The sequence below is a fragment of the Blastopirellula marina genome, from assembly GCF_002967765.1.
In the GTDB taxonomy this organism is placed as follows: Bacteria; Planctomycetota; Planctomycetia; order Pirellulales; family Pirellulaceae; genus Bremerella; species Bremerella marina_A.
Window position 1 is genome coordinate 748,579 of the sequence record NZ_PUHY01000012.1, and the last position, 115,343, is coordinate 863,921.

A 115,343-nucleotide genomic window follows, 5' to 3' on the forward strand; every position below is an offset into this window, starting at 1 on the left:
CGATGGACGATAATCACCACGGAACGCACGTGGCAGGAACGATTGCGGCACAAGGGAATAATGCCCGGGGCGTAACAGGAGTTGCCTGGAATACGTCGATCATGGCTCTTAAGTTCCTATCGGCGAGCGGATCCGGATATACTTCCGACGCGATTCGCGCGATCAATTACGCCACGATGATGCGATCTCAGTACGGCGTCAATATTCGCGTCTTGAACAATAGTTGGGGTGGCGGTGGCTACAGTGCTTCACTCGATTCGGCCATCCGCGCCAGTGAAGCCGCAGACATCTTGTTCGTTGCCGCGGCTGGTAATGATGGCACCAACAACGACGTCAATCCACATTACCCGTCAAGTTATAACGTCAATAATGTGATCACGGTTGCTGCGACCGATCGCAATGATAACTTGGCGAGTTTCAGTAATTATGGAGCGAGCTCGGTCGATATCGCCGCACCTGGCGTTGGAATCTACAGCACGATCGCTGGTGGGTATTACGCATCGTTTTCTGGTACCAGCATGGCTGCCCCGCATGTGACAGGTGTCGCTGCGTTGGCATTTGCTTACGATCCTGATGCGACGGCCGCCGAGGTAAAAGATGCGATCTTGGCTGGTGGCGATTGGATTTCGGGCTTGGGCGGAAAAGTAATGACCGGAATGCGGTTGAATGCCGCTGGTACGTTGGCCCAGTTGACCCCCGAGAACGCGATACCCGATCCAACTCCGGATCCAGAGCCGGAACCGGAACCCAACCAAGCTCCGACCTTAGGAGGTGTCTCGTCCGATACGAGCACGGTTTATTTGGGCGAAACCGATAACATCACGTTAACGGCGAGCAGCGTTGCCGATTCGGACGGCAGCGTATCGCAGGTCACGTTCTATCGCGACAGTAATGGAAACGGCAAATGGGACGACACCGACGTTGTGCTTGGTAGCGTTACCGCGATCAGTGGTGGACTGGCCAGTTTGACGATCAGCAACCCATTCACCACCACCGGAAGCCACATGGTGTTTGCTCAGGCCACCGACGATAAGGGTGATAAGAGCAATCTCGTTGGAACAACGCTGACGGTGATACAGCCTGACGATCATGCCAATGACGCGGCAGGTGCAACCCAAATCTCCGTCGGTAGCTCGCAAGCAGGCAAGTTGAACTACGGTGGCGATGTCGACTACTTCCGATTCAGTGCGGAAGCGGGTAAGACCTACGTGATCGATACGAATCACAATTCGTTGGCGGCTTCGGTGCTTACGCTTTACAGCAGTAACGGTGCTTCCCAGTTAGCTCAGGACTCGAGCACATCAGGCACCAAGGTCGTCTGGACGGCAACGTCGAGTGGTACGGTTTACTTCTCCGTAAAAGGTTCCGATAGTACCCAGATGGGCAACTACTCGGTTTCGGTCACCGAATCTTCTCCGTTCAAACTCAACAGCGGCACGCTGGCAATACTCGGTACCGACGGCAATGACCGAATCGCGGTGGTTCATGGTGGTTTGACCATCACGGTTACCATGAACGGTAAGTCGTCGACCTTCAACGCTTCGCAGGTGAAGAAGATCACTTTCGACGGTGGCGCAGGTGCAGACTGGGCTCGCTTCTACGGTACTTCTGGACGTGAAGTATGGACCTTCCAGGGCGATAACATGAAGGTAGTAGGAGCCGGTTTTACTTGGTCGACGACCAACACGGAGTATAACGTTGGCTATGCGAGTTCGTATGATACGGTGATCATGTCGGATACCGCAGGCAACGATACATTCACGAGCAGCTCCACGAAGTTCAGCATGGTGGGCAGTGGCTACCGGAACGAAGTATTTGGAGCTCGCAGTGTCACGGCCAGTGCTTCCAATGGCGGTGTTGATAAGGCGCTATTGTACGACTCGAGTGGCAACGACTATTTCATTGGTCGCGGTCAGGATGCCTACATGATGACATCCGACTCAACCGTCTCCACTTACGGTTTCGATCGAACCAATGTGTACAGCAGCGGCGGGTACGACCAAGCCTATCTATACGATTCGGCAGGTAACGACAATTTCGTTTCCTACGGGAATACCAGTGTGTTGAGCGGACCAGGCTACTACAACGCCGTTTACAATTTCGCTCGGGTGACCGCGATGGCGATCAACGGAGGCAATGATATTGCCACGTTCTTCGATACCGTTGGGGACGACACCTACGTCGCGCGTGGAAACCAAGCTTATATGTACGGCACCGGTTACTACACCCTTACACAAGGCTTTGACCGTTCCACGGCAATTTCGAGAAACGGTGGATCGGATCAAGCATTTTTCTACGATACGATTGGCAACGACACATTCTATAGTCGTACCGTCGAGAGCTCGATGGCTGGACAAGGGTATGCGAACTCGGCCCGCGGATTTGACCGTGTAAATGCGATTGCGAACATGGGCGGACACGACGTGGCCTACCTATTCGACACGGCATCGGATGACAAACTTGTCGCAAGGTCAAATTACGCAGCCCTATATGGGGAAGATTTTTCCAGCTATGCTGCCGGATTTGACGTCGTCGTTGCCTATTCGACGAAGGGTTCTGACAAAAGTTATGTGGGCGATATCGACTTTTTGATGCAATACTTAGGTGAGTGGGACGACTAGACCAACCTTGTAGTCGACCTCGATGCTTACCTCTTTGCCCGCCTGTCAAAAGCAAATTCTTCCTCACCCCATGCCGCCTACCCATCGCTCAGATCGCCCTGGTCTGAGCGATTTTTTTGTGATGCCACCGATGCCTATAGCATTCAATATTGCCGAGTTGAAATTAGGTGCTTGGGAACGCAGAATAGGTAGTTCCCACCAATTATCCCCACAAATCTAACCTTCCTATTTCGCGGAAACGTGTCATGACGCGTATCGGTATCGCTGGTGTTGTTTGTCTTTGCCTGACAGCCGCTGTGTGGGCTTCCGACGGAGGTGAGGGGTCTGCGGGTGACTGGCTGATGTGGCGTGGTCCAAGTGGGAATAATATCGCAGTTGGGCCAGCAGTCCCTACCGAATGGGACGAGACCAAGAATGTTGTTTGGCGAATTCCGCTGAAAGGTCGTGGGCATTCTTCTCCGATCATCGTGGGAGAACACGTCTTTCTCACTTCGGCGAACCAAGCGGAACAGGTTGCTAGTGTGGTGGCCTACGACAAAGCATCTGGTGAACAGGTTTGGGAAACGCCGGTCACTCGTGGTGGGTTTCAAACGGATGTACATGCCAAGAACACGCACGCTACCTCTACCTTGGCATCGAACGGTGATCAGCTGTTCGCCGTTTTTATCCAAGATCAGACTGTACAACTAACGGCACTCGATTTGCGCGGCAAGATTCTATGGCGAGTCAACGCAGGATCGTACGCGCCAGAGAAATACAAATTCGGTTATGCCCCATCTCCCATGCTTTACCAGGACTTGGTCATCGTGGCATCAGAATACGAAGATGGCTGGTTGGCAGCCTTTTCACAGAAGGACGGTGGCGAGCGCTGGCGGATTCCTCGTATCGGAACTTCGTACAGCACGCCGATCGTCGCGCACATCGCTGGGCGTGATCAACTGCTACTCAGCGGGCAGCAAAAAGTCGTGTCGCTAGATCCCGCATCAGGAAAGCAATTCTGGGAAGTCGAAGGAACGAATCAGGCCACATGCGGAACGATTGTTTGGGATGGCGACATTGTTTATGCGAGCGGTGGCTATCCTGCCTCCCCCACGCAGACCGTTGCCATTCAGGTGAGCGACAAGCCGGAAGTGCTGTGGACCAATCGTGAGCAGTGCTACGAACAATCGATGTTGGCTCACGATGGATATCTTTACGCGATTAACGATCGAGGTATTTTCTTCTGCTGGAATGGAAAGACAGGCGAACAGATGTGGAAAACGCGTTTGGGAAGTCCCGTTAGTTCGTCACCTCTATTAAGTGGCAATAACATCTTTGTCGCTGATGAAAAAGGAAACATGTACGTTCTCAAAGCCAATCCCGAGAAGTACGAATCGATCGCCAAGAATCAACTTGGAGACGAAACGTTTGCAACCCCCACTGCGAGCGAAGGTCGGCTCTACGCCCGTTATGCCGATAGTTCGAGCGGAGAGCGACAAGAGTATCTCGTTTGCATTGGCAGCAACGCTTCTTCGGGCAATTAGTTCATTTCGGCGAAATCGTCCGTAAGATTCGAATGTTCAGCTTTCGGTTGGATGGATGACGCGTCGGCGCTTAGTGAGCCAGGAAAGCCATATCTCAGCGGGAAAAGCGTTCCCCAGACGATCACCGCTTGGATGGCGTGGGCAGGATAGAACAGCAACAGGTATCCACTGAGCTCGAGGAGCTCATCCAGTTGAAGAAGTGAAAAGAGGCCGATGTCGATCCATGGGATGGCTATCCATAACGCCAGACATCCTACGAACCACTTCGCGCGCTCTTTCCAGTTTGTGGTGAGTGCTGCCAAGGCACAGATTACTGAAAACAACGCTGAAGTAATGGCATAGGTTGTGAAATAGGGATCGATCAAATCGGGCCATGGTGGACTGGTATCGAACTCGACCATCCGCAATACCATTAGCAATAATCCTATGAGACAAGTCATCGCAATGACTTCCCATAGTGCGAAATGAATGTTTCGTAGATTTAGCTTCGGCAAAGTGGTCAGATGTCGGCTGGCGATCATTGAAACGATTGCGGCAACCAACGCACTCGCCGACGAGGTGACCCCGATCAAGACGACTTCACGATCAAAGAACAATAAGCAGATCGCCATGATTGCGACGATGCCAGCTACGGCCGATAACCTTCGCCACGCAATGGACCATCGTCCAGCAACTAGCAGAAAGCCGAGCAGCGCGCCTTGGGCGTAGGGGGCAGAAAGAATCCCCCACAACACCCAGTGCAACGTGGCGAGACTTCCAGCTGTTAGGTAAATCACAGCGTAAGTCACCAGCTGAAGAAGAATTAGCCAAACGAGGATGAACCATTGCCGCTGGGTTAGTTGCATTGCGTTCGCCTCAGGTCACTGCATTTCGAAGAAATCCTCGTTCGATTTAATCTGCGTTGGTGCCTCATTCGACTCATGCGACGCCGCATCAATGATTGGCTCAACTGGCTGGCTCCAAGCTTGAAGCAGACCAGGGAAGGCCCATCGTAAAGGTACCAAGGTCAACCAGGCACAAGCCACTTGAAAGATGTGAGCATAGTATAAAAGACCGTAACTTGGCCTACCCGAGCCCACGAATGCGAACACCTCCCTTTCGAGGGCTGGTATGACCGACAGCAGGACGAACATGACTATCATAGCAAGGCCACGGACATTCCAACCGGTGGCCAAAATTGGCAACCCTGCAATCGCCAAGAAAATTCCAGAGACAATGGAGAACGTCAGGAACTCACGGCCTTCTTCGCTGAGCCATTGATTCCAATTGAGAAGATCGTTGACCATCACTCCGCGCAGCACGGCCAGCGCGATCCCAATCAGGCAGGTTGCGACAATGATCTCCCATAAGGCAAAGCGAACTTGCCAGCCACGCCAACCAGGAAAGTAAGCCGCGATGCATCCCAGACCAAGGGTTCCAAGTGCCGTGCTGGAAAGGGTCGCGGCATAAGCCGGAGCAAGTATCATCGGATGAATCTCCATCGCATTGACCCCGATCGCGAGCACAGCACAAAAGCCAACAATTGTCACCATCAGCCGCAACCAAGCTCGGTGGCTGCCGACGACCAGCCAGAACCCCAGCACGCCAACATCAGCAAACGGCATCGTCAGATAGAAGGCGAACTCTTCCGTTGAATCAGGCTGTCCAATGATCCCCAAAAGAATGCCATACATCGCCAGGTGGACGAATCCGACAAACAGGATCACCACCCAATTTGCGATAGCTCCGAGCACGCGTGTCACCTTTCTCGTTCGTAAAGCAATCGTTCGCCATTCTACCTAAATTAACGGTGCCTGGCAGAAAACAAGTCGCCCGGGCCTTTGCTGCCTACAAGAAGTTACGTAGTTACGGGGAATTGCACGTGGTATCTGCTTACGTGGGATACATAAAGTAGTCCAGCTGCGTACGTGTCCAAAAAATTAGCATCCATGATTCTTCGTGCATCTGACTTGAGCATTGCTAATTTTGTGTCCGAAATCGATGAGACGAATCGGAGCGTTTTGTCTTTTTTGTAAGTCAAGTCCCAACAGGAGTTACGGAGGCATGGCGGTAAGCCGTTTCGCGAATTGGCATACCTTTCGCATTAACCCGTGAACAGCATTCCGGAATGCGAACGACAATTTGCGCATCTCAGCTCCGTGAACGGAAGTCGCGGAACTCTCCATATCCAACGACTGGCTTTTGGGAGACGAGTATGACCTCGTTCGTAGTCGCATCCATCTTATCGATGGCTTCGCTGGGGGCAGCTCCAGCGGAAACTCACTTGGTCGATCATGTCGATCTAATCGAAATTAATCATTTGTACGACCTTCAAGGTCGTCTCGTCATCAATCAACTTATTTTCTACCAATGGGACAGTGCTTCCCAACGATTTCAAGTTCGCGCTTGGCGTCTTTTGAAATCCGATGATCAACTTCCTCGCAAATCGTGGAATCAAGACCGCTACATCTGCCATTGGCGAGACATGAATGTACACAGAAAAGTGTACGCCGATAATGTTCGCGAAACGTGGACAACATCAGACCCCGAGGTGATGGAACGGAATATGTTCCCGATCGAACAGCGGAGTGAGCTGAGTCAACCTGATTCCTCCTCGAGCCGAATGGCTTTGGCGAGCGATCCTTAGCAATAGCAACCAGCAATTCATTTGTGCCGGCAGGGGCAAACGCCGGAAACCCAGTACCTTGAAGACGAACAAGCTTCGACACTGGGTTATCTATCACGCCAATGGTCAACTGCGATTGTCCTCTTCGATACTGCCACGTTTTTCCGAACTCGCGTCAGTCTCCTAGAAGGCAATCTCAGCTTACCTGCGGGTTACGAAATAAGCTTGGAGGCTTGCACGGGATAGGTCTCTCACCCCATCCCTCCTCTAGCATTTCTTACGGGCATTCCGCCTATTTCGGCTTCCGAACTCATCACTGATAGAGACATTAGGTGGCTAACGCCGACGTTTTCGCTTTGTGAAATCGGAGAGATCGATATGCGGGTTTTCGTCTGCTTCTCGCTCGTAACGTTCGAACCGACGCTCTAACACATGCGCCACCCACCCTGCGTAACAGAACATGGTGAGGCCCAATAAGACAACGAGCCCTTGCATCCAAAGTTCCAGCGAGATGAAGCTGAGCAAAACAACGCCCACGATCGAAACGATCAAGCAGGGTAGGGCTGTCCAACGGGCCAGTTGTTCGCTACGTGTTTGAGCGGGCAAGAACAGCCCGGCGAATGCGTTGTAAAGAAACTGCCCTAGCCGAAAAGCCAACTCGGGAAGGTCAAAACCTTCTTCAGCGTCGTAATCTGGTCCCAATCCAGCCATGTCCGCAGAAACTTCAAGAAATCCGGGAAAGGTAACACGAAACGATGAGTACCTATTCTATTCGACGGAAGTATTCATTTCTTGCTCTCGCATGCCGGGAAATGCTCCGCCTACCCTAGCGGCACGAACCGACCAATAGACTCCCGTGTCTTTCGTTGAAACCGTTTCTGTTTCAACGAAAGCGTTATTGATGTACCGCGAAACCTTTCATTACGACTATGTCTATGTGATCCACGGATTCCTCTCGCCTCAAGAATGTCAGCAATATATCGCTATGGCGGAAGAACTTGGCTTTGTGGATGCGCCCATCACGACGTCGGAAGGTGCCGTGATGCGACGAGATGTTCGCAACAACACGCGGGTTCTAGCGGACGATCCTGTAACGGCCAAACATCTTTGGCAACGAATCCAGCCATGGGTGATCGACCCTTGGCGACAACGTTCAGCGATCGGCTTGAACGAGCGGCTACGCTTCTATAAGTACGAGCCAGGCCAATCGTTTGCACCCCATTTCGATGGCCGATATCGTCGCAGCCACTTTGAGAAGAGTGACTTTACGTTTCTTGTCTACCTGAACGATGATTTTGGAGGGGGAGGCACGCGTTTCTTCCAGCCAGAAACGTTTCGTATCGAACCACGTGCTGGTAGCGCACTGCTTTTTCATCATCCCCAACTTCATGAAGGAGAGGTGGTCGCGGAAGGTGTGAAATATGTTCTTCGCAGCGACGTTATGTACAACAGCACTAGCCCCGAGCATGATGGCTAGTCTCTTGCTAGCGATTTGAAAAGTTGTTCGCGATCACGTTCAGTATGTTCTAAAATCCGTGGGGTACTGAGTAGTCCTCTTACGACGGCGGCGGAGCATGGACAACGAGATCTCCAGGCAACCTCAAACTACAAGCAACGCCCCAATCGTTCGCCATGCATCGTTTCACACCCTTTGGTTTGGATTGCTAGTTGGCGCCGTGATCTGGTTGGTTGCCATTATTCCAGTATCTCTGTCATTTTATGACAATGGACCAGACGAGTTCCTCTTTGTCCGACTCGGATTCGTGGGCCTGGCTGGATTTTGGTTTGCTGCCGGTCGACTACGATGGTGGATGCGACTTGTGGCTGTCGGTCTCGTGACGACACTTCTGGGGCTGACCGCCAACCAGGATTCGCTCCAATTAGCTGGCCTCGTTGGCGTAACGATCTTCGTAACGGCAGCGATCGCTTACGGCATCCGAGGATTGCTTTCTTACATACTTCGGGAAGAAAACCAAAGTCGATCTTTCTCGCTTGCTGCCATGATGCAGGTCACGGCCGTCGCGGCGTTGACGATGTTGGCGATTCGATTCGGTGTCGAATACACCACCGAAGGCTCTCTCTTAGAAGTAGCCCGTGTGTTGTTTTATCTCTGCACGTTAAGTTTCGCGTTGGCAGCTCAATGCATGCCCCTTTGCGGAAGACGCTGGAGGACCATCCTTCTACTGCACGCATGGGCGTTGGTTTGTGTGGTCCTCACCGTGGTCATCACGTCGGTAGGTTCGTATCTATTCGACGATTACGTTGAATTCCACGAGATCGTAAGAATCTATCTGACGGCGAACCTAGCGTTATGGAGCGTTGTCGTTCCTTTGCAATTTGTCTTAAGTACGATCTCTTGGAACTTGATACGCGACGATTGGATGGAGCAAACCACGGAAGGTCCAGCGATCTCGTCTCTGCGCAAAAGGCATCCATGGCAGGACATCGTGCCATCGTTCTTTTACGAGTGTTTCTCGCAACAGGGCACTTCGGAAGAATCATGGGTGAGGAATCCCAATTGGGGCATGATCAGCGCTATTTTGGTAGCGTTTGCTATTATCGATTTGGTTGCTGTGAAAATAATGAGCTCTCCAGGAATGGATTACTCAATTCTGATCCGACTTGGGCAAACGGGCGTCCTTGGTTTCTGGCTCGCCTGTGGCCGTGCTCGTTGGTGGTTACGATGTTTCATCACCGTTTTGCTTATTCCTTTGTTAGGGTGGCTAGACGAATCCGATCCGGTGCGTACTACGTTATTGTTAGCACTCAGCGCGTTGCTGTTCGCTGGAATTACCTTTCTTCTTCGCTCCCTGATTTCATTGATAACTCGTTCCTCCAACAAACATCACACGATTTCGATCAAGGGAATCATGTTCGCCATGATTGGTGCTGCGGTGTTGTTTGTTGTCTTGCGAGCGATGCACACGCTTGAGTTCCAAGGGGCTCAAATCTATCGATTGGTTCTTCTGGTGTTTCATGTGAGTCTGTTAGGGATTGCCTTTGTGATGCAATGTGCGGTTCTTTGGGCAAGGCAAGAACGTGTTGTCCGATGGTGGCTATTTGCCGGCGCGTGTGCTGTGTGCACGATGTTCGCCTCTTACGGCATTCAATACCTATTGATTGGGATGACCGATCTCGAAGAGTGGCTAGAAGTTTATGGATTCGGAGTTGCTACGATTTGGCTAACGGTTTACCCACTTGATTGGTCACTACGAAAACAGAACTGGTCGCTTGTTCAACCTGGTTGGAGCATGGAAGAATGCCCGGTCGATGTAAGCCCAGAGACCTCGTCGCCGATCAAGCCGCCATCGGCGGAACTGTTGAAGTCCAATTCCGAGACTGTCGATTTCGACGATATTTATTAAACTAGAGAAGGTCGCTTCGGCGTTGTTCCGAACTCGAGATGAAATCGATGACGCAATATGCCTGACGAATTCGCAAATCCCTGGTCGCCTGCTTTGCAAGAAAACCCGCTCGAGAAGCGTGCGTGGGATACTGCGCCGACCCGAATGTACTTACAAGTTCTGACGTTGATGGCCCTATGTGTGGCGATTACCGTCGGTTTGTTCGGAGAGGAATTTTGGTTCGTAAGTCAAGAGTTTCGCTTCGCTTTAGCGGGGATCGCAGGCTTCTACGTTGGTTGTGGCTCTGGTAATTTCGGCAAACGCTTGATGGTCGGCTTCTTTGCCACGATTATCTTGGGACTTCGACCACCTCACTTTCCTAATGAACCATTGCAAGATCTTGGCTTGGTAGTCGTAGCCTCCGCGCTGGTGAGCTTAACAGCGGCGATTATTTTCGCCTGGGCAGACTGGCAGAAGGAGACTTTGCCCCGTTTTGCCTGGCTGAAGCTTTTGGTGCTGATGGGGGCGTTAGCGGTGCTTCTGGGTGGCGCCAATCATCGATTAGCTGGCATGGACTCCGATGCTGCCCTGCGTGAGGGAGCGATCTTGGTTGGCCGCGGTGCGGTGTTTGCGATCGCAGTGGTTCTGCAGCTATTGCCGCTTCGGGCTATCACCTCGTTACGTATGATTCCCTACATGATTCTGGCAGTCGTCGCTTTCCTGTTCGTACCAGCAGCAGATGGACTAGTACGAAACTTCGATGGAGCCCACGGATTATGGGAGACCGCCGATGTCTATCGCCTGAGCTTGGTATGCGTTTGGTTAGTTGGCTATCCACTTCATTTCGCACTCGGGGCGTTGGATATTCGCCTGGTCGATCCTTGCTGGAAAGAGTCGGTCCCCAAGAAGGAATCGCACCAGGAAGAATTCGATCGGCTCGCTGAAAGTCGCTTCTCGCTGCACTAACGAACCTTACATTTTCCGCATCTGGCGCGGCGTTTGCTTCTAGTAAGAAGAGAAGCATTCTTAAAGAGTTTCGCACCAGAAAGAGGTGAAAACAGTCGTTATGGCGTCGTTTCTTCCCATATTTTCTTTGCTGCTGGTCATCGTGATCTCGCTAATGGTCGTTCGCGTCGCGACGATGGCTTTGGTTCTGACTGGTATCTCTCAACAGCTCGCACAATTTCAAGCACGTTCCGCATTCACTGGCTCTGGCTTTACGACTTCCGAATCTGATCGCGTGGTGCAACATCCCGTGCGCCGGAAGATCATCATGATGCTGATGCTGCTTGGGAATGCTGGGATTGTGACGGCAGTCAGTTCGTTGATGCTTTCGTTCGTCCACGCCGGAAGTGAGACGTCATCTTACCTGTGGATTCGTTTCGGCTTCCTGGCCGGTGGGATCTTTGTGCTATGGATCATTTCGCGTAGCGAATGGGTCGACAAGCGTTTAAATAACCTGGTCGAGATGGCCCTGCGACGTTGGACTGATTTGGAAGTTTGCGACTATTCCAATCTGTTGCACTTAGGTCACGGCTACACCGTGGTCGAGATGGAAGTTGAGAAGGAGGATTGGCTCGCCGAACGTGAGCTAGCGGCACTCCGACTTTCCGAGGAAGGCGTGTTAGTCCTTGGTGTCGATCGACCTGGTAGTGATTATATCGGCGCGCCACGAGGGTTTACGAAACTGCAAGCAGGTGACACCGTGATCTTGTATGGTCCCAGTGAGATCTTAATGAATCTTGATGAACGTCGCGCAGGCTCTTCCGGAAACTGGGATCATCACAAAGCGGTTGATCGCCATCTACAAGCCAAAAGAGAGCAAGAGGAGCAGGAACTTGAACGCGAAGCGGAGCCGGAACAGCCCACGAACTAGTTCAGCACCTCCTCCCTCTGTTTTGACGCATCGAGTTGCTGGGCTATGATCAGACCAGTTGTTTATCGAGCGTGAGGTAGGCATGAACAAGCGGGATGGTTGGAAGGCAGCTTGCAGTCGGGCGTCTCCTTACGCTCCGGTTGATTTCGATGAAACTAGAAGCGAACGGTGGTCGCTAACCTACACTCTGCGATGGGCTGCTCTGGTGGGTAGCGTTGTTCTGATTATCGCACACCTATTAGTTGCTTCTCGTCTGTTTCCTCTCGCTCTGCACGTACCAGCAATGCTTCTTGGTCTTTGGCTTGCTGCCGGACGCGGTAAGTTTTGGATTCGACTGATATTTGGCGTGATCGGAACGTTTATGCTGATGGCGACCATCACTTCATTCATTCAGGAAGGTGGATTTTCAATCGCCTTGGCGGTAATTGTGACTTTGATTCTCTCGATCGCCACGACCGCATTAATTATTGGATTTTTAATCGCGACATTCACATCTTGGGGAAGGCGACCACGACACATTTCGCTTAAGGAAATTGCGTCAACGATTGTCGCGTTAGCGTTGTGCTTCTCGGCACTTCGAAGTGCGTATGATCTCAGCGATGGGGGCTATTTGTGGGATCGAGTTGTTGAATGGGAGATCTTGGCAGTTGCTTTAGGAATTAATGCTGTCTTCGCCGCGTTTCCGTTTCTCATGAAATGCGACTCACCTCGCATTCGGATGTGGCTGCTTCTCATCCCTGGATTGATTTTAATTGTACCTCTTTGTTGTATTTTTGTTTTAAATCACTTCGGTCGGACGGTACCGTCAAGTGTAGATACGTTTGGAATCTTTCAATTTGCGACGGTCGAGTTTCTTATAGTATCCGTGCTATTGAATTACGGTTTGGGGCTCTTCGGAACATCGCTATTTCAGCGGGCCCCCGAAGAGGAATGCCTAGACCGCGAAGAATCAATGACTACGACCAGCCTCGGTCCAGAAGAGAGACCATAAGCCAGCCCGAGAGCAAGTCAGCATTCCTTGCCGCTGAAGCGCTAAATGCAAATCGCACGACCGAAGTGATTGATGACGGTTCCGAGACGGAAGGGCACGACGTATTGGTGTGGGTCGAATTGCTGGGAGCTGCTGTATTCTCGTTGAATGCGTTTATCCCGATCTTTTCGCCGCTGTTAACAGGCCTGTGCAGCGTATGGTTGATATTAGGTCGATTCAATGTTTGGCAACGAATCGGTGTTGTTTCTCTCGCCGTTTTGATTTTGGGGCTGGGTTCTGCAGAATTGTATCTGCTGCTCGTTGCTATCGTTCTGATTACCGCAATGATGACGTTCAGCTTGTCACCGATCATTTCGATCGTAACGCGAACTCCGTGTCGTGGCTCACAGTTTTCGTTATGGCAGCTAGGTGGATTGACGATAATAATGGCCGTGATCTGCGGCATACTGAGGTTGATCTTTGAGCAGCACTCCATGTTCATTTTCGACACGAATGCAGCTATCGTTTTGACGCTCCAAGCGATTGCTGTCTCGACCAATATCATCTTGGGAAGCCTAAGCGTTTTCATGCCAGAACGTCATCGCACATGGCGACTATTCTATCTGTCCGCCATTTCAGTACTCATCGCCATGCCGCTGATTGAGATCTTAGTAGCATTTGGATTTGGGTGGGGCTGGGGCATGGCAGCATTGATCGAGTTGATGCATTTTGGGGGTGCCCTGTTCCTATGGCTGCTACTATTTCCGATGGAGCTTGCCGGTTTGTTTGATGTGGAAGTACGTCAAGACGACGGCCCGATCGTTCCTTCGCCCGTACAAGATCCGCTCGACTAGCTGGCCAAATCCGGGCACGATTTGTGAAGTCTCGCTAGAATCAGGTTTTCAGAATGTCGCCGTTTCGAAGCGGATGACGTGACGAATAAATGGAACCGCCTCAAACAGAAGAAGAGAATGAGCCGCCGCTGGACGTTGATCCTATTTATCGGTCTGCTTATAGGAACTTACATTGGTTCCTACGCATTGCTTTCACGCACGGGCATTCAGAAGGCCGCTCAGCACAGTTCCGAATTCTATTTCTTTGTCGAACCCACGACCTCGGAGTGGACACAGGTTCATTATCGATTGATCGAGTTTTATGAACCGCTCATTCAACTAGAGCAACTGATGGGCGTCGAACACTCGCCTGCCGCGTGCGCTGAATTGAAGCTCTCGTAGCGGCCAGTGACCGTTAGAGCTTGTGAGGTGATTGTTCAATGTAGCGAAGGAAATACGATTCCAGCAGATTGAAATCGCTTCCGAAAGCATCCTGAAAATCTTGAACGCGCTGCTGGGCCGTATACGGCTCGCCAGCAGGCCGATTTGCGACGGCTTTGGAGTATTGAGCAAATTCACGTGGATGGGTCTCAATGAGGTAAAAGACCAAAGCCCATCCTTCTCCATAGGCGGTGCTGGGACGCTCGTAATAGGCGTCGTCGGTGGCGATGAATTGTTGCAGCGAGTTAGGTTGTCGCTGAGTTTTCATGTATTGCATGAACTCGCTGAGGCGGGCCTTGTTCAAGCGTTCGCGAAACTGCGGATGATTCCGCGAGTCCCAGACACCCGGTGCCTCGAACATGGTTGCCAGGCCTTCGACAAACCACTTGGGTTGTCGCGAGTAGCGGCTATGCACGCCGGTATTGAAGGCCGTTTGATGGGTGGCTTCGTGGATGATCGTCGCCAAGTTCTCGCCCCAGAGCGGATGATTTGGGTTACCGCCGGTAACATCGTACAACGCAACGCGATTGGTCTTGGGCGAATAGTAACCAACCACTCCCTTACTCACACGCATCCCTTCGGAGGCTGCGTATTTCTGGTAGGTCGAGAAATCTGGGAAGACGATTGCCACCAGGGGAAACTCATTCCTCTGCAATGGAATCGCACGAGCTGTGAAGTACTGATGGAACGAACGGTAGAGTTGCTCAAACTGGTTCGCCCATCGGTCTTTCGCTCCTGCGGGATGAACGACCAGGTAGCTGCCAGTGCCGCTGACATCGAATCCACGTCCGAATTCGTCGAGAAGTTTGCCTCGCAGCTGGTTTTGCGGAAGAGGATGGAAAGGTTGGGCGAGCTGCGAAAAATTGGCTGCTTCGCCAGGAGCGAAATCCCATAGCTGTCCATCCCGACCCAGCATGATGACTTGCTCTTGCGAGGCAATCACGGGCGTGGCTTGAATCGTCTCGTCGTTCAGATCCAGCTGGATCATAACCGGGTAGGTTTGGGCTTGAATTGCCGTCGGTGAAAAATAATTGGCAAACAATGCAACGACGAAAGCGAGTGAGGTGGTCGGACTAATTCGTACTGCTAGCATGGCAATTGTTTTGGTTTTCAGGGCGGTTTTCGTCTACCTTATCAGTAAGGTTAGTTCACGATTCGCCGATAGCCCCTGCGGTGGAGGGGGAAACTTTTTGAGATTTCGCTGGATTCGTATGCAAAGTATTCCTAGAATGGACGCTACCTCATCTAAAAACGACCTTATCTGGAATTATTTCCTTACCCTTTTCATGGCCGCGCTTCGCACCGTAGTTTGGGTGGCTCTCGTCTTTGCGCTGACGGGCCCGCTTCTCGCACAAGAATCAGAACCGAATTTGTCCGATCAGGTAAAAGCCTGGGTACGACGACTCGACTCTGACACGCTTGAGGAGCGCGATCGCGCTGAGAAGAAAATCATTGAACTTGGCCACGAGTCGCTGGAGCATCTTCCGCAGGTCAAACCCAATACAGCCGCCGAAACAAAAGCACGGCTACAGCGTATTCGAACCATTTTGGAAAAGGCGCGTGCTGATAGCGCGGCGAAGGCTTCCAAGATCACCCTCTCGGTGAAGGATAAGCCATTCACCGAAATCATCGGAGCGATCGAAGAGCAGACGGGTAACAAACTAGTCGATTATCGCCGCAACTTCGGTCAAAACGCGGACGCGACTAAGGTAAGCGTCGACTGGGAAGAAGTCCCTTTCTGGGAAGCGCTCGACGAATTGTTCGCCAAGACTGGTCTGGAAGCTTACCACTACGCTGGGCAACCAAGCGTGTTGGCATTCGTGGCCCGGCAATCTAGCGGGAACACGAAGAATCCTTTGGTGCGAACCAGCGAGATCTTCCGCTTCGAGCCTACCCGTATCGAGTCTTTCCTAAACCTGTCGGACACCGCGCAGCGCGGAACCTTCATGAATCTCCAAGTCGCCTGGGAACCTCGCGCGACGCCGATTGTCATCAAGATGCCGCTCGATCAGTTGAAGATCGAAGACGAAAACGGCAAAAGTTTGGTTTCGGCTGACTCAGAAGGTTCACTCGACACCGAAGTACTGCAGGGCGTTTCGGCGGTCGACATCCAACTTCCTCTAGGGGGCGTCGATCGAACCTCGCAAAAGATCGCCAAGCTGAAAGGGCAAGTGGTGGCCTTATTGCCTGGTCGCGTCGAGACGTTCACATTCGACAAGCTGGAAAAGTCTCGCAATGTCAAAGATACACGCGGGGCGATTGAAGTCATTTTTGAGGCGTTTCGCCAGAACGGCGATATTTATGAAGCCAGCATCATGCTGCGAGTTTTGAATGATCAAGGCGCGCTCGAGTCGCATCGAGGCTGGGTATACAACAACGAGGCATATCTGGAAGGTCCTAACGGGGAACGAGTCGACATTGCGGGATTTGAAGAGACTTACCGCGACGTTGATTCCGTTGGACTTTCCTACAAGTTTGTTTTGGAACGAGAAGCGAGCGATTACCAATTTGTCTACAGATCACCGGCATCGATCATATCGTTGCCGGTATCGTTCGAATTAACGGATATTCCTTTGCCATAATCGAGAAAGTCACGCCGCGCGCGAGGTATCTTCACGATTGGTAAGGGAAAATGGCATCATTGAGAGCGAGCTTATGTTGTCCAAACCTCGGATCGGATCCCCGACTTTCAGCCTCGTGATGATTTGTTTGATGGTCTTGCCAGAGGCCGCAAACGATAAGAGTTTGTCGGACGATCTTGAATCATCGGCCGGCCCCAATCTTCCGGAAGAAGTGCTCGTCCATCCAACCACTGGGGCCATCGTGCTGGCCAGTGTGAATGATGTTCCCGTTTATGATGTGGAAGTCCAGCGGTACCTAAGTCGCTTGGAAGTCTTTCAAGGGCTGCCGGAACCGACGCTGCAGATATATCGCGCGAGTGTGCTATCCCAACTGGTCCGTCGCCAAGCGGTCTTTGCGTACCTTCAATCGTCTGAATTTCGGGCGACCGAGCAAGAGGTTGATTTGGCCCTCGCGGAGGCTAGAAAATCGCTGAACTCTCGTGGCCAATCTCTGGATGAGTTTCTTGCCTCCGGTCAAGCTGACATGGCGATGCTCCGCCGTAATCTAGCCTGGAAAATTACCTGGGAACGCTATCTCGACAGTTACTTGACCGAAGCAAATTTGCGTCGTTATTACGAACGCCACTACGCCCAGTTCGATGGAACGACGCGACACGTCGCACAGATCTTTCAAGGAGATCCAAGTGACGAGGAAAACTTTGAGTGGGATAAGGCATTTCGTGACACCGTGTTGATTCGTGATCGTATTCAGCAAGGGACGCTGAAGTTTGAGGATGCCGTGAAGCAGTACTCAATGTCCCCCAGTGCTGCCGATGGAGGTGACCTGGGTTGGATTGAATATCGCGGGCCGCTTGATCCACGTATCCACGATGCTGCCTATTCACGACCAGTTGGTGAAGTGGTCGGACCGATTCAAACTCGATTCGGAATCCACCTGTTGTACATCATGGAAGAGAAACGGGGCACGGTGAAGTGGGAAGACATGGTCGATGAAATCCGTGCGGCAGCGGCATCTTATCTGTTTGCCCACGTTGCCGATCGCTACCTATCGGACGCTCGGGTCTTCTATTATGGAGAAGAGGAAGCCAGCGAAATGGACCCAGCCTTGGTCCCCGTGTTTCACAAAGAATTTGTCGCCCCGTAGTTTTTTGCTGGGGACAATTCGCGTTACGGTTCCACCCATTTCCCATTGCGGTAGATACACTGCTTGGGATTGAATTGGGTGGCATTTTGCAGCGAGAGCACCGGCAAGGATCGTAGGAAGCTGTCGTCGAGGTAATAGCCCCATTCCGTTTCCATCTGGTCGTTCGACCCTCGAGCGGTCAATTCGTACTCGGCCGCGACTAACTTTTGTAGCATGTAATTGGGGATGGTCCCTTGGGCGCAGCCTGGACACGTCCCGTTTGCAAGAGCGACGCATTCCTCCGGTGTGATCTTGTTAGTTCCCTGTTTCATGGCGGTGCGTAGCTCTTCGCGTTGCAGACGCTGCTTGGCATCGGCGCGTTTCGATTGCCGTAACAGATGGAATACTTCGACGACCTCTTCGCGCTGCTCATCGTCCAGTGGCACCCCGTTGGCAATCTCGTCTTGCGAGGCGCCCTCTAACAACGAAACGTCGTGCTGGGGACCTAGCAGGTAGGCCATCGCGCGCAGTTGGCGAACCCCCTGAGCATCTTTCATCAGCGGAGACATCCCCAGTAAGGCGCTTCGCCCTTCTTGCTTCGGGTCGAGGTAAGCCGCGATTAAGAACAAACGCGTGGCGGTCTCCATTGCATCGGGATCTGACTTCTTTTCGACCAACTCTTCCGCGTATTCTCGATATGCTTTGGGATGATCAGGTGAGAGCTGTTCCAAACGCGTGGGATTGACCGGCTGTAGCAAGAGTTCGATTTCGCTTCGGTCGATCGTACGATGAATCTCTCCATTGTCGGGCGTTTCAATGCGGAGTCGAATCGTCTTTTCGTCGGAGGATTCCAGGTAACCGGTAACGGGTTCCTTAGCGCCTTTCAAGTAAACTACGGCTGCATCCAGGGTAGTCGTCGAGATCAGCAAAGTGCACATCAATGTGAGCATCAGGCAGGGTGAGAATGAGCGACGAGTCATGCGGCGCCTCCGGTCAGTTCCCAAAATTTGACCAAAGCCAGTTCGCCACTTCGCAACTGCTCGAACAGATTTGCGGAACTAGCATCCCTGGTTTCAAGCTGATTGATCAGTTGTGCCAACGGAGCTTTCAAACGAGGACGTTCCTTGCCAATGCGAAGCGCCATCAGTTTCAACCAAATCCGCTGGCGGACCGCCATGCTCGCGATGGGCGAAGAGCTGAGGTAATCCAACGCGATCTTCTGCCGCGTAATATCTTGCATCTCTGAAGATTCGTTTTCGTTCAACGACATCCCATTCAGTCGACCCTGTTCCAATTCAATCAGACGATCAGCTACCACATCGGGCAATTCAATTCCGGAAAGCTGTTCGGTCGAAATACCTTCAAGGCGTGCATGAAGTCGATAGTGGTCGACCAGCAACGAAGCCGTGTCATTGGCTGCTTTCGACGAAATGTTCTGCGAGCCAGCCGGACTATTACTTCCAAGGCTATCAAGCGCATGCCGCAGGAGAACCGTACGCAGTTCGTCGCGGGCCGAACGGACATCAGTAATCGAGACCGATTCTCCTAGGAGTGCGCTGACAATCTCTTGTAGATCGTCCGCTGCACGGCGAGCCTCAGGCAACTGATCTGCCATGGCCAGTTTGAAATTCGTCCAATGTGAGAACGCACGAAAGCCGACTTGTAGTTGACTTTGTTCGGCACGCGGTTTGGTCGACAGAATATACTGGGCGAGTAGTGAAGCAGTCTCGTAGTCGACATCCTGTACGTCGCCTGCGATGACACAGAGTTCGCGATAGTTGTCGATTCGACTCAGAGGATTCGTCGCGCGGGGAAGTCGCGAAATAAGGGCCTCAGCCTTTGAGAGGGCAGCCATGGCCGCGGTCGAGATTGGCTTGCCACTACTCGAATCATCTTCCCGTTGCGGAGGACCTTTGTCTAATGTTTCCTCGAAGGTCCTTCTTCCCAGGTCACCCATTCCGGCGGCGTGACCAAGCACGGAAAGATAGCTCAACCGAGTTACCTCGTTGGCTAACATGTCGGGCGAGATGTCCGGGGCAACATCCCACGAGAAAGCGGAAGCACGCTGAGAAAACATCCGCTGCATCTCCCCGTCGCTTGCGACAGCCGAATCGAGCCCCAGTTCGGTACGAACTATCTCAGCAGCTTGGATCGGCTTCTCGGCGTCGAGTTGTTGTCCAATTCGCTTGGAAAACATTACGGCAAGTTCGCGCTGGATTTTCTCATCTCGCAGCGACTGGGAGAACGCATCGATCAGCGGTAGCAGTCGTTCTGGTTTAGGGGAATCGATGACGTTCTGAACGGTTGGTTGATAAGCCTCCCAATTATCGGTCAATTTGGTGAGTATCTCCGCGACCAGCGTGCTATCCTTCGCGCTGATCTGATCCTCGGGGAGATAGTTTTTGGCAGCTTGTGAAACTGCGACATGCAGTTGGGCCGCCATGCTCGAATCGTTCGGGATGAGCTCGCGAAGCTTCCGATACTGATCCCGCACCATTTCGTTCATGGTTAATTCCAACGGAGGAATCGCACTCGAATAGGCGATCCCCAATTGCTGAGCGAGTTTGTCGAGAAAGGCATCTCGACGAACGGTAGGCAGGCCAGATTGATCGGCAGCCGTGATGCTAAGGTACGCTTTCTCTAATCGCTGCGCGGGTACTTCAGGCGAAGGAACCGAAGAGTCCTTAAGCGAAATGCCAGCGGTCAGTTCATCGGCGATAGCCGCCACGGCGTCATCACTTGGTTCGTCGCGAACCAAGCCAACAATCGCGTCCCGAACGGCCAGTTGCTGGGACTCATTCGGATGCGAGACCGAAGCATGAACCAGCTCAGGAATCAACGTTCGATAAGCGTTGATGCGACGTTTTTCATCGTCGGTACAGATCGCTGTCAGATCATTCTGCAGTGAGGACTCCTGTTGGTAAAGACTTAGCAATGCGAGCGAGAGTTTCTCTCCCCACCAGGGTTGTCGTTGCCAAACTGGCTTCTTGGGCGCTTCCGTGGGTGTGTCATCGCTCTTGGCGACCGGCTCCGTCGAACCATCGGAGTTGTTTGTCAGCTTTGTCTTTGTAGGTAGTGGTGATCCCTTCGGTGGCGTCGATTCGAGATACACCACATACGCCCCACCTCCGACCAAAAGCGCGAAGAAAGCAGTGAAGATCAAAACGACCTGACGCTGTGTCCGGTGTTTCTTTCGTGTGAAATCGGCAACTCGCTGATCGATCAATTGCTCGCAGCGGCCAGGCGTTAATCCCCACTGTTCTCCTTCACTCATCAACCTTTGACGGTTTTGAATGGAAAGGAATTGCTCCTGGATCAGGATATCGTCGACCAGCGTGCTAACATGCGACCTGGCTTGATCGACGGTGACGAGCCGCAAATCTTCTTCTTGCAAAACGTCTCGTAACGCATGCCAGGCTAATTCCTCATCGATGCCGTGCATGTCGACGCCGATTTGGACTAGCTTCTGAGCAAGTGATGCGATAACGATTCCATGCGCGATGGCTTCGAGTTTGGTACGAACGAATTCCTTGAACGACGCTGCTCGTTGCTGCAGCCGGGTGTCGACTTCGTTCTTCTCGGTTTGTTTCTGAATCGAAGCCAAAGCCGCATCGCGTTGCTCGTCCGTTAGACCAAGGTCGGTCGCAACTTGCGCGATCATGATTCGCGTTAGTGAGTTAACCCCACCCTGACCAGCAATGATGGTCGCGGCTCGCTGCTGGAAATCGACGACGACCTCTTCTGAGGCGGCCTTCTGAGTCGTCTCAGAAGGTTCTTCTGTCTCAGAGATAAGAACATAGCCCTTCTCCTGAGCCACTTCCCGCAAAAGATCATGGGCCAGCACTTCACTAAGTCCAAGCTTAGCGGTTCCTTCCCGGACAAGCTTCTCTTCACGCCGTTGGTTGATACGCTTCGTCGGGAGTGCTTCAAGTGCCTTCTTTAGGTAATGCGTGTACAGCCGACTCGGTGAGTGACGTTTCTTTCGCTCTTCCCTTTGCCGTGCTTCCTCTTCTTCCTCCTCTTGCGCTGCCGTTGGAACCGGTGCTTCAGGTGGGGAAGGTTCGCCTGGTGTGACTTCCGTTTGGGCGGTAACCGCTTCGGCGGTCGGGGCTGGCGGATTGAAATTGCGATCGTCCAACCGACGAAACAGGTCGGATCGAACCGCATGAGGGATCAGCAACTGATCAGCCAAGTAATTAAGCCGCGCCAGGGAACGCTCGTTCCAGCCTTGCTCGTCGGCCAGAACCAGCCGAGCCTGACGTACGAAGTTGTAAAGATCTTGCGGGCGGATTCCAGGGAAGTCATATTCATCCACCAATTCGGACGAGACAAGCGAATCATCCGATGTGTTACTTTCCGGCAACGAGGAAGGTGGTGCCGGCTGGGCGAGAACTTCCGGTGGAAACAGGCCGTCGTCTTCGGAAGTCGCTGCTGCCGTCGTCTCGACTTTGGAGGGGGCCTTAGGGGGAGCTGGCGGGGGCGTTTCTACTGCCGCTGGTCGCTTTGAGGATGGTGGTGGCGAAGAGTAAACAAGGTACATCGCCTCCTGAAACTCATCCCGATCCAAACCATGTTGATAGGCTAGCGCAGGGAGTGTGCTCGGATCGAGACCGCCACGTGATGCCAGAAAGGCTTCAGCCTCCCGGACAAACGCTTCGATCCGCCGCTGGCGACTCTCATCGTAAGGTGATGAAGACGATCCTTGCGCCATTCCAACTTTGGGGTTATGGGAAACGAAAATGACTTAAGACCCGCTGAGGCTAGATATTTGCTCGGCGAGTCCTTTTATTTTATCGCGCCAGGGGGGCAAACCCCAATCAGGGTGCAATAGTTGGAACTGCTCGGCGACCGTTTTTGCCTGAGCCGGGTCAACTTCTTTCAAGCAAGCCAGCTGGTAATACTTCGCTTCAAACCAGCCTTCGCTCCCCTTATCAAGCCCGACGAGCAAGGTTCGCCAGTAGCCGACGGCGGCGGAATAGTTGCCAAGATTGAACTCGACTCTTCCCAGCCGCTGTAAATACTCTTGCTCGGTAGGATAAGCTTCGACCAGGACGCGGAGATGGGTCGCCGCTTGGTGCCATTTGGCCAGTTTCTCAGCGAAATCTGCGGCCTTAGAGCATGCCACCTTGGCGTTTTTGCTTTGTTTGATGGCACCGGCAGTCGAGCCAAGGTGCTTCAGCAACCGGGTGTAAACGGACAATCCTTCGTTTAGTAGATCTTCGCCCGGCGAGTTGGTCGCGGCGACCAAGCGATCAATCTCCAGGGCGCGAATGATGAGTGCCGACTGCTCGTACGGTGTTCCTTGAGCATTATCGAGCAACCACTTCGCGTGTTGGCTCACGTCTGTTTGTTGTTTCTGTTGACGAGCCAGAAGTAACGCTTGGTAGTGGTAATCGATCCAGGCCCGATCGTCTTTGGGAAGTCGTTCCACCAACGCCTTCGCCTCGGCGACACTGGCCGAAAACTCCCCGGCATCGAGTAAGTTCTTTCGAGCAAGGTCCGCGACGTTGAGCACGCAGCGGACGACCCCCGAGATTTGATCTGGCGGTGCCGAGTCAGGTTTCAGCCGCGATTGAAGATCGTTGACGACGTCTTGAAGCTGACGGGCGAGCTCCTTTTGTTCGTCTTCGGAAGCGGCTTGGTCGATCTTTTGCCGAAGAAGATTACAAAGGTCAAACTTCGCGGACCAGAAGTTTGCATCGGAAGAATCAATACCTTGAAGTTGGCGAATCGACGAGGTCATCGACCCGCGCGATTGCTGTAACTTGGCAATGAAATAATCCGCCTTCTGGGCGTAGGGGTGCTCTGGAAAATCGCGTTTGAGATCTTCCAGCACGTCGATAGCCCTCAAACCGAATTGAGGTTGATCCTTGGCCAAGGTCTGATACGAAACAAAGCTCATCCATGCCGCTTCAGCAGCCTTGGTAGAATTCACGCCACGCAGTCCTACGACAGCATCTTGGAAGTATTGGCCTGCTTCAACATACTCTTCCAAGCGATAGCAACACCAACCCAGCGTATAGCGGCATTCGCTGGATGAAGCGAGGTCGTCCTTTGCCTCCGGGGCAGCGAGAGCTTTGGTAAGTTCCGTTTGCGCGAGGCGGTACTCCGCATCGGACATCGACTTTTCGGCTTCCGCAAATTTTTGTTGGCCAATCAGCCACAGCATGTAAAAGCTAGGCGTCTCTTCCAATTCAATTTCGTACTTCTCCATCAATTGGATTGCGGCGGAATGGTGCCCCAACTTGGCGAGGCCGACAAGCCCCAGGACGCCCATCTCATACAACTTGGGATCTGTCTCTTGGGCTCTTAAACCGGTGTCTGCTAACAACACACAGAGGCTTGTTTTGCCAGGCGAACTCGCTCCCTGGTATCCCAGGACAATTGTTTTGGCGATGCCGACCGCTTCTTCTTGCTTGTCCGCATTCAGCAAGCCACGCACGTACCAGTAGTCGGCTTGATCGATGATATCCGGACTTGTTGGTCCGGATTGTAACAACGTGAAGCAGCGGCGGGCATCGGGGAGGTCGTCGTCCAAAATTTCGGCCATCGCCAAACCAATCAGGGCGCGGGCACGCCATTCCTGTTGGAGACCCATGCGGTTCGCATCGGCTCGTTCGTGCCACGCCGTCGTGGCTTGTGGATCGTCGACCAGATCGAGGAGTTGCCGAAAGAGATCAATCGCGATCTTCGTTTCGCGGGCCGTCGCGGGCAAATCGTCGACGAGCACCAAGTAGTAATTCGACCATGCTCCGAAGAATGCGGCTCGTCCGACGACGCCTTCTAATTGTTCATTCTCTTGCTCACGCTCTTCACGTCGCGGGCCAGGCATCAAACGATCGATCTGGTCATATTCCGCTTCAACTCGCTTCTCAAGCAAGCGATGAAATTCAACGAGTTTGGGAGCAATACGAGCGAAAACCTCGCGAGCTGTTTTCTTCGATTCTACGTCGGTCGGATCGTTCAACCAACGCGATGCCGCGGATTCACCACGGTTGTAGTCGGCTTGGAGCAGCATCACTTGAAGCTCTGGAGTATCGGCTTGCGGATTGGCTGCCAGAAAGGCTTCTACTTGTTCGCGATAGTGTTTCGAGCGGGCCGGGTCGTCGGCGTACGTCATTAACTGGGTGGCGTACAGGCGCGAAGCAGTCGCTAACAGCTTTTCGCGCTGCTTCGGCGGTACCGGACGCAGTAAGTATCGTTCGATGAGGATCAGTCGCTGATCGGTCAACTTCAACTTACTAAGATACTGATCAACCCGCCGATACTCGTCCATCATCTGTTGTGGTTCGCGCGGATCGTAGAACGGAACCTTCTGAGCTTTGGCCGCAGGTACCAGCGCAACACATGCGACGACCAGGAAGCATAGTCTTGCTGGCCCGAGGCAACTTCGCATTGGGGTGGCTATTCGCACCGAAAAGATTCTTTCTTACATCTCGACCACGGGGACGTACGATACCCCGGCGAAATCAGCATTCTTGCAGGCTTGAATCGCGGCGGCTGCTTTGCCGTATGGGGCGGCATCGGGGGCGCGAACGTAGGCGCCGTCTGCCTTGTTGGGAAACTTGTCGAGGACTTCCTGTAGCTCGGCAAAGGTCGATAAGTTGTTCGATCCGATCTGATAAACCCAGTTGCTATCGACATTGGCCAAGACAATAACGGCCGGTTCGAGGTCAGTTTGCGAGGCGGTCGCCTTCTCACTCACTTTGGTAACAGTATTTAGGTCGCGCTCGGTTTTGGTGAAGCTGGCGGTGACGATGAAGAAGATCAACAACAAGAACACCACGTCGATCATACTCGTCATCTCGAGCGTGATCTTGCGTTTCTGCGAGCGTTTGCGGCTGGAAAGTTTCATAGGAGTAGTTCTTCAATTATGTAGTTTGTGGTGCGCGGGCTCCGTTGGATTGGGTCCTTACTTCGGAACTTGCACAGCCAAGCGAACCTTCGAGATTCCTTGGCTGGCCAACTGTTTGACCAAAGCGTTGGGAACTTCACATGTCGCGCGTTGGTCGATTCGCACAACCACCGTCACTAGGCCGGGATCACCTCCGTTGGATTCCAATTCCTCGCCCACCAGGAAGGCGACGTCGGCGACTTCAATCTCGTTTCCAGCGACAACGATTTGCCCATCCTGGCGAACGTTCACCACTAGCGATGTTTTCTTTTGGTCTTCGGCTCCCTTCAGTTCCGGCAGCTCCAGCTTCTCGCGATTGGTTTCCGAGACCTGACTGACGGTAATGAAGAAGATGAGCAGCAGGAAGACGATGTCGATCATCGGAGTGATATCCATCCCCTTCGTATGCTGGACTCGTTTCTTGGAGAGTCTCATGCGATTTCGCTCCTAGGGGGAGGGTTTAACGTCGACGACCTAGTGGCGTCAGGATTTGTTCAACCCGTTTCCCAACCTCAGCTACGAGCGAATCAATTCGGTTGCCGAAGTAGCTGTAGGCAACCATGGCCGGAATCGCAACCACCAGACCCAACAGCGTTGTGACCAGCGCCTGACCGATCGAGCCAGCGAGATCTTCCGGTTTCGGCGTGCCCCCAGTTGCGGCGATGGTATTAAACGCACGGATCATACCTAGCACCGTACCGGTTAACCCGAGCATCGGAGCGATCGAGCCGATGAGACCGAGGACTTCTGTCTTGCGGTAGAGACGTGCGGTTTGATCTTCACCAGCTTCTTCAACGGCTGCCTTGTATTCCGCGAACCCAAACTCGGCACCGCGGAATCGTTCCAACCCAGCTTCCACAACGTAGGTTAGTAGCGAAGAATACTCAGGGTTCTTACACAACTCGAGTGCTTCATCGACGCGTCCTTGAGCGATCATCTCTTCCAGTTCGTAAGCGACCCCTTCCGGCATCAACACACTTTTGCGAATGGTGAGGAAGTGCTCGACGATGAACCCAATTGCGACCATCGACAGTAAGCCGATTAAAACACCGACGGTGCCACCATCCATCAGCGTGTCGAGGACCGTTTTCTCTTCGTAATCAGGTCGAGGGACCTCCGTGCTGCCAGTTTCATCCAGCGATAGCGTATCGGGGGAAGGAGCCGTATCTTGAGCCCAAGATTGGACCGCGAAGAGGCCCATCACCAAGACCAAGCAGGAAATAAAGCCCATCATGGGCGTATGTTTGCGTCGCATATCGAAGGTGCCTCTCAAGGGGTGCTAGATGAGTTGAGCTTGGTGCGCAATTGTTCGGCGTGAAGTGTGCCACCGTAGAAGAACAACAACTGGTGGCGTACTCCGGTGACTCTATCGGACTGCTGAATTCGCTGCAGTGCGGTATCGGTTTCCGCTAAAGCAGCGGCTGATAATTCAGGATGTTCGTGACCATAGACTGCCGGCAGGTGCAGTAGATCGAGGATGCCGTTCTCGATGGCTACAAATTCTTTCGATCGCGTACCGGAGACGCCGAGCAAGTACCACGCGACCGGTTGATTCCATCGCTGTAGGGCGTTGATGTTCGGTTCTAAAAGGTCGTGTGCTTCTTGCAAATTCCCTTTTTGAATCAATGCGTAGGCCGAGAGTAAATCGTGCCACTCTTTCACGACGAGATTTCCGCTTCGGATCTTCTTTTCCCATGCCTCTCCCTCTGGGAACTGCTCGGCGGCAATCGCAAGCGACCCCAGGTAAACGAAGACACCATCTGGTGTGCCACTTCCAAGTTGTTTGGCGGCAGCGGTAGCCTGGGGAAGCGCCGTGGCGGCTTTCTGTTTATCGAAGAACAGTGGAAGAAGATCGCCGGTCAGTCCAGTCGACTTATCGAAATCAGGTCGGCGGCTGCCAGGCAGTTTGCTGACCTCTGCTCGGTTAGATCTCAAGATTCTAAGGGCACAGAAGTAAGCTTCCACCGCCGAGGCACGGTCTCCCTCAGCTAAGCGGCCCCACATTGTGGCTAGGCAAACCATCAGGGCAACGTTGCTTTCACGATCTTTGTAGCGTGAAAACACTTGCTCGGCCGGTTCACGAGCCCCCGCATAGTCTCCCACTTTGAGTCGCTGGTGAATACGGAACAGGGGGATACCTAATTCATCGCGGAGACGATCGAAATCGGTTTGCTTATCAGGGCTGACCGTACCCAACTCGATTTCGTACCAAGGAATCAAGTTGTTATCCGTTACTTTGACCCCTTCCTCGTCGAAACCGATGACGGTGACATCTTGGATGAGCGTCAGATCGCGCAAGATCAAACGGTCGGCAAGGGCGGTCGAAGCGGTTCCGATGAGCCAGATCGATAAGCAAAACGTCAGGGATCGAAGTAGCCACGAACCAGCCACCGTTGGCTTAAAAGGCGGAGACATGGCGATAAGTACCTCCGGAGTCCGTGGCGATTTGTCGCATGAATTGTTCCGCCGATTTGTCGAGGAATGAGATTGCATGAATCTTGGCTTTCGAACTACCACCAATATTCATCGCCTTGACCTGGGGAGGCACATCCGGTTCAAACAAACCATCGGTCATGAAGAAGATCGCATCAGGAGTCGGCATCAAGCGGAACGCTTCCTGAAAAGCCGATAGCGGCATGGTGCCCCCCTGAGCATGCACTGTATTAAGCCACTTTTTTACGCTCTCGAGGTCTCGTTTCGGGTTGCGCCAACCTTTTTGTGTGTAAGGAACCGCTTGGCTATTGAAGAAGATAATTTGAAATTCCGACTCGCGTGACATACTGCGGACCGCTTCTAGAATCTCTTCCTTCACGAAGTCGAGTTTGGCACCATCCATACTGCCACTACAGTCGGCGATAATGCAAATTCGCGATCCTTCGGCCCGAACGCCCATGAAGGTCGTTCCAGCGCCGACCGCTCCACCACCACCTCCAATAGTATTTAGGGAATTGGCGGCACCGCCCGATGCTCCGGTAGGAAGTAACTGCGAGAGGCTGACCTCTTGTCCCATGTCGGAAGTGGCCGCCGTGGGAGGTTGAATGTCGGCGACCAATTCGTCGAGACTCGCCGTATCGGATGATTGCTCCATCTCGCTGGCATCAAGGACTTCACCCGAGTTGTCGGTCAAATCAACCCCGGGAAGAGGGCCGATGTTGACTTCCTCCCCTTCTGGAACACCACTGGTATAGTTGCACTGCACCAAGGCGAGCAGAAACAGAAGTCCCCCATGGAACAATAGGGAAGCGAAGCCTGAGATGCTGTCGTTCAGCCAACTATGGAGGGGCGCCTCCTTTTGCTGCTCTTCGGTTTCGTGCAACGTCTCGGCATCGGGAAGACGAACCACATTTCCGCAGTGCGGACATACGACTTCCCCACCCAATTGTTGGGCCGTGGCCGTCAGATGCTTGCCACAATAAAAACAGGAAAGTTGCATGAGGGGAGAACTCGCGAAAAGCCTCAACTCGCAGGCAGGACCGGCAAGCTGCTAAAATCAGAAGAGCGTAGCAGTTGCGCCCTTTATGAGGGGGCGCCAGCACATTTATCATCGTAGGAATAGAATTCAAACCGGTCAATCAAACGGCACGAGAGTTTTCCGACGGTTGCGGCCTTTTTCCCGAGAGAAACTGCCCGGCTTGGCGTTTACCAAGCACCCTTCTATCCCGATACCATCGACAACAAGTTAAACTAGGGTCGCATGTGCCATCAATTTGGCGGGGCGTACCTACCGGACACCCCCCGAAGTTGATCGCCATTGGCCACCCTTCGATTGCCGGATGGCACCCTTGCCTTGGATCCGTCTCTTAATCGAGCGTCCTCACCCATCGAGCTTTCAGCACGTAGAGAAATTGATGTCAGAAAACGGAAAGAACTTTGCCGGATTGAATGTTGCCTCGTTCGAGAGCCGTCGCGGTAAAGAAATGGCGATGCTGATCGAGAAGTTCGGCGGCGTGCCCCATGTTAGCCCCTCGATGCGAGAAGTGCCACTCAAAGAGAACCAGCCCGCCATCGATTTCGCCAATCGTGTGATCACCGGGCAAATCGATATCGTAGTCTTCATGACCGGTGTCGGCTTTAATCACCTGCTGGCAGCGATTAATCGAAAGGTCGATAAGCAGCAATTCTTCGATGCCTTGTCGGACATTGTCACGATTACGCGTGGTCCCAAGCCGGTTGCCGCGATGCGTGAAGTTGGCCTCACGCCGACAATCAAAGTGCCAGAGCCCAACACCTGGCGCGAGATTCTGCAAACGATCGACACCGAGATCCACATTGCCAACCAAACATTGGTGGTTCAAGAGTACGGTGTAACCAATGCCAGTCTCGTAGCCGGGCTCGAGGCGCGTGGTGCGAACGTCGAAGCGCTGCATGTTTACGATTGGGATTTACCAGAAGACATCGGCCCCTTGGCGGCAAACATTCAGAAGGTGATCGATGGGGACATTGATGTCTCAATGTTCACCTCAGCCAATCAATTGAACCATGTCTTGAAGCTTGCCGAACGTCAGGGACAACTCGAAGCGTTTTCAGCTGCTTTGCGTGGTACCGTGATTTGCAGTGTCGGTCCCACCATGAGCGAGCGACTCCGTGACTTAGGCTATCCGGTCGATGTCGAGCCAGCCCATCCCAAGATGGGGCCCCTCGTCGCGGCAGCTGCCGAACGTTCGAAAGACATCTTGGTTCGCAAACGTCAGATACGTGCAGTCTTAGAGGAGACAACGAAAGTGGCACTCAACAAGGACGCTCCTTGGTACAACAGCCCATTCCTAAAAGCTTGCCGTCGTGAGCCGACGGATGTCACCCCTGTATGGCTGATGCGACAAGCAGGGCGATATATGAAGGAGTATCGCGACGTCCGCGCCAAGACAACTTTTCTCGACTTATGCCGGAATCCTCAGTTGTGCAGCGAAGTGATGTGCACTGCGGTGAATAAGCTGGGTGTCGACGCGGCGATCATCTTCTCTGACTTGCTGCCGATCCTACAGCCAATGGGATTGGATTTGGAATTCGCCAAAGGGGAAGGCCCGGTCATTCATAATCCGATTCGAGACGCTGCCGACGTCGACCGTGTGCTGGAATTAGAAAGCACCGATTCGTTGCACTACGTGATGGAAACGGTCAAACAGACACGTGCTGATTTGCCAGCAGATATGCCGTTGATCGGCTTCGCTGGGGCTCCGTTCACGCTGGCCAGCTACGCGATTGAAGGGGGCGGGAGTCGCGACTACGTTAATACGAAGACCCTCATGTTTCGCGATCCAGGTGCCTGGCGTGAACTGATGGAGCGATTTGTCCGAGCGATCTCTCGTTACTTAAACGCTCAGATCGCATCGGGCGCTCAGGCGGTACAATTGTTCGATTCCTGGGCAGGGGCACTCGGACCGGATGACTATCGTCGGTACGTGTTGCCGTACGTGAAGGATATCGTCGCTCAAATCGCACCTGGGGTGCCGGTGATCAACTTCGCCACCGGAAACCCCGCCTTGCTACCGATGCTAGCCGAATCTGGGGCAGCGGTCGTGGGTGTTGATTGGCGGATCCGGCTCGATGTCGCCTGGGAGACGGTTGGCCACAACATCGCTGTGCAAGGCAACCTCGATCCAGTCTCGCTGCTGGCAGATCCGATTGAACTTCGCCGTCGAGCCAAGGAGGTACTCGATCAAGCTGCTGGCCGACCAGGACATATCTTCAATCTTGGTCACGGCGTCATGCAGCAAACACCGGTTGACAACGCACGCGCACTGGTCGACATGGTGCACGAAATGAGCCAGCGCTAATCGTGATCGAGCAAGGAAAGTCGCTTGGCCACCGAATGGGTCAGGCGATAGAACAAGTTAATCGGAGGGATCGTCCTTGCGGCGAGGCCGATCTCTTCAGGCGATCGCAGGCATCGTATCGCTGATGCGCCGCTGATCGAAATCGCCCCCGCTGACAATGGGCGTTTGCAGTGTCACTTGCACCGGTTCGGCCAATTGGCGAAATGCCTTGGTTGGCATGGCCATCGTCTTCCAGCGAGGCGAAATCTTCCGAGCCCAAGCCAGGTAAAGATCGAGCCGTACTCCGATGAATGCGTAAAGACGTTCCTGGTGGACGAATAGTTGGCGATCCGGCACCGGAGCCATGTCACCGACTACTTCATAGGCAAAGACGAGCAAACCGCGAAACTGCGGGCCCAGCAGTCGCTGCCACTGTGACAAGCTGTGCAAATCGTCAGTGGTCGTCCAGTTCTTCCAATAGCGGTTCCGGCGACCTGAAGGGAACTTTCGTCCCTTGATATCGATCAGCCAGGACATCTCTCCCCCCGAGGGGGAGGCAATGAAGTCAAGGTTTTTCAACGAACCGCTTCCTAACAAAGCCCGACGACGTTCGTCGACGGCGATGTATGGAATCTTCTGCTGGCGTAGAAACGCCTCGAAGGCAACTTCGTAATGATTGGTCCGGATGGTCATTTTTGTTGTCACTCCCAAGGGACGCGAATGGGAAGCCGGGGTCCTTGGCTGGCTTCACTATCGCAACTTGGGGTGACAACAGATTGTCACGGGGGTTATGCGGAGTCCCGTAGAATTTTCGGAATTGCCGCAATTAGTTCAGCAGCATCCTCTTGCAGACTGACGGTTTGCGAGTCGCCTGTCTTCAGATCTTTCAGCTGGCAGCTGTTCTCAGCGAGCTCTCGATCGCCAGCGACAATCGCGACTTTAAACCCACGTCGATCGGCATACTTCAGCTGCTGACCAAGCTTTTTCGCATCGGGGTACAGCTCGACATTGAAACCCGCTCCACGCAACTGGGATGCGATCTTCAGATAGGCTTGTAAGCTTGACTCATCGAAATAGGGGATGAAAACTTCGGCTGGCGTCGTTCGTTGTTCGAGCCGGCCAAGCTCTTCCATGGCGGCAAGCAAACGGTCCAAACCGAGCGAAGCCCCGATCCCGGGAAGTTCCTGGTTGGTGTAGAGGCTGGCTAAATCGTTGTAACGACCACCACTGCAAACACTTCCGATCTCTGGCAACTCGCCCAGGAAGGTCTCGAAGATCGTCCCGGTATAATAGTCCAACCCGCGAGCAATCGAGACGTCGATTTGTAATCGATCAGACGGAACACCTGCTGCGGCGGTTGCTTGGGTTAGTTCACGAAGCTGTCCGACACCAGTCTCACCCTTTTCGCTCCCAGCGACCAGTTTATCGAGGGCGCTCAGAATCTCGTCTGAAGTACCCCCGATTTCAGCCAGCTTCAGCACCTGGGCCGCTTGCTCAGCCGTAGCGCCTGCTGCTTGTTGCATTTCCGCGGCTACCTTTTCTGGCCCGATCTTCGCCAGCTTGTCGAGTGCTCGGAGGATCTCGGTCGACTTCTCGGACAGGTCGAGCTTCTCCAGCAAGCCAGAAAGGACTTGGCGATTGTTAACCCGGACCGTGAACGCCTCGAAGCCGATCGCCAGCATCAAGTCATGAATTACCAGAGCGGTCTCGATATCAGCGACCAGTGATTTGGTACCGATCGTGTCGAAATCACACTGCATAAACTCTCGATAGCGACCCCGCTGAGGTGCCTCGCCACGCCAGACGGTGGCAATGTGATAGCGCTTGAACGGTGTTCCCAACACGCCGATGTGCTGTGCGGCGAAACGGGCCAATGGAACCGTCAGATCAAACCGCATCCCAACGTCGCGCTTACCTTGGTCCTCGAAGCGAAACATCTGGCGATCGGTTTCTTCGCTTCCTTTGCCCAGCAAGATTTCGGCGTATTCCAGCGTGGGCGTATCGATCGGGGCGAAGCCATACGATCGATAGACTTTCCGCGCTGTGTTGATCAGCTGTTCGCGAGGCATCATCGCGTCTGGAAGATAGTCGCGAAAGCCCTTCAATGTGCGAGGCTGGATCAGTTTCTTCTTGTTGGACATGGAATTGATCAGTGAGCTGGAGATTCAAGTTTGTCGTTGGACGGACAAGCTGAGACGTGGACTTGTTCGCGGCGGTTGGCATCTACGAAAGAATCGGCAGTTCTGGCGGTTTGGGGCTACGCATGCTTTGACCAGGTCGGCGAGGCATGGTCGCTTCGGCGTACTCCCAGATCTGCTCTGGGGTTTCAAAGTACTTTTCGTAGCACCAGTCGTCGTCATACTCGCACGCGTCGGTTGTGTAGTCGCGGCAAATCTGGGGACGAGTCTCGTAGATCCCACACATATTATCGTCGCGCAGGTGCTTGCAAGTTGTGTGAACCAGCAGATACCAGACATCATCGTCTTTGAAGACCGAAGCCCGATCGTGCAACAGATACCAGCGGATGAATTCGAAATCGGCGAATTCCGTAGGGGTTTCGATCGGTAGAGCAAAGTATCGGCAGCACTTCGCGGTGCAGAACTCGCATAGGACCTGATCAGGCCCCACATCTTCTCGGCTTGGCTTCGTATCGAGCATTTCTGGCCATCCTCGGCGTTCTGGTGGCGTGGGTAAGATATGCAGCTTGTTCGGACAGAGTAGCAAACGCGTGCTACAATGCCTAGTTCGGGTCGATGTTCGAAAGTGTGATAATCAAGCGAATTCCGGTTAGTTTACCCGGTTTCGCTTCCTTCTCTCGCACCGTTAGGTGGCGGGGGGATCCGGACGATTCCCACTCGAAAAAGGCTGCAGGCAATGTTCGTTGTGATAACCGCGGTTGGACCCGATAACGTCGGATTGGCCGATCCGATCATTCACTATGTAACGGGGCTGGGGGCGAACATTGCTGAGATCCAGATGTACGATCATGACGAAGAGGCCGTCTTTGCCATGTTTCTGCGAATTCAGATCAATCCTGAATTGTACACGTCTCTTCGCACGGCTCTGTCCGAGATTGGTCGATTGAAGAAATTATCGGTGCGTGTCTGGTCGGCCGACATTCGTCAAGAATCCCCCCGTGTGGCAATTTGCACGACTTACCGTCCTGAGCCCGCCCTGGCGGTTCTTAAAGCGATGAAGGCTGGCGAAATCAAAGCAACTCCCGCCGTGATGATTGGCAATCGCGACAACTGCAAACCTCTGTCAGAGGAATATGGCGTCGACTGGCATAGCATCGGCGGCGAAAAGGGGGAAGCGGACGACGATCGCATGATCGAAATCCTCGATCAGTACGATGTCGACTACGTTCTGCTGGCCCGCTACATGCGAATTTTGCCGGCGGCCAGTTGCTGGAAATATGCTGGTGGCCGCATCATCAATTTGCATCATGGCTTGTTGCCCAGCTTTCCTGGGATTCGTCCCTATCACGATGCTAACGAGTCACGCATGTTGACTTTTGGGGCGACCTGCCATTTTATTGTCCCGGAATTGGACGCCGGAAATCAGATTATCCATCAAGAGACCTTCTCGGTCGAACCGGGCACCAAGATCGACGAGATCATCCGCGTTGGCCAAGAGGTCAACGAGCCAGCCTGTCTCGTGAAAGGGCTGCAACGCGTCGTCGATCGAGAAATCGAGCTTCACTTTCACCGTGTCGTTCCGCGCAAAGGAATGTGAAACAGCGCAAGCCCGCTGCTTGTCTTCGTGGCTTACCTTCGATCGCGGTTCCAGTTTTCATTGCAATGATTCCCCGATCTCTTCTGATTGTACTGCTCGTAGTGAATGGTGGAGGCAAGGCGGGGGGGATTCCAGATTACCCCGCAATACTCGATTTGCTGTAAGTGGGAATCGGCCTAGGTTTGAAGAGGCATTTTCCAGAACTTGGCGAACCTGATTCGCATTGGATAAGGATGCCTCTACGAATTTAGATCGCCAATGAATTGGCGTATGGTGGGCAGACCATGCGATATCGACTTCTTGTCATCGAAAGCAACGTAGCAATGCGCGAGCAATTGCTGACTGCGCTTTCGGTACATCATGACGTAAAAACCTTACTGGACGGAACCGAGGTCCATCAGGCTATCGCTGAATTCAAGCCTGAATTGATCCTTCTCGACTTTCACTTGGCGGACGGATCGGCTATCGAAATCTGTCATTCGATCCGCCATCTACTCGTTGAACGGCAGATCCAATTGTTAGTGCTTGGCCAGGGAATGGGCGAAGCGGAACGTTTACAGGCATTCGCTGCCGGTGCCGACGATATCATCGATAAGTCGATTGGACAACTTGAACTGAACGCCAAGATCGACGTTCTCATGCGACTACGAAGTGCCTTGGTGAGGGCCACGTCGGCGGAACGAAAGCTGGAAGGGTATACTCGCGAACTCGAACGAATTGTGGATAAGCGGTCTCTCGCGATTCAAGCAACGCAAGATATCGCCGTGTTTGCTTTGGCAAAGTTAGCCGACTCACGCGATACCGAGACTGGCGAGCATTTGGTGCGGATGCGTGCCTATTCCCAGATGATCGCCGAACAACTCCGTATGAGTGGTCCGTATCAAGATGAAATCGACGATCAGTTTCTAGCTGATCTCTTTCGATCAAGCCCTCTACACGATATCGGCAAGGTCGGCATTTCAGATGCCATCTTATTGAAGCCAGGATCGTTGAACTCGGAAGAGTTTCAAGCGATGAAGGAGCACGTGCGAATCGGCGCAGAAACTCTCGAAGAGGCAGCCCGCAGCGGTCAAAGTGGATCGTTCTTTCACATGGCTGCGCAGATTGCTCGTTATCACCACGAACGTTGGGATGGTGAAGGTTACCTGGAAGGGCTCAGGGGAAGTCAGATACCACTCCCAGCACGCATTGTGAGTGTGGCGGATGTGTTCGACGCACTGACTAGCAAGCGTGTCTATAAAGAAGCGATCCCTCGCGAATCAGCCCGCGAAATGATACGCGAAGGTAGCGGTACCCAGTTTGATCCTACGATTGTTGATGCTTTTCTCCACGCGTTCGACAAGATGGTTGCATTATCAAATCAGCCATCACAGGCAGTTCGTTTCCAAGCCGCTTTGCCGACCTGGAAAGCCAATCATCATTGGGGCAAGTATCAAGCCACGGTCGAATCGTTTAACAAAGAGAAACTATTGGTGGTCGAAAGTGGTTCGATCGAACTCGGCTCGATTTCCAACTGGATGCAGTCGGCGGGAATGAACGTGCGTCGTTGTGAAAGCTACACCGAGGCGATGGAACTCATTCGTGAGGACTGTCCGACCGTTCTGATCACGAACTGGGGAGTGACTGATCCCGACTGCGAGATGTTCTTCCGTTGGATTCGTGAAGAGCATCTTCCGCAATACGTTTACACCATGGCTGTTATCGATCATCAAGAGATCTTGGAAGCCTCGAAAATCTATCGACTGGGGGTGGACGATGTGATCTCGCAAGAAATCAGCCGCGATGAGCTACTAGCTCGCCTTAACTCGGCAGTTCGCGTGATCGAGCTGGAGAATCATTTAAGGAATGTCGAGCGACACGATCCATTAACAGGACTGGCGACGCTTCGCTACCTGAACGATCAACTAAAACGGGAATGGGCTCGGACACGCAATTATCGTTTGCCGGTGGCGTGCGTGATTATCGATATCGACGACTTCAGCGAGATCAACCAGAAGTACGGTATGGAGGTCGGCGACAAGGTCCTTCAGAAGTTGGCCGAGACAATCTCAGAGCAAGGACGCGTCATCGATTACTTGTGCCGACTCGATTGCGATCGGTTGTTGCTCGTGTTGCCGGAGTGCGCCGAGATTAATGCGTTTCGGATTGCGAAACGAATCGAGATGCAGATTGAGAAGGTCACCGTCGATGTGGGGAGTGATCAGATCCGGTATTCGGTAAGCATGGGAGTGGCGCAACGAACGAAGCAAACCCCCAATCTTGAATCACTGCTTGATCATGCCAAGGCCGCACTCGCTGTCGCTAAGAAGTCCGGCAAAAGAAGCGTGGTTCGTTATCAAGATTGCGAAGACTGTACCGGGACGATTGTGGAAGGGGATCAGGTTCGTAATCATCTCGAACACATGACCGCCTCCGAGATCATGGTGGCTCCTATCAAATGCATCATCGAGAGCGAACCGGTCGAAGCGGCTGTCAAGTTGCTGTTGAGCAACGATTTTAATTCAGTGCCGGTTGTGGATGAGCATGGCAATTTGACGGGTGTCATTTCCGAGAAGGATCTCATGTTGGCGTTACGGAAGCACGATGCCTGGAACTCACCCGTCAGCGAGTTCATGCGACAAGATGTCGTTCGTTTTGAAGAGAATGAGCCGGCCATCCATGTGTACGAGTTTTTGAGCCAGGCAAGCATTCGCCGTGTCATCATCGTACGTGACAATCGGCCAACCGGCGTGATCAGTCGAGGAAGTTGCTTGCGATCGCTTCAAACTCAAGGGACTGACGCAATGCTTGGAAGCCCTGAAGAATTGGCTTCGATGCTTGATTCTGGAGTATACGAGTCGGCCACGCTGGGGCAACTTCGCGATCTCGTCAAGCAGTTCCGACAGGTGAGCGAATATCGCCGGTCGAAAGAGCTACAGATCTAACACGCCCCTCGCTTGCTATTCAGACGCATCTGTGGCTGTTACGATAAAGTATGCGTAACGAGTTCGTTTCAGATCGTATGCCATGGGGTATTTCGTCGTGTCGCAGGAAGTTTTTGACCAATTTCGCCAGCAAATTGAATCGCTGGGAACGGAAGCGGCCATCGATCAGATGATCGAGTATTTCCGCCAGGAAAAGCAGCACTTTCAACTTTTTGAAATGTTCAAGCTGCGTGCTCGTGCGCAGCTCGGGCTGCCACTCTTGTTCCCTGGCGTTGCCGAGGATTTGACGGAAGATCAACGCGATCAGCTGGAAGATGCCCTGGTCGAGGCATGCGACGAAGTGGGACGCATGTTGCTGGACGAAGGGAAGATTCGCGAAGGCTGGTACTATCTGCGTCCTGTTGGCGACAAGACTCCCGTCATCGACGCACTGCAGCAAGCAGAAGTTGATGAAGAGAACCTCGAAGACTTAATCGAAGTGGCTCTCTACGAAGGAGTGGCTCCCGAGATTGGTTTTCGCTGGATGCTCGAACATTACGGTACATGCAATTCTGTCACCACTTATGAGCAGCAACTTGCTGGGATGCCGCCGGTCGCCCAGCAACCACTTGCCGCGCTACTGCTGGACCATGTTTACGACGAACTAATGGGTACGGTGTCAGCCGATATAGCGCATCAGGAAGGTACTGATCCTCAAGAGAAGACAATCAGCGAAATGATCGCTTCACGCGACTGGTTGTTCGCAAACTCAGCTTACCATATCGATACCAGTCACCTCGCGGCGACGGTCCGTTTCGTCCGCGTGCTGCGCGACGAAGCCCATCTGCGCAAAGCGTTGGAACTTGTCGACTACGGTTCGCGACTGGATCCCGCTTTCCAGTACGAACAAACGCCACCTTTCACAGAGCTTTATCCAAGCCACAAGATTTACTTTCAGACTTTGCTCGGAGAGGATACCGAAGCCGGATTAGCCTACTTCCGTGAAAAGGCGGAAGCCTCTGACATCCGCCGAGAGGGTTCCTTGGCGATCGAAACTTATATCGAGCTTCTCTCACGCTTGGGACGTCACGACGAAGCGTTGGTAGCCGCACTGAAGATGATTCCGGCAGGCGTCCATACGATTGGAGTCGCACCCAGCTTGATCGAGCTGAGCGAGAACGCCCAGAACTATGAACCGCTCGCGAAGTATTCGCAGGAGCAAGGGGACATGCTGGGCTACGCAACGGCACTCTTATTTGCGAATCGGAACGCCCCCAAGTAAGTCGCGCGGAAGTATTGCCTACGAATAAAACCCTGGCGGAACTTGGTCGCTACCAAACCGTTGTTCCTTCCATGGATCTCCGAGATTGTGGTAGCCGCTTCGCTCCCAATAGCCGGGCTCGTCTGTGGCGGAAAGTTCAATGGCTTTAATCCACTTTGCACCTTTCCAGGCATAAAGCCGGGGAACGATTCCTCGTACGGGGCCGCCGTGGTCGGCATTCAGTTCCATGTCGTCATGCTTATCGGCAAGTAAGCAATCGTCATGGAGGAACTCTTCAAGCGGGATGTTGGTCGTCCAGCCGTTATCGTAGCCGTGGCATATCACGAACTTCGCTTCGGGTTTTATGCCGGCTTCATCGAGAAGGTACTTCGTTGAAACGCCTTCCCACATGTTTCCTAAGCGTGACCACTGCGTAACACAATGGAAATCTGCGAAGACCTTAACACGCGGCAAGGCTTGGAACTGATCCCAATTGTAAGTTCGTTCATTCTCGACGAGCCCAAACACACGTAGCGACCACGTTTCCTTGGTCACCTCAGGGACGATCGTCGCATGAAGCACAGGCCATTTCTTGGTGCGACTTTGGCCTGGTGGGATGCGATTGTCCCGATAGGTATCGCGGCTAATGATCACCTCTTCATCGGTCACATGGTGGTGACCTGGGACTTCGCCACTTTGATACTTCGCTCGGTCGTGATCTTCAGGATTCATGCGTTATCGTGAGAAATTGTAGTTCGAGATAGCAAATCATTCAGCTTATGACGAGCCGCATCCGCTTGCTGGCCCTGCAATAATCGCAAGGTATCGCTCAGATGTTCTATTTGTCGCTTGTTAAACGGGATGGCCTGACCAACTTGCGGCGGGATGGGGACCAAGTGCTTTACGATCGCCGAGATCAGCTGCGGCACCCCTTGGCCAGTGACGGCACTGGTGGATAGCATCTCGCTGGAATCGGGTATCTTTAGTTCGGCAGCGAGATCGATCTTATTCACAACGTGCAAAGCTGACGGAAGCTGCTTCAACGATTCGTCCAACTCGTGAGGACGAAGATTGGTCGCGTCGTGCAGAACGAGGACGACATCCGCTTTTTCGAGAGCGGCTTTGGCCTTGGTGATACCGGCTTGTTCCAGTTCGTCGTCCGACAGTCGAATGCCAGCCGTATCGGAGAATTGCACAGGCCACCCATCTAAAGCGGTGGTCGCGTGCAAGACGTCGCGGGTTGTTCCAGGCATATCGAGCACAATTGCCCGATCATAGCCGATCATCTTATTCAAAAGGCTGCTTTTGCCAACATTGGGCGGGCCCGCCAACACAACCGACCAGGGGCGTGTCAGGTGCAGGCCGAACTTGCTGAATCGAACGAGTTCCTTGATCCGCCGCTGAGCAATTTCGAAGTTGCTGTCATCGATTGCCTCAATAATCGTTACAATCGCTTGCGATAGTGCTCCTTGTGCTTGATCGAGTAGGTGCAGAGCGGCCAGTTCGGTCGCTGCCTCTGGAATAAGCAACTCGGCCTCGGAGCTAATCGCGTCGGCGGCTTCCCCACTAATCCACTGCTGCCAACTGCCAATCTCGCAGCCGGCAGACTCCAGGTGTCTCACGATTCGACGGCTCGCTTGAACGCCGCCGTGGCAGTGGATTTCGACACGATCGCTTCCAAGTTTGGCCACGACGAGCTCTTCGCCGAGATCTTCATCCGGTGCCTGCCAATGCCCCACCAGCACCCGTCCGACTTCAACTTCGCTTAGTCGCTTCTTGCTGAGGCTGGTGAAGAAACGATCGGACCAGGCGACCGCCGATTTGCCACGTACGCCAACCGTGGCGATGGCGCCTCGGGCAGGAGGTGTCAGGACCGCGGCGAACGTCTTGTTCCTATCATTCGGCATACGCACCGGCACGTTAGAGACCTAAGAACTTGCTGGCCTGGGCCGCGACTTCTGCTAAACAGCCAGGTTGAAACGGACTGGTCAGACCAGCGCTTTTCGTCAACTGCTGGAACGGTAACGTCCCGCCGCGGGCGCACAGTGCCAAATAGTCTTCCATCGCCTGATCAGGATCTTGCTGGGCTCGGACCCAGAATTGCAGCGCACAGCATTGTGCCAATGTGTAGTCGATGTAATAGAACGGCGACATGTAAATGTGCCGCTGACGCTGCCAGCGACCGCCTGACGGAAGACGAGGGAGATCGCCATATTGCATGTGCGGGAGGTAGATTTTCTCCAGTTCGAGCCAAGCCTGGTTACGCTCTTCCGGTGTCATCTCCGGCTTCTCGTAAACCAAGTGTTGGAAGTGGTCGACCGCTACGCCGTAAGGAAGGAAGAGCAAGCTAGTCGTTAAATGGATACGACGGAACCGATCGGCGTCGTCCCCGAAAAACTTCTCCATGTGGGGCCAGCAAAGATACTCGAGGCTCATCGAGTGAATCTCGCACGACTCATAGGTTGGCCAAACGTTCTCAGCAAGGGGCAAGCGAATGCTGGAGTAGCACTGATAGGCATGTCCCATCTCATGCGTGAAGACTTCTACATCTCCCATCGTACCGTTGAAGTTGGCGAAGATGAACGGCAAGTGTTCGCTGAGCATGCTCGTGCAAAATCCGCCACCAGCTTTGCCGGGGCGGTTTTGCAGGTCCATCAAGTTCTTATCGCGTAGGACACGAAAGAACTGCCCGAGCTTGTCGTCCATTCCGTCGAACATTGCTTGCGCTTGTTCGATTTGATGTTCGTAGGTGCCTTGCGGTCGTGGATTTCCTTTCGGGTCATGAATCGCTTCATCCCAGTACATCAGCGGATCGAGCCCGAGCAGTTCCCCTTGACGACGTCGAATCTCGGTGCAAAGGGGAACGATGTTCTCACGGACTTCCTTGCGGTAGTTGTTCACGTCTTCGTTGTTATAGTCGACGCGACTCATGATCTGATAAGCGAGTTCGGTATAGCTGGGGTAGTTCAGCTTCTTCGCCATCTTGTCGCGTAGCTTGACCATCTGGTCGTAGATCTGATCAAGCGCTTCGCAGTTTTCGTCAAACCAATTCCACATCGTTGCTTGAGCATCGTGGCGGATCGTTCGGTCGGCGTCTTCGGCGAATTCGACGATGCCTGACAGGTTGGTTGTTTTGCCTTGGAACTCAAAAGATGCACTAGCCAACAATTCGTTGTATCGGGAAACCAGGCGAGCTTCTTCGACCAAGTCGGCCTCGATCACCGGATCAAACGAGCGGACTTGGCATTCCCATAACGCGACGGCCTGGGCACCGAACTTGTCGACGATCTTCTGCTTGCGATCTTCGACCAAAAGCAGCTTCTTGATCTGCACGTCCAGATCGGTCAGCTTGGGGTCGATCTCATCCCGTCGATCCATCGCGGCTTTGTAGGCTGGATTTTTGGTGTCTTGATTAAAGCGGATATCGACGAGGTTGCGCCACGAGTCAATGACGCGGCGTAGATCATCCCATTGTTTCACCAGCTGAAGCAGACGTTCCCCCGAAGGATCGCTTCCGTTCAGGCTTTCTAACCCTTGGGCGATCTCAGCGTATTGCGTTTTGAGATCTGTTAGGTTGGGTTCTTCAAGGCTGAACTGGCTGAAGTCGTCCATCAATTGTCACCTAAGGGAGAAAAAAGCGAAAAAAGGAACAATCCTGGATGTGCGCAAGTGTTTGACAGAGAAGCTTCTACGAGACAGTATGAGATTTTGCCTCATGCGCTTCGCTCGTCTCCGCGACTAATCAGAGATCATACCCCATGGCCGACGAATTCTTCTACAAGACCAGCCAGAATGAACCTGAACAAGGCCCGATCGATTCTAAAACGTTGAAGAAACTTGCGCGAAGTGGCGGAATCCGGCCGGAAAGCTTGCTCCGACGGGGTAGTGGTGACTGGGTAGTTGCGTCTTCCGTAAAAGGGTTGTTTCCAGAAGCTCCTTCGGCGGAAGTTCCTGAGGCAATTCCGGTTAGCCCGCCCGCTGCAACTCCATCAGCCACTGAAACGGGGGGTGTCCAGTTTCCGAGCGTTGCCCCGACAAAACCAGCTCCTGAAGTTCCGTCCGGGCTCGATTCGTTAGTCGTCGGAGGCAAGAAGTCGAGCAGCCGCTCGTCGAAAGACAGTGCCTCGGAAACAAAAAAGCCGGCTCCTTTGGCGACACCCGTTGCAGCGAAGTCTTCGCCATCCGACGCTCCTCCGGCCGCCTCGATACCGGGTACCGAATCAAATCCCTTCGCGAGTGACTCGAAGGCCAGCTCGCGTCCGAATCGCCGATCGCGAGGCGGTATCGGATCGCTATTCAATTTCGACGTGATGATCGCACCGACCGTGATTAAGGTGCTGTTCTTCCTCGCGGTCATTCTCACTTTTCTGGCATGGCTTGGCATGTCAGTGATCTCGTTTGGAAGTGCGATTTTGGGTGGCGGCGGCATCTTCGATCTGATTGGTGCGGCCATTCTCTCGGTCGTAGGCCTCCTAGTGGCGTTCATGTACGTCATCGTCTATCGCGTTAGCGCGGAAATCGTGATCACATTCTTCCAAATCAACGAAAACGTGCGGGACATGCGCGAGTTGATGGAGGACAAATCAGGGGTAATCGACTAGTCGATCAACGTCAGGCTTCCCTGGTTCATTTCCCTTGTCTCACCCGTAACAATTGGGGTTCGGGTGGTTGACGATTTCCCGTCTGGAAGCCTACAAAAGGGCTTACTCTGTCTGTAGGGTTCGACCCTCGATAATCTGATTTAGGTTGGTTACGCGATGTCTCAAGACCCCGTCATTCAAAATGCCATCATCAGTGTCAGCAATAAAGAAGGGCTGACGGAATTCGCCCAGGGATTGGTCGCGGCGGGAGTCACTATCTACAGCACCGGTGGCACACGCCGGCACTTGGAAGAGGCGGGCATCCCGGTCAAGGATGTCACCGAATACACCCAATTCCCTGAGATGATGGACGGGCGTTTGAAGACCCTTCATCCAAAGATCTTTGGCGGCATCCTCTGCCGACACGATCGTGAAGACGACATGGGAGCCATCGGCGAGCATGGTATCTTCCCCATCCCGCTAGTCGTGGTGAATTTGTACCCGTTTGAAGAAACAGTTGCCAAAGAGGGGGTGACCGATGCTCAAGCGATCGAACAGATCGACATCGGTGGTCCCAGCCTGGTACGGGCCGCCGCGAAGAATCACGCGTTCACGACGATCGCCTGCAAGCCGAGTCAGTACCCCGAGATTCTGGCGGAACTGAAAGACGGCGGGACAACCAGCTTGGCCCTTCGGCGCAAATTGGCAGCCGCCGCGTTCGCCCACACCGCAGCATACGATGCGGCCATCGCAAACTACTTTGCGAAAGACGAAGAGAACGCCTTTCCCGAAACACTTCGTCAAACGTTTGAGCGTAAAGCCGTGCTACGATACGGCGAGAACCCGCATCAAGCAGGGGCTCTTTATGCCGTGCCGAGGTACGCAGGTGCCTCGCTGGTGGATGCCCAGCAGCTCAACGGCAAAGAGCTTTCGTACAACAACTTGCTTGATCTCGACAGTGCGTTGGCAATTGCCCGCGGTTTGCCAGATGCCGCGGTCTCGGTCATTAAACATAACAATCCATGTGGTGCTGCATCTGCTTCGACCTTGGCGGAAGCTTGCGAAAAGGCCATGCTCGGCGACCCCTTGAGTGCGTTCGGTAGTGTGTTGGCAATGAATCGACCAGTCGATCCGGCAACGGCCGAGTATCTTTCGACGCCAGGTCTGTTCGTCGAAGCGATTGCTGCGCCAAGTTTCGAGCCAGCTGCCGTCGAGATCCTGACCACCAAACCCAAGTGGAAGTCGAACGTTCGTTTGATGTCGGTCGGCGCTTTGGAAGGTTCCCGTCCTGAGTTCCAAACACGATGGATCGAAGGGGGATTGCTAGTTCAAAACACTGACTTCACACCGGATGATCCAGCTTCTTGGCAAGTCGTGACGGAAGCTCAGGTCGACGATGCAACTCGTGAAGAGCTGCTATTCGCCTGGGAAATCTGTCGCTTCGTCAAATCAAACGCGATTGTTCTGTGCAAGGATCGCTCGCTTATCGGTGCCGGAGCTGGGCAGATGAGCCGCGTCGACTCGGTCCAAATCTCGATCGAGAAAGCAGGTACGCGAGCTCCTGGGAGCGTGCTAGCCAGTGACGCATTCTTCCCGTTCCCCGATTCGATCCACGAAGCCGCCAAGGCAGGCGTCAAAGCGTTTATTCAGCCAGGTGGATCGAAACGCGATCAGGAAGTGATCGATGCGTGTAACGAACACAAGCTGCCGATGTTGTTCACTGGCGTTCGCCACTTCCGTCATTAATCACTAAAGCCTAACGCCGCATGTCCTCGACCGTCCTCGATAAGATCGTTGCCAAGAAGTGGGAAGAAATTGCCGCGGCAAAGTCTCGCCGTCCCTTGGCAGAAGTCGAGGGGAAGCTGGCGGATGCTCCGGCCCCGCGTGACTTTCTCGGAGCTTTGGCGGCGGAGGGACCGGTCAAGCTGATTGCTGAGGTCAAGAAGGCCAGTCCGTCCAAGGGACTCATCCGGCCAGACTTTCATCCAGTCGAGATTGCCAAGGACTACGAAGCGGCGGGCGCAACTTGTATCAGCTGTCTCACTGACGAGCACTTCTTTCAAGGGCACCTCGACTATCTAATCGCCATACGGTCGGAAGTCGGCCTGCCAATCCTGCGGAAAGACTTCGTGCTCGATCCATATCAGGTGGTCGAAGCCAGAGCAGCCGGGGCGGATGCGGTGCTGCTGATTGCTGAATGTCTGGACGATTCCACGCTGAAATCGCTGCACGATCAGATCTGTGAACTGGGCATGACCCCGCTGGTCGAGTTATACGAAGAGGCGAACGTCTCTCGCGTGCTCGATATCGGGGCTCAACTTGTGGGGATTAACAACCGCGATCTGCGAACCTTCGAGGTTGATCTTCAGCATACTGTCCGCCTTGGCAAGCAGATTCCGGACGATCGCGTCCTGGTCGGCGAGAGCGGCATCTTTACCAATGACGACCTCTGCATGTTGCAGCAAAACGATGTCGACGCCGTTCTGGTCGGCGAAAGTCTGATGCGGCAAGAGAATGTCCAATCCGCAGTTCGGGCGCTCTTGGGTTCTGCATAGCCCGCTGGTAGGATAGAAAGCCTTCGTTCGATTCAGTCCTCTGGCACGTGTGGGGGAGAGGTCTGTTGGAGGGATTTCTACTTCCTTGGACAGGAATTAGCGCGCTATTGGCGACAATCGCCGGCGGGATCTTGGCGGTCCATGTCGAAGGTCGTTCGGTGATCGCGATTCCGATTGTGTTTCTATGCAGCATGATGGTCGGTGCTGGACTCAGCGGGTGCGGTATCCAATTTCCGTACATGCACTCGATGGTCGCCGCCACGGTCATTATCTTAGGCATCGCATTGGCATACGGACGAAATTATCCGGTTATGGTCGCCGCGATTGGTTTGGCGTTGATCGGACTAGTTCATGGCCATGCCGACGGATTGGCAATTCCGCCGAAGAGTTCACCACTTGTTTTCCTGGTAGGCATCCTGCTGGGATCAGGCCTGCTGCTAGCAATCGGCGTCTGGCTCGGCTTATGGATGGAAGCTGGTTCGACCCCTTCTCGCGTCTTTGGCGTGCTGGTTTCCGTGACCGGGGCCATGGTTCTGATGTGGGCGCTGATGACGTGATGAAAGATCACGCTTGCTAGCACAGCTGATGTGTCTTGCCTTCAGCATGGCATCTCGGGTAAGTAGTAGTGGTCTTGAAATTTCCACTACGTGACCGACCTGCGGTTGAATCCGTAAAGTCATCGAAAACTGCTTTACTGGCTAAGATAGAAGCGTCGATGCTGAAGAGGATTGCCAATTCGATAATTTCTTCTCCGCGATCGTCCGCTGGTGCGCTGACTATGCCTGAACTGCACAATTCCTTGCAGAATACAAGCTCGTCTCTATCGACGAAGCCACCCACTGATAGCAGCCCGGTTTCTAAGTATTTGTTGATTGCCATGACAGCCGGTCCGCTATTGTTACTGGCGATCCTGACCGCGATCTGCTATCTAACTCCGTTGGACTTGGTGACGACTCGACAATTCTTCAGTCCCAACAGTGGAAATCCGTTTCCGTTTCGCGAAACGTTGCTCGCCAACCTGATTTACGATTACGGCCCGATTCCAGCGATTGTGTTTGGTACGGTTACCGCGTTGTTGTTCCTGGCCAGCTTTGTATTTCGATCGCTGAGAACGACAAGGAAAGGTGCTTTGTTCTGCCTGTTAGCCATCTTGATTGGCCCAGGCATATTGATCAATTCCGTGCTGAAGCCGTATTGGGGAAGACCACGTCCGTGCGATATCGCAGCGTTTGGCGGATCGCAGACCTACATTCCGCCAGGAACAATTGGCCCCTACGAGATGGCCAAGTCATTTCCCAGTGGACATGCTTCGATGGGATTCGTCTTCATGCTTCCCGCCTTCTTACTGCTTCGCAAGCATAGTCGAGCGGCGGTTGCCGTATTTGTAATCGGTGTACTCCTGGGGGGTGGCGTAGGTGCTTCCCGTATCGCGGAAGGCGGCCACTTCCTGAGTGATATTGCTTGGAGTGGAGCGATTGTCTACTTTACCGGCCTTGCTTTATATGTCGGGATGTATGGGTGGGCTAAGGCCGATACGCTATCGCTGAAGCAAGCAGAAGCACCTGGGATTACTATTCCGTTTCCTCGCAATCAACGGGAAGCGGAACCTCGAGAAACTTCAGCCGCTTAACCAGCATACGATTTTGGCATGACAACGCTCCAGAGGTACGTTCTGTGGGAGATCGTGAAGGTCTTCCTCCTCTGCCTGGGGATCACCGTGCTGATGATGACCGTGGGCGGGGGCGTGAACGAAGGTCTTAAGAAGGGCCTGCCACCGAATGTCATTCTGAACATGCTGCCCTACTTCGTGCCGGAAATGCTCCGCTACACGATTCCAGGCTGCATGCTATTCGCGGTTTGCACGACCTTCGGCAGAATGGCTGCCACCAACGAAGTGACCGCCATTAAATCAGCTGGTATCAATCCAATGGAGTTGGTTTGGCCTGTGCTGGTCTTCGCGTACTTTCTCAGCTTCTTCACCTTCTGGATGTACGATGTGTGCGCGGCGTGGTCTCGTCCGAATCTTCATCGGGTCGTTGCCGAATCGTTAGATGATACGGTTTACGGTGTGCTGCAAACTAAGCGTAGTTTTAAGATGGCTGGCTTCGAGGTGACTGTGAAGGACGTCGAAGACCGCAAGCTGATCAAGCCACGGATCGATATCGCCGCGACCGCTTCGCAGCCAGAGATCTTTTTGGAAGCGGCCGAAGCAGAACTGAATACCGACCCGGAAACCGGCATCCTTAAGTTAAGTTGCCGCGATGGAAAGATCGAGCGAGGTGATAACCAATCGTATGACTTCTCAGACGAGTTTGTCATCTATCTTGACGAGTTGAATTCCGTCGAGCTCGACGTCGATAGTGCTTCCCCGGCGAACTTGACGCTCAGTACCATCCCTCAACAGATCACGCGAGAAGAGAAGATCGTAGAAGAGGCCAAGGCGGAACTTGAGATCGCGATTGCCAGCGATGACTTCGATCATTTAACCGCTGTCCAGGGACACCTTAATGCCAACCTGAAGCGTCTGTACCGACTACAAGCAGAACGCCAGCGACGCTTAGCCAACGGGTTTGGGGTGTTTTGTTTTGTCGTGATGGGCGTGCCGGTCTCGATCTGGATGAAGTCGTCGGACAACGTGCGAACCTTCTTTGTCTGCTTCCTGCCAATCTTGCTGCTTTACTATCCGCTTTTGGTGGTCGGGGAACAGTGGGCTCGAGACGGAGACTATGGTTCGGCACCCGTTTGGATCGCCGATGCTGTGCTCCTGCTGGTGGGCGCGTTTCTGATGTGGCGCGTGAATCGAAATTGATAGGCACCCATGAATAACGAAGCTCTCTCCAATCCGGTCCAACCGATTGATTCGGAACTATGGACCCGACGCACGCTCTGGTTCTTGCTTGGACTGGGACTTTTTCGCGTCCTTTACTTGGCGTGCGATCCGTTCGATCTGGTGCACGACGAAGCGTACTATTGGGATTGGTCGCGACAGCTAGACTACGGCTATTACAGCAAGCCGCCGATGATCGCCTGGATCATTGGTTTGTCGACGCGTCTGTTGGGAAACAGCGAGTTCGCCGTTCGCTTGCCGGCTGCGCTGCTGGGAACGGGAAGCTTAGCGTTTGTGTTCTTGCTTGCTCGTCGGATGTACGACGCCAAGGTCGGGTTCTGGGCCATGCTGTTGACTGCGATGACACCGGGCAATGGCGCGATGAGCTTGTTGATGACAATCGACTCGCCGTTCCTATTCTTCTGGAGTGCCGCCACGTACGCGTTTTGGCGACTCCTGGAACGAGGTGAAAATCGTTGGCGCTGGGTGATTATGACCACGTTGTTTATCGGCCTCGGTCTACTCACCAAGCAAACCATGGTGGGACTACTCGCGTTTGGTGGGCTGTTTGTCTTGCTCTCCAGAGAGGACCGCGTTGAGGCGTTGCGACCGACACTGTACGTCTGTGCGATTGGAGCACTGCTATTCCTGGCCCCGGTGGTTTATTGGAACTATCAACATGATTGGGTCACGCTGCAGCATACCAGCGAGCACTTTCAGGCCGAGCCCGTTTCAATTTGGCAGCGCATCGCGATCTCGTTGGAGTTTGTGGGCGGCTTGTTCGGTGTGATCTCGCCGGTGACTTTCTTCTTGTTCGGTGCGGTTGGTGCGTTTGGCTTGATGTCGTTTCGACGGATGGGACGCCGCGAACGTTTCCTTTTGTGCCTGAGTGCGTTACCGATGCTGATGGTACTAGGGCTAAGTCTCAAGCAGCGATTGGAATTGAATTGGCCGGCACCATTCTTCAGTGCTGGTATCATCCTAGTGGCTGCCTGGGCACTGGGACATGTGTCGCTACCGCGGCTATTTTTCTCGCCAGGGCAATGGCGATTACAACATGCCGCGGGAGTTGGCGCCCTGTTCCTGGCGACAACCTATGCGTTACCGTTCGTGTTAACGCCGCTAGGACTCAATGGCAGTCCGGTCGATGTGATTGTACGACTGCGAGGGTGGGAAGAACTGGGTGAAAAAGTTGGGCAAGGGATTCCAGCGAACGCTGACGTTCAGCCTGAAATGATCGTCACTGCTGGTCGCGCTGTCGCCTCGGAGTTGGCCTTCTATATGCCACAACATCCGAATGTATATCTCTGGGGAGAGAACCTTCAGCCGCTTTCCCAGTACGATATTTGGGGTGGACCACAACAGGCGGAAGGACGTGATTTGCTTCTGGTCACGCATGCTGGCCAAGAGGTGCCCGCTGCCTTGCAATTAGCATTCGAGAGCGTAACACCACTGGACGAAGTGGAAGTGCTGGTCGGACCAGGTCGATCACACGCCGTAACGATCTACCAAGGAAAGAGCTTCCGTGGGTGGTCGGTTGCCAAGCGTTTGCAAGCCGACCCGCCTATCATGCGACGTTAGCAGTCTGTTGATTTTCTGCTTCGTTAGCGAGTCATTGAGATTGGGGCGAGGGCAAGGCGTGAGTCCGCAGGCATATCCACTAGATATGTCGAGGAATTCACAACGCCGCAATCGCCCCAATCTCAATTACGTAGCCGATCTGAAAAATTCAACAGGCTGTTAGAGCAAGTGTCGCGCTTTGATCTCTAGGTATTGATTTACGAGATTGGCTGTAAGGTCTTCCGGGAAGACGTCGAGTGCTAAGACTCCCTTGTGACTCATATCGGTCAGCACATGATGTCGCCAGGTTAATATCTCGGCCGCGGCGGCAGCACGGAATAGATTGCTACCGTACGGCTTCTCCGTTTCTGCGGCATCGAACAAACGTTGATCTCGCAGCAACACGCCAAGAGGCAAGTGCCGCCCGACCAGCGTTGTCAGGTACTGTTCAATCTGATGCGAGTTCACTTCGTCGATGACGTTGGTAATCAAAACCACCAACGAACGCTTGCGGCAGTTGGTTCGCAGGTGCATAAATGCTTCGTCATAACGCGACTCGACGAAGTTTGGGAATTGATCGTAGCTGGCGTGCAACAAGTGGTTCATTTGGCTGGCACCAGCCTTGGGGGGAACGAACTTGTGTACGCGATCAGAGAAGAGAATAGCTCCGACCGAATCCCCTTGACGAAGCGCTACGTAGCTAAGCATCAACATCGCGTTGAAGGCATGATCCAACAGGCTGATCCCGTCTGCCTCGTTAGTCATCATCCGCCCACAGTCGATCATGAAGATGATGCGTTGGCTTTGACTAGTTTGGAATTCGCGAACCGTTAGTCGCCGCCGTCGTGCGGTACTCCGCCAATCGATATGTTTGTAGTTGTCGTCTCGGGTGTAGTCACGCAGACGTTCAAAGTCGTGGTCTTGCCCGACCTTTCGCGTACGACGAACACCGACCAGACTCAGACGATTGGTGCGAGCAAGCAGGGCATATTCGGCCAACTGCTTCATATCGGGATAGACACTAATCGCCACATGAGCTGGAACCTTGATGATCTTCTTCCAGAAGCGAAGGCGGCTATCGACTTTCAGGAAGACGGTATCCATAGAGAAGGAGCCGCGTTGCGTCGGTTCCATTTCGTAATGGACCGTCGTCCGACTCCGTGGTTCGAGATCAACTTCAAACTGCTCTGGAGCGGCTTGGAATTGCTGCGGGATGTCATCCTTCGCGGTGAGATGCACCGAGAGCGGGCCCTTGTAGGTAATCGTTAAGACGACACGTTGCTTCTTCAAGAGAGACGCGATCCGGGAAGTTTCTCGTTCGGCTGAGAAATGCTTGGAATTAGGCAAGCTTCCAAGGTCGACAGCTGCCACAACCACGATCACGAAGTTAAGGGCCACCAGTAACCAGGCCACCATCGTCAGCGAGTTGCCGACGGTGGCGATGATCAACAGCATGCACATCGCCAGCGCCGCAGCACCGAAGATTCCAGACCAAATTCGTGCGGAGAAAGGGAGCAGCTTCAATTCGAACCGTGTCCAACCGGTCGAGACAGCGATGAACTGGATCAACGCGAATATACCCACCACGCCGGTTACCGACATGAAGAACAACAACGGGCCAAACAGATTGGCTGCATCGCCCACCAGGATGGCGATAATCGGCATCGGCATCAACGCAGCGAACGTCAACGCCAACCAGATCGTCGGCGTCGTGCGTAACCAGCGACTAAGGATCGCCAGAGGAAGGAACATTAGCAGCAACTGCGTCATAGGCAGGCTAAGGATGTTCGTCCACAGGCCAACGAAGAATTCTTGAACCATCGAGATCACAGGCGAGGCACCTCGATCGTACGAATCAGTTCCGTAAGTAGTTCATCAACACTATGCCCTTCGACTTCTGCCTCGGCTGAAAGGACCACGCGATGTCGCAGTGCCGGCAAAGCGATCTGAACCACATCATCGGGCACCGCGTAGTCACGACCGTTAAACGCAGCAAGCGTACGAGCACCCTGCATCAGGGTGATCCCAGCACGGGGAGACGCGCCCAGATGAAACTGTGGCCAAGTACGGGTAAGCCGGACGATCTTATTGATGTAGTCGATCAGCTTGTCGGCAATCAGCACGTTGCCGTTCTCGCGAGTGACTTCCAAGATCTTTTCTGGTGAGGTGACGACCTTGATCTCCTCTTCCAGTCGCTTGCCGATATCGACTTGTTGACTGTGTTGTTTGAGGATTTCCGCTTCTTCAAACTCACTTGGATAGTCCAAGTTGAGCTTGAACATAAAGCGATCGAGTTGGGCTTCCGGCAGGTTATAGGTTCCTTCCGACTCGATCGGGTTCTGGGTTGCCATGACCAGAAACGGTCGTTCGATCTTGTGGCTTGTACCGTCGATCGTGACACGGAATTCTTGCATCACTTCCAAGAGAGCAGCATGCGTCTTCGCGGGCGAACGATTGATTTCATCCGCCAAGAGCAGCTGCGTAAAAATCGGGCCAGGGCGGAACCGGAATTCGTTCGCCTTCATATCAAAGAAGGGGGCACCCGTAATGTCCGAAGGCATCAAGTCCGCAGTAAACTGGACTCGGCCGAAGTTGCATCCCAAGACCTGACCAAGGGTCCTCACAAACAGCGTCTTACCGAGACCAGGAGCACTTTCGATCAGCACATGCCCGCCGCTGAATAGGGCGACTAAAGTGCCAAGCACTAGCTCTTCCTGCCCGACGTAGATCTTAGAGATCTCGCTGGTGATATTTTGGAACAGTTCTCGCGTTTCCGAAAATGCCGTGTCATCCGAGTGATGACCGGTCAGCGTCGTACTTGGTGGGGGAGGGCTTGCCGGTGGCGCTGGTTCGGACGCAGTCTTGTTCTCGTTGTCAGTCATGCTCGAGAAGAGATCGCCTTCGTTTGACGAGCTTCCAAAGCCGGCTAGTCCAGAGGAATCGTCCGCGGGGAGAGGTTCCAGTGGTGATACACTCGACGTGGAAGGGGAGGAATCTACGGCTTCGCTCTTCTCGGGAACAACCTGAACGGCATCGCATTGCGGACAACGCGCCTTCTTGCCGGCGGCTTCCTGGCCGACACGTAACTTCTTGCCGCAACCGGAGCAGGCAAACTCGATGATATCTGGCGTGGAACTACTCATAGATGCTCGCTGATCGTGACTAACGCCGAAGGAAAACTATTCTAAGGAAGCGAAACGTGATCGGGTGCCGGAGACTATTTCCCGTCACCGCGACGCGTTTTTGAACGGCGGTAGACGGCGTCTCCTTTCATGATTTGTTGATACTGTTGTAATCGTAGTTGGGCGTAACCATAGTCGTCGGTTGCTTCGAGCAAGTCGCCCACCGAATCGATATGTTTTTTAAAGTCGGATGTCTCGGCGGAGGGAAGTTGTTTCGGCCGACCGAATATGGGATACAAGGCAAAACACAGCACAATCATCCACCAAGCCATTTGCAGCCCAACCAGATTGAGCGGCCATTTGGTAAGCCATTCCCAGCCACTTGTCCCGTCGGTAGCGTCGTCCGCCTGACGAATGTCGACCACCTGATCGGTTTCGAGAAACGCGACCGTTTCCGGAGAATAGTAAGCCTGATCGCATTGATTGACCAACTTTCCGGCCAGCTTGCGATGTTCTGGGTTCACCAAAGGTAGGTTCAACAAAAACGAACCGTTATTCACCAGGATGAGTTGACTGTCACTGTATTCGCTTCCCATCCGTGTGACGATCGCTTCTCCTTGGGAACTCAGCAATACTTCGATATCTTCAACGATATAAACCGGTGCCTCGTCTTCTTCGTCAACATCATAGTCTTCGTAAAGCGAGTCGGTCGTAGCTGGAAGCATCTTGGTACGCAACACGATATTTGTCTTCGAAGAGTCGATCCCCTTCGACCACGGACCTCGCAGCGACTTCGCAACACGTCGGGGGACATCTCGCTCGGTCTTGTAGAAGTAGAAGTCCGCCTCCTCAGGTGTGAAGTTCCGTAGTTCGTCAAACTGCTGAATCGCCAGGCTACGCTGCCGCATCGCATCCAGTTTCTGCGCGGGCGGGACTTTGCTCAGGACGTCATCCCAATATTGAACCGACGCATCAAAATCGCGTCCAACGTAAATGAACGTTCGCCCATCTTCTTCATCCAGCCAACGTAAGATCACGTCGCGGAATTCGGCGTTGGGGCCTTCGAAGCTGTTGGGAACCCACACAATCACATCGTGGCGGAGCAAGTTGGGGGATACGGCCGAGTAGCTGCTCACCCAATAGCCTGCCTCACGAAACATCTCGGAAAGAACCTTCGTTCCGTTGACGCTTGCTGCTGAGTTGCCAGATCGCTTGCCGTAGGCGGTCGGCAGTTGCGTACTCTTGGTACCACAGCCGCTGAAAAGCAGGCAGCAAGTCAACGCCAAGACACCAAGCAGGAGGTTGGTCGAACGTAGCATTACGTCTTTCCTCCTGCGAGCAGTTGATCGAATTGCGTGAGCTGATTCCAGCAACGCTCGAAGCGATCTCTGGTAAGCTCACGATTGCCGAAAAAGACATCTTCAAACGCGTTCATCGTTCCTTGCAGAATTTGACGCAGGTTACGATCGCGTCCTATTTCTCGCAGGTACTGACCGTTCGTCTTTCCTTTGGCCAAGCGAATGACGTGTCCCTTGTCGAGTTCCAGTAGTTGGAAACTAAAGAGATAGACAATCGCTTCGTTGAAGTTACCACCTTCGTAACAGCGACGGGCCTCCTCTAAAAGATTGGCGTCCTTCTTCTTCACCTCAAAGGGTAGATGCTCGACCTTGTCGACCTGACGAGTTTTTTCATCTACCGTATCAGCGACGCCACCCTTGCCGGCCATGCCAGAGGTACCCCCGGCTTTCACGGCTCGATAGATCAGATAAGCGATCACCGCTAAGATCGAAAGTAGCAGCGAGTAAATCAAAAGCGTGAGAATGGGCACGCCATTGATGCCTGGGTTCCAGCCCCAACCTCCGCCGGTAGGCGTGTTAGTAGTTGTTGTGCTGGTCGTATTCTTGGGCTTAGGTGGGGCTCCCGGACGCGAGTCAGGCATCTTGGTTTCGCCTGGAACCGGAATCGTTTGCAGTTCGTCCGTTTCCCCGTTGTACCAATTGGCTTGAGGGATATTCGTAAATGCGTTTCGCCCTTGTTCGACCGGTTCATGAAGCGTGCGTTCGCCTTGGACATCGTCATCCTCAAACTGCGCAGCGACCGGCAGTGTCATGGCCAGCGCCAGGACCAAAGCGATGAGTTTCACGAAACGGAAGTCACCCCTCATCCGGCGATCTCCTTCATTCGCGAGGCTTCGGCCCTCAGGACGAGTTCCACTTCCCATCCTTCGCGGCGAATGCGAAGGTCGAGGTAGCATAGAAACCGCACAACGGTCATGAAGGCAACGACCAGCCAGAGGCCGATCTGGAACCAGACAAACATAAAAAGGTCGTCCCAATTCCAGCGTCCAAAAACGAAGCCGCGAACGCCAAAGATATTGAGCACGATGCTACAGGCCAACGGAATACAAATCGCCGAAGCCATCCCGCGTATCAACAGATCGCCAAAGTTGGGATTGTGCAGCGACGAACTTCGCAGGCCAACCGTGATCGTTCCTTTTTGCTTCGCGAAGATTGGGTTCTTTTCTAAGACCAAGATCTCGCCAATATACGGACGCCAGGTCCGCAGCACGGCAGCGTAGCCGCACAACAAAAGTAGGAAGGTGAACGCCACGAACGCTTCGTCAAAGGATGCCCAGAGCAGCAACAGCATGCCTGGCAAAATGCCACGCAGGATGAAGATAACCCAAAAGATTCGCGGCATCACCGGCCATAATCCGGTGCACATTCGCCGCCAGTTTGGTTTGTCATGAAACAGGGCATCCCCTAGCAGAACGGTAATCGGCAGGCCAGCTAACGGAGCTTCCAGGAAGATGGCCATTACCATGTAAACCAGGAACATGCCGGCCGTTTCATTCACGACCAAGTCGGCCCGCATCGCCCATAACAAGCCACCATTGATCAAGGTCAACGGAATGGCCGTTATGGCCAACGCTTGCATGATCTTCCACCAATAGACGCGCATCACGATCAGTGCCAGATCGTAAATCTCTAGCAATTCGCGTTCTCGAATGGCAATGCGTGTCTTATCGAGTTGCAAGGTCGTCCTTTCGTGGATAGCCGAGCACAATAAAGTAGACCATGAGCAGCCCACTGGCGAGGATCGCAATTACTTGTTTCGCCACTTCCGGTAGAGCGGAAGGGGAAACCCAGGCTTCGATCATCGCGGCCAAGGTGAACAGGATGGCCGAGGCCCCCATGATCGGCAAGGCCCGCTTAGCACCGATCCGCAACGAATCGATTCGCTGATAGGCGACCTGACGGGTTTTGTCGAACAGGCTTGCTTCTCCCTCTGGGAGTTCGTCGCGTGTGAGTGCTTCTTCGCGATGATAGGGACTAATCAACGAAAAACCAATCCGTAGCCCGGCTCCGGCGGCCAACACGATCGCCGTGAGCTCGAAGGGACCATGCGCCGTAACGAACTCGAAGAAGTGGTCGCTGATTTCCTCCGATACATTGGGACTGGCCATGTGACCAAATACCGTTCCCAGTGTGGCCGCGTTGAATAGCAAGATGCATAGGCCGCCGATCACCGTGATTCCGACGACGAAGCACTGAATACCGATACCCGTATTATGATTCACGTAAAAGGCAGCACCCGACGCGGTAGGCGTGCTGCTGTTAGGAGCTTGCGAATACATCTGCTCCATCTGATCAATTGTTTCGGAACCAACGATTTCGTTGGCGAAATTTGGGAAGCGATCTGGATTGGCGGCCATGAATCCTGATAACAAGAAGACCGCCCAGAACAGCCAGAAGGTAAGCTGGACACAACGATCCTTGAAGATTTCACGGGGAATTTGTCGGAGCAGCAAATCACCGATGTGCGCCCAATCGATCCGACGACTTCGGTACAACTGCCCGTGTGCTCGACCTACGAGTTTGTGTAAATACTCGACGATGTTTGGAGGGAGTTGATACGAGTCCGCTAAGGCCAAGTCGGCGCACGCTGCGCGATATAACGCAGCGAAACGAGCCACATTTCGAGCCCCGATCGTTTTCTTACGCGAGGTCGCCATCTGCGAGCAAAGGTTCTCTAGCTCTTGCCAGTAAACCCTTCGCTTTTCAATAAGATGAGCAACTTTCATCGAGGCTTCCTTTACTTCGTTCCGGCGGACACCGGCGCGCTGGGCTGTCCGTAGGTAAGTGACTGAGCCGGATTTTGCAGCAGCTCGTTATCATCGCTCGTTCCATCGGACGATTGCCGCGAAAGGAAGGTTCGATAATAGAGGGCGCAGAGCAGTAAATCGTAGCTGGTATCGGTAGGCAGGCCAAATTTTTCCAGCAGCGGTTCGGCCAAATGGCGAGCGATTTCGCGCCGTCTGGCCGTAGTGAAATATCGCCTTCGCTCGACGTAAGTGGCCACTGCTTTAACCATGCTGCGGGGAGCAACAAAGTTGGGCGGAATATAATCTGCCAGCAAGCGGGCTCGATCGTCTTCGATCTTGGCAATCTTCATCAGCCACGAACGGTCTTCGATTACTACCATCGTACCGGCAATTAAGTCGCCGATACGTTGAAAGCGGCGATTGAAGATCGGAACCAACAGCGCGAATAGAAACGTCAGCACGATAGGGCCGTCGTACATTTCTTCACGCATCCAAGCGAATGGAAGAGGAACCATTGGCCACATGTCAACATAACGAAACAGATTTCGCACAGCGGATTGGAACGCGTTGATCGGCTCGCCGTCGTCGGTGGTAACGCGGAGGTTGAGCAGCCACTTGCCTGGCGTGGTACCGTTCCACCAATATTCAAAGGCGGCCATGTAGAACCAATTAAAGAAGAAAGCCGCCATGGTTCCGATTGCGGCCAAGAGATCTTCGAGGCCAGCACCGACGAACAAGTTGCCGACGCCCATCAGCATGATGACGATGAACGCGGCCAACATAACGGCAGCGCGGATGAACAAATCAAGCAGGAACGCCAATAGGCGACGGAACGGTCCGGCGACCTGATAATTGAACGCGATGTTCTCTGGCGTCACGACCTTGAATTGCGAGTCGATCGCCTCGGTGTTCCACGGAGCTGCCATCGAGGAGCTTTTCTACCTTTTCAGGGATCGGCCTGGATTCTTACGATGCTGCCGAATCAAGATGAGCTAAGGGCACGAGGATTTCCCTGTCATGTCATCAGACGAGCTTCTTCAAGTCTAACGTAAGCGAAGAGCCGCTGACGAGGACTCGTCCAGATTAATCCGTTTTCGACCCCCTCAACAGAGGTGAAGTTGATTTCTCGCTATTTAACCGGCGGAAAGTGTTTGCTGCCACGGCGAGATTAATGAGATTCGATTGCGAACCCCTTCCATTGACCGGTAAGATGACTCGATAGTGATCCCTTTCCAACCTAGTTTTCGGGATACAAGGATGTCACGCATACGCATCGTGATGGGTAAAGTCCCTGACCTGAAGTTTCGAGTTACGGAAAATGCTTTGCCTAGCGGTGGCTTTCGTACCCGTAGTATCGAAGGGCAAATTCGGTATTGCCCTGGTCGTGGACCACACAGTGGAAACTTTCGCTCGAACTTCGATCACTACGGCCATTTGATCGCCGACCAATTTGGCGGACCAGGGGATGCGGCTTCTGGCAACATTGTCGCCATGCATGGTCACGCCAATAACGGTGCCGGCGGCCAGTACAAGCGAATGGAGGACGATGTCAAACGGCTTCTTTTCGATCGCGAGGCCTTCATGAAGGTGGATGTTGGCTATAAAGCCACAGCCGACTTGAGGCCACACGTTTTTGAGGTTTTTGTCCGCTTTGCCAACGGGATGCATTCGCGTTGGCGTATCTTCAACTTTTACCCAGGCATTCCGAATCCTGCTTTGGCCAAACGCTGACGCGACTTCCTGTCTTTCCCTCGGCCACCCGTCATCCTTTGAACCAGCCTCGAGCGTAGAACCAGCCGAGGAACGCAACCCCAACGGCGATCATCAGCCCCCAGCAGTAGATATAGCCGTACTTCCAATTGATCCACGGCATGTTCTCGAAGTTCATACCGTACACACCGGCGATGAAGCTGAGCGGGATAAAGACAGTCGCGATTATTGTTAGCGTTTTCGTGACTTCATTGGCTCGTTGGCTCGTGAGCGCGAAGTGAAAGTCACGCAGGTCGGAACAAATCTGCCGGTAGGTATCGATCGCATCAAGCAACTGCGAGATGTGGTCGTCGGCGTCGCGGAGGAAGACGATCGTATTGGCGGTGTAGCGGGTAAAGTTGGTGCTCATCAAGTTGCGGATCGCTTCCTTGTGAGGCAACAGATTTCGGCGAATTGTCAGCAAATCGCTGCTTATCTTCTGAATCTCTGGAATCAAGTCATTCGTATAACCGGCCGCCAGTGGGTCATCAATTTCGTCGAGACGATCTCCAAACGTCTCGACGACCGGGAAGTAATGATCGATCACCGAGTCCATTAATGCGTAAGAAAGATAGTCGGGGCCCATCTGGCGAATTCGGCCAACTGACTTCCGCAAACGGACGCGGATAGGATCGAGAAGATCGTCGAGGCCAGCTTCTTCGATCGTGATCACGTAATTCTCGCCCACCACCAAGCAAAGCTGACGGGTATCGAGCCGAGGGACCATTTCCACCATTCGGACGACTAGGAATGAATAGTCCCCATACTCTTCCGCCTTGGCTCGCTGATGCGTGTGGAGGATGTCTTCATACACCAGGGGATGCAGATCGAACATGTTTGCCAATTGACGCAGCTTTGACGTATCACCCAAGCCATGCACGTGGATCCAGGTCACATCATAGTTGCCTAAATACTCACGGATATCATCCGGGTCGTCGATCTCGGCCTCGACGTACTCTTCTGGGCCGAATGCCGCCACCGTCATGTGACTGGTGGTTTCTTCCTCAGGCTTAGTCGCCGTGCCCGGTGCCGAGCCAGGGGGCGTGCGACGCTCAAATGGACGTCGAAGAAATTGCAAATCGATCGGTAACTTCATGTCTATTTCGCATCCTGAGCGGCTTCGAGCAGCATCGCGACAACTTCCGGTTTTTCGGTCGCCAGATTGTAGACTGGATCAGGAGTCTCGCGTATGTCGTACAACTCGATGTTTTCCATTTTTCCGTTGCGATTTTGAGCAATCAGGCGGTAGTCTTGTGAGCGAACACTGACCTGACCGCGTTGCCAATAACTGATTGCCTGATCACGAACCGAATTCTTCTCGCCACGGATAACGGGGCCCTGACTGACACCATCGAGAGAAAAGGTGGTTTCCCGGAACTTCGGCTCGCACAAATCGATCAGCGTCGGATAGATATCCAATGTCTCGGCTAAGGCCTCGGTTGCCTGACCTTGGTCGGTCACGCCAGGGACTTTGATGTAGAGTGGACTCTTGAGTGCTCGCTCCAGCGAAGAATGCTTTCCCCAGATCGCGCTTTCTCCAAGATGCCAGCCGTGGTCACCCCATACAACGATGATGGTCGACCGGTCGAGGCCCGTTTCCTTGAGCGCGGTCAATACCTTGCCGATTTGCCGATCGGTGTAACGGACGCATGCCAGGTAGGCTTTGCGAGCTTTGATCTGGTCTTCTTCGGCCAAAGGGTTTGTCTTTGGATAGTCGGTCCGGTATCGATAGAACTCGCCTGACTTATGCCAATAGGCGGTCTCTGGTTTGGTTCCATGCGGGGCTGGTTCGATTTCCATCTGATCGACCGCTTCCCAGTCTTGCTTCGTTGCCACGAAGGGAAGATGCGGTTTGAAGAATCCTAGGCCAAGGAAAAAACGCTTACCGCTTTGTTGATAGCCTTGAAGTGTTTCGATCGCCTTCTCTGCCATCAAGCCATCGGGCAGGTCGGTGTCTTCCTCTGCTATGAACTCCATGAGATCAGCATGTCCTTGGCCATCTTCGCGATGTTTGCCGTTGGCGTACGCGAAGAAGATTCCCCAGCCGCGCTTCCACGGACCATAGGGGGTGGCCAATTCATCCCAGGCATGAGGGACTTCGTCGCGTCCGTCACCCTTGCCGTTGTAGGCGTACACCTTACCGTCGGCTGTGTGTGACACCTTGCCGATCAGGGTGGTATGGTAACCACTGCGGCGAAAGAGTTCCGGCATGGTTTGGGCGGAAGGAAGCTTCTGCCGCGAAAGAGCCGTCTTGCCATTATAGAGAGCCTCGTTCCCCATTGCCTGGGAATGCTGAGGGCTGCGCCCCGTTAGCAGGGCGAATCGCGAGGCTCCGCAGGTTGGAACTTGCACGAAATGCTGCCGGAAGACGCACGACGACTGGGCCAGTTCATCCAAGTTCGGGCTGACCGTCGGGGAACGTCCGAAGATACCAAGTTCCGGTCGCAAGTCATCCACCGCGATGAATAGAACGTTGTAGTTATTCTCTCCCATCGCGTTGGCGGGGAGTGCCAGCAGGGCCAGGGCGAGTATTAAGGTGCGAATCATAGCGAATTTCTCGTAGAAAGGTGCGCAATTGGGACCTTCATACCTAATCGATACTGTCCGTCCAGGCAAGGTTCCCCCGCTTGCCGGGACTAGTCCGCCGTGCCCTGTTTATGTAGGCTAAACGAAGTCTTTTTCAGGGTCCGCAAGCCGCTATTATCCCGCCAGGGGACCCCAGCGGCGCACCCCGCGATCTGGGATATTGGTTAGTGGCAACGGATTCAGCCCAACGAAACGAAGCAGGCGATCTGTCGGGAAAACGGATCGCTATTGTCGGCAAGCTGGCCGGCATGACGCGGCGCGAGGTCTTCGCAGCATTGCGCGAGGCGGATGCGCATCCCAGCGAAAAGGTCGATCAACGGGTCGATATCATCGTCTTTGGCGAGAACGACTTGACCGATCTGGGCGACCAAGGTATCTCGGAAGAACTGCAAGAGAAAGCCGCCGCCGGCGAGCTTCAATTCATCAGCGAAACCACCCTCTGGCAGTGGTTGGGCCTGATCGAACCACATCAGAAACTGCATCGGTTGTACACACCAGCGATGCTATCCGACTTGCTGGGCGTTTCCAAATCGATCATTCGTCGGTGGCATCGACGGGGGCTGATCGTTCCCGCGCGCCAAGTTCGTAGTTTGCCTTACTTCGATTACCACGAAGTTGCTTCGGCCAAACAGTTAGCGGGCATGCTGGCTTCGGGGATGTCGCCGGAAAAGATCGAACGCCAGTTATCGGCAATCTCAGAATATTACCCGGACGTTCAACGACCATTGACGCAGCTATCGGTGATTGTGCAAGGAAGCGAGATCTTATTGCGGCAAGGGGAAGGCCTGCTCGAACCGGGCGGACAGATGCGGTTCGATTTCGATCGAGACGATGACTTCTCGATCGCGTTCAACGTGGTTGATCCGAGTCATGATTTGCCAGAGACGGCAGAGGCCTGGGAGTCGCGGGCAGCGGACTATGAAGACGACGAACAATTGGACGAAGCGATTCGCTGCCTTCGTTCGGCTTTGTCAGTCGGTGGTCCGTCGGCCGATCGTTCGTTTCGCTTGGCCGAATTACTCTATCGAGCCGGTCATCTGGGCGGGGCGATTGAACGCTACTATGTCGTCATCGAACAAGAGCCGGAAATGATCGAGGCCAGGGCCAACTTGGGTTGCGTGCTCGCCGAGACGGGACAGCTTGTCGAAGCGGTCTCGGCCCTGCGTGAAGCGATTGAAGTGTATGACGACTATTGCGATGCCCACTATCACCTGGCCCGCGTACTCGATGACTTGGGGCGCGAACGGGAAGCGAAATCGCACTGGGAGAAATGCCTCGCCCTGAACCCTGATTCTCCCTGGGCTGACGAGGCGTATGCGCGACTTAATCCTGCTGAAGAGGATTAGTTCACGAGTTCCGAGAGGTACCCATACAATAAAAAAGGGCTCGCCTTGGCGAGCCCTTTTTTCTGTTCTCTTTTGCTGGAAACGCTTACTCCGTACCCAGGTTCACTTCCAAACCAGGGATCTGCGATTCGAGCTTAGCGGCGCCTTCTTTCGTGACGCCAGTTTGCCAGAGGTAGAGATGCTTCAGGTTCGGCAGGTTCGCCAAAACACCAACCCCATCGTCAGTGACCGGAGTGCCATACAAATTTAAATAAACCAGATTCGGATGAGCTGCCAGATAGATCAACGCATCATCGGTTACCTTGGTCTTGGCCAGATTCAATCGCTGAAGGTTCGGCAATCCTACCAAGGCCTTGATAGCTTCATCGGTAATATCGGTACCGCGGGCGTTGATTTCGACCACGTTGCGAAGGCCACGTACCAAGGCCAAGGCCTCGTCGTTGATTGGCTTGTCGCTGAGGTGGAAGGAAACGACCTTCTCGTCGGTGTTTTGGGCCAGCACATTCACCCGACCACCGCGAGCGTTGATTTGCTTGATCGCTTCCTCTTCGGAGGCGTCATCGACGGTTGGCAGTGGATTGGCTTCCTGAGCAGCGACTAGCTTAAACTGGATCTTGACCGTATCGGCCAGGCTCTTCCGCATCTCGGCCATCAACTCGGCTTTGACCTCGGCCTTCAGTTCTTCTTTCAATTCCTGCTTCACCTCAGGCTTTAACTCGGTCTTGAGTTCTGCCTTGGCTTCCGCTTTGATCGCAGCTTTGCTTTCTGCTTTGATTTGATCCAATGCGGCACCGAGCATGGCCAAGCCGCTGCCAGCTGGAGCCGGATCGACGTTTGGCTTGGGCTGTGGTGCTGGTTCGGGTTTGGGCTCCGGTTTTGGTTCCGGCATTGGCTCTGGCTTCGGTTCGGCCTTCGCAATTTCGGCAGGGAGATTCCCAGCGGCCATGTTGGCAGCGAAGGTCGGAGCCTTGTCGTCACCGCCAACTTTCATTTCGGCGATCTTATCGAGAACGGCCACCAGTTCTGCTTTTGCCGCGTCCTTTTCACCTTCCAGGCGATCTTTGCCGAAGTTGGCCTTGTCGACCAACTCGTCCATTGCTTGGCCGTAAGGGTTTCGCTCTTTCTTGCTCTGACCATCGACATGACAGACGTTGCACTTTGCGGTTTGCGCGGCGGCAACGAACTTCTTGCCAGCATCATCCTTCGGTTCTGGGGCAACGTACTTTTCGTTGAAGACCTCCCAGAAGAAAGGAATGGCCTGAGCGGGTTGGTGCAGGATGCCAACCGTCATCAAGGCCAACAGAGCGGAAAGGAGAATTCGTACGAACATCGGGCTACCTCGACGTCTTCGGACGCAGTGGATGGGTGAATGCGGGAAGGAGCCAATCGGGAATGGCCGTACCGATCCCGTGGCTTTGGCAATTTGGGCGAGTTACTACGATTCTGGCTCGTAAAAGGGGATGATGCAAGCGCCCCAGGCAAATCGGGCAAAGAGTTTAGTGCTATTAAGCTATGTTGCGATGATTGCTCGGCTTAGCCGGACTGACAACGACTTGCCACAGGCTACCCAAGTTGCGTTACGATAGAGGGCCACGCACTTCCCCCCTCGATTATTTTCAAGGCTGACATCATGAGTTCCATTCCTGCCGTGACCCTCAATACCGGTGCCAAAATGCCTCAAATGGGGCTGGGGACATGGAAGATCGACAAATCGACATGTGCCGACGTCATTGTCTCCGCTGCCAAGGCCGGCTATCGACACTTCGATTGTGCCTGCGACTATGGCAACGAGAAAGAAGTTGGCCAAGGCCTACGGCGAATCATCGAAGAGGGCATCGCCACGCGGGATGAACTTTGGATCACCTCGAAGCTTTGGAACACCTATCACGCTGCCGAACATGTTCAACCAGCGTGTGAAAAGACATTGAGCGACCTGGGGCTCGATTATGTCGACCTCTACCTGATTCACTTCCCGATCGCTTTGAAGTTTGTCCCGTTTGATGATCGCTATCCACCAGAATGGTTCTACGATCCAGGCGCCGCCCAGCCAGGGCTGGTAACCGAGTCGGTTTCAATTCGAGAAACCTGGGAAGCAATGGAGAAGCTCGTCGACGCTGGCCTGGCCAAGAACATTGGCGTCTGCAACTTCGGCGTGTCGCTAATCCGAGATTTGCTGACGTATGCCCGCATTCGACCAAGCGTGTTGCAGGTTGAGCTTCATCCGCTGCTCACTCAAGAGAAGCTGCTGCGGTATTGCGCTACAGAACAGATGGCTGTAACCGCGTTCTCCAGCTTTGGCGCGGAATCGTATTATGCCCTCGGAATGGCTCAGCCAACCGAGTCGCTCATCAAGCATGATGTAGTAACTAAGATTGCTGCGGCTAGTGGCAAGTCGCCTGCTCAGGTCTTGCTTCGTTGGGCCGTACAGCGAGGAACCATCGTGATTCCAAAAGCGAGTAGCCAAGGGCACCTGGAGCAAAACGCGGCGATCTTCGACTTCGAGCTTACCAGCGATCAAATGGCCCAACTCTCGGCTCTTGATATCGGTCGCCGCTTCAACGACCCTGGCGACTTCTGCGAAGCCGCATTCAACACGTTCTTCCCGATCTACGACTAACCAGGTGACGAGTTATCACGCATTACACGGCTGGGTACCGATACGTTGCCGTGCCAACTCGGCTGCATAAGAGAAAAGCCCCAGGGAAGCTTACGAATGCTTCCCTGGGGCTTTCATTGTTCAATTCGGGATGAAATTCATCCGTGACCAATGGTGGGACTCCATAGTCCAATATTCGTTACGTTTTTAGCGATTCCGTCCAAGTTTCCAGCATCGCGAACTGCTTGGCGAAGTCATTTTCTTCGGTCCCGAGAGGGGACTTGAAGAAGCAGGCCAATTGTTCAAGGAGGCCTGTTTCTCCCTTACGTTTCGCCAAATCTGCGAAGCGAGCTAGGTCGATCACCAGTGGTGCAGCCAAAAGCGAATCGCACCCTTGCCAAGTGAACTGCATCACCATCGGGGTGCCAAGGAAGCCTTGGAAGTGGATGTGGTCCCAAGCGGTTTTCCAGTCTCCCATGCTTTCAATATTCTCGATGGTGACCAGCGTTTGTGGCGTGTAACCAAAGATCTTACCGAGAAGGCGATCTTTGCTGACTGCTTTGGTCTTCTTATTCTCGGGATCGTCCAGCACCTTGGCGTCCATGTTGCCGAAGATGTTGTGCCCGACCCAACTCATCACCTTCAAATTTCGATGAGCGAACATCGGAGCCAGCGTACTCTTGAGGAGCGTTTCACCGGTTTTGCCGTCATGACCCATGTGGCATGTGTTGTTTTGCTTGGCTAAGTCATCCAGAGCGGGCAGGGCAGTCCCCAACGACGGCGTGAAATTGATGTAAGGGAAGCCGAGCTCCAGCGAAGCGATGCCGTAAAGCGAGCTCGCCGGTAAGGGGCAGCTGGTTTCGTTCAGCTTCGGTTCCAGCTCGTTCCAGGTTTGCGGGAACTGTTTCTCATCGACCGGGGGTTCGGTCGAAGCGACGTTCACAACGACGACGCGTTCCAGGTCGTTGGCTTTGGCGAAGTCGGCGATGTGCCCCTTTAGACGATCGACCGCAGTTCGTGGCGTCTCTTGAACCGTTCGCAGGTTCTCTGCGGACAGGTCGACGATTGTCTTGCCGACGTTATAGAGCGTGCCGTCCTGAATGTTGGCATCGAGGGCGGTCAAGTCGTCTCGCATCTTCTCGACGAGGCGGCCATCGATCGCGCGGCTTTCGTAGACTAGTTTCCAGGCTTCATCGAGCAAACTAGTGTCGCGAATATCATGGCCACCGATCACGATGTCTTCCCACTGTGCTAAGTCGAGCCCGGCGAATTGCGGCAAATCGCTTACCAGGCCAACGCTTTCGCTGAGGCCTTTCTTCAGGGCAATCAATCCAACAATGGTTGTTGTCGCGACGCCACCTTTGGCGCCAATCAGCCAGATTCCGGTACGCGGGCGTGCCATCTGTGCGGTACTTTCCAATCGAAAGGCAAACGGTCGGCCCCAGCGATCGTCGCGTCGACCTGGTTTTCAGCAACATCAGACGTTCGCGAGCGACGTTCATGGGGCGAACGGCTCCGCGAATGGGGGAGGTAGCAAACCAGGCGGGGATCACTGGGAAGGGTCAAGCTCACCATTATGATTGGTTTGGGCGCGAAATTCACCCCGTCAAACGGGCGTGGAAGCCAAGAAACAGCGGCATTTTTCCGAAGTTGGGGCATTTCTGCTGCCCTGGCGAACTATTAGACCTGCAAGTGATCTTCTAAAATGAACTTGTTTTTCACCCCTTTATCCTCTTACCCATTGGAAGAGTATGTTCCAGCAAGTCCAAACGGCTCCCCCGGACTCGATCTTGGGGCTCAACGAAGCCTTCCGCAACGACCCGAATCCAGAAAAGATCAACCTGAGCGTTGGGGTCTATAAAGATGAGAAGGGTGTCACACCGGTTCTCAAATGCGTGAAGGAAGCCGAAAAACGCCTGTTGGAATCGGAAAGCACCAAGAGCTACCTGCCAATCGACGGTCGCGCAGGCTACAACGAATCGGTTCGCGAGCTGATGTTCGGTACCGAACACGAAGTACTGGCCGCCAATCGTGCAGTCACCGTGCAAACGCCAGGGGGAACGGGTGCCTTGCGGGTCGCTGGAGATTTCCTGGCCGATAGTTTCAAAGGCCGCGCCCTATGGCATAGCCAGCCCACTTGGCCGAACCATCCCAATATCTTCACAGCGGCTGGTATCCCACTGAAGACGTACCCTTACTTCGACAAAGCGACCAACGGGCTTGATTTCACCGGAATGATGGAAGCATTGCGGCAAGCTCCGAAGGGGGACATCATCTTGCTGCATGGTTGTTGTCATAATCCGACCGGGATCGATCCGACTCCGGAGCAGTGGAAAGAGATCGGCGATTTAGTTCAAGAGAAGGAACTGCTGCCTCTCTTAGACTTCGCTTACCAAGGCTTTGGTGATGGTCTCAAGGAAGACGCAGCCGGTCTACGAGAGATCGCTCGTCCAGGCCAAGAAATGCTGATCTGTAGCAGCTTCAGCAAGAACTTCGGGCTCTACAACGAGCGAGTCGGTGCTTTGACGGCTGTGGCGGCGGACGAAGCCTCCGCGGCGGCTGTTCTCAGTCAGTTGAAGAAGGTAATTCGCTCGAATTACTCGAATCCGCCCACCCATGGCGCTGCCGTGGTCGAAACGGTGCTAGCCGATACCGGGCTAAACGCGATGTGGGAAGAAGAGCTGGCCCACATGCGTGATCGCATCAACGGCATCCGTAAGCTGTTTGTCGATAAGATCTCGGCTAGTGGTATCGATCAGGATTTCTCCTTCATCCAGAAGCAGAAGGGGATGTTCAGCTTCTCAGGCCTCAATCAGATGCAAGTCGATCAGCTGCGCAACGAGATGAGCATCTACATCGTCGGCTCAGGTCGTATCAACGTGGCTGGCATCAGCGAAGCCAATGTCGATCGCCTGTGTGAGGGAATCAAGAAGGTGCTCAGCTAGTCTCTGAGCGTAGAATCGAACGTAGCGAGGCCATGTTCCTACGAATGGACATGGCCTCATTTGTTAAGAGACCTCTCCGGCATCGTCCGAATCGGCCACATCTTCCAAGCTGGCTCCTAGCGAGGCCCATTCAGGGCGGTCTTTGTTGAATGTCTGTAGGTATTCTCGGCCAGTATGGATGAAATAGGCCTCGCGTGGACCGATCGGATGGCGGCTTTCACCAGCGGGATAGAAGGTCGTGTTTCTCATGTCTGCCACGGCCGTTCCTGCCTGACCTTCACGGCGGGTTGCCGCGATCAGGCGGACATCGTCGAAAAAGAAGCCCAGCATCGCAACCTGAGGCGACTCGTATCCTTCACTTTCGATGCGTTGCCGGAGATTCTCAGCCAATTGAGCCTGATTCGGCTGCCACTTATTAGGTTCCAATTCAAACACATCAGGGTGTTCGGCCTGCCAGCCTGCGAATGCGGCGTAAATATCTTGAATGGGCAGCGACGTCAGATCGACGGCAAAGCTTTGCGTCACTGGGCCGACGATTCCAACACTTTGAAACGTCCCGCCTGGCATGTGATAGCCGTAGCGAATCAGGTGACACTCGACTGGTTGTTCGAAGCCGGGCCAACCTAGTGTTCGTTGATCAACACGTTCGACTTCATGCGGAGGTAAACCAAATTGGGTGTCGAGCGATAGCCAGGCGGCCAATTCACCAACCACTTTGGCTTCTTCCGTTTGATGTTCTGCTGGGATCTTGTCGAGCATGTTCAAGTCTTCCGCCACGGCCAGCACACGCGGCCGGCAAACGGGCTCAGCGGCGAGTTCTACCAGTTGTTCTTTTCCCTCTTCATTACCTAGCTGGGCCAGGGCAATAGCGGCCTCCAAGCGAAGCTTGCGATGAGCTAAGTCCATGGCTGGTTTGATTTTACCAACGGCCTTTGTGTCGCCGATCAACGCCATCGCCTCACAAATTGCCAACGCGATCGAGGTTGCTTCGGTGACCTGGAGCTTGGCCGCGGCGAACTCTTTGGCATCCGTGGGAGGCTGCGTTTCAAACTTGGATAGTCGCGCCACCAGACCGCTGAACAGTTCGCCAAGCGCATCGACTCGATCGGCCGCCGGATGCTTATCGACCATTCCGGTGCGCGTGATGTAGTTGGCTAGGTCCAACACGAGCGCGGCGACGGTCAGATGAGAGAGCGCTTCCAACAATTTTGGAAAAAGTGTCTCCGTCGGGAACTCTTGTCGGCGCAAAAGAGGAACAAAAGCGATCGCGGCCGAGTTAGAATTTGTTGGTGGTTGTTCAACGACCAACTCGGCAAAGATTTCGAGCGACTCTTCACTCGCGAGGGCGCTCAAAAGCGCGAGTAAAAGATGCCCCATTCGATGCGTTGCGCCCCATTTTCGATAGGCACTAGCAACGCGATCCAAGTCGCTGTCGTCCAACTCTTCGACGTCGCGCAATCGCATCGCCAGAAGGTTCAAAACGCGGTCCAGGAACTTCCGTTGCGGCTCGCTGAGCGTAGGGGGAACCGACTCTAAAAACCTTAAAATACCGGCAATTTCGAGTTCATCAGCGCTGAGAATCCATTGCAGCGCTGCGGGGTGAGAGACCAACGTTTGCAGCGTGGTGTCTCCTTCCAACCAGGCACTCAAAACGACATTCAAACGGTCCGACATGGATTCACTTTCGCACTTGGGAGCTTTGCTGACGACTTCGTCCAACTACAGTCTAAAGTCCCAATCGAATTGCCGCGACCACCATCTGCAAACCGACGCGCGAAGCACGTCGCGAGCTGACCTCGCTGCGTTGTGGCGAAAGGTTTTTCGAAGAAGTCTTTCACACGCCGCGAACTTTTTCTGAACAAATTCGATTTGAGGAACGATAATTCACCTTGACGAAAGAAAGGCAAAGTTGATTCAATTTGCGAGAAGTAGTTTTTCTTTCGTTGCGTAAGGTTGTCATTCGTTTTTTGAACGACATCAAACGCCACTCACGAAGTGAAAAACGCCGGCTTGAAATTCCCGCGAGGATGCCGAGTCGAAACGGGTTGAAGTGTTTGTGAACCAGAACTGGTCGCGTTCAGATGGCGACTTCCGACTTGAAGACGGAATGTCTGCGTTAAGCTTCTGCCCAATCGAATCTGCCATGCATTCGGACGGATGAAAATGGATGTTCAACCCTCGGCTTTACCTGAGGGCTCGGCATACTGCCTAAGCAGATTCGAGAGGACTTTTGTGATGCCCCAAAAGTCGTCTCTTAAGAAATTCGGGCATCGAATCTTGAGGAGCCCACGGAAAGATGGCAACCAAGAAGAAAGCTGCACCGAAGAAGACCGCTAAGAAGGCAACCGCGAAGAAGGCTTCGCCAAAAAAGGCTGCTAAGAAGACGGTCAAGAAGGCTGCAACCAAGAAGGCTTCGCCAAAGAAGGCCGCCAAGAAGACGGTGAAGAAGGCTGCGACCAAGAAAGCCGCGACCAAAAAGGCTTCGCCAAAGAAGGCCGCTAAAAAGGCCGTGAAGAAGACCGCTAAGAAAAAGACCACCAAGAAAGCTGCTGCTGCCGCTCCGGCAACTCCAGCCACCTAAGGTCCTCGGCCGGCAACTGGCCGGCTGATTTGGTTTTTCTCACAACAGTGTCCCCCCCTGGGCGGCCTGGCTGATAACGACGAGAAAGGCCGAACCTCTGTCCCGTTACGTCAAACGGGCTAGTGGTTCGGCCTATTTGTTTGCGCTTCCTGCGGTTTGTTGGCCGATACCATGACTAACGAGGGGTTTGCTCGATTGTCCAATTGCCGTTTGTACAGTATTTTCTTGTACATACAGATAGATCCGTAATCCCTCCTATTGCCTTGGACTGCTCATTCCAGAAACGGCTCAGAACCTTGTCGATCCCTGAAGACACTCCCCAAACACGATTTTCCGACCTCAAGCTCTCCGAAAAGATGCTCGCGGCGCTCGACGATGCCCGCTACGAGTTTCCTTCGCCCATTCAAGAGGGTGTCATTCCAATTGCTTTGGAGGGGAAAGATGTCCTGGGGCAAGCTCGCACCGGGACCGGCAAGACCGCCGCGTTCAGCATTCCGATCATCGAAACGCTCCCCGCCGGCAAGGGCCCACATGCGTTGATCTTGGTGCCAACCCGGGAGTTGGCTGTCCAAGTTCGTGACGAGATCGTGAAGCTCTCCAAGGGAATGTCGATCCAATGCGTTGCCCTGTACGGTGGTAAGCCGATCCGAGGGCAGATGGAAAAGCTGAAACGCAACCCACACATTATCGTCGGCACGCCAGGTCGTGTAATCGACCATATGACGCGGCGTTCGCTTAACCTCGATTACTTGTCGATGGTCGTTCTCGATGAAGCGGACCGAATGCTCGACATTGGTTTCCGTCCTGATATCGAGAAGATCCTTCGTCGCTGTCCGGAAGAGCGTCAGACGATGTTGCTCAGTGCGACGGTGCCACCTCCGATCGAGCGACTCGCGAATCGCTATATGCGAGATCCCGTTAAAGTCGACTTCTCGCCAACGAACATCTCGGCCGATACGATCGAGCAACACTACTTCACGGTTGACGGTCCGAAGAAGATGGAACTGCTGGTCCGGCTGCTGCGACGCGAACAGCCGACCAAAAGCATTGTCTTCTGCCGCACGAAAAGGGGCACCGAGAAGCTATTCCAGCGGCTACAGAAGAAGACCAAGCTGGTCCGCTGCATCCATGGAGACATGCATCAAGGGGCCCGAAATCGCACGATCACCGATTTCAAGGCGAACAAGTACCGGATTCTGATCGCCACCGATGTGGTGGGCCGCGGTATCGATATCTCGGATGTCACGCTGATCATCAATTACGACGTGCCAGAGTTCTCGGACGATTACGTCCACCGCGTGGGACGTACGGGCCGTATGGGCAAAGAAGGGGTCGCTTACACGTTTGTGACTCCTGAAGAAGGAAGTCAGCTGACCCGTATCGAGATGCGAATCGATAAGCTTCTGATTCGTGACGAGATCGAAGGCTTCGACCCGTACGTGAAGACCGCCGTTGAAACGGGCCCGCCGCATTCCCGCGATACTGAGACGCCTGAAGGGGAAGAACCCAAGGACGCTCCTCCGAAGAAGACACCCCGTCGTCGTCATCGCCGAGCTCTTTAGTTCATCACTCAGGCTTGCGCGGGTTGGTCTCGATCTTTTCCAATGGAAGATCGAGCATATCGGCCACACGCTTGGCAAACGCTTCGACTTCGTCATCGGCTGGCTTCGAGACTAATCCTATCGGTAGTTCGTCGTCGATAGGCCGCAACTGCACGGAGAACCAATCCCATTCCGGCGAACTAGGATCGTGAATGATTCGTTGGAGTTCAACAGCCCGAAATGCCGTTCGATCGGTCGTTTTCGTGGACAGTCGAATAGGGCCGAATACGTTTGCCTGAGCCACGCGGCGGTGATTGCCGTCGATGACGAATTCATATCGCAAGGTCGCCATCAGGACGCCGAATAAGACGCCAGTGAGTGGGAAAAGAAGCGTCTTGATCATCTCGATCGTGGAATCTTTCTCTGTGACTTGTGTCTGATAGATATAGATCGTCAGAGTAATTCCGATCACGGCAACCATCGATCCCACCCAGATGAGGCTTCCGCCACCGGTGACGAATGTGATTGTATTCCGATCGTTGGTTGGTTTTTGGCGTATCGTTCGAACTCCAGTGAAAGAGGCTAGTTGGTTAGTATTGTTTCCCGCAGAAACTTTGCCGCAGGGTCCCACTGCTCAAGCGATTGGCTCCAATCAACTCGCATTGCCTTGACCGTCTTGGGTGTCTCGACCCGTAGTGGCACTTCCAGGTTCTTGTTGAGGGGGATTTGAGCGCTGGGACCTTCCGCAAGGGCCGTTTCCACTTTCGCCGAAAATAGGTAGTCAACCAGTGCTTTGGCCGCGTCTGGGTTTGGGCCACCTTTGATGATTGCCAGCGTGTTTGGGATGAATAGCGTGCCAAGTTGTTCTTCTCCCTGGTCCGGGTAGACGATCATGACAGGGCGTCCTTGCTCAATCTCGACCATGGCATCATCGGTATCGGTTAGTCCGAAGGTGATTTCCCCGCTGGAAACCGCTTGGGCGACTTGTTTGTTTCCCGGGAACATCTTGGCATTTGTTTGCAGCTTACTGAAGAACTCTTTGGCCTTCTCTTCGCCTAGCTCCGCGAACAGAACCGCCGCATGGGTAGCGGTCGTGCCGAACAGCGGTTTGGCGTAACCACCTTCCTCTTTCCATTGTTCGTTGGCTAAGTCGAATACTGAGCTCGGAGCTTTCTGTTTCCCCAACTTTTCCGTGTTCACGAGCAAAATGCGAGCGCGTGCCGCGAATCCGACCCATTGGCCGTCCAGATCGACGAACTCGGCCGGATACTCGTCGTAGTGGGTCGGCTTGTAACTTTCTAACATACCCGCTTGTTGGAGCCGCAGGGTGTTAAGGATCTCGTTGTTCCAGAAGACATCGCAGCGAGGTCGATCTTTCTCGGCGAACAAGGTCTCGGTTAGTCCGACCGTCTTATTGGCCTCGGTATCGAATTTCGGTACGACGACGACGCCGGTTTCCTGTTGATACGCTTTGAAATGCTCTTCCGAAAACTCTTGATCCAGTGCGGTGTAGACGACCACTTCGCTGGTGGCCGCCGGACGGCAACCGAGAGTGACCAGAAGGATTATCAGAACGGCCGATGCGATAAGGGAACTAAAGCGGGGCACGGGCTTCTTTCGAGAGAATCAGGAGGAAGTTTGCGAACCACGGGGAATCGCCTTCCAGCGAACGGCCCACACGGCCAGCGAAATGAGGCTGGTGACCAGCAAGCTGACCAGCGTGGTCGACTGGCCTGCCAAGAGTGGAATCGAGGACGATTGCCGCGCGTAGAACATCGCCACGACAATCAACACAACCACGTTGGCGGCCATCCAGCCGAGGTCCGATTTTCGTTCGTAAGGCCCGCTTCCGAAAAGATGCTGATGGTCGAGAACCGACGTCCGCAAGTGTCCGGCTGCGAGCAAGAATTGATATAACGCGGCAACGCCCCAGAGGAGTACCGCCGGCACGAAAACATTGGCATGTTGCGGGGCAGGCGAGGGCCAATCGAAGCAAGTGGCAATCGCACCGGCGAAGCAAACTAGGGCGCATGCTCCATGGGCTTTGGGAAGACCAACTTTTTCAGGCTGTGCAGCTTCCTGCATGGGACACACAACATCGACAAAGACGCGAATTGAATTTTCGTCTAAAATAACACCAAATCGAACTTTTGTCTTCTCTTGGGGCAGAGGCGGCCCATGAACCGAACGATCTTCGTCATCTTCTGCATCCCGATTCTGCTGCTGGGTTGCAGCAAGTCAGAATCGGACTCGACTCCTGTCGCTCAGTCGTCGGAGAAGCAGAAGCCTGCGCCAAAGCCAGAGAAGTCGAAACCACCAGCGGTTCGTTCGGCGACAGTTGGCGACACAACGAAACCGAAGGAAGAATCCGGTGATTTCTTCGGAAACGGATTCATGAATTCGGATCGATTGAAAAAACGCCTGAAGGTCGGGCGGATCGAACCGGAAGTTCAGTTTACGGCCGATCCTGCAAAGCTCGAGGCCGCCGGAATCCGCGTGATTGAAGGGAAGCACGTTCAGATCTACACCGACTTGGAATCATCCGCTTCAATCGATGAGTTGCCCCAAGTCTTTGATGCGGCGTTTCCTCAATGGTGCGAATACTTCAAAGTCGATCCAGTACAGAACGCTGATTGGAAAATCAAAGCCGTATTGATGTCAGGCAAAGACAAGTTCCGCCAGGCTGGTCTCTTCCCGGATAGCTTGCCTGAGTTTTTGCACGGCTACTACCAAGGGGACGCGGTTTGGTTGTTGGATCAGCCAAGCGATTATTACCGTCGACATCTACTGCTGCACGAAGGTACGCACGCGTTCATGTACATCTTGCTGGGTGGGGCGGGACCTCCTTGGTACATGGAAGGAATGGCCGAGCATTTCGGCACACACACGTGGGACAACGGCCAGCTGACAACCAGGGTGATGCCTCCCTCGAAAGAGGCGACACCGATGTGGGGGCGCATCAAGATCATTCAAGATGAAGTGAAGGAAGGGAAAACGCTTTCGCTGGTCAGCGTGATGGCGACCCCTCAAAAGGCGTTTCTTGAGAACCGGCCGTACGCTTGGTGCTGGGGCGTGTGTGCGTTTCTCGACAATCACAGCCTCTCGAAGGAAGCATTTCGAGAGATGGTTAGCCAGGTAAAGCTGACCGGAGGGTTCAGCGAGCGTCTGTTCGATCGCTTGGGCGCGGTCATGCCGAAGCTGTCAGAGAACTGGCAGGTGTTCACCATCAATGCGGATTACGGCTACGATTGGGAGCGGAACGAGGTCGTTTACCAAGATTCAGTGCCGATGGTTGGTGAAACGGCCACTGCAGAGATCGCCACCGACCGCGGCTGGCAATCGACGGGAATCGCACTCGAACCCAACGTCGTTTACGAAGTACGAGCGATTGGCCAGTACGAGATTCGCAACGATGGCCAGCCGTGGATGTGCGAGCCCAACGGAGTGACGATCCACTATTGGAAGGGAAAGCCACTGGGCGTTCTGTTAGGCAGCCTTCGCAATGAGCACTGGAACGGTACTTCGATCACGGATCTCGCAAAATCATATCCCGTCGGATTTGGTACAGAACTGTATCCAGCTGGACCAGCGACGTTATTTCTGAAGGTGAACGAGAGCCCTGCCGAGTTGGCGGATAACGTCGGCAAGATTCAGATTCAAATCAAACGCCTCGACAAGAAGCCACCAGTTTCTGGTGGCCAGTAGTCGGTTTGCTGAAGGCTAATTCCCAATGCAGTACAGCGACTTCTTCCCGCGAATGAAGAGTTTCCCGTGGGCGATCGCCGGTGAGGCAATCGTGGTGTCGTTAAGTTGGTTCACGGCCACTTCTTCAAACTCTGTCTTCGCTGCGACGACGATGCACTTGCCGTCGATATTGATGAAATAAATCTTCCCATCAGCTGCGACCGGTGAAGCTTTGAAGTTGCCTCCCAGACGTTCTCGCCAATGCAGATCGCCTGTCTCGGCGTCGTAGCAATTGGCAATGCCGTCGTCAGTGACGGTGAACAGCATGCCATCCAGGAACACGGGCGAGGGAGTATCAGGTGTCGTTTTTTCGACTGTCCATTCGATCGCTTCTTCGGGAACGAGTCCTTTGAACTCCGCCAGTTTCACGGCAAGAAGCGGCTTGCGCATACCCCGCGTGGTGAAGATTGTTCCATCTCCCAGCACGGGCCCAGTGACTGTGCGTCCGCCAACCAATTTCGGTAAATGCCACAATTGCTTGCCAGTTTGGGGATTGTAAGCGTCCAACGCATTTCCGCCCATGATGATGATTTGGGTGTGACCATCCTTCTGAACCAAAAGAGGCGTTGTGTAGGCGTCCAATTCTTCAGCCGTTCCTTCTGGCATTCGTTTGGTAAACCACCGTCGCTCGCCCGTTTTCAGATCATGAGCGACCACGTAACTCTCCACTGGATTCTTACGCAGATCTGCCAAAGAGTCTTGCATGCAGACGGAAATCACCATGCCATCGAAAACCACAGGACTGTTGGCATGCCCCCACCAGATCGTGTATTCGCCATATTCCGACTGCAAATTGTGTCGCCAACGTTCTTCGCCATCCAGCGAGTAGGTCGCCAGCAACCCGTTGCCGAAGTGGACCACGACTGAGTCGCCACTGACAACCGGAGAGGGGCTGGCCATATTGTGCAAGTTGTGGAACTTCTGGGAACTGCGTCGAGGTGCCTCGCGCGGAGTCTCGGCATTGTCGACCAGGATGTTCAATTCAACTTGGCCTGTGGCCGCATCCAAACGCAGTAGCCGTAGTTCGTTGGCATCGTTTTGCAACGTGAGAAAGACATGGTCGCCGACAATCGCCGGTGTCGAGTCGCCCCAGCCGGCCAGTGGCGTTTGCCACGCCAGATTCTCGGTGGCGCTCCACTTTGTCGGAACATTTTTTGCTTCGCTAAGGCCATCGCCCAGCGGCCCACGCCAAGCTGGCCACGATGTCGGATCGCCTTGGGGTACTGGCTTCCAGGCGGAATCTTCCGCATAACCCGCCGCTGGCAGCAGCAAGAGGGTTAAACAAGCGAGCCAACGAACGGGAAATGTGCGGGTCGAAATCTCGATCATGATGAGTCGTGAGGTAAGATGAAAGGATCGGGAGGGAGGAGTCGTCGCTTTAACTTACCACGAGGCGAGACCGAAATCGAGAATTTCTGAACTCCCACAAGTCAATTCTGTGCGGTCGATCGTGCAACAATTAGAGGAAGCCATGTCTGAAGCTGATCCATACCGAGAACTTGCTGATTACCTGCAGGGGCAGAATCTCTCCGAAGAGGAAATTGGCCGTGTCATTGCTCGCGTTCAGGAGTACGACCTGGATACTCGTGTCGATTCGATCATGGATAGCGTCGCATCAGGCGATCTAAATCTACAGGCCGTGATCGACGAGGCTTTAAAGAACACCGCCGATTAGAGCAGTAATACGCATCGTGCGTGTGGGATAAGACGCTACTTCGCATCGATTTATCGCTTTTCTCACGGAATCTGGCTGGCCATGCCTATGGTTTCTCCAATAATTGGGGAAACGTCTGACTAAGACGGAAGATCCCGTCGATCACGACTTCCGTCTCCCCCGTCAAAATCTCCCGCCCTAACTCCGCTAGGCATCATGCTCGCAGCGGTGACTCCATAGCAAAGGATTTCTTCTACTATGACACGTGTATCACTGGTGACACTGTTGCTTTTGGCTGCCGTAGGTTGTGCCGGCGAAGCCCAAAGTGGAGATCAAGCCAAGATGCCAGGCATTGGTGGGCCAGCTAAGCCTGGTGCTTCTGCCGGTGACAATCCCGCGCTGGTAGGTTCCGATCAGCTCAAGACCTTCGAGTCTGATGCCGATCCGCAAAAGTTGGTCGAGTTCGCTCGCCAAAATCTGCAAGCCATTGATGCGGTCATCCGGGAATCTCCTGAACAAGCCAAGATCCAGGTCGATGCGCTTCGCAAAGCAATGAGTGAAGTCAAAACCGAGGGCAGTGAGGAAGCCGAGGCGATCGTTGGACAGGTCAATCAAGCTCTCGATCTCTTTGCCGAACAGATCAAACTTCAACGCACGACTTTGGAGGGACTGAAGGAAGAAGTGACCAAGTCGCCAGACGACGTCGAGGGGATCAAGCGTTACACCATGAAGTTGATGATGGTTCTCTCGCAAAGCATGGACGATGTGAAAATGATTGAAGCTGCGCTGAAGAGCGAAGGGGAGTTTATCGCTTCCACCACTGAAAAAGCAACCGACTCGGAAGCCAAACTGGCACTCAAGCGCGCCGAATTGATGCTGCGGTCGATGGAAGGGAACGTCGAACGTCTCAAGGCCTACGACGCCGTTGTCGGTAAGGAGATGTTACCGATCGAAGCCGATGCCTGGGTCAATGGAAAGCCGATCACTACGGAAGAACTCCAAGGTAAAGTCGTGCTGTTCGACTTCTGGGCAATCTGGTGTGGTCCTTGCATCGCCAGCTTCCCCCATTTGATCGAGTGGCAAGAGAAGTACGGAGACCAAGGGTTCCAAGTCGTCGGCGTGACGCAGTACTTCGACTTCACATGGCCTGAAGGATCCGAGCGACCTCAACAGTCGGAAAGCGGCAACGCTGATCCGAAAGAGGAGCAGGCCGCCCTCACGAAGCTAACGAAGATGTACCACTTGAACTATCCAACCGCGGTCATGAAGGACTCGGAGGATTTCTACAAGTACTATGCAGTATCGGCGATTCCGCACATGGTGATCGTTGGTCGCGATGGGAAAGTGAAGAAGGTCAATGCTGGGATCAGCGAGGATATCGCCAAGAAGCTTGATGTTGAGATCCAAGAACTCTTGAAAGAACCAGCGCCCTCGAAGTAGGGCCAATAACTGTCGTACTCGACAAAGGTGACCGATTTCCGTCGGTCGCCTTTTTCTCTTTCTTGACGATGGCCTAGGCGATGACTCGCTTGTTCGCGTCTCCCGCGATTTCTTCCACATATCGCGGCACAAGATAACCAGGTAACCGCTTTCGCATTGATTCGACGATCGCAATTCCCGCCTCGCGTGGTACTAGAAAGTGGGCTGCGCCTTGCACGTGGTCTAGCTGATGCAGGTAGTATGGCATCACGTGGCTATCAAATAATCGCTCGGAAAGTTCGGTCAATGTTTCCACGTTGTCATTTACGTGACGGAGGAGCACGCTCTGGTTGAGCAGCGGCACGCCAGCTTCGTTCAAGCGGCCCAGGGCGGCAATCACATCATTCCCCAGTTCCTGCGGGTGGTTCACGTGAATAACCACGATCGGCTTCAATCGGGTTCGGGTGAGCCAAGAAACTAGACGATCGTTCACCCGGCTGGGAATCATCACTGGTAAGCGGGTATGGATCCTCAAACGTCGAATGTGGCTAACTTGGGCAATTTTCTCGACAAGTTGCTCCAAAATCGGGTCGGTCAGCGTCAGCGGATCGCCGCCGGAAAGTAAGATTTCGTGAAGCGATTTGTCTTCCCCGATCGCTTTCAGCGCCGTTTCCCAGGCATCAATACCTTTGGGACTTTCGCCATAGGGAAAATGGCGACGGAAACAGTAACGGCAATGCACCGCGCACGCCCCCGTCGTAATCATCAACGCCCGGCCATGATACTTCTGCAGCAAGCCGGGGGTAAGAGTCGCTTCATGATCACCAACAGGATTCGCCGTAAATCCTTCAGCAGGAAAGGTTTCCTGCTTGACCGGTAGCACCTGTCGGAGAAGTGGATCGTGCGGATCGCCTGGCTGCATTTTGGCGGCGAACTCGCGGGGCACGAACAAGGGGAAGCTGTCCGCTGCGGTTAACCCGGAAGTGGCCAAGTCGGCTGGCAACTGCAAGAAGCGGCACAGCTCGTCCAGGCGGCGAAAAGCAGCCCGCATCGACGCTCGCCAACCCTCGCTAGGCGACGGGACATCACGCGCGATACAATTGCCACTCGCAGATTGCGTTTCGGTAGTTACAATGTTCATCTTTCCATTTTACAAGAAAGCCCAGGCCCAACAGGGGTCCTGAAGGCCTTGGATAGACGACGGATATCTTTTTTCAGCGAGTCCCCACGTGCAATACAGTACTAGCGATTTTCGTAAAGGTTTGAAGGTTCAGATCGACGGCGAGCCCTACATCATGTCCGAATGCAACTTTGTGAAGCCGGGCAAGGGAAACGCTTTGTACAAGTGTCGGCTTAAGAACCTGATCCGGGGCACCACGCTCGATCGGACCTACCGTGGTGGCGAAACGTTAGAATCGGCTGACGTCGAAGAAACTGACGTGCAGTTCTTGTATAAGCAAGGCGAAACGTGGGTATTCATGGACAACACCTCGTTCGAACAGTACGAGTTGGACGCCGATGCCGTAGGGGACGGTTGGAAGTTCCTGAAGGACGGGATGAAGTGCATGATGACCCTGTTCAACGGTAATCCATTGGACATGACTCCACCGATTCAGGTCGAAATGGAAGTCACCTACTGTGAGCCAGGTGCCAAAGGTAACACCGCGACAAACGTGACCAAGCCAGCCACAATCGAAACCGGTGCCGAAATCCAAGTTCCTGCTTTCGTGAACCTGGGCGACGTGATCAGAGTCGATACCCGCGATGGTTCGTACGTAGAACGTGTGAAGAAGTAAACCGAACTTCCCCTGCGAACATCTATCAAACGCTCGTCCAGCGACCTGGTCGAGCGTTTTTTTGTGCATGGCCAGCTAAGGTAAATGTGTTGTCTATCGTTTCGGTGCCCCAATCCCACCAGCGTTTCTACGGAGTTCGGCAGGCTCGGCAACGTGGATTGGCTTTTCAAGGCCGTGCAGACGTAAACACTGGGTGAACGACTCGAATGTCGCGTTCAGTACAGTACACAGGTAGATTGGCAAATCTTTCTTCGTGATTGTGTTGGTACTCACCTGGTAATACTTGGCGTAGTCTTCAGCCGCGGGGCTTTGGAGATCGAGTCGCATCTTTGTGAACACGCGATTGATCGACGCCGCCGTCACATGTTGGAACCCGTAGGCCTCCTTCGCATCGTATTCCTGTTTCCAGGTTTCGCTTCCCCTTTTTTTGAGTGCCGCGAGATCAAGGTATTCGACTTGCCAGTTCGAGATCACCGTCGATTGATCATCGATTTGAAAGACTTGAAATGCCGAATTGTTTCCGAAGATCGGACTGACCGCCGGTGCAATCTTGTGAAGAAGGATCGGCTGACCGTCAATACGATCGATACGGAAGTCATCCATGTGGGTATGCCCTGTGAACGACACGTGCAGGACATCTCGATATTCGTCGATGATGGAGAGGTAACGCGTGGTGAATTCATCGGTCCATAGCTCGGCCGCTTTGCTCTTGCCGCTATCCTTCTCTTCGACGTAGCTATCGAGCCCTGGCGGAACATGCATTAGCAGCCAGACCCGCTTCTTCTCGGTTCGCGCTTGAGCTAGTTCTTCCTTCAACCAACCCATTAGCGCTCTGCCTGGCGCGGTACCTGGGTCGGTACAATCGCAGCAGTTTTGTTTGCCAGGAGCGTGATACGCACAGCAGTAACTGCCGGACCATAGTACCGAATTCAAGACCAGCAATCGATCTGCTGGTAAGCCAGGGAGTTCCGCTCGATAGGCACCGAGCTCCGAGAACTCTTGTCGAAACGAATCTTGATCGACCGTACCATGGAGTAGTGGTTGCCAGATTTGTCCGAACGACTTGAGAAACGACCCACCCGGCTGAATCCAGTAGTCGCCGCAATACGAGTCATCGTTTCCTAATGTTGCCAATATCGGCGTATCTGGAAATCGTTTTTTGAATTCCTGGGCAACGACTGCCAACGCTTTGTTGGTGAAATCACGATAAGCCTGAGGGTTCTGGGCAATCGTTTCCCCGGCTAGTTTGTCGTAATTAGCTTGCCAATCATGAGCAAGGAAGTCGCCGGGATAGAGGATGAACGCAGGTTCCGGCAAACGCTGCTGCGCGGCGTCGAGTGCCGAGACCATCAGCGCGAAGTTACTGTCGCTACCATAGGCCGGCGGCGGTTGCTTCAGCGACTCAAAGAACCCCGGCCACTGCTCTGCCGGCAGTTGTTGCAGGGCTTTGAATTGAGCCTGATTCAATCCGGCCATCGGATTGAAGTGGATGTCGGACAGCACGAGAAACTCGGCAGCCTGCATTTGTGCCGCGAGTCCCACCAAAAGACAGAAGCAGAAAATCGTCCACCGCAGAAGCCTACAGGTCATGTTGTCCTAGCTGTTGAAACGAGACGGGGAGCTGATTGGAAGTGCCTATCATCTCCGTCATGTGTTCCCGTTGCAAGGCAAACTCTTGGGCGTCAAATCGAGGACGGTGGAATAACGTCGCTGAATGGATCCTCTTCGACTGTTCGCTCGCCGAGCAAAGGGGGGGCTACTTCGCAGAAAGCCAGGGCACCTTCCATGGTATAAACCAGCAGCCACACGACGAGCGGGCCCACAAGGTGGGACATGATCAGGAATGCGTCAAATTCATAATGATACCACCGCGTATCTAGGAAACGATGGATCACGACCAGTTCGACTATGGGCAGCACAATTAGCACCAGCAGCGCGGAACTGCGAAATACAATTGCCGTTCGATACCTCGTCGGTACCAGCATCGGAAGACTGGCGACAACGACATTCAACGCCACTAGTGGGCCAACGAGAAAGAACGTTACCGCAAGTCGCCGGTTCTCAAAGACATCTAAGCTGAAGCCGGTGTCTCGGAGTAGTGCCATCGATGCCGCCAGAATGATTATGCAGCCACCGATTTGCCAGAGCGTGAATTGAACAGGGCGGCACGGCAACAAGTAAAAACTTGGAAGTAACAGTGCCGACGCATAGGCAAGTGTCGTTGAGACAAACAGGATCAGCAACAACCAAGCGTAAAGAAATGGACTTCCCAGCCCAAGGATCACAACCGATCCCATAGTCAACACAACACGCCACCAAAAATTGCCGCTACCGATCACTAGCCAAACGCCGAAGATCGCCGTCAGTAACGACCCACTGATGGGAGCAAGCAAGAAGAATAGCGGAAACGCAAACCACAAAAACGATTTCGCCACCCCGCTTCGCTCTTCCTCCTGTCTTTTCTGCTCTGCCTCCCACTGCTGAGGCGATAGATTGCTGCTATGGGCATACCATTTCTGCAACGCTTCCCCGCGTAGACGAGTTAGGCCTGAATCATCTTGCGTTGGTTGGTCGGAAGAAAGCATAGGGCAACCGAAAAACGTACGGGTTAAGAGTGCCCAGGATAATCGGTTGCGCGATGAATTGCGAATCGCTAAATCGCGTCCTTCGAAACGAACCATGCCCAAACGTCGGCGTTTGGGCATGGCGAGCGAATCGGTTTACCTTGCCGCTTTACTTCGCAATCGTTCCCACCTTGCGAACCATGTCCAGAAACTCTTGCCGATACGAGCTTCCAGGTCCGTCGACGTTCGAGGCGACCAGCTCTTCGATTTCGGCGAAGTTAGTGTCGGTGTGAAAGCGATCACCGCGAAGTTTCAAACCGAACATCGCTACGGCTGAGGCGAACTGGAAGTCGCCGGTCGACTGATTGAACTTGTGCCCTTCGTCCACCACCGGATAAGTCATCAGTGTGCTGACATCCTCTTCCGGTTGTTTGTAACGAAGCTTCAAGGTCATCAGCTCGTTCGACTTGGCGGCTTTGGTGGGCTTTCGCTCAGTCTGGTATTTCAATTCGTCGACCATCGGTTCCGCGGCGGCCAGTTCTTCCTTGCCAGTTGCGGGGACGATTTCATAGAACGCCGTGACCGTGTGCCCAGCGCCGATTTCTCCGGCGTCCTTCTTGTCGTCGTTGAAATCTTGAGCGGCCAGGATGCGGTTTTCGTAACCGACCAGGCGGTAGGAAGCGACCTTCTTCGGGTTGAACTCGATCTGGATCTTCACGTCCTTGGCGATCGTCAGCAGGGTACCGCTCATCTGTTCGACAAGCACCTTTTGGGCTTCTTTGTCGTTGTCGATGAACGCGTAGTTGCCGTTCGCTTTGTTCGAGAGTTGTTCGAGCATCGAGTCATTGTGATTACCGATACCGAAGCCAAGGATGCTTAGGTAAATGTTCTTCTTGGCCTGCTCGGCGGCCATTTCAACCAAGCCGCCGGTGCTGGTTTCTCCGACATTGAAATCGCCGTCCGTGCAGAGGATCACCCGGTTGGTGCCACCCTGAATAAAGTTTTCGGTGGCCGTTTTATAGGCCAACTGAATCCCTTGTCCGCCGTTGGTTGAACCGCCCGCTTGCAGGCGATCGAGTGCAGACAGAATCTTGGCTTTGTCGTAACCGTAGGTTGGTTCGAGGACCATGCCTGCGGCACCCGCGTAAACGACGATGGAAACCTTGTCGTTCTCGCCCAGTTGATCGACGAGCATCTTCATGCCCTTCTTCAGCAGCGGCAGTTTGTTGGTCGAATTCATCGAGCCGGAGACGTCCAGCAGGAACACAATGTTGCTGGCAGGTCGCTCTTGCGTGTCGACTTCCTTCCCCTTGATGCCCACTCGCACTAAGCGATGCGTTGGATTCCAGGGGCAACTGGCGACTTCCACGTTGGCCGCAAACGGATGTTCGTCGGTTGGTTGGGCATAGTCGTATTGGAAGTAGTTGACCAGTTCTTCCACCCGCACAGCGTCGCGGGGCGGAAGCTGGTTGAACTGACTGAGGTACGAGCGAATCTTCGAGTAAGAAGCGGTGTCGACATCGATCGAGAAGGTCGACAGAGGTTGATCAGCGACTGCGATGAAGTTGTTCTCTTCAATCGGTTCAAACTTGTCTCCACCTTCGCCCGGTCCAACCCCGTCGCTCGGTTTCTGACCGGCAAGGTCATCCCTCGCTGGGGCGTTCGGATCGAAGGGGTGATTCTCGAAATCAGATTCCGACTTTGCTAAGTTGCGCCGTGTACGAGAGAGAGGCTCTGCAGCGGCAGGGACAGGATTGCTGACCGCCGGAAGGGGAGCGACCTGCATCGCTTCGTTTAGTGGGGCGATACCGAAACCACGGTTGTCTTGTTTCGATTCGGACGCCGTCTCGGTTGCTCCTCGGCGAAACGCTTCCGCTTGTCCTTGACCTTGCTGCTGGCGACTTTCGTTGACAGGCATTTCAGCCAGCGGTGCCATTGCTTTCTTTGCCGCCTCGCCGTAGCCACCTCCATAGCCAGCATCAATTCCTTGGACACCGTACTCGTCGGAAGGAGCCCCTCCCGGATAGCCGCCACCCATGCCGCTGCCGCCAACGTCGTATCCGCCACCGCCACCCATGCCGCCGGCATCGGCACCTGGAGCGTAACCGCCACCTCCGTATCCGCCACCTCCGTATCCGCCACCTCCGTATCCGCCAGCGCCGTATCCGCCAGCGCCACCATAACCACCAGGGCCGCTGCTAGGATCTCCGTAAGCACCGCCCATCATCGCAGGAGCAGCACCGTCGCCTTCCTGTGGGGCAACGCCAGACTGGAATTTTAAGTCGCTTACCGGCGAATCCTTCGCTCTTACCATGCGTACAGGCGGCGTCGCTAAAGAATCGTCGGCAAGTTCTTCTATTTCGACGACGCTTTCGGCTTCTTCCAACGGTCGGCTCAACAGTTCCTTGTCGACTACCTGGGCAGGAGAGCTACTGGCGTTGGGGGCTTCCTGGCCTGGGGCGGAGTCGAGGGCCGTTTGAGGTTGCGCACTACAGCCCCAGATCGCGACACCGAGCAGCAAGGGGGTCAGAATCCATGTCTTTTTCATCGTTCTTGATCCGCACAATTTGGTTTTCGGATGAGTCTTTCGCCTTTTCAGTGAGCTCGACTGGTGAGACGAGCGTGTCGTGGAGAACGATTTCCAAGAAACGACAATTTTCTAGATTTTTGGGAGAACGTGAACTGCTTCGTCGACAGCAGCGAAAGTGGGGGATTCTTACCGAACACTGAAATTTTGGCTTAGTACCGAGATAGATCCGCTAGCGATACCCAATCCACTGGGTCGGGAATCGAATCCGCGTTAAATGGCGTATGCGTTAGAATCGGAACTCCACAGCGGGATTCGAGTTCGGCTCGGTTGGATGTACGGCTGGCATCATCCTCGTGGTGAGAGACGTCGTTCAGAACGACTCCGGCAATAGGCAAACCGTCGGTGTAAGAAGTTGCCGTGATTAAGGTTTGCAGTGTTTCGTTGATTACGCCTAAGCGATTGGCCGCCACGACGATCAGCGGGAAACCAAACTCCATGGCCAGGTCCGCGACGTAGTCCTCGTCGGACATGGGGGACATGAGCCCACCGGCTCCTTCAACCAGGATCAGATCGCAGGCGCCAGCCTCATGCTGCTCGATCCAGAATTCGAGCCCAGTTCTCAGGAGCTTGGTATCGAGTTCCTTCCCTTCGGCCCTGGCGGCTAAATGTGGAGCGAGCGGCGCCGTGAAGGTTTGGGGGCAGATTGACAGCGGATCCCAGATTCTCCCCGACTTTTCCCATAGTGCTTGGACGTCTTCCCACAGGGGTTCTCCGTCGCGCCAGATCATACCGCTGGCCGCCGGTTTATACACGCCGACTCGTTTGCCTGCATTTCTGAGGCTTTCAGCGATCAAACCGGCCACGTGGGTCTTGCCGACGCCCGTATTATTTCCGGTAATGAAGAGTCCCTGTGGTGGTTTTCCGTTCATAGGGGAAAGAGTACCATTTTGCCAGTTCGCCTTACAGGGAATTCACGAGGGAAAGAAGCTAGAAAAATGAGCAAACCGGATAAGGTCAACGTCGCGGTTGTGCAGATGACATGTACCGCCAACAAGCAGGCAAATGTCGACAAAGCGATCGAGAAGATTGCCGATGCGGCGAAGAAGGGGGCGAACATCGTTTGTCTTCAGGAGTTGTTTCCTGGGCTCTACTTCTGCCAGACGGAAGACCACATCCAGTTCGAATTGGCAGAGCCGATTCCTGGCCCAACCAGCGAGCGAATTCAAGCCGCCGCGAAGCAGCATGGCGTGGTGGTCGTTGCTTCCCTGTTCGAGAAGCGGACCGAAGGTGTCTATCACAACACGGCTGCTGTATTCGATGCCGATGGGGCGTTTCTGGGGATCTATCGCAAGATGCACATCCCAGACGATCCGCACTACTACGAGAAGTTTTACTTCACGCCGGGGGATGTCGGGTTCAGGACCTTCGATACCAAGTTCGGCCGAGTGGGCGTTTGCATTTGCTGGGATCAATGGTTCCCGGAAGCGGCTCGCTTGACTGCCCTCACCGGTGCGCAGATTCTGGTTTACCCGACCGCGATTGGTTGGCTGCATCCCGAGAAGGAAGAGTACGGCCCAGCACAGGTATCCGCTTGGGAGACAATGATGCGGAGCCACGCGATCGCTAACGGCGTGTTCGTGGCGGCCCCCAACCGGGTTGGCATCGAAGAGAACATCGAGTTCTGGGGACATTCGTTCGTGGTCGATCCGACCGGAACGCTGCTGGAGGTGGCCTCGCACGATCAGGAAGAGACGCTGATTGTGGAATGTAACTTGGCCCAGATCGACTTTTCAAGAACGCACTGGCCGTTTCTGCGCGATCGTCGCATCGATGCCTATAGCGGACTGACCAAGCGATTCATCGATGGGGATATCACCACATGAGCGAGCGGCTTACGCCTAAAGAAGAAGGATATCGCTGGCCAGCCGAATGGGAACCGCACATCGGGACGCTGCTCTCGTGGCCCCATAATCGCGACTCGTGGCCAGGCAAGTTCGAGCCGGTACCTGGCGTCTACAAGAAGTTGGTGACGGCGTTGTCGGAAGTGGAGGACGTTCATATCCTGGCCGCCGCCGGAGAGGTACTGACCCAGGCCGAAGATTTGGTCGGACATCTGCCGAATGTTTCGATCCACGCGATTCCGACCAACGATGCTTGGGCACGCGACCATGGCCCAAGCTTTTTGGAGGCCCCCAAAGGGAAGCCTTGGATGGCGGTCGATTGGAATTACAACGCGTGGGGCGGCAAGTATCCTCCATGGGATAACGACGACGCCGTGCCAAGCCGCTTGAGTGAGAAGCTGGGGTTCGGCCGCTTTCAACCAGGCATCGTGATGGAAGGTGGCGCCGTCGACGGTAACGGGGCGGGGCTCGTGTTGAGCACCACGGAATGTTTGCTCAATCCCAACCGCAATCCCCATCTTTCGCAAGCAGAAACCGAGAAGTTTCTGTGTGACTACCTCTGCGCTGAAAAGATCTTGTGGCTGCATCGTGGGATCGCCGGAGACGATACCGACGGCCACATCGACGAACTGGCGAGATTTGTCAGTAAGAACGTGGTTCTGGCTGCCTACGAAGAAGACAATAGCGACGAGAACTACGAACCGCTGCAAGCCAATTTCCAAGAGCTGCAGAAACTGACCGACCAAAACGGGCAATCGCTGGAAGTCGTCCCTCTGTTTATGCCTAAGGCTAAACATCAGGATGAGCAGCGGCTGCCGGCCAGCTACTGTAACTTCTACGTTGCCAATGGAATTGTCATCGTGCCGCAGTTTGGTGATGACGCCGATGAGAAAGCATGTGACGCGCTGCAGCAGGCATTCCCCGAACGAAAGATCGTGCCAATCGATGCGATCGACCTGGTATGGGGGCTCGGCGCGTTTCACTGCATCTCGCAGCAAATCATGAAGTGATCGTCACGGGATTGCCCCTGGCGGTTTTCGAGGTGAACTCGAAGCTCGCGATGATAACGATCGTTCGGCCTATGCCAAACGGCTGCCGTTGGGGACCGGCTTGTCCGGCACGGCAAGTGTGACGGCTCCCTCTTCGCCAATGAAACCAGTCACAAGGACTTCGCTGCGGATAGGACCGATTTGCTTCGGCGGGAAGTTGGTGACGGCGACGATTTGCCGGCCGACGAGTTCCTCGCGTTTGTAGAGCTTTGTAATCTGAGCACTCGATTTCTTGATGCCGATCGGTTCGCCGAAGTCGATTTTCAGCTTATAGGCGGGGCGTCTGGCTTCGGGGAAGTCTTCAGCTTCAATGATTGTGCCTACACGGAGTTCGACCGCTTCAAAATCGTTCCAGCTTATCTCGGTCATTTGTCAGCCCAAATACGGTTCCAGCTTCTTGAGCGTCGATTCTTTCCCCAAGGCTAGTTTGCCAAAGCCTGGGACGGCACCTGCTTCCTCGGCGGCGGCCTGAGCGTCCTCGTAGTTCGAGAGCAGCATGACCGGCGTTTGAGAAAGTTGCTCATCTGCTTTGATCGTCTTCATCAGTTCGATGCCGTCGGCATGATCGCGATCGAGCTTACGATTAATGACTATCAGAGCGAACGTTTGTTCGCGCAGCATTTTTAAAGTGTCGGCCGGGCCGTGCGATTGAAGGACCTTTGCGTCAAAGTTTCGTTCGATAAGCGACTTGAGCGAGCTGTGGTCATATCCACAGTTGCCAACGTCGAGAACCTGTTTAGGCATGAGTAAACCTGATTTGTGATGGGAAGCGTTGCATGAAAGTATGCGGTTGGAAAACAAAAAAACGCGGGAGAGCATTGCTGCTACTCCCGCGTAATGTTTGATGACCAAAGAGCGGCGTTGGTTACTTACCGTCTTGGGTAATCGCGAAGAGGTGCGTCTTGTTGGCGATGTACAAGACACCGTTGGCAACGATCGGTGTCGAGTAGACCGAGTTGCCCATGTTGATCTCTTCGATGGGTTCAGCGTCGTCTGGATCGGCCGAGAGCTTGAATACCGCGACATCGCCGTCTTCGTCGCCGATGTAAACGTGATCGTCAACGATCAGGGCAGAACCCCAAGCGGCGGCAAACATGTCGTAAGTCCAGTTCGGCTTACCTGTCTTAGCGTTCAAGCAGTGGAGCAAGCCACTGAAGTCGGCGATGTACAGGATGTCGTCCTTGATGGTCGAAGTGCCGATGCTGCGATGCATGGTTTCTTCGAAAGCGATTTCGCCATCGTCATCTTGATCGAAGGTCGAGTAGTGCCAGATGACGGCGCTGTTTGGATTCGGAACGGCAACTTCGCCATCCTTCTCGATCACCGCTTGGATGCGGCGGTGTTCGAGAGGTACACGTTGGCTCCCTTCGATTTTCATGGCCAATTCGGCACTGACGTCACCACGCTTGGTCGGATCGATGCACCAGAGGTGACCCTCACCTTCGCCGTGTTCTGGGTCTTGGCCGACGGCAACATAAACTTTGTCGTCGTAGATGACCGGAGTGGCGATGATGTTATTCCGTGTACCGCGACCACCGAGAACCCACTTCGAGGTCTTCGGGTTACCATCAAACTTCCAGAGCAGCTCTGGCTTGCCGTCCTTGCCCTTATCGGCCTTAAACGAATAGATCCAGCCATCGCCACCAGCAAAGATTACTTGCGGTACTCCGCCAAGTGTTGCCACGGCCGGGCTCGACCATTGTCCATGCAGGATATTGGTGTGCGGGGATTTGTCGGTCCAGAAGATTTCGCCTGTGTTTTTGTCCATCGCGAAGAAGCTAGGCGCTTCGGTGGAGGGAATCACAATGTGCGATTCGTCGACCCCATTGGATGTGTTGACGAACAGAATGTCGCCCAACGCAGTGATGGAACAGCTGCACATGTTGTGCTGCGAGGTACCCATCTCTTTCATCATGTCGAAAATCCAAACGACGTCGGCTTCCTTTTCACCGGTGAATTCCTCTTCGGTGTAAGGACCGTCGTTTTCGCCGTCGCGGAAGCCATTGGTATCGAGGCAGCGGACTTCACCGCGGCTGGTCACAAACCAGAGGCGATCTCCTTCGACATAGGGAGCACAGCAAATACCTTGCAGCGGCCAGTCGTGAACGCGGCCGGTTGGCAGCTTTTCGCTGGAGTGTTGCCACAGGAATTCACCGGTCGCTTCGTCGAAACAGATCAGGCAGCCCAAATCGACCTTCGGCGGATAACGATCGATGTAGCCGCTACCGTTGTTGGTGCCGACGAAGATCTTACCGTCAGCGACGACTGGGTTGCCGTACGATTGACTGCCAAGTGGAGCGACCCACTTAATGTTTTCAGATTCTTCCTTGAGCCATTCGCCGGTGGAGCGATCGAATCCGCCGACTTCCCAGTTGGTGGGAATGTTCGACGCGGTTGGCGTATTGTTGCGCTTCGAGTCACCACCCCATTGTGGCCAGTCCTTGGTGGGTTCGGCTTTGGCAGCCGGTTTGGTCTCAGCTTCTTGAGCGCTGACTCGTTCTTCCGGCAGTAGGGCTGCTACTGTCATGCCGACGCAGGTCGAACCCACGATGGCCAAGTAAGCGAATGTCGATTTCATGGATTTATGCTCGTGCACCAAATAGATGAATCAGGGGGGAAAGGGTTAGGAGGGATTCCGTATTAACTATTCGGAGTCACCGTGATGTTGTCTAGGTAGATTTCGCCGGTTTTCGCGTTACCGAACAGGCCAGGACTACCGGTCGTGTTGGGAACTTCGTCGACGATTTCGACCATCCAGCTTTCCGGCTCGGCTTCGTCCTTCTTCCAGACTTTGCCTTGAGCCTTGGCGGTTCCATCATCTTCATTGGAAACCTTCAGCTTCATGTGGTACCAAATGCCAGGTTCCAGGGTGAAGGGAACGTCCTGGGCGATTCGCTGTTGGGTGATCCAGCTCAGGGCGCGAGCCTTCGATTCGTTCCCCATCAGGATGAATTCGTACCCTTGAGCGATCAAACCGATGTCAGGCAATTGTCCTTCAAGTTCGTGACCCATTACATCGGCTTCGATTGTGTAATCGTGCAGATCGCTGTGCCCCATCCAAGACTGGCTGCGGGTACCTTTAGGAATCGTTGTGATCTTGACCATCACTTTGTTGCCGTCGACTTCGCGAACGATGTGACGATAACGAGCACCAACCCACGTGATAGGTGGTTCGCCTTTGTTGGTCTTTTCATCCACAGCGATCTTCTCGAAGTCGAAGCTCCATGGCAGCTCTGGAACGATACGGAGTCGTGCCGAGCCTGTCAGATCGTCCACCTTAGCGGTCACATAGGCTGGCTGGTGAGCCGCATCCTTGTTTGCCGTCAGCTGACCAGACTTGCTGATCTCAGCTGGACCATCAACGCTGAAGTTGACCGATTCCGCGTCTTCGAGGAACTGACCACGCGAGTTAAATAACTTCACGCGATAATCCACTTTATCACCAGGGTAGATCAGTGTTTCAGCCGGAATCACTTGAACGTGAGCAGGCTTGGGATCATCCGAAACAGGATCTTCTGCTGGTTGCTCTGGGAGACCACTGAAGCCTGTTTCTTTACCGGGAGTACCGACGCAGTAAAGCGCCGCAGTCGTGGCGAAGTAAATCTTACCGTGGGCACAGATTGGCGAAGCAAGTCCGTCACCATCGGGCAATCGTCCCTTGGTCAAGATCTCGACATTTCCGTCTTCTTCGATACCCAAGACATAGTAACGACCATTTTCAGTAATCGTATAGATCTTGCCGTCGGCGTACAGCGGCGAGCCGAACATCTTGGTACCGAGCGGGGTCTTCTTAAACAGCTCTTCACCGGTTTGGGGATCAAGGACGAACAGTTTGGCGCGGTCGTCGATGACGTAGAGCTTGTCGTTCACATACAGCGGGGCACTGCGGTTGCCGTTCAGTTCGACAACTTTCCACTTCTTTCCGCTGACCGAGATGTCGCCTGACTGCGTTGCATCGACGGCGACGACAGCACCCATCGTATTATCTACATCAATGACGATCTTTCCGTCTTCTTCATGCGGGGTGACGTTTTCTTCACCTTGTGCCATGAAGACGGTGTCGCCTTGGATGATAGGCGTTCCATACAAACCGCGAGCTGCGAAAGCAAAGCTCCAGTTGTGTTGCCCCGTACGCGGCTGAATGCTCCAGATCTTACCGTCCCCAGCACCGATGACGTACTGTGGAATTCCGTTGACGATCTTGATGCTCGGGGCACTGTAGGTTGTATCGTAGGGAAGTGGCGTCGTTTCGGTGAACCAAACAACTTCGCCGGTCTTCTTATTCATGCCCAAGAAGCGATGGGCTGGCTTGGCCATATCGCCCCAGCCAATCACGATACCACTGATAATGACCAAGTCTTCGTAGACGATCGGGAAGTTCGTACGACCGCCGTATGTGGTCAGCATGCCAAACTCTTCGTGCATCTTACGAAGCCAAACGGTTTTGCCCGTATCGGCATCGATGCATTGGAAGTGACCAGCCACACCAAGAGCAAAAATGGTGTTGGTTTCCGGATCGGCTGTCACCGAGGACCAGCCCACTCGTTCTACGGGAACGTCGGAAAGGTAAACATTGAAGCGGTTTTCCCAAACGGTTTCGCCCGTTTTCGTGTCGACGCAGACAACGCGTTCCCCTTCACGTGGGGTACCCTGTTCGGCAGCTGCCAGCATGAAGAGCTTATCGCCCATCACAACCGGGGTGCTGCGCGTGCCTAGATCGTCACGTTTCCAAAGGACATTGCTTCCTTCACCTCCTTCGGGATCCCAGCTCTCCGGTAGGCCGGTGGCTCGGGAGATACCGTTGAACTCCGGTCCACGCCAGTATAGCCAGTCTTGAGGATCGGCTTTGGTGGTCGACTCGGCCGAGGCGGAAGTAGTGGTTGTCTTGGCAGAAGCAACTTCGGCAGCGGGTTCTTCCTTGGCAGGCTTTTCTGCGCTGGTGGTCGATTCTGGTGCTGGCTTCTCTTCAGCGACTTCCTCTTTCGCTTCTTCCTCCTTCTTCATAGCGTCTTCAGGAGTCGGCGTTACCTGGGGAGGAGTCAATTCTTCGCTGGTCGCGGGAGGATCGGTTGTGATCTTCATTTCTTCCGTCTTACCTTGCAGATCGTCTGGGGTAAGAACGGGCGTCAGCTCTTCACTGGGTAAAGCTGGCGTGACCTGCGCGTTTTCGACCGCTTTTTCGGACTTATCAGCAGGAAGATTGGCAGGATCTTCCAGCGGTTCAGGCGCTTTATCGCTTGGAGCAGCAGTGGTTGTGTTCAGCGTGGTGTTGCCGGCAGATGGCCTGCCAGTAGGGGGTGGCGTGCATCCGAGTGACGTTACAACGAAAGACAGCAGCAGCACCAACGTCGCTGAGGCCGCCGTTGGAGAGTGCATGAAAGCGATGGGCCTGAACATAGGTATCTCTAGAAATCGTTGGAGGGTGTGGGCGAAACGCAGCTTCCAGCTTATACCTGTTTAAACGACTATGCAAGGATTCTCCGGCTTGCACAGTTCAGGTAGACAAGCAAAAAAATGCTGCTGATAGCACTCTTGGCGGGCAAATTGAGGGATTTAACAGGAGGAGCGGCGGGTTGGGACACTTGCGGGTACACCCCACAGCGCTGGTCATTCCTAGTCAAACCACTCGTCTTCAGGGTCGAACTTGGGGAATACGATATTGACGATCTTCATTTTCCCCAGGGCACGATGACGTGTACCAGGCCGAATCATGACGCACATCCCAGGATGAACCGGGATAATCTGGTCGTCCAGCTGCATTCTGGCGTCTTCATCACACTCGAGGAAGAAATAGGTCTCGGTCAATCGCTTGTGATAATGAACTTTAGCATCCACCGAGATCTCGGTGACGTGAATCGTGCCTGGATAATCGCTCACATCGGCTAAACCCCGCTTTGCAGTCCCGCAAGGGCAGGGGACGCCAGGCACATTAGCGAAGTCGACAATCTCGTATCCTTGCGTGGATGGCGTGGAAGACATGCTTCCTCCATGAGGAATGGACAGGTTTTTGGTCGCGTGTTCCCACATATTTTACCTCCCACGCGCCCGAGGGGCCAATGATAGCTTGGCGTTAAGCTGTAGCGATTGGCGATGGCTTTGCGGTCTGGTGTGGTTGAGTTTGACGGTTGCTGGTGGGGTTATAATCGTTAAGGTTTGCCTGTCTTCTGTGGCAGGAAAAGTTCGTGCAAACGGAGATGTAAACCAAGTAGCTGAAATTGGTTTCGAGCGATCAAGCCTGCCGCGTGAATCCGCCGATACGAGCATCAGACATATCTGCACGAGATGTCTAAAACGGAATTCCCTCTGGCGGATCACGAGGGGCTGTCGGGTTTCGATGGGGAACTTCGGGTCAAGGATTGGCTCGACGGAACTTAGGCAGAGGACTGTGGAGGCGACAGAGACCAACATCTTTGATTAACCAGGTTCGACTACACGCTCAAACTCCTGAGGTTTGTTGTCCAACCCGCCAACGGACAGCTTTAGGGGTGCGAGCAATCGCGGCGTGGTAGTCGCATACCGTGATTGTTCACGAGAGCGCCGGCCTGGCGACAAAGAATATTGGATCTGGAGTCCGCCACTCAGAAGGAGAAATGACTCGATGAAATGGAACATGCTATTGGCAACGCTGCTGGTCACCTTCGTGTGTAGCCAGGCGAGTGCCGCGGGACTTCTGAACCAGATGCTCGGTACCGGGTGTGGTTGTGATACGTCCTGCTGTCAAACCCCGAAGTGCTGCACGCCAACGCCACGTTGCTGCATGCCGAAACCTTCCTGCTGTGCTCCGGTTGCCGCTACTTGCTGTGCTCCGGAACCAACCTGCTGTGCTCCAGAAGCCACTTGTGCTGCTCCTGAAGCTTGCGGTTGTGCTCCAGAAGCCACCTGTGCTGCTCCTTGTGCAACCAGCTGCTGCAGCAAGAAGAAGTGCTGCACTCCTTTGAAGGACGCTTTGCACAGCTTGTTCTCCTGCAAGAAGAGCTGCTGTGCTTCGTCTTGCGGTTGCGAACCTTCGTGTGCTGCTCCTGAAGCTTCGTGCTGTGCACCTGAAGCTACTTGTGCTGCTCCAGAAGCTTGCGGATGTGACTCCGGTTGCGGTTGCGAACCAACCTGCGGTGCTCCATCGTGCGGTTCGTGCCACAAGGGTTGCGGTCTGTTCTCGGGCAAGTGCGGCTGCCAAAAGTCGTGCACCCCGCTGAAAGACGCGATCGCTCGCCTGTTCTGCTGCAAGAAGAGCTGCTGCGGATCGAGCTGTGGTTGTGACACCGGTTGCGGTTCCGTCTGTGGCGACAGCTGCGGTTGCGGTGCAACCTACTCGACTCCAGCTGCTGCTGGTGAACCTACCGAAGCTGACATGATGCCACCGGCTCCAGTTCCGGCTGACACCATGACCTTCGTTCCGGCTCGTCGTCGTCTGGTTAGCGTTCACTAAACCAAACGAAGACTACCGAATACAAAAAGCCTGGCTGGGGAAACTCAGCCAGGTTTTTTTATGCGCTTAGCCACGCGAGAAAAAGCATAGCCACCGTGATGTGGCCATGCTGTAAGACGAATGAGTTCGCGAAGCTTACTTTTTAGCTTGTTGCTTGGGCGTATCGTCCTGGTACTTCTCGCGCAGCTCGTCCAGCTTCTTGTGCATCTTCGATTGAATCTCGGAGTATTCCGGTTTGCCATAGACACTGTTCATCTCGTTGGGGTCTTCCTTCAGATCGAACAGCTCCCACTCGCCCAGTTGGTAATAGTTGATTAGCTTGTAGCGTCCATCGAAAACGCCGTAATGTCGCGGAACACTATGAGCACCTGGAAATTCGTAGTAGTGGTAGTACAGCTCAGGCCGCCAATCCTTAGGAGCTTTGCCATCACCCTCCAAAATTGGTAGCAAGCTCAGGCCTTGCATTTCAGCGGGGATCTCTACGCCTGCAGCGGCCAGCATTGTTTCTGGGAAGTCGATGTTCATCACCAATGCGTCACTGACGGTACCAGGTTTCACATGACCAGGCCAACGGACTAACAGCGGTGTGCGGAACGATTGCTCGTACATCCAACGCTTGTCGAACCAGCCATGTTCGCCGAGGTAGAAACCTTGGTCCGAAGTATAGATGACCAAGGTGTTGTCGGTCAGGCCTTCGTCGTCCAGGTAGTCGAGCATTCGACCAACATTGTCGTCGACCGAGTCAATGCAGCGGAGATAATCTTTGATGTAACGTTGATACTTCCAGCGAACTAGGTCTTTACCGGTTAGGTTGGCTTCTTCAAACTCCTTGTTCTTCGGACCATAAGCAGCATCCCAAGCTTTCTTTTGCTCGGGCGTAAGTCCGCGAACGTTGTTCAACTTTAGATCATTCGGGTTCATCGTCTTAGCGATGGTCATATCCTGATTCTTCGCACCACTCGCACGATTGCTGTAGTCATCCCACATCGTTTCTGGTTCGGGGAATTCAACGTCGTCGTACTTGTTGAGATACTTCGGGCTAGGCATCCAATTACGATGCGGAGCCTTGTGTTGGTAAACCAACAGAAACGGCTTGTTGGGATCTCGTTTCTCTTTCAGCCAGTCAAGTGCGATGTCGGTAATGATGTCGGTCGTGTAGCCTTGGTACTTCTTTGGCCCATCCGAGGTAAGCATCGGTGGATTGTAGTAAGGTCCTTGGCCTCGCAAGACGTTCCAGTAATCAAATCCAGTTGGATCGGAGACCAAGTGCCACTTTCCAACCACTGCGGTTTGATAACCTGCCTTCTGCAGAAGTTTGGGATAGGTTAGTTGGCTTCCATCAAAACGGCTACGGTTATCCAGAAAGCCGTTCAAGTGGCTGTATTTGCCGGTTAGGATCACCGCCCGAGCAGGTCCGCAAATGCTGTTCGTGACGTAACAATGATCGAATCGCATGCCTTCTTGGGCAATACGATCGATGTTGGGGGTTTGGTTGAGGGCACCGGGGTAGGCCGAGATCGCCTGGTAGGCGTGATCGTCGGCCATGATGAACAAGATATTCGGCTTCTTCGGTTGGTTGCCGTCGGCCGCTTTGGCCTCCGTCTGCCATGCACCGCCAACGACCGTGGCAAGCAGCAACAAGGAAGCGAAGTATCGAAACGTAATGGACATGAGATCTCCAAACAAGCCAGTGGGAAGGTAGGTAGGACGAAGAGAATTCAACCACAGCTCGTGCGCGAACCCGGACAGGGCGAGCCAGATTTGAGTCGCTTCCCATTTTGTTAGCTGGAGAAACGAGAGTCAATTCGGAGGAGAATGTTGTCGTTGAGCGTCACAGAGCTTCGGTGTTTATACAAAAAATGACCAGCCTGAATGATCTCAGGCTGGTCATGATGGAATTAACTTCGTGAGGCGGATCAGCGACCAACCTCCGAGACAAGCGGAAACTAGTCCGCCTTCTTGATCGCTTCTGGCAGGTCAGGATCAACCAGGCCGAGAATACCACGCCCTTCGATCAAACGATCGCTCACGTCGAGGTTTAGAAATTCAATGTCAGCCTGATAGAACTTGACGGCATCTTTCTTACCGACTTCTTCCAGCGGACGAACCACGCGAAATCCGACACAAGTTGAAGGATAGCTGGTGAACCACCAAGGGCTGAGCGGAATGTTGGGATCTTCTTCTTTCCAGTCATCTTCGCTGCTACCCATCTTCGCGGCAGTCCGGCAGTTCTCGGCGTCTTCGTCCCAGCCGCCACCTTTGACCATCAGAGGTTCCACTTCGGTCGGCCAGTTCACAGCCGCCAGTGCGGTTAGGTTTTTCTTGCCGTCCAGCTTCGCGAAACCTTCATCGCTGTACTGATCGAGAACCCATTCCCACACGTTACCGTGCATGTCGTACAGACCGTACTGATTCGGTTTTTTGCCCTTAACCACATGTGGCTTTTCTTCGGCATTGCCATCGAACCAGGCATAATCACCCAGTTGTTCGGCGTCGTCACCGAAATGATAGGCGGTCTTGGCACCACCACTGGCAGCGTGCTCGAATTCCGCTTCGCTCGGCAAGCGATATTGTTTACCCGTCACGCCGCTCAGCCACTTGGTGTACTGACGTGCGGCGTAGTTGGTCATCGTGGTAGCTGGCAGTTTCGGATCTTCGCCATACTCGAAGGTGAAGCTTGGTTCGTATAGCGGAGTCGGTGCGGTGATTGCGTCGACTCGGTTGTCATCGGTCACAGGGCGAATATTCTTGGCTTGGAACTTCTTGAAGATGTTGTACAGCTCCATGTAAGGCTTGTACTGTTCCCAGGTCATTTCGTGTTCGGCCATCCAGAATGGGCCGACCTCGACTTCGACTTCCGGACCTTCGGCATCGGTGTGTCCCTCTTCCGATTCCGGGCTGCCCAGCATCACTTTGCCGCCTGGAACGGGGATCATTTTCAAGGTGACTTGTGTGCCAGGGATCGTGAACTCGTAAGGCACCATGTAGCCTTGTTCGACTTTCACATAGGGGCCAGATTCGGGTTTGGTCTGACTGATTCCGGGATCTTCCGCCGCACTCACCGAGGTGGCGGTGAGGCAAACGATCGCCAAGGTCAAAACAAGATTGCGCATTCGCTTAGTCTCTCTTTGAATTACAAAAATACCGCTTCGGTTCCAGACACATGATTATAAACATGCGTTTGGCTCGATGATATCCCCCGAAATCATTCGCGGGGACTCCCATGGATTTCTCTAAGTAGTATAGGCGATTAAGTCCGCTTTTTCCGGTCATGGAAAGGGGAAAAGCATAATTTCCCATCGAGAGAGGGGGAGATTATTGTTTGCCGCTCGATTCAAGTCGAATCGGAATCAAGTTACTGGTGACATCTTTCCCATTACGCTGCGCGGTCGCCACCAACTTGATCGTGGTCAGTTCCTCTAGCTTGACGTTGGCCGGAAGGGTGATCTCGAGAGTGAATTCTGACTTGTCCGCTGGCACTTCGACTGCGGCCGATTTGGCATCTTTCGGAAGACCGTTCGCCGCCACGATCACCGGGTGATTGAAGCCACCAGCTCGCGAAATGGTGCCTTTCAGGCGGACGACTGTTTCGCCATTCAGGGCGAGGAATAGCGGCGAACCGAGCGAGAATCGTTTGGCAGGACTTACCGCCGTTGCCAGGACTTTCTTTTTATCGTCGGCAAGCAGTTCGGCTTTGACAGCGATGTCCCAGGCGATGTCGTTGAGTTCCTGCGGGGCCGACAGGTTTACCGTGGCATCTGACTGATCGGCTTCGAGCATGATTTCCTTGGCCAGTTTAATCGCCTTGCTCAGATCAGGTTTGCCTTTGTCTTCGGGAATGACTTGCGAAGTAACCAACGAAAATCGAACAGGCCCTGATTGGCCTTCGGCTCGCTTCACAGTGATTGGCAGGGCCGTCACTTGCCCGAGGTTCAAGGCGTTCTCCGGCAACTCGCCGTTCCAGGCGACAAGTAGCTTGGGTTTTTGCACGACACCGAAGCCAAGCTGCGAGGTTTCCGGCGCAAGTCCGAAAGTTCCTTTTGCCGATCCAATCGCCGCCTCGCGAACCATTCGTTGTCCGTTGATTTCGGATTCGCCAACGATCGGGCCAACACTCGCGCCCTTTGCATCGCTCGTTGCGGTTAACGTGACCAAGGCTCGATCAGTCCGCGCAGGGATCTCATGGAGCGACGTCGTCACCCCCTCGGGTAGTTGCGGGAAGCTCAATACGATCGCTTCGTCGAAACCACGACGCTCGGCCACGACTTCGAGAATGGCACTTCCACCTGCCGGAATATTGATGCTGGACGGCTGAACATGAAGATAGAAATCGGGACGATTCGCAGATGCGATTACCACGCGATAAGCGTGATTGGGACCGGCCGCCTGGCTGAGGTCACGAACGACAAGTTTTAACTGGGAGAGCTCTTGTGGCACATCGAAAATGGCCGCCGGATCAGGGGTATCGTTTTGGTCGTCTGAGGAAGCCAACATCGCACCGTCTGGTTTCCGGATTTCTAAAACAGCATCCACTGGAGAGTCGATTCGCTGGGCGAAAACTTCGGCTCGATACTTTGTGCCAGGGGTTACGTCGATCAAATATTCATCACGTTCCTTCGGTTCTCGCAAAATGCCACTAATACCGATCGGAGCAGTCCCCATGGAAGTTGAGACATCTTTAGTGTCCGACTCGCTTACTTCAGGCAAGTCACTTCGTAGCACGGTTGGCTGTGGACCTGAGATTGATCCGACGATTTCCACGGCCAGGTTAGTCAGTCGTGGATTATTGGCGTCCCAGCCAGGCAGACTTGGTTCGAGCGAAGTGTCCGTACTGAGAAGCTTAAGATTGGTAACGTCATCGGTCGTATTTACGGCCAGCGGAAATGCCATGTCTGCGAATGCGAAGTCGCCGATTTTGACGCGAAAGTGTCCGGGGGTTCCGCCTCGAAAAAGGACGTCTTGAAGCTTGATCGTGTAGAGTCCGTCGCCAGGTAATTTCACTATCAAGCGTGCATCACCACGGGTGGTGACATCTCGTGACGAGTAAGCGAGCTGGGTGCCACGCTCATCTTCGATACTCACCAGCGGTTGCAGTTTACTGCCAATTCGTTGGGCCTCGACATCGATCACAAGTCGTTGTCCAGACTTACCTGTGAAGCTCGTCGAGAGAAGTTGAGGGCCGGTGAGCGTACCAGAAAACGCGATCGGCAAGGAATCAATCGTAGCGGAGAAAGGTGCCTCGGGAAGCGAGTCTATTCCGAGCGTGATCGGATTAGAGATTCCTGTCGCTGTGGCAACGCGAAGGTGCCCATGTTGGGGCTTGGCATCCGTGGGAAGATCGATTTCCAACTCAAGGCGTTGCCCATTGGATTGGGGAAGGACGCGCATCGAGCTGACGGGGAAGTCGAGCTTAACGTCTGGATTCGGACCTAACTGCTTGCCACTGAGTGTCAGTCGCGTCGTTTTGCCGATCGTCAGACCGCGCAGTGAGGCGTCTTGTATTTGGGGAGCAGCCAGAACCGATGATGTCCAGCTGACCAGAAGCGCGAGACCAAACAGCATGGCGGAACGCAACATGAGAAGCTTTCCTCGATGGAGGGAAGACCGCAGGGTGCGGTGAGGGGGCGGGGTGTTTCGGACTTATTGTCCGAGACGGAACAACGGCGCGTCAAGGAAAACGCGGCCGAGGTTCCGTTTTGTGCAAGATCTCGGATTCGATCAACCGTTAAGGCTAGTTATCGCCAAACGGATCGTTTTCAGGAAGCGGCATGACTGGCTCTTCTTCCGAAGAAGCTGGTGCAGCTCCAAACGGGTCATTGGCCGGAGCTTCGCCCATCGGAGTGAGCGGCATCACCGGCTCGTCCTCGGACGAGCTCGGAGCGGCGCCAAATGGATCGTTTGAAGGTGTTTCACCCATCGGTTGCAACGGCATGACAGGTTCGTCTTCGGTTGAAGCTGGTGGAGCTCCGAAAGGATCGTCAGAAGGAGGTGCTGAACCGCCGAATGGATCACCACCCGCCGGCTTCGGAACGGGCTTTTCTTCACCAAATGGGTCATTGCCCGGAGCACTCGCAGGAGGAGCGGATGCACCAAACGGGTCGCCCATTGGTTGTGGCATCGGTCCGCCAAATGGATCATTGCTCGGTGCGGGCGTGTTGCCGGAAGGAGGTGCCGATCCACCAAATGGGTCGCTCATTGGCATTTCGCCAGCTGGAGGAAACCCGTCACTCGCAGGCATCGCTGGGCCACCGGCAGGACCGGTAACACCCGGTACCGAAGGCACTTTGACGCTCGGAATCAACGCACCACCAATGGCCGAAATTGCTTCGGTGACCGGATTCGGACTTCCACCACCCATCGCTTCGGCCGCGTCGGGAGGAAGAACAGCATCTTGTTCGGCTGGCGTAGCTCCCCCGGGAGGTGCACCGAATGGATCATTCGCTGGAGCAGCTGGGATAGTCGTCGGAGCTGGTGGATTTACTGGAGCCGCGCCAAATGGATCGCCCGCTCCTGGCGTAGTCGGCGAACCACCGAAGGGATCTTCACTCGGGTTGGTCACGCCTGGCATCGGACTACCGCCGAACGGATCTTCCGACGTTGACGGAGCACCACCGAATGGATCTCCAGCTGGGGTTTCGGTCACTTCCGGCATTGGAGACCCGAATGGATTAGCACCAGAAGCGGCAGGTGCGGTTTCCGTTTCCGTCGCTTCAACCGGAGCAGGCATCTCTGGCAACGCTGCGGCACCTGGCGAACCAAATGGGTCTGTTTCATCCGAGGAAGGAACATCAACATTCACGCCTGCCGAGGCTCGTTTAGCACGGCTACGAAGAACATCTTCCTCCGCCATCTTACGAGCTTCGAAGAGGGCTTTTTCTTCTTTCTTTTTCTGCAAATAAACGGCCGTACGAACCTTTTCGCGGTACTCTTCCAGCAGCAAACGCTCGGAACCCTGAACGCGTTCCAATGCTTTGCTGACCGGGTAAACCTGCGATTGATCGAGTTCCAGTTCGGCACCCTTGGTGAAGTTGGCCTTGGCCTTATCTTCTTCGCCCATCTGGTGATCGGCCAAACCAAGGAAGTAGTAGACGCGCGGATCGGACGTGCCTTGGTCGACCACAGTGTCCAGAAGTTTCTGAGCTTCTGGGAAATCGCCGCGGAAGTAGGCATGTACGCCGCGACCGTACAGTTCCGTCAAAACGGTGTCTTGCGCTGCAGCCTCTTGTGTTACCACGGTGGTTAGCAGCAGACTTAGGCAGGACAATAGCCCGCAGGCGATAACGTTCCTCGTCATCAAATAAACTCCCCAGGAACCGATCGGTTGGCCGCGCTCGAATGGCGCTATGGCGTGAAGACTTGATTTTTCGGACTAGCTAGTGACGATTCCGCAGTAAAGCGGACGGCGAGATCCCTCACAAGACACGGTAAATCATACCGCTGTCCTTCGTCCATGAAGAGCACCACTCGTTCCACGTCTGAGAACGAATCGCGTCGATTTCGGTACACTGAATCGGCACCGAGATACTCCGGTATCGTAGTTGGCCCTTGGCGGAATTGCAAGTTTTCCCTTCTCGACCCACCCTTTGGGGTAAGTTCTCGGGCAATGGGGACTTGCGACCTGCGATCTCCGGCTAAGATGACTCTACTATGACAGCGCAAGTCCTTCCCAATTTTCCGTTTCTCGAAAGCAGTTAAACACCATGGCCAAAAACGTGCTCGGAACCGATCTGCAAGACTGCAGCCACGAACCGCTGACTGGCTTCTTTCGCGATGGATGCTGTAATACGGGGGCAGACGATGCAGGACTACACTTGGTTTGCGCCGAGATGACCGACCAGTTCCTGGCCTTTTCCAAGCATGTTGGGAATGATCTTTCGACTCCTCATCCAGAATGGGGCTTTCCTGGCCTTAAACCGGGTAATCGCTGGTGTTTATGTGCTCTTCGCTGGAAGGAAGCGTTCGAAGCAGGTGTCGCACCCGCAGTTGTGTTGGAATCGACCCACATCTCTACGCTCGAATTCATTGATTTGGAAGACCTTCAAGCCAACTCGGTCGATGTCTAGTCGTCATCCTGGCGGCGATTATTGATCACGCGAAAGACGAATTGTCGGCGAATGAGGGGCATATGCCTTCTTGTACCAAGCCTTCCAGGGGGCAGGGTCGTAGCCGAAGTCTTCTCCGTCGCAGATTTCTTTTAACGCTTGGTGCACGCTGAAGTTTTGCACCCAGACAGTGTCGTAGGCATTGTTACTTCGGCCAAGAAATTGCTCGAGCGTTAGCGAGCGATACGAAGCTCGTGGCCCCGTGATATCGAAGTAACGATCTGGCTGTGCCGACGTATAAAAGTACGTGTATCGTGACGAATGCTGAGCAATGTGTCTGGTCTGCAGGGCGCTGGCAAGTGGTCCGATGGCGGTGGGGAAATCTAACATCGCGAGAATCTCGGCGGTACGATTCACGATCCGATTGTCGTAGCTTTTCAACATGTTGGCATAGAACTCAACCATCCGTGGATCTTTGTACCGTAGGACCTCTCGTTGGCAGAGCAGGCGATGATTTGGGTTGTTCTGAAAGACGGCGTTCTCCATGAGGAAGGTCCGAGCACGAGAACTATCGATTCGACCAAGAACGCGGATATAGAGCTCGATCAAGCTCGAATTGGTTTCATCGCCCAGCAAACTGATCAGGCCCGGTACCATGTCGGGATCGGTTTCCTGCTCAAAATCAATTTGCACTTCTGGGGCGTTACTTTTCCCTAACTGCTGCCGCCACCGCCGTAGGCGTAATGCCCAGTCGATCAAGTCTTGCTGGTGTTTTTCGCGTGCAGCGACCAGCGCTGCCTCCTGAACTGTCATCCACCGACCGTCATAGCGGATATAGCCCCGTTCACGCTGGATCTCTTCCTGGCTTACCCATTTTCCGCCTCGCTGCTGATATCCCAGGGCATGTCTTGCCGGTGCGAAGTTGGGATCGAGATGCAGAACCCGATTCGCGTGCCGTTGAAAACAGCGATCTAAGCCGTTTTGACTGCACCACTGAGCGAGTTTCCATTGATCACCCGTGGTGTCGGCGAACTTGCTGGCCTGCTCGAAGTAGTCGTCTTCCGAGACTTGCGGTGATTCAACGCGGCGGATCTGGTCCTTGTTGACGATCACCGTGCCAAATTGCCCAACTTCCAGTTCTACCTGATTCACTTTCGCCCGCTCGGAATCGTGCACCGGCGTGGCATTCAGCTGTCCGCCGTTGGCTAGTTCGATGACTTCACACGACGCGCTAGCGGGCCAACCGGCAAGGCCGAGCAAGATCGTAATGATAGCAGTCCGGTGCAATCGAAAAGTTCTCCGAATCAGGAAAAGAAATCTCCCTTCAAGATAGGCAGCGATAGCACGCAGGACAACGTTTTAGCGGGGAAATGATCTGGAATTGCCTGACCACTTTTGGTTAAGGTTTGCCGCCCCACTGTGCGCGTGGGGCATGACAACCCGACGAGTAGCTTTCTCAGGTTGCCAATTGCCTGGCCAAGTCCCAAGGACCAGCGATAACGGCAACCGTGTAGTTCGGACAATACTTCAGGGACAAAATACTCGACCTTTTGTGGGTCGCAGGAGAAATCGCGGTGAAACGAGTTAGTGCCTTGCTGTTGGCCATCCTTGCTGGTGGTGGCGCTTGGTTCTTCTTTCAGAACTATCAGATCGTCGGGCTTGAAAACCTGGTGGTGGTGCCGCGCAATGCAGCAGCCGCGCCGGAGGGGCCCGGCGATGCCGTGCCGGGAACAGTTCCCACGATGGCACGCAAGCAAGACTCGATTCGCGTCGCATCGTTCAATATTCAAGTCTTCGGAGAAACCAAGTCTGGAAAGCCAGAGGTGATGGCTCGTCTCGCGGAGATCATTCGCCAATTCGATGTTGTCGCGATCCAAGAGATCCGTTGTAAAGATGACGGCTTGATTCCTCGATTCGTCGAGCTCATTAACTCGACCGGCAGGCACTACGATTTTGTCATCGGGCCTCGTCTTGGTCGTACGCAAAGTAAAGAACAATTCGCCTACATCTTCGATACTGCGAGTCTCCAAGTCGATCGTTCTCAGGTTTACACCGTGCAAGATCCGCTGGATGTACTGCATCGCGAACCTCTCGTTGCGTGGTTCCGTGTGCGTGGGCCAGACCCGAGTCAGGCGTTCACCTTCACGCTGGTCAACGTTCATGTTGATCCCGACGAGGTCGACCAGGAAATGAACGTGATGGACGATGTTTTCCGCGCCGTTCGGGATGATCCTCGCCGAGAAGACGACGTGATATTGCTGGGGGATTTCAATGCTAACGAATCGAAGATGGGCCAGCTCGCAACCATCCCAGGCATCAATTGGGCAATCAGCGGCTTAACCACAAATACCCGCGGTACCGAGCTGTACGACAACATCTTTATGCAGCGAACCGCGACCAGCGAGTACACCGGCCGCAGTGGCGTGTTCGACTTCCTACGCCAATACAATCTCACGTTAGCTGAAGGTCTGGAGATTTCGGACCATCTGCCAGTCTGGGCTGAGTTCAGCATTTATGAAGGCGGTGCCGCCCAGCCGGTGGCAACCTTACCTCAAGAAAAACGTTAGAGATCGTTCGTGAACGCCCGATGGTGTTACGCCCCACTTCCGACTGTGCTGTCTCTTCCAACGCTCCCATGTCTATGTCTCGAAGGTAGAGACCTTTGGTGTCTTACGCCGCTTCGTAGTCACGCTGACGGACTTTTCTCTGGCAGTTGCCATCGTTCGTTGCTAGGTTGGAAAAAGCTCTGGCTGAACTCGACTGCCATTTTGCGAGATAAGCATCGAATGAAGTTCCGCGTTGGCCTTCGCACGATCCTGTTCGCTATCGCACTCATCGCGTTGGGATGTGGGTGGTATTCCTCGCATGCGATTACCAGGCAAAAAGAGATCAACGCAATTCGTCAAATTGAAGCCTCTGGGTATACATTGGCGAGCCGGTTTCTTTACGGCAGCATCGCTCCAATGGATCTCTTGGAAGCGAACATCAACATCATCTACGCCGACAACACTCCTTCCCTTATGCTGCCCGTCGCTAATCTCCTCGGGATAGAGGCATTCCACTCCGTCGATACGGTCGTCATCAAGACTCAAATCGATCAAGATGTGGTTTCACAACTAGGCGAATTTGATTCGCTTACCTATGTCATTTATCGCCCAGGGCCTTGGGACGGACAATCAAATACGGACCGCGAAAGTGCCAAACTGTTAGCGGAATATGCCGTCCGTCATCGAAGTGTCCGGGTCTATGTTTCTGAGAAGTTATATCGTTACCTGCCAACAAAAACGCGTGGATGTCTTCATTTGATCGAGTAATCACAATGGCTTAGAAGCTCACTTGCTATGTTCGTTTTCGATATACACCTAGCTAGAGGCATTATCTCCACTCCGTTTGAAACAGGCGTTGAAGTTCGTTGCTGCCGGTTGCCTCGACGGCCGCTTCTGTCCGCTGACGAATCCCTTCCACTTCGCCGTTCAGCCGCAGTGCCTTCACCGCATCAGCCGCCGTTCGCAGATCGCGGGCATGGATCAGCGAAAGTAAAAAGTCTTGCGAGTCGCTCGAACGCAACAGGCCGATGCAAAGCAATAGGCTCTCGCGAACACCCAGTTCGACTCGGTGCCCCCAGGTATCACGTAGCAGATCGAACGTTCCAGGTAGATTCGCCTCTCCCAGAGCGAGCGCGGTTTGCACGCACACGTCGGCATCGTCTGAACTCAGAAACTGCTTCAGGAAATCAAGTCCTGTCGCCTGCTCAATTTTCAGAAAGGCGGAACAGCATTCGCCATGCACTTCGGCTTGGGCATCCGCGAGTTTCAACTTCATGCGTAGCAGCGGTCCCGCCTCAGGCTGTCGTAATGCACCTAACGCTTGGGCAGCACCTAAGCGAGCTTCCGGCCATGGATCAACCAGCAACATCGCACAGTGATTCAAGACTTCTAGCGTCGGTACAAAATGGATCATTCCGATTGCGCTGATCCCCCGCAACTCGGCGGCTGAATCGCGTTCCCCTTGCCAATGTGGTTCGAGCTGTTGCGTTGCAATACCGTCACGAAAGAGGTCGGGATCGGAATACTCGATCTGAACCAACGCTTTCATGATGGCGGTCTTGGCGAGGCAACCAGGATCTTTTTTCAAAGGATTGCGTTTGAGTCGCCGATACGCCTTGATCAAATCCGGAGCGAAGGAGCCGTCTTCGGTTTCAGCAATCAATTCGCCGGCACGCTCGATGATTCGATTCGAGGAATCTTGCAGAGCCTTAATCAACTGAGAGCGTGTTTCCGGCGCGGCCATATTCGACCGCAGTTGATTCAAAGCTTGCAATTGCTGACCAAGGATGTCGGGTTTGTTCATCTTTTCACCGAGGGGCGATTCGAAGTATGCCACTAGCTTAACCGACCGCCGAATAGACCCAACCGCCGCCGCCGATCAGCCTGCGAAAACTACATCACGAATTCTTGTTGACAAAAGTGATTTACGCGGGATATCATCGTGACAAAGTTCCTTCTAAGCTTTTCGGAGTCCACTATGTTTACCATCCGTTCCCTGTTTCCGATGGTGCTGCTGACGGCAGTCTTGCTAGGTGATACTCAGGCCCAAGAGATCGTTGGCATTCAAAGTGAGCGACCCGAGTCAGGCCCGTTTGTTCAGGTCGAGCAAGGTTTCATGGTTCCTTACGAGATCACAGTTCCGAACTCGACGGCTAAGCTGCGAATGGTTCCAGTCCCTGGCGGAACGGTCAGATTGGGCAGCCCTGACGATGAAGCTGGACACTCAGCGTCCGAGGCCCCGGAGGTTACCGTTACCCTCGATCCCTTCTGGATCGCGGAAACAGAGACGACGTGGGGGCAATACTATCCCTTCATGGCGATGTACGACATCTTCAAGGCGTTCGATCGCGAAGGAATGCGAAAGGTAACCGATACCAATCGTGTTCACGCGGTGACCATTCCAACGCCATTGCATGATCCGGGATTCACCTTCAAATACGGGGAGAATCCGGAACTACCGGCGATCACGATGACGAATTATGCCGCGCGTCAGTACACCAAGTGGCTCAGCGGAAGCTCTGGTCAACAATTGCGCCTGCCAAGCGAAGCAGAGTGGGAATACGCTGCCGCTGGTGGCGCGACAACGGCTTATCACTTTGGCGACAATCCCGAGAAGCTGGCCGAGTATGGTTGGTTTGTCGATAATTCGGAAGAGCGACCTCATTTCGTAAAGGAAAAGCTACCCAATGCATTCGGTCTATACGACATGCATGGCAATGTCTGGGAGTGGGTGCTCGATCAATACAGTGACGAAGGGTACGAACGCCTGAGTGGCAAGATGGTCTCTGGGGAACAAAGCGTGAATTGGCCGACGGAGATCGAGTCGATGATGCTTAAAGGAGGTGGCTGGGACGACAAGGCGGTCGATTGCCGCCTGGCCTCCAAGCTGGAAAGTTCCGAAGAGGATTGGAAGGGCGAAGATCCCAGTAGGCCCCTGAGCCCATGGTGGTACACCGATCCAATTTCGACCAGCGTAGGCTTCCGTATTGTTCGCCCCTTGAAGAAAGACGTTTCGCCGGAAGCGTTGGCCAAGTATTACGATCCGAAGATCGAAGATCTCGAATTCGATGTCGAGTTTCGCCTCGAAGATGGCCGTGCCGCGCTTGGTTTGGCTGACCCGGAACTGCCAGCTGCGATCAAGCAACTGAAGTAACAAATTACTCGGCGGTTGACTTAGCGATGTGCTTCGCATTCGGGAGTGGCTGTTTCGAAAGTAAGGCCTGCTCAATGAGTTCGGCTGCCACCTCCGGACCGTCGAACTTGGCCAACGCTTCCGCAAACTGAGTTGCTTTCGCTTGATACAAATCCTCCTCAAGAATGCGTTTCAGTTCTTGCTTCAATCGAGCTGTCGTAACTTGACGCACGGGAATGCAACGCCCGTTTCCAAGGTACTCGACACGCTTCGCGACGCCAGGCTGGTCGTTGGTCACCGGTAAGCAAAGCATGGGGATGCCGTGGGCCAGACACTCTAGAGCCGTATTCAGTCCGGCATGGGTGATGACCAGCTTCGCTCGCTCCAATAGGCGAAGCTGTGGGGCACGCTCTACCAATAGCACATTGTCCGGTAGTTGTCCCGGAAGGTCGACTTGCCCGCCCCCTTTGCTCAGCACAACTTGCATCGGTAAATCTTTTACCGCTTCGATAATACTTTGGAAGACATTGCTCAAGTTGTTTTGGAGCGTGCCCATCGAAGCATAGATGAGGGGACGGCCATCAAGCCACTGCCAGGGAAAATCGACCGCGGTGTCGTCCCGTTCTGACCGATGCCAGGGGCCTGTGTAATGCAAATTAGGCGGATAGAACGTGCGAGGGTACTCGAAAAAATCGGGCTGTTGAGCCACATGAACGACGCCACGGTTGAACTCACGAATCAACAGCAAGGGATCGGCGGACTTTCGGTCGTTTGCAAACCAGTAATAGGCCGCCAGCACCACATGCTTGGCCATTTCATTTCGAAGGCGTCCATACCAATCGTCTCGATAACTCCAAGCCAGAGGAGGTGGTGGAATCAACGGATCCCAGTACACGGCCAGGGCGTTGCATGCCACGGCATAGGGAAGTTGACGACGATCCGCTTCGAGTGCCGGAACGGGACAGACCTGATCGACCACGAGCCCGTCGAAGTTCAATGTATCGAACGCCGCAGGAATGTACTTTTGGGAAAGCTGAGAATGGAGCGAGTAGATCTTGCCCGTTTGCATCATCGCTTGAAAGCCACTGGTGGTTCCAAGCACGCGGAAACCTTCTTCCAGTTCGGCGTTCAGCGGATCATCTGTGCCTAAAGGATAGAAAGGAAGGTTGGCTCGCGCGACAATGCTTTCCGCACGTTGGCACCCCACCATGGTGACCTCGTGGCCGCGACGAGATAGTTCGCTGGCCAGCGTAGTCATCGGATTCAGATGCCCAGGGACCTCAGGACAAAACAGACCGATCTTCATTGCTGCCTGGCTCGACTCATTCCCAAGGATTTTCCCAGTCGCCCCAGCCATCGAGATAGGTTTGATAGATCGGCGTCTCGGTTGTCCGCTGTTCAAGCCAATGTTTGGTCTGCTGGATGAGTTCCTGTTCGCGCTCCAGCGTCAGCTTGCCCAACAGTACGCAGCTACGTAGGAACACAAAGTAGGTATCAAGCACATCGCAGCGGCAATACTCGTTGATCTCTTCTAGTTTGCCGGAGTGGTAAAGATCTTGGACCATCCAACCTTCGATTTCCATCTTGCCCGGCTTGCCGAGAAGATTGGCAGCCAGGTTCAAGCCGCCAGTGAAACGACTAGCTCCGTAGTTGGTCAGGACGTCGTACAGATCGAGGTGCGAGTCGGTGTTGTAGCGATAACGCGATTGCTCGAAATTCTTCGCATTCAAATTAAACCAGTCCGGTACGCTCAGACCAAAGCGAAATGCGGCCAGTTCCATTAAGGGAATGTCAAACGCCCGACCGTTGAAGGTGACAAACGTGGGGCGTTTGTAGGCTTTCCAGCCACGCCAAAAATGTTCCGTAATCACCGGCGGCCGAAACTTGGGGGCGTCGAGCACCACCTGATCGATGAGATTCAAATCGATATCGAGCTTGGCGATTGCCACCGAAACGGGCACTTGAAACGTATAGGGAATGAAATCGCTTCCCTTTTCCGCCATCAACTCGGCGCGAAATTTGTTGACGGCGTCTTCTGGCGAAAGTCCTTCGTCGGGATATTTCAATCGCGAAACGAGTTGACCATCGGCGACCGATTCGACATCGAACACCAGGTATCGTACCGCCGCTTCCGACATGGTTTCTGCCTTTTCAAGTTAATGAGAATCCGCACGCATGAATTGCTGGCTACAACCTAGCACAACATGCCCATCGAAACGACGGGAGAAAGGGACCATATCTGTTGGATTCAGGTCAGTTTCACTAAGCTGAAGGAAACGAATGTTGCCAAGCTAAGGAACCGCCATGAGCCGTGAACGTCTGCTAAACCGTTTTCTGAAATACACCCAAATCGATACCACTGCCGGTGAGCCAGGTGAGAAGTATCCCAGCAGCGATGGGCAACTAGTTCTCGGAAAGTTGTTGGCTGAAGAGATGCGTGAAATGGGGATCACCGATGCCGAGCAAGATAAGTTTGGTTTGGTCTATGGGACGGTGCCTGGCAAGGTGAGCAGTTGTCCGATTGTCGCGTTGAATTCGCACGTCGATACATCGCCTGAAACGACGGGAAAGAATGTCAAACCGAACGTTATTCATGACTATGCCGGCGGTGATATCCAGCTTTCAGGCGATCCCAGCAAAGTGATCACAGTTCGAGAAAATCCTGAGCTGAACGATCTGCATGGTTGCACTTTGATTACGACTGATGGAACAACGCTGCTTGGTGGTGATGACAAAGCAGGAATCGCGGTCATCTTAGAGGCAGCTCAGCGATTGTTAGAAAACGATTCGCTCAAGACCGGGCCGCTAAAGATCTTGTTCACCTGCGACGAGGAGATCGGCCATGGCGTCGATCATGTCGATTTGGAACGACTAGGAGCAGATGTTTGCTACACGCTGGATGGACCGGGGGCGAACGAACTGAACGCTGAAACGTTCTCGGCCGATTTGGCAACCATCACGGTGAAGGGGGTGAACATACATCCTTCGATCGCCAAAGGGCGGATGATCAATTCGATCCGCGCAGCAAGCTCGCTCGTGGCTAAACTGCCGGTCGACAAACTTGCTCCTGAATCGACTGAAGAGCGGGAAGGTTTTATTCACCCTTATATCGTTCATGGGGGTGTCGCTGAGACTATCGTGCACTGCATTCTCCGCTCGTTTGAAACCGACGAATTGACCAAGCAGGCAGAGTTGTTGCGGACTTTGGCTCAAGAAGTTGAAGCGGAGTTCCCAGGCTGTGAGATTTCAGTTGAGATCACGCCCCAGTATCGCAACCTGCGAGATGGCCTCGATAAGGAGCCGCGTGCGGTTCCGATTGCGGAGCGAGCTCACCAGGAACTTGGTCGGAAGGTGAACAAGAGTGTCATTCGAGGTGGCACCGATGGGTCGGCCCTGACCGCTCAGGGACTGCCAACCCCGAATCTTTCAACTGGTCAGCACAATCCTCACTCGCCGCTGGAATGGGCCTGCCTTGACGAAATGGAGCAAGCGGTCGAGCTGGTTTTGAAGCTGCTAGAGCTGTGGGCAACCGAACCGAAAAGCCCGTCTGCCAGCAGCTAGCAGGGGAGCAATGCCAGTTTCTGCCAGCGTCATCGTTGGTTTTGAGGCAAAACAGGTAAACTTGTGGCCGCTCGCAGTCCGAATATTTCTGACGTGAGCCCGGCCATCTACCCCACACTCTCATGCGATTTGGCATTCCCCCTAAAACAGGCCGCGGCAGAAGGATGAGATTCTGTGCTGAAAGTCTCTATCGTCATCCCGAGCGTCAACAACGCCCGCCGATTAGAAACCACCTTAGTTTCGCTGTTGGAGAACCGTCCAAGCGACTGCGAGATCGTTGTGCCTCATTGCGGCTACTACGACGATCCGTACGACATTGCTGACGAAGTCCGCTTTGTCGAAGTGCCGGCAGCGAGGACCGAGATGGAACTGCTGGCCGTTGCCTGGTCGATGTGCCGAGCTCCGGTCGTGCATACATTGG

At 53.9% G+C, this 115,343-nt stretch carries 94 protein-coding genes (2 of these 94 only partly in view); 42 read left to right on the top strand and 52 right to left on the bottom strand.

Annotation, left to right across the window (positions count from 1 at the left end; genetic code table 11):
- Both C5Y83_RS19575 and C5Y83_RS19580 read left to right on the top strand, forming a co-directional pair.
- Positions 1-2,621: the 3' portion of a S8 family peptidase gene (locus C5Y83_RS19575; RefSeq protein ID WP_199195077.1), read on the top strand. 772 nt of this gene lie to the left of the window's left edge; 2,621 of the gene's 3,393 nt are visible here — the last part of the coding sequence; its start codon lies off the left edge, out of view; the stop codon is at positions 2,619-2,621.
- A gap of 245 nt (positions 2,622-2,866) precedes the next feature.
- Complete coding sequence (locus C5Y83_RS19580) at positions 2,867-4,144, top strand: PQQ-binding-like beta-propeller repeat protein (RefSeq protein ID WP_105331435.1); 1,278 nt, start codon at positions 2,867-2,869, stop codon at positions 4,142-4,144.
- On the opposite strand, the gene C5Y83_RS19585 is transcribed toward C5Y83_RS19580, so the two are convergent.
- Together C5Y83_RS19585 and C5Y83_RS19590 are read right to left on the bottom strand one after the other, a co-directional pair.
- On the bottom strand, positions 4,141-4,989 hold the full coding sequence (locus tag C5Y83_RS19585) for a hypothetical protein (RefSeq protein ID WP_105331436.1): 849 nt from the start codon (positions 4,987-4,989) through the stop codon (positions 4,141-4,143). The two genes, C5Y83_RS19580 and C5Y83_RS19585, sit on opposite strands and share 4 nt — an antisense overlap.
- Before the next feature lie 15 nt (positions 4,990-5,004).
- Positions 5,005-5,886, bottom strand: coding sequence for a hypothetical protein (locus C5Y83_RS19590; protein WP_105331437.1), 882 nt, complete (start codon positions 5,884-5,886; stop codon positions 5,005-5,007).
- Between the two features lie 452 nt (positions 5,887-6,338).
- Here C5Y83_RS19590 and C5Y83_RS19595 point away from each other — a divergent pair, with 452 nt between their 5' ends.
- Entirely contained in the window at positions 6,339-6,770 is a 432-nt protein-coding gene (locus C5Y83_RS19595; protein ID WP_105331438.1) for a hypothetical protein, read from the top strand.
- 315 nt (positions 6,771-7,085) lie between these two features.
- Here the strand turns inward: C5Y83_RS19595 and C5Y83_RS19600 are convergent, their stop codons facing one another.
- Positions 7,086-7,460 (bottom strand): hypothetical protein, encoded by a 375-nt coding sequence (locus tag C5Y83_RS19600; protein ID WP_105331439.1) that lies wholly within the window; start codon positions 7,458-7,460, stop codon positions 7,086-7,088.
- A gap of 190 nt (positions 7,461-7,650) precedes the next feature.
- On the opposite strand from C5Y83_RS19600, the gene C5Y83_RS19605 reads away from it, so the two are divergent.
- The 7 genes from C5Y83_RS19605 (at position 7,651) to C5Y83_RS19635 (ending at position 14,174) form a co-directional block, all read left to right on the top strand.
- Positions 7,651-8,226 (top strand): prolyl hydroxylase family protein, encoded by a 576-nt coding sequence (locus C5Y83_RS19605; protein WP_105331440.1) that lies wholly within the window; start codon positions 7,651-7,653, stop codon positions 8,224-8,226.
- A gap of 97 nt (positions 8,227-8,323) precedes the next feature.
- Positions 8,324-10,114 (top strand): hypothetical protein, encoded by a 1,791-nt coding sequence (locus C5Y83_RS19610; RefSeq protein WP_105331441.1) that lies wholly within the window; start codon positions 8,324-8,326, stop codon positions 10,112-10,114.
- 57 nt (positions 10,115-10,171) lie between these two features.
- On the top strand, positions 10,172-11,059 hold the full coding sequence (locus C5Y83_RS19615; RefSeq protein WP_105331442.1) for a hypothetical protein: 888 nt from the start codon (positions 10,172-10,174) through the stop codon (positions 11,057-11,059).
- 100 nt (positions 11,060-11,159) lie between these two features.
- Positions 11,160-11,969, top strand: a complete 810-nt coding sequence (locus C5Y83_RS19620) for a TrkA C-terminal domain-containing protein (protein WP_105331443.1) — start codon at positions 11,160-11,162, stop codon at positions 11,967-11,969.
- Positions 11,970-12,051: 82 nt separating this feature from the next.
- Positions 12,052-12,960 (top strand): hypothetical protein, encoded by a 909-nt coding sequence (locus tag C5Y83_RS19625; RefSeq protein ID WP_105331444.1) that lies wholly within the window; start codon positions 12,052-12,054, stop codon positions 12,958-12,960.
- Between the two features lie 65 nt (positions 12,961-13,025).
- A complete protein-coding gene (locus tag C5Y83_RS19630) occupies positions 13,026-13,793 on the top strand; it encodes a hypothetical protein (RefSeq protein ID WP_105331445.1) in 768 nt (255 codons plus the stop codon).
- Between the two features lie 117 nt (positions 13,794-13,910).
- Positions 13,911-14,174 carry a hypothetical protein gene (locus C5Y83_RS19635; protein WP_105331446.1) on the top strand — a complete coding sequence of 88 codons (264 nt, stop codon included), beginning with the start codon at positions 13,911-13,913 and terminating at the stop codon, positions 14,172-14,174.
- A gap of 13 nt (positions 14,175-14,187) precedes the next feature.
- Here the strand turns inward: C5Y83_RS19635 and C5Y83_RS19640 are convergent, their stop codons facing one another.
- Positions 14,188-15,306: a DUF1570 domain-containing protein gene (locus C5Y83_RS19640; protein ID WP_105331447.1), complete on the bottom strand. Its 1,119-nt coding sequence runs from the start codon at positions 15,304-15,306 to the stop codon at positions 14,188-14,190.
- 136 nt (positions 15,307-15,442) lie between these two features.
- Here C5Y83_RS19640 and C5Y83_RS19645 point away from each other — a divergent pair, with 136 nt between their 5' ends.
- Together C5Y83_RS19645 and C5Y83_RS19650 are read left to right on the top strand one after the other, a co-directional pair.
- Positions 15,443-16,795, top strand: coding sequence for a hypothetical protein (locus C5Y83_RS19645; protein WP_146117843.1), 1,353 nt, complete (start codon positions 15,443-15,445; stop codon positions 16,793-16,795).
- Between the two features lie 73 nt (positions 16,796-16,868).
- Positions 16,869-17,939, top strand: coding sequence for a peptidylprolyl isomerase (locus tag C5Y83_RS19650; protein ID WP_105331449.1), 1,071 nt, complete (start codon positions 16,869-16,871; stop codon positions 17,937-17,939).
- Between the two features lie 23 nt (positions 17,940-17,962).
- Here the strand turns inward: C5Y83_RS19650 and C5Y83_RS19655 are convergent, their stop codons facing one another.
- From C5Y83_RS19655 to C5Y83_RS19690, 8 genes are read right to left on the bottom strand one after another with little or no spacing between them, the layout of a single operon-like run.
- Positions 17,963-18,898, bottom strand: coding sequence for a hypothetical protein (locus C5Y83_RS19655; RefSeq protein ID WP_105331450.1), 936 nt, complete (start codon positions 18,896-18,898; stop codon positions 17,963-17,965).
- Positions 18,895-22,629, bottom strand: coding sequence for a hypothetical protein (locus C5Y83_RS19660; protein WP_105331451.1), 3,735 nt, complete (start codon positions 22,627-22,629; stop codon positions 18,895-18,897). The genes C5Y83_RS19655 and C5Y83_RS19660 overlap by 4 nt, the downstream gene beginning before the upstream one ends.
- A gap of 33 nt (positions 22,630-22,662) precedes the next feature.
- Positions 22,663-25,332 (bottom strand): hypothetical protein, encoded by a 2,670-nt coding sequence (locus C5Y83_RS19665; RefSeq protein ID WP_146117844.1) that lies wholly within the window; start codon positions 25,330-25,332, stop codon positions 22,663-22,665.
- A gap of 15 nt (positions 25,333-25,347) precedes the next feature.
- Positions 25,348-25,773, bottom strand: a complete 426-nt coding sequence (locus C5Y83_RS19670) for an ExbD/TolR family protein (protein ID WP_105331453.1) — start codon at positions 25,771-25,773, stop codon at positions 25,348-25,350.
- 57 nt (positions 25,774-25,830) lie between these two features.
- The gene (locus C5Y83_RS19675) at positions 25,831-26,247 is read right to left on the bottom strand and encodes an ExbD/TolR family protein (protein WP_105331454.1); all 417 of its coding nucleotides are present in this window, start codon (positions 26,245-26,247) and stop codon (positions 25,831-25,833) included.
- Between the two features lie 25 nt (positions 26,248-26,272).
- Positions 26,273-27,067, bottom strand: a complete 795-nt coding sequence (locus tag C5Y83_RS19680) for a MotA/TolQ/ExbB proton channel family protein (RefSeq protein ID WP_105331455.1) — start codon at positions 27,065-27,067, stop codon at positions 26,273-26,275.
- 14 nt (positions 27,068-27,081) lie between these two features.
- On the bottom strand, positions 27,082-28,227 hold the full coding sequence (locus C5Y83_RS19685) for a hypothetical protein (protein ID WP_105331456.1): 1,146 nt from the start codon (positions 28,225-28,227) through the stop codon (positions 27,082-27,084).
- A complete protein-coding gene (locus tag C5Y83_RS19690) occupies positions 28,211-29,245 on the bottom strand; it encodes a vWA domain-containing protein (protein ID WP_105331457.1) in 1,035 nt (344 codons plus the stop codon). Before C5Y83_RS19690 ends, C5Y83_RS19685 begins: the two co-directional genes overlap by 17 nt.
- A 415-nt stretch (positions 29,246-29,660) precedes the next feature.
- On the opposite strand from C5Y83_RS19690, the gene hemE reads away from it, so the two are divergent.
- Positions 29,661-31,586 carry a uroporphyrinogen decarboxylase gene (gene hemE / locus C5Y83_RS19695; RefSeq protein ID WP_105331923.1) on the top strand — a complete coding sequence of 642 codons (1,926 nt, stop codon included), beginning with the start codon at positions 29,661-29,663 and terminating at the stop codon, positions 31,584-31,586.
- A gap of 96 nt (positions 31,587-31,682) precedes the next feature.
- Here the strand turns inward: hemE and C5Y83_RS19700 are convergent, their stop codons facing one another.
- The 3 genes from C5Y83_RS19700 to C5Y83_RS19710 all read right to left on the bottom strand — a co-directional run bounded on the left by C5Y83_RS19700 (position 31,683) and on the right by C5Y83_RS19710 (position 34,223).
- Positions 31,683-32,258, bottom strand: a complete 576-nt coding sequence (locus C5Y83_RS19700; protein WP_105331458.1) for an HYExAFE family protein — start codon at positions 32,256-32,258, stop codon at positions 31,683-31,685.
- Between the two features lie 95 nt (positions 32,259-32,353).
- Positions 32,354-33,688, bottom strand: a complete 1,335-nt coding sequence (gene hisS / locus C5Y83_RS19705) for a histidine--tRNA ligase (protein WP_105331924.1) — start codon at positions 33,686-33,688, stop codon at positions 32,354-32,356.
- A 100-nt stretch (positions 33,689-33,788) separates the two neighbouring features.
- Positions 33,789-34,223 carry a YkgJ family cysteine cluster protein gene (locus tag C5Y83_RS19710; protein WP_105331459.1) on the bottom strand — a complete coding sequence of 145 codons (435 nt, stop codon included), beginning with the start codon at positions 34,221-34,223 and terminating at the stop codon, positions 33,789-33,791.
- 216 nt (positions 34,224-34,439) lie between these two features.
- On the opposite strand from C5Y83_RS19710, the gene C5Y83_RS19715 reads away from it, so the two are divergent.
- The 3 genes from C5Y83_RS19715 to C5Y83_RS19725 all read left to right on the top strand — a co-directional run bounded on the left by C5Y83_RS19715 (position 34,440) and on the right by C5Y83_RS19725 (position 39,485).
- Positions 34,440-35,300, top strand: a complete 861-nt coding sequence (locus C5Y83_RS19715) for a formyltransferase family protein (protein WP_105331460.1) — start codon at positions 34,440-34,442, stop codon at positions 35,298-35,300.
- A gap of 284 nt (positions 35,301-35,584) precedes the next feature.
- Positions 35,585-38,224: a diguanylate cyclase domain-containing protein gene (locus tag C5Y83_RS19720; RefSeq protein ID WP_105331461.1), complete on the top strand. Its 2,640-nt coding sequence runs from the start codon at positions 35,585-35,587 to the stop codon at positions 38,222-38,224.
- A 97-nt stretch (positions 38,225-38,321) separates the two neighbouring features.
- On the top strand, positions 38,322-39,485 hold the full coding sequence (locus tag C5Y83_RS19725; RefSeq protein ID WP_146117845.1) for a hypothetical protein: 1,164 nt from the start codon (positions 38,322-38,324) through the stop codon (positions 39,483-39,485).
- An 18-nt stretch (positions 39,486-39,503) separates the two neighbouring features.
- Here the strand turns inward: C5Y83_RS19725 and C5Y83_RS19730 are convergent, their stop codons facing one another.
- Genes C5Y83_RS19730 through C5Y83_RS19740 form a run of 3 tightly spaced genes read right to left on the bottom strand, consistent with a single transcriptional unit; the run spans position 39,504 to position 43,076 of the window.
- Positions 39,504-40,196 (bottom strand): sulfite oxidase-like oxidoreductase, encoded by a 693-nt coding sequence (locus C5Y83_RS19730; RefSeq protein WP_105331463.1) that lies wholly within the window; start codon positions 40,194-40,196, stop codon positions 39,504-39,506.
- Positions 40,193-41,371: a GTPase gene (locus C5Y83_RS19735; protein ID WP_105331464.1), complete on the bottom strand. Its 1,179-nt coding sequence runs from the start codon at positions 41,369-41,371 to the stop codon at positions 40,193-40,195. The genes C5Y83_RS19730 and C5Y83_RS19735 overlap by 4 nt, the downstream gene beginning before the upstream one ends.
- Positions 41,372-41,384: 13 nt before the next feature.
- Complete coding sequence (locus tag C5Y83_RS19740) at positions 41,385-43,076, bottom strand: M3 family oligoendopeptidase (RefSeq protein ID WP_105331465.1); 1,692 nt, start codon at positions 43,074-43,076, stop codon at positions 41,385-41,387.
- Between the two features lie 146 nt (positions 43,077-43,222).
- On the opposite strand from C5Y83_RS19740, the gene C5Y83_RS19745 reads away from it, so the two are divergent.
- From C5Y83_RS19745 to C5Y83_RS19775, 7 genes are all read left to right on the top strand, one after another.
- Entirely contained in the window at positions 43,223-44,065 is an 843-nt protein-coding gene (locus tag C5Y83_RS19745; RefSeq protein WP_105331466.1) for a DUF4282 domain-containing protein, read from the top strand.
- A 156-nt stretch (positions 44,066-44,221) separates the two neighbouring features.
- Complete coding sequence (gene purH / locus C5Y83_RS19750; protein WP_105331467.1) at positions 44,222-45,790, top strand: bifunctional phosphoribosylaminoimidazolecarboxamide formyltransferase/IMP cyclohydrolase; 1,569 nt, start codon at positions 44,222-44,224, stop codon at positions 45,788-45,790.
- Positions 45,791-45,810: 20 nt separating this feature from the next.
- Positions 45,811-46,599 (top strand): indole-3-glycerol phosphate synthase TrpC, encoded by a 789-nt coding sequence (trpC, locus tag C5Y83_RS19755; RefSeq protein ID WP_105331468.1) that lies wholly within the window; start codon positions 45,811-45,813, stop codon positions 46,597-46,599.
- Positions 46,600-46,646: 47 nt separating this feature from the next.
- Positions 46,647-47,156 (top strand): HupE/UreJ family protein, encoded by a 510-nt coding sequence (locus tag C5Y83_RS19760; protein WP_105331469.1) that lies wholly within the window; start codon positions 46,647-46,649, stop codon positions 47,154-47,156.
- 221 nt (positions 47,157-47,377) lie between these two features.
- Positions 47,378-48,229 (top strand): phosphatase PAP2 family protein, encoded by an 852-nt coding sequence (locus C5Y83_RS19765; protein ID WP_158262421.1) that lies wholly within the window; start codon positions 47,378-47,380, stop codon positions 48,227-48,229.
- An 18-nt stretch (positions 48,230-48,247) separates the two neighbouring features.
- The gene (locus C5Y83_RS19770; RefSeq protein WP_105331471.1) at positions 48,248-49,408 is read left to right on the top strand and encodes an LptF/LptG family permease; all 1,161 of its coding nucleotides are present in this window, start codon (positions 48,248-48,250) and stop codon (positions 49,406-49,408) included.
- Positions 49,409-49,417: 9 nt separating this feature from the next.
- The gene (locus tag C5Y83_RS19775; protein WP_105331472.1) at positions 49,418-51,007 is read left to right on the top strand and encodes an ArnT family glycosyltransferase; all 1,590 of its coding nucleotides are present in this window, start codon (positions 49,418-49,420) and stop codon (positions 51,005-51,007) included.
- Positions 51,008-51,166: 159 nt separating this feature from the next.
- Here the strand turns inward: C5Y83_RS19775 and C5Y83_RS19780 are convergent, their stop codons facing one another.
- From C5Y83_RS19780 to C5Y83_RS19810, 7 genes are all read right to left on the bottom strand, one after another.
- On the bottom strand, positions 51,167-52,807 hold the full coding sequence (locus C5Y83_RS19780; protein ID WP_233207316.1) for a DUF58 domain-containing protein: 1,641 nt from the start codon (positions 52,805-52,807) through the stop codon (positions 51,167-51,169).
- Positions 52,808-52,812: 5 nt separating this feature from the next.
- A complete protein-coding gene (locus tag C5Y83_RS19785) occupies positions 52,813-54,129 on the bottom strand; it encodes an AAA family ATPase (protein ID WP_105331473.1) in 1,317 nt (438 codons plus the stop codon).
- 74 nt (positions 54,130-54,203) lie between these two features.
- Positions 54,204-55,427: a hypothetical protein gene (locus tag C5Y83_RS19790; RefSeq protein WP_105331474.1), complete on the bottom strand. Its 1,224-nt coding sequence runs from the start codon at positions 55,425-55,427 to the stop codon at positions 54,204-54,206.
- A complete protein-coding gene (locus C5Y83_RS19795; RefSeq protein WP_105331475.1) occupies positions 55,427-56,272 on the bottom strand; it encodes a DUF4129 domain-containing protein in 846 nt (281 codons plus the stop codon). Before C5Y83_RS19795 ends, C5Y83_RS19790 begins: the two co-directional genes overlap by 1 nt.
- Positions 56,269-57,144, bottom strand: coding sequence for a hypothetical protein (locus tag C5Y83_RS19800; RefSeq protein ID WP_105331476.1), 876 nt, complete (start codon positions 57,142-57,144; stop codon positions 56,269-56,271). Before C5Y83_RS19800 ends, C5Y83_RS19795 begins: the two co-directional genes overlap by 4 nt.
- On the bottom strand, positions 57,131-58,192 hold the full coding sequence (locus tag C5Y83_RS19805; protein ID WP_105331477.1) for a stage II sporulation protein M: 1,062 nt from the start codon (positions 58,190-58,192) through the stop codon (positions 57,131-57,133). Before C5Y83_RS19805 ends, C5Y83_RS19800 begins: the two co-directional genes overlap by 14 nt.
- A gap of 11 nt (positions 58,193-58,203) precedes the next feature.
- On the bottom strand, positions 58,204-59,139 hold the full coding sequence (locus C5Y83_RS19810) for an RDD family protein (RefSeq protein ID WP_105331478.1): 936 nt from the start codon (positions 59,137-59,139) through the stop codon (positions 58,204-58,206).
- A 331-nt stretch (positions 59,140-59,470) separates the two neighbouring features.
- Between C5Y83_RS19810 and C5Y83_RS19815 the strand changes: the two genes are divergently transcribed.
- On the top strand, positions 59,471-59,944 hold the full coding sequence (locus C5Y83_RS19815) for a DNA/RNA non-specific endonuclease (RefSeq protein ID WP_105331479.1): 474 nt from the start codon (positions 59,471-59,473) through the stop codon (positions 59,942-59,944).
- A gap of 31 nt (positions 59,945-59,975) precedes the next feature.
- On the opposite strand, the gene corA is transcribed toward C5Y83_RS19815, so the two are convergent.
- The gene (gene corA / locus C5Y83_RS19820) at positions 59,976-61,058 is read right to left on the bottom strand and encodes a magnesium/cobalt transporter CorA (protein WP_105331480.1); all 1,083 of its coding nucleotides are present in this window, start codon (positions 61,056-61,058) and stop codon (positions 59,976-59,978) included.
- 2 nt (positions 61,059-61,060) lie between these two features.
- Complete coding sequence (locus tag C5Y83_RS19825) at positions 61,061-62,509, bottom strand: sulfatase (protein WP_105331481.1); 1,449 nt, start codon at positions 62,507-62,509, stop codon at positions 61,061-61,063.
- Positions 62,510-62,715: 206 nt separating this feature from the next.
- On the opposite strand from C5Y83_RS19825, the gene C5Y83_RS19830 reads away from it, so the two are divergent.
- Positions 62,716-63,894, top strand: coding sequence for a tetratricopeptide repeat protein (locus C5Y83_RS19830; protein WP_105331482.1), 1,179 nt, complete (start codon positions 62,716-62,718; stop codon positions 63,892-63,894).
- An 85-nt stretch (positions 63,895-63,979) separates the two neighbouring features.
- Here the strand turns inward: C5Y83_RS19830 and C5Y83_RS29470 are convergent, their stop codons facing one another.
- On the bottom strand, positions 63,980-65,224 hold the full coding sequence (locus C5Y83_RS29470; protein WP_158262422.1) for a hypothetical protein: 1,245 nt from the start codon (positions 65,222-65,224) through the stop codon (positions 63,980-63,982).
- A gap of 300 nt (positions 65,225-65,524) precedes the next feature.
- Here C5Y83_RS29470 and C5Y83_RS19850 point away from each other — a divergent pair, with 300 nt between their 5' ends.
- Positions 65,525-66,511 (top strand): aldo/keto reductase, encoded by a 987-nt coding sequence (locus tag C5Y83_RS19850; protein ID WP_199195078.1) that lies wholly within the window; start codon positions 65,525-65,527, stop codon positions 66,509-66,511.
- A 178-nt stretch (positions 66,512-66,689) separates the two neighbouring features.
- Here C5Y83_RS19850 and C5Y83_RS19855 read toward each other — a convergent pair whose 3' ends face one another.
- Entirely contained in the window at positions 66,690-67,892 is a 1,203-nt protein-coding gene (locus tag C5Y83_RS19855; RefSeq protein ID WP_105331486.1) for an inositol-3-phosphate synthase, read from the bottom strand.
- 349 nt (positions 67,893-68,241) lie between these two features.
- On the opposite strand from C5Y83_RS19855, the gene C5Y83_RS19865 reads away from it, so the two are divergent.
- Positions 68,242-69,435, top strand: a complete 1,194-nt coding sequence (locus C5Y83_RS19865; RefSeq protein ID WP_105331488.1) for an aromatic amino acid transaminase — start codon at positions 68,242-68,244, stop codon at positions 69,433-69,435.
- A gap of 63 nt (positions 69,436-69,498) precedes the next feature.
- Here C5Y83_RS19865 and C5Y83_RS19870 read toward each other — a convergent pair whose 3' ends face one another.
- Complete coding sequence (locus C5Y83_RS19870; protein ID WP_105331489.1) at positions 69,499-71,109, bottom strand: HEAT repeat domain-containing protein; 1,611 nt, start codon at positions 71,107-71,109, stop codon at positions 69,499-69,501.
- 622 nt (positions 71,110-71,731) lie between these two features.
- Between C5Y83_RS19870 and C5Y83_RS19880 the strand changes: the two genes are divergently transcribed.
- The gene (locus C5Y83_RS19880; protein WP_199195079.1) at positions 71,732-72,016 is read left to right on the top strand and encodes a hypothetical protein; all 285 of its coding nucleotides are present in this window, start codon (positions 71,732-71,734) and stop codon (positions 72,014-72,016) included.
- Between the two features lie 296 nt (positions 72,017-72,312).
- Positions 72,313-73,578: a DEAD/DEAH box helicase gene (locus C5Y83_RS19885; protein WP_233207290.1), complete on the top strand. Its 1,266-nt coding sequence runs from the start codon at positions 72,313-72,315 to the stop codon at positions 73,576-73,578.
- Positions 73,579-73,582: 4 nt separating this feature from the next.
- Here the strand turns inward: C5Y83_RS19885 and C5Y83_RS19890 are convergent, their stop codons facing one another.
- The 3 genes from C5Y83_RS19890 to C5Y83_RS19900 all read right to left on the bottom strand — a co-directional run bounded on the left by C5Y83_RS19890 (position 73,583) and on the right by C5Y83_RS19900 (position 75,642).
- Entirely contained in the window at positions 73,583-74,038 is a 456-nt protein-coding gene (locus C5Y83_RS19890) for a hypothetical protein (protein WP_146117846.1), read from the bottom strand.
- A gap of 101 nt (positions 74,039-74,139) precedes the next feature.
- Positions 74,140-75,165 (bottom strand): extracellular solute-binding protein, encoded by a 1,026-nt coding sequence (locus C5Y83_RS19895; protein WP_105331492.1) that lies wholly within the window; start codon positions 75,163-75,165, stop codon positions 74,140-74,142.
- Positions 75,166-75,183: 18 nt separating this feature from the next.
- A complete protein-coding gene (locus C5Y83_RS19900) occupies positions 75,184-75,642 on the bottom strand; it encodes a hypothetical protein (protein ID WP_105331493.1) in 459 nt (152 codons plus the stop codon).
- A 93-nt stretch (positions 75,643-75,735) separates the two neighbouring features.
- Between C5Y83_RS19900 and C5Y83_RS19905 the strand changes: the two genes are divergently transcribed.
- A complete protein-coding gene (locus tag C5Y83_RS19905) occupies positions 75,736-77,262 on the top strand; it encodes a hypothetical protein (RefSeq protein WP_105331494.1) in 1,527 nt (508 codons plus the stop codon).
- A gap of 15 nt (positions 77,263-77,277) precedes the next feature.
- Here C5Y83_RS19905 and C5Y83_RS19910 read toward each other — a convergent pair whose 3' ends face one another.
- The gene (locus tag C5Y83_RS19910) at positions 77,278-78,630 is read right to left on the bottom strand and encodes a PQQ-binding-like beta-propeller repeat protein (protein ID WP_105331495.1); all 1,353 of its coding nucleotides are present in this window, start codon (positions 78,628-78,630) and stop codon (positions 77,278-77,280) included.
- Between the two features lie 142 nt (positions 78,631-78,772).
- On the opposite strand from C5Y83_RS19910, the gene C5Y83_RS19915 reads away from it, so the two are divergent.
- Both C5Y83_RS19915 and C5Y83_RS19920 read left to right on the top strand, forming a co-directional pair.
- On the top strand, positions 78,773-78,976 hold the full coding sequence (locus C5Y83_RS19915; RefSeq protein ID WP_105331496.1) for a hypothetical protein: 204 nt from the start codon (positions 78,773-78,775) through the stop codon (positions 78,974-78,976).
- 237 nt (positions 78,977-79,213) lie between these two features.
- Complete coding sequence (locus C5Y83_RS19920; protein ID WP_105331497.1) at positions 79,214-80,395, top strand: TlpA disulfide reductase family protein; 1,182 nt, start codon at positions 79,214-79,216, stop codon at positions 80,393-80,395.
- A gap of 73 nt (positions 80,396-80,468) precedes the next feature.
- Here the strand turns inward: C5Y83_RS19920 and epmB are convergent, their stop codons facing one another.
- Complete coding sequence (gene epmB, locus C5Y83_RS19925) at positions 80,469-81,515, bottom strand: EF-P beta-lysylation protein EpmB (RefSeq protein ID WP_105331498.1); 1,047 nt, start codon at positions 81,513-81,515, stop codon at positions 80,469-80,471.
- An 88-nt stretch (positions 81,516-81,603) separates the two neighbouring features.
- Between epmB and efp the strand changes: the two genes are divergently transcribed.
- A complete protein-coding gene (gene efp / locus C5Y83_RS19930; protein ID WP_105331499.1) occupies positions 81,604-82,170 on the top strand; it encodes an elongation factor P in 567 nt (188 codons plus the stop codon).
- A gap of 93 nt (positions 82,171-82,263) precedes the next feature.
- Here the strand turns inward: efp and C5Y83_RS19935 are convergent, their stop codons facing one another.
- From C5Y83_RS19935 to bioD, 4 genes are all read right to left on the bottom strand, one after another.
- A complete protein-coding gene (locus C5Y83_RS19935) occupies positions 82,264-83,760 on the bottom strand; it encodes a metallophosphoesterase (RefSeq protein ID WP_105331500.1) in 1,497 nt (498 codons plus the stop codon).
- 92 nt (positions 83,761-83,852) lie between these two features.
- Positions 83,853-84,875, bottom strand: a complete 1,023-nt coding sequence (locus tag C5Y83_RS19940) for a hypothetical protein (RefSeq protein ID WP_105331501.1) — start codon at positions 84,873-84,875, stop codon at positions 83,853-83,855.
- A gap of 28 nt (positions 84,876-84,903) precedes the next feature.
- Positions 84,904-87,282, bottom strand: a complete 2,379-nt coding sequence (locus C5Y83_RS19945; protein ID WP_199195080.1) for a vWA domain-containing protein — start codon at positions 87,280-87,282, stop codon at positions 84,904-84,906.
- Between the two features lie 191 nt (positions 87,283-87,473).
- Positions 87,474-88,193: a dethiobiotin synthase gene (gene bioD / locus C5Y83_RS19950; RefSeq protein ID WP_105331502.1), complete on the bottom strand. Its 720-nt coding sequence runs from the start codon at positions 88,191-88,193 to the stop codon at positions 87,474-87,476.
- A 66-nt stretch (positions 88,194-88,259) separates the two neighbouring features.
- On the opposite strand from bioD, the gene C5Y83_RS19955 reads away from it, so the two are divergent.
- Entirely contained in the window at positions 88,260-89,147 is an 888-nt protein-coding gene (locus C5Y83_RS19955) for a carbon-nitrogen hydrolase (RefSeq protein WP_105331503.1), read from the top strand.
- On the top strand, positions 89,144-90,175 hold the full coding sequence (locus C5Y83_RS19960; RefSeq protein WP_105331504.1) for an agmatine/peptidylarginine deiminase: 1,032 nt from the start codon (positions 89,144-89,146) through the stop codon (positions 90,173-90,175). The genes C5Y83_RS19955 and C5Y83_RS19960 overlap by 4 nt, the downstream gene beginning before the upstream one ends.
- A gap of 69 nt (positions 90,176-90,244) precedes the next feature.
- Here C5Y83_RS19960 and C5Y83_RS19965 read toward each other — a convergent pair whose 3' ends face one another.
- The 5 genes from C5Y83_RS19965 to C5Y83_RS19985 all read right to left on the bottom strand — a co-directional run bounded on the left by C5Y83_RS19965 (position 90,245) and on the right by C5Y83_RS19985 (position 96,193).
- Positions 90,245-90,583, bottom strand: a complete 339-nt coding sequence (locus C5Y83_RS19965) for a tRNA-binding protein (RefSeq protein ID WP_105331505.1) — start codon at positions 90,581-90,583, stop codon at positions 90,245-90,247.
- 3 nt (positions 90,584-90,586) lie between these two features.
- Positions 90,587-90,958, bottom strand: a complete 372-nt coding sequence (locus tag C5Y83_RS19970; RefSeq protein ID WP_105331506.1) for a response regulator — start codon at positions 90,956-90,958, stop codon at positions 90,587-90,589.
- 121 nt (positions 90,959-91,079) lie between these two features.
- A complete protein-coding gene (locus C5Y83_RS19975; RefSeq protein ID WP_105331507.1) occupies positions 91,080-92,792 on the bottom strand; it encodes a PQQ-binding-like beta-propeller repeat protein in 1,713 nt (570 codons plus the stop codon).
- A gap of 62 nt (positions 92,793-92,854) precedes the next feature.
- A complete protein-coding gene (locus C5Y83_RS19980) occupies positions 92,855-95,590 on the bottom strand; it encodes a PQQ-binding-like beta-propeller repeat protein (protein WP_158262423.1) in 2,736 nt (911 codons plus the stop codon).
- Between the two features lie 237 nt (positions 95,591-95,827).
- Positions 95,828-96,193 carry a cupin domain-containing protein gene (locus C5Y83_RS19985; RefSeq protein WP_105331929.1) on the bottom strand — a complete coding sequence of 122 codons (366 nt, stop codon included), beginning with the start codon at positions 96,191-96,193 and terminating at the stop codon, positions 95,828-95,830.
- A gap of 619 nt (positions 96,194-96,812) precedes the next feature.
- Between C5Y83_RS19985 and C5Y83_RS29165 the strand changes: the two genes are divergently transcribed.
- Positions 96,813-97,640, top strand: coding sequence for a hypothetical protein (locus C5Y83_RS29165; protein ID WP_146117847.1), 828 nt, complete (start codon positions 96,813-96,815; stop codon positions 97,638-97,640).
- A 135-nt stretch (positions 97,641-97,775) separates the two neighbouring features.
- Here C5Y83_RS29165 and C5Y83_RS19995 read toward each other — a convergent pair whose 3' ends face one another.
- The 4 genes from C5Y83_RS19995 to C5Y83_RS20010 form a co-directional block, all read right to left on the bottom strand.
- Positions 97,776-99,311 carry a sulfatase gene (locus tag C5Y83_RS19995; protein WP_105331510.1) on the bottom strand — a complete coding sequence of 512 codons (1,536 nt, stop codon included), beginning with the start codon at positions 99,309-99,311 and terminating at the stop codon, positions 97,776-97,778.
- Between the two features lie 275 nt (positions 99,312-99,586).
- The gene (locus C5Y83_RS20000; protein WP_105331511.1) at positions 99,587-100,753 is read right to left on the bottom strand and encodes a formylglycine-generating enzyme family protein; all 1,167 of its coding nucleotides are present in this window, start codon (positions 100,751-100,753) and stop codon (positions 99,587-99,589) included.
- Positions 100,754-100,955: 202 nt separating this feature from the next.
- The gene (locus C5Y83_RS20005) at positions 100,956-103,217 is read right to left on the bottom strand and encodes a hypothetical protein (RefSeq protein ID WP_105331512.1); all 2,262 of its coding nucleotides are present in this window, start codon (positions 103,215-103,217) and stop codon (positions 100,956-100,958) included.
- 154 nt (positions 103,218-103,371) lie between these two features.
- The gene (locus C5Y83_RS20010) at positions 103,372-104,934 is read right to left on the bottom strand and encodes a tetratricopeptide repeat protein (protein ID WP_105331513.1); all 1,563 of its coding nucleotides are present in this window, start codon (positions 104,932-104,934) and stop codon (positions 103,372-103,374) included.
- Between the two features lie 406 nt (positions 104,935-105,340).
- On the opposite strand from C5Y83_RS20010, the gene C5Y83_RS20015 reads away from it, so the two are divergent.
- Positions 105,341-105,703, top strand: coding sequence for a DUF2237 family protein (locus C5Y83_RS20015; protein ID WP_105331514.1), 363 nt, complete (start codon positions 105,341-105,343; stop codon positions 105,701-105,703).
- Positions 105,704-105,721: 18 nt separating this feature from the next.
- Here C5Y83_RS20015 and C5Y83_RS20020 read toward each other — a convergent pair whose 3' ends face one another.
- Positions 105,722-106,969 (bottom strand): HEAT repeat domain-containing protein, encoded by a 1,248-nt coding sequence (locus tag C5Y83_RS20020; RefSeq protein ID WP_105331515.1) that lies wholly within the window; start codon positions 106,967-106,969, stop codon positions 105,722-105,724.
- Between the two features lie 287 nt (positions 106,970-107,256).
- Between C5Y83_RS20020 and C5Y83_RS20025 the strand changes: the two genes are divergently transcribed.
- The gene (locus C5Y83_RS20025; protein WP_233207291.1) at positions 107,257-108,249 is read left to right on the top strand and encodes an endonuclease/exonuclease/phosphatase family protein; all 993 of its coding nucleotides are present in this window, start codon (positions 107,257-107,259) and stop codon (positions 108,247-108,249) included.
- Between the two features lie 219 nt (positions 108,250-108,468).
- A complete protein-coding gene (locus C5Y83_RS20030) occupies positions 108,469-108,996 on the top strand; it encodes a hypothetical protein (protein ID WP_105331517.1) in 528 nt (175 codons plus the stop codon).
- Between the two features lie 61 nt (positions 108,997-109,057).
- Here the strand turns inward: C5Y83_RS20030 and C5Y83_RS20035 are convergent, their stop codons facing one another.
- Complete coding sequence (locus tag C5Y83_RS20035) at positions 109,058-110,032, bottom strand: HEAT repeat domain-containing protein (RefSeq protein ID WP_105331518.1); 975 nt, start codon at positions 110,030-110,032, stop codon at positions 109,058-109,060.
- Positions 110,033-110,206: 174 nt separating this feature from the next.
- Here C5Y83_RS20035 and C5Y83_RS20040 point away from each other — a divergent pair, with 174 nt between their 5' ends.
- Entirely contained in the window at positions 110,207-111,382 is a 1,176-nt protein-coding gene (locus C5Y83_RS20040) for a formylglycine-generating enzyme family protein (RefSeq protein WP_233207292.1), read from the top strand.
- Between the two features lie 4 nt (positions 111,383-111,386).
- Here the strand turns inward: C5Y83_RS20040 and C5Y83_RS20045 are convergent, their stop codons facing one another.
- Complete coding sequence (locus C5Y83_RS20045) at positions 111,387-112,667, bottom strand: glycosyltransferase (RefSeq protein ID WP_158262424.1); 1,281 nt, start codon at positions 112,665-112,667, stop codon at positions 111,387-111,389.
- A 16-nt stretch (positions 112,668-112,683) separates the two neighbouring features.
- On the bottom strand, positions 112,684-113,499 hold the full coding sequence (locus C5Y83_RS20050; RefSeq protein ID WP_105331520.1) for a 3'-5' exonuclease: 816 nt from the start codon (positions 113,497-113,499) through the stop codon (positions 112,684-112,686).
- Positions 113,500-113,665: 166 nt separating this feature from the next.
- Here C5Y83_RS20050 and pepT point away from each other — a divergent pair, with 166 nt between their 5' ends.
- Positions 113,666-114,922 carry a peptidase T gene (gene pepT, locus C5Y83_RS20055; RefSeq protein ID WP_105331521.1) on the top strand — a complete coding sequence of 419 codons (1,257 nt, stop codon included), beginning with the start codon at positions 113,666-113,668 and terminating at the stop codon, positions 114,920-114,922.
- 174 nt (positions 114,923-115,096) lie between these two features.
- A protein-coding gene (locus C5Y83_RS20060) for a glycosyltransferase (protein ID WP_105331522.1) crosses the window boundary here: on the top strand, positions 115,097-115,343 show its 5' portion. 653 nt of this gene lie beyond the right edge of the window; only the first 247 of its 900 coding nucleotides appear in the window; its start codon is at positions 115,097-115,099; the stop codon falls past the right edge of the window.

Bases quoted from the DNA above. Each gene is read 5' to 3' on its own strand.
- C5Y83_RS19745 (WP_105331466.1), top strand. From the start codon at position 43,223: ATGGCCGACGAATTCTTCTACAAGACCAGCCAGAATGAACCTGAACAA.
- C5Y83_RS19960 (WP_105331504.1), top strand. From the start codon at position 89,144: ATGAGCGAGCGGCTTACGCCTAAAGAAGAAGGATATCGCTGGCCAGCC.
- C5Y83_RS19655 (WP_105331450.1), bottom strand. From the start codon at position 18,898: ATGACTCGTCGCTCATTCTCACCCTGCCTGATGCTCACATTGATGTGC.
- C5Y83_RS19680 (WP_105331455.1), bottom strand. From the start codon at position 27,067: ATGCGACGCAAACATACGCCCATGATGGGCTTTATTTCCTGCTTGGTC.
- C5Y83_RS19730 (WP_105331463.1), bottom strand. From the start codon at position 40,196: ATGAATCCTGAAGATCACGACCGAGCGAAGTATCAAAGTGGCGAAGTC.
- corA (WP_105331480.1), bottom strand. From the start codon at position 61,058: ATGAAGTTACCGATCGATTTGCAATTTCTTCGACGTCCATTTGAGCGT.
- C5Y83_RS19700 (WP_105331458.1), bottom strand. From the start codon at position 32,258: ATGACCATCCGGACCAATCATTACGAAGTTGCCTTCGAGGCGTTTCTA.
- C5Y83_RS19815 (WP_105331479.1), top strand. From the start codon at position 59,471: ATGTCACGCATACGCATCGTGATGGGTAAAGTCCCTGACCTGAAGTTT.
- epmB (WP_105331498.1), bottom strand. From the start codon at position 81,515: ATGAACATTGTAACTACCGAAACGCAATCTGCGAGTGGCAATTGTATC.
- C5Y83_RS20005 (WP_105331512.1), bottom strand. From the start codon at position 103,217: ATGTTGCGTTCCGCCATGCTGTTTGGTCTCGCGCTTCTGGTCAGCTGG.
- C5Y83_RS19795 (WP_105331475.1), bottom strand. From the start codon at position 56,272: ATGAGGGGTGACTTCCGTTTCGTGAAACTCATCGCTTTGGTCCTGGCG.
- C5Y83_RS20010 (WP_105331513.1), bottom strand. From the start codon at position 104,934: ATGACGAGGAACGTTATCGCCTGCGGGCTATTGTCCTGCCTAAGTCTG.
- C5Y83_RS19710 (WP_105331459.1), bottom strand. From the start codon at position 34,223: ATGCTCGATACGAAGCCAAGCCGAGAAGATGTGGGGCCTGATCAGGTC.
- C5Y83_RS20050 (WP_105331520.1), bottom strand. From the start codon at position 113,499: ATGTCGGAAGCGGCGGTACGATACCTGGTGTTCGATGTCGAATCGGTC.
- C5Y83_RS19915 (WP_105331496.1), top strand. From the start codon at position 78,773: ATGTCTGAAGCTGATCCATACCGAGAACTTGCTGATTACCTGCAGGGG.
- C5Y83_RS19780 (WP_233207316.1), bottom strand. From the start codon at position 52,807: ATGGTTCAAGAATTCTTCGTTGGCCTGTGGACGAACATCCTTAGCCTG.
- bioD (WP_105331502.1), bottom strand. From the start codon at position 88,193: ATGAACGGAAAACCACCACAGGGACTCTTCATTACCGGAAATAATACG.
- C5Y83_RS19620 (WP_105331443.1), top strand. From the start codon at position 11,160: ATGGCGTCGTTTCTTCCCATATTTTCTTTGCTGCTGGTCATCGTGATC.
- C5Y83_RS19965 (WP_105331505.1), bottom strand. From the start codon at position 90,583: ATGACCGAGATAAGCTGGAACGATTTTGAAGCGGTCGAACTCCGTGTA.
- C5Y83_RS20045 (WP_158262424.1), bottom strand. From the start codon at position 112,667: ATGAAGATCGGTCTGTTTTGTCCTGAGGTCCCTGGGCATCTGAATCCG.
- C5Y83_RS29165 (WP_146117847.1), top strand. From the start codon at position 96,813: ATGAAATGGAACATGCTATTGGCAACGCTGCTGGTCACCTTCGTGTGT.
- C5Y83_RS19600 (WP_105331439.1), bottom strand. From the start codon at position 7,460: ATGGCTGGATTGGGACCAGATTACGACGCTGAAGAAGGTTTTGACCTT.
- C5Y83_RS19770 (WP_105331471.1), top strand. From the start codon at position 48,248: ATGACAACGCTCCAGAGGTACGTTCTGTGGGAGATCGTGAAGGTCTTC.
- C5Y83_RS19645 (WP_146117843.1), top strand. From the start codon at position 15,443: ATGGACGCTACCTCATCTAAAAACGACCTTATCTGGAATTATTTCCTT.
- C5Y83_RS19605 (WP_105331440.1), top strand. From the start codon at position 7,651: ATGTACCGCGAAACCTTTCATTACGACTATGTCTATGTGATCCACGGA.
- C5Y83_RS20040 (WP_233207292.1), top strand. From the start codon at position 110,207: ATGTTTACCATCCGTTCCCTGTTTCCGATGGTGCTGCTGACGGCAGTC.
- C5Y83_RS19945 (WP_199195080.1), bottom strand. From the start codon at position 87,282: ATGAAAAAGACATGGATTCTGACCCCCTTGCTGCTCGGTGTCGCGATC.
- C5Y83_RS19995 (WP_105331510.1), bottom strand. From the start codon at position 99,311: ATGTCCATTACGTTTCGATACTTCGCTTCCTTGTTGCTGCTTGCCACG.
- C5Y83_RS19810 (WP_105331478.1), bottom strand. From the start codon at position 59,139: ATGGCAGCTCCGTGGAACACCGAGGCGATCGACTCGCAATTCAAGGTC.
- C5Y83_RS19955 (WP_105331503.1), top strand. From the start codon at position 88,260: ATGAGCAAACCGGATAAGGTCAACGTCGCGGTTGTGCAGATGACATGT.
- C5Y83_RS19740 (WP_105331465.1), bottom strand. From the start codon at position 43,076: ATGGACGACTTCAGCCAGTTCAGCCTTGAAGAACCCAACCTAACAGAT.
- C5Y83_RS19850 (WP_199195078.1), top strand. From the start codon at position 65,525: ATGAGTTCCATTCCTGCCGTGACCCTCAATACCGGTGCCAAAATGCCT.
- C5Y83_RS19865 (WP_105331488.1), top strand. From the start codon at position 68,242: ATGTTCCAGCAAGTCCAAACGGCTCCCCCGGACTCGATCTTGGGGCTC.
- C5Y83_RS19585 (WP_105331436.1), bottom strand. From the start codon at position 4,989: ATGCAACTAACCCAGCGGCAATGGTTCATCCTCGTTTGGCTAATTCTT.
- C5Y83_RS19640 (WP_105331447.1), bottom strand. From the start codon at position 15,306: ATGCTAGCAGTACGAATTAGTCCGACCACCTCACTCGCTTTCGTCGTT.
- C5Y83_RS19890 (WP_146117846.1), bottom strand. From the start codon at position 74,038: ATGGTTGCCGTGATCGGAATTACTCTGACGATCTATATCTATCAGACA.
- C5Y83_RS19935 (WP_105331500.1), bottom strand. From the start codon at position 83,760: ATGACCTGTAGGCTTCTGCGGTGGACGATTTTCTGCTTCTGTCTTTTG.
- C5Y83_RS19940 (WP_105331501.1), bottom strand. From the start codon at position 84,875: ATGCCCAAACGCCGACGTTTGGGCATGGTTCGTTTCGAAGGACGCGAT.
- C5Y83_RS19910 (WP_105331495.1), bottom strand. From the start codon at position 78,630: ATGATCGAGATTTCGACCCGCACATTTCCCGTTCGTTGGCTCGCTTGT.
- C5Y83_RS19735 (WP_105331464.1), bottom strand. From the start codon at position 41,371: ATGCCGAATGATAGGAACAAGACGTTCGCCGCGGTCCTGACACCTCCT.
- C5Y83_RS19670 (WP_105331453.1), bottom strand. From the start codon at position 25,773: ATGAAACTTTCCAGCCGCAAACGCTCGCAGAAACGCAAGATCACGCTC.
- C5Y83_RS19715 (WP_105331460.1), top strand. From the start codon at position 34,440: ATGTTCGTTGTGATAACCGCGGTTGGACCCGATAACGTCGGATTGGCC.
- trpC (WP_105331468.1), top strand. From the start codon at position 45,811: ATGTCCTCGACCGTCCTCGATAAGATCGTTGCCAAGAAGTGGGAAGAA.
- C5Y83_RS19985 (WP_105331929.1), bottom strand. From the start codon at position 96,193: ATGTCTTCCACGCCATCCACGCAAGGATACGAGATTGTCGACTTCGCT.
- C5Y83_RS19610 (WP_105331441.1), top strand. From the start codon at position 8,324: ATGGACAACGAGATCTCCAGGCAACCTCAAACTACAAGCAACGCCCCA.
- C5Y83_RS19790 (WP_105331474.1), bottom strand. From the start codon at position 55,427: ATGCTACGTTCGACCAACCTCCTGCTTGGTGTCTTGGCGTTGACTTGC.
- C5Y83_RS19580 (WP_105331435.1), top strand. From the start codon at position 2,867: ATGACGCGTATCGGTATCGCTGGTGTTGTTTGTCTTTGCCTGACAGCC.
- C5Y83_RS19685 (WP_105331456.1), bottom strand. From the start codon at position 28,227: ATGTCTCCGCCTTTTAAGCCAACGGTGGCTGGTTCGTGGCTACTTCGA.
- C5Y83_RS19975 (WP_105331507.1), bottom strand. From the start codon at position 92,792: ATGAAATCGACATTCGCTTACTTGGCCATCGTGGGTTCGACCTGCGTC.
- C5Y83_RS19660 (WP_105331451.1), bottom strand. From the start codon at position 22,629: ATGGCGCAAGGATCGTCTTCATCACCTTACGATGAGAGTCGCCAGCGG.
- purH (WP_105331467.1), top strand. From the start codon at position 44,222: ATGTCTCAAGACCCCGTCATTCAAAATGCCATCATCAGTGTCAGCAAT.
- C5Y83_RS19775 (WP_105331472.1), top strand. From the start codon at position 49,418: ATGAATAACGAAGCTCTCTCCAATCCGGTCCAACCGATTGATTCGGAA.
- C5Y83_RS19880 (WP_199195079.1), top strand. From the start codon at position 71,732: ATGGCAACCAAGAAGAAAGCTGCACCGAAGAAGACCGCTAAGAAGGCA.
- C5Y83_RS19765 (WP_158262421.1), top strand. From the start codon at position 47,378: ATGCCTGAACTGCACAATTCCTTGCAGAATACAAGCTCGTCTCTATCG.
- C5Y83_RS29470 (WP_158262422.1), bottom strand. From the start codon at position 65,224: ATGTTCGTACGAATTCTCCTTTCCGCTCTGTTGGCCTTGATGACGGTT.
- C5Y83_RS19720 (WP_105331461.1), top strand. From the start codon at position 35,585: ATGCGATATCGACTTCTTGTCATCGAAAGCAACGTAGCAATGCGCGAG.
- C5Y83_RS20035 (WP_105331518.1), bottom strand. From the start codon at position 110,032: ATGAACAAACCCGACATCCTTGGTCAGCAATTGCAAGCTTTGAATCAA.
- C5Y83_RS19900 (WP_105331493.1), bottom strand. From the start codon at position 75,642: ATGCAGGAAGCTGCACAGCCTGAAAAAGTTGGTCTTCCCAAAGCCCAT.
- pepT (WP_105331521.1), top strand. From the start codon at position 113,666: ATGAGCCGTGAACGTCTGCTAAACCGTTTTCTGAAATACACCCAAATC.
- C5Y83_RS19855 (WP_105331486.1), bottom strand. From the start codon at position 67,892: ATGGCACGCCCGCGTACCGGAATCTGGCTGATTGGCGCCAAAGGTGGC.
- C5Y83_RS19615 (WP_105331442.1), top strand. From the start codon at position 10,172: ATGCCTGACGAATTCGCAAATCCCTGGTCGCCTGCTTTGCAAGAAAAC.
- C5Y83_RS20030 (WP_105331517.1), top strand. From the start codon at position 108,469: ATGAAGTTCCGCGTTGGCCTTCGCACGATCCTGTTCGCTATCGCACTC.
- C5Y83_RS19920 (WP_105331497.1), top strand. From the start codon at position 79,214: ATGACACGTGTATCACTGGTGACACTGTTGCTTTTGGCTGCCGTAGGT.
- C5Y83_RS19980 (WP_158262423.1), bottom strand. From the start codon at position 95,590: ATGCACTCTCCAACGGCGGCCTCAGCGACGTTGGTGCTGCTGCTGTCT.
- C5Y83_RS19970 (WP_105331506.1), bottom strand. From the start codon at position 90,958: ATGCCTAAACAGGTTCTCGACGTTGGCAACTGTGGATATGACCACAGC.
- C5Y83_RS20015 (WP_105331514.1), top strand. From the start codon at position 105,341: ATGGCCAAAAACGTGCTCGGAACCGATCTGCAAGACTGCAGCCACGAA.
- C5Y83_RS19690 (WP_105331457.1), bottom strand. From the start codon at position 29,245: ATGCAACTTTCCTGTTTTTATTGTGGCAAGCATCTGACGGCCACGGCC.
- hemE (WP_105331923.1), top strand. From the start codon at position 29,661: ATGTCAGAAAACGGAAAGAACTTTGCCGGATTGAATGTTGCCTCGTTC.
- C5Y83_RS19675 (WP_105331454.1), bottom strand. From the start codon at position 26,247: ATGAGACTCTCCAAGAAACGAGTCCAGCATACGAAGGGGATGGATATC.
- C5Y83_RS20000 (WP_105331511.1), bottom strand. From the start codon at position 100,753: ATGCGCAATCTTGTTTTGACCTTGGCGATCGTTTGCCTCACCGCCACC.
- C5Y83_RS19825 (WP_105331481.1), bottom strand. From the start codon at position 62,509: ATGATTCGCACCTTAATACTCGCCCTGGCCCTGCTGGCACTCCCCGCC.
- C5Y83_RS19625 (WP_105331444.1), top strand. From the start codon at position 12,052: ATGAACAAGCGGGATGGTTGGAAGGCAGCTTGCAGTCGGGCGTCTCCT.
- C5Y83_RS19635 (WP_105331446.1), top strand. From the start codon at position 13,911: ATGAGCCGCCGCTGGACGTTGATCCTATTTATCGGTCTGCTTATAGGA.
- C5Y83_RS19870 (WP_105331489.1), bottom strand. From the start codon at position 71,109: ATGTCGGACCGTTTGAATGTCGTTTTGAGTGCCTGGTTGGAAGGAGAC.
- C5Y83_RS19905 (WP_105331494.1), top strand. From the start codon at position 75,736: ATGAACCGAACGATCTTCGTCATCTTCTGCATCCCGATTCTGCTGCTG.
- C5Y83_RS19650 (WP_105331449.1), top strand. From the start codon at position 16,869: ATGTTGTCCAAACCTCGGATCGGATCCCCGACTTTCAGCCTCGTGATG.
- C5Y83_RS19805 (WP_105331477.1), bottom strand. From the start codon at position 58,192: ATGAAAGTTGCTCATCTTATTGAAAAGCGAAGGGTTTACTGGCAAGAG.
- C5Y83_RS19785 (WP_105331473.1), bottom strand. From the start codon at position 54,129: ATGAGTAGTTCCACGCCAGATATCATCGAGTTTGCCTGCTCCGGTTGC.
- C5Y83_RS19595 (WP_105331438.1), top strand. From the start codon at position 6,339: ATGACCTCGTTCGTAGTCGCATCCATCTTATCGATGGCTTCGCTGGGG.